At 41.7% G+C, this 115343-nt stretch carries 118 protein-coding genes, 1 tRNA gene, 1 other RNA gene, 1 pseudogene and 2 riboswitches (1 of these 123 running past the window's edge); of the genes and pseudogenes, 24 read left to right on the forward strand and 97 right to left on the reverse strand.

The features are described 5' to 3' along the window. Positions 1-237: 237 nt before the first annotated feature. Positions 238-1452 (reverse strand): NAD(P)/FAD-dependent oxidoreductase, encoded by a 1215-nt coding sequence (locus E2R51_RS07090; protein ID WP_133376368.1) that lies wholly within the window; start codon positions 1450-1452, stop codon positions 238-240. A 363-nt stretch (positions 1453-1815) separates the two neighbouring features. Here E2R51_RS07090 and E2R51_RS07095 point away from each other — a divergent pair, with 363 nt between their 5' ends. The 3 genes from E2R51_RS07095 (at position 1816) to E2R51_RS07105 (ending at position 4527) form a co-directional block, all read left to right on the forward strand. Next, positions 1816-2811 carry an NAD(P)/FAD-dependent oxidoreductase gene (locus tag E2R51_RS07095; protein WP_133376369.1) on the forward strand — a complete coding sequence of 332 codons (996 nt, stop codon included), beginning with the start codon at positions 1816-1818 and terminating at the stop codon, positions 2809-2811. Positions 2812-2879: 68 nt separating this feature from the next. Further along, entirely contained in the window at positions 2880-3527 is a 648-nt protein-coding gene (locus E2R51_RS07100) for an SDR family oxidoreductase (RefSeq protein WP_133376370.1), read from the forward strand. Positions 3528-4050: 523 nt separating this feature from the next. After that, entirely contained in the window at positions 4051-4527 is a 477-nt protein-coding gene (locus E2R51_RS07105) for a hypothetical protein (protein WP_133376371.1), read from the forward strand. Positions 4528-4820: 293 nt separating this feature from the next. Here the strand turns inward: E2R51_RS07105 and E2R51_RS07110 are convergent, their stop codons facing one another. After that, entirely contained in the window at positions 4821-5183 is a 363-nt protein-coding gene (locus E2R51_RS07110) for a HesB/IscA family protein (protein ID WP_133376372.1), read from the reverse strand. Between the two features lie 124 nt (positions 5184-5307). Further along, a complete protein-coding gene (locus E2R51_RS07115) occupies positions 5308-5544 on the reverse strand; it encodes a YuzB family protein (RefSeq protein WP_133376373.1) in 237 nt (78 codons plus the stop codon). A gap of 237 nt (positions 5545-5781) precedes the next feature. Here E2R51_RS07115 and E2R51_RS07120 point away from each other — a divergent pair, with 237 nt between their 5' ends. The 3 genes from E2R51_RS07120 (at position 5782) to E2R51_RS07130 (ending at position 8395) form a co-directional block, all read left to right on the forward strand. Beyond that, the gene (locus tag E2R51_RS07120) at positions 5782-6849 is read left to right on the forward strand and encodes an NAD(P)/FAD-dependent oxidoreductase (RefSeq protein ID WP_133376374.1); all 1068 of its coding nucleotides are present in this window, start codon (positions 5782-5784) and stop codon (positions 6847-6849) included. 226 nt (positions 6850-7075) lie between these two features. Beyond that, positions 7076-8137 (forward strand): YkvI family membrane protein, encoded by a 1062-nt coding sequence (locus E2R51_RS07125; RefSeq protein WP_133376375.1) that lies wholly within the window; start codon positions 7076-7078, stop codon positions 8135-8137. A gap of 72 nt (positions 8138-8209) precedes the next feature. Next, positions 8210-8395: a hypothetical protein gene (locus tag E2R51_RS07130; protein WP_133376376.1), complete on the forward strand. Its 186-nt coding sequence runs from the start codon at positions 8210-8212 to the stop codon at positions 8393-8395. A gap of 53 nt (positions 8396-8448) precedes the next feature. Here E2R51_RS07130 and E2R51_RS19755 read toward each other — a convergent pair whose 3' ends face one another. Together E2R51_RS19755 and E2R51_RS07135 are read right to left on the reverse strand one after the other, a co-directional pair. Further along, positions 8449-8592: a hypothetical protein gene (locus tag E2R51_RS19755; protein WP_165967163.1), complete on the reverse strand. Its 144-nt coding sequence runs from the start codon at positions 8590-8592 to the stop codon at positions 8449-8451. 240 nt (positions 8593-8832) lie between these two features. Next, positions 8833-9165 carry a YuzD family protein gene (locus E2R51_RS07135; RefSeq protein ID WP_133376377.1) on the reverse strand — a complete coding sequence of 111 codons (333 nt, stop codon included), beginning with the start codon at positions 9163-9165 and terminating at the stop codon, positions 8833-8835. A 102-nt stretch (positions 9166-9267) separates the two neighbouring features. Here E2R51_RS07135 and E2R51_RS07140 point away from each other — a divergent pair, with 102 nt between their 5' ends. Then, positions 9268-9504, forward strand: a complete 237-nt coding sequence (locus E2R51_RS07140) for a NifU family protein (RefSeq protein ID WP_039810717.1) — start codon at positions 9268-9270, stop codon at positions 9502-9504. A gap of 91 nt (positions 9505-9595) precedes the next feature. On the opposite strand, the gene E2R51_RS07145 is transcribed toward E2R51_RS07140, so the two are convergent. The 3 genes from E2R51_RS07145 to hepT all read right to left on the reverse strand — a co-directional run bounded on the left by E2R51_RS07145 (position 9596) and on the right by hepT (position 12165). Continuing rightward, complete coding sequence (locus tag E2R51_RS07145) at positions 9596-10555, reverse strand: 2-hydroxyacid dehydrogenase (RefSeq protein ID WP_133376378.1); 960 nt, start codon at positions 10553-10555, stop codon at positions 9596-9598. A 27-nt stretch (positions 10556-10582) separates the two neighbouring features. Further along, positions 10583-11350: a TIGR01457 family HAD-type hydrolase gene (locus E2R51_RS07150; RefSeq protein ID WP_133376379.1), complete on the reverse strand. Its 768-nt coding sequence runs from the start codon at positions 11348-11350 to the stop codon at positions 10583-10585. A gap of 377 nt (positions 11351-11727) precedes the next feature. Next, entirely contained in the window at positions 11728-12165 is a 438-nt protein-coding gene (gene hepT / locus E2R51_RS07155) for a type VII toxin-antitoxin system HepT family RNase toxin (protein ID WP_133376380.1), read from the reverse strand. 147 nt (positions 12166-12312) lie between these two features. Here hepT and E2R51_RS07160 point away from each other — a divergent pair, with 147 nt between their 5' ends. Continuing rightward, positions 12313-12561, forward strand: coding sequence for a cytosolic protein (locus E2R51_RS07160; protein WP_133376381.1), 249 nt, complete (start codon positions 12313-12315; stop codon positions 12559-12561). 22 nt (positions 12562-12583) lie between these two features. On the opposite strand, the gene E2R51_RS07165 is transcribed toward E2R51_RS07160, so the two are convergent. Then, positions 12584-12865 (reverse strand): YutD family protein, encoded by a 282-nt coding sequence (locus E2R51_RS07165; RefSeq protein WP_133376382.1) that lies wholly within the window; start codon positions 12863-12865, stop codon positions 12584-12586. Between the two features lie 114 nt (positions 12866-12979). Here E2R51_RS07165 and E2R51_RS07170 point away from each other — a divergent pair, with 114 nt between their 5' ends. Further along, positions 12980-13648 (forward strand): YhcN/YlaJ family sporulation lipoprotein, encoded by a 669-nt coding sequence (locus E2R51_RS07170; protein ID WP_133376383.1) that lies wholly within the window; start codon positions 12980-12982, stop codon positions 13646-13648. A gap of 15 nt (positions 13649-13663) precedes the next feature. Here E2R51_RS07170 and lipA read toward each other — a convergent pair whose 3' ends face one another. The 33 genes from lipA to E2R51_RS07330 form a co-directional block, all read right to left on the reverse strand. Beyond that, positions 13664-14587, reverse strand: a complete 924-nt coding sequence (gene lipA, locus E2R51_RS07175) for a lipoyl synthase (RefSeq protein WP_133376384.1) — start codon at positions 14585-14587, stop codon at positions 13664-13666. Positions 14588-14788: 201 nt separating this feature from the next. Further along, a complete protein-coding gene (locus tag E2R51_RS07180; RefSeq protein WP_133376385.1) occupies positions 14789-14896 on the reverse strand; it encodes a methionine/alanine import family NSS transporter small subunit in 108 nt (35 codons plus the stop codon). A 14-nt stretch (positions 14897-14910) separates the two neighbouring features. Next, entirely contained in the window at positions 14911-16431 is a 1521-nt protein-coding gene (locus E2R51_RS07185; RefSeq protein ID WP_133376386.1) for a sodium-dependent transporter, read from the reverse strand. Between the two features lie 369 nt (positions 16432-16800). After that, positions 16801-18426, reverse strand: coding sequence for a Na+/H+ antiporter NhaC family protein (locus E2R51_RS07190; RefSeq protein ID WP_133376387.1), 1626 nt, complete (start codon positions 18424-18426; stop codon positions 16801-16803). A 120-nt stretch (positions 18427-18546) separates the two neighbouring features. After that, a riboswitch (Lysine riboswitch) is annotated at positions 18547-18729 on the reverse strand. 68 nt (positions 18730-18797) lie between these two features. After that, a complete protein-coding gene (gene yunB / locus E2R51_RS07195) occupies positions 18798-19556 on the reverse strand; it encodes a sporulation protein YunB (RefSeq protein ID WP_240732996.1) in 759 nt (252 codons plus the stop codon). Positions 19557-19647: 91 nt separating this feature from the next. Beyond that, positions 19648-21042 carry a bifunctional metallophosphatase/5'-nucleotidase gene (locus tag E2R51_RS07200; RefSeq protein ID WP_133376388.1) on the reverse strand — a complete coding sequence of 465 codons (1395 nt, stop codon included), beginning with the start codon at positions 21040-21042 and terminating at the stop codon, positions 19648-19650. A gap of 26 nt (positions 21043-21068) precedes the next feature. Continuing rightward, positions 21069-21890: a sulfite exporter TauE/SafE family protein gene (locus E2R51_RS07205; RefSeq protein ID WP_133376389.1), complete on the reverse strand. Its 822-nt coding sequence runs from the start codon at positions 21888-21890 to the stop codon at positions 21069-21071. 19 nt (positions 21891-21909) lie between these two features. Continuing rightward, the gene (locus E2R51_RS07210) at positions 21910-22758 is read right to left on the reverse strand and encodes a DUF72 domain-containing protein (protein ID WP_133376390.1); all 849 of its coding nucleotides are present in this window, start codon (positions 22756-22758) and stop codon (positions 21910-21912) included. 177 nt (positions 22759-22935) lie between these two features. Beyond that, positions 22936-23307, reverse strand: a complete 372-nt coding sequence (locus E2R51_RS07215) for a VOC family protein (RefSeq protein WP_133376391.1) — start codon at positions 23305-23307, stop codon at positions 22936-22938. Positions 23308-23464: 157 nt separating this feature from the next. Then, a complete protein-coding gene (locus E2R51_RS07220; protein ID WP_240732997.1) occupies positions 23465-24427 on the reverse strand; it encodes a TraB/GumN family protein in 963 nt (320 codons plus the stop codon). Between the two features lie 93 nt (positions 24428-24520). Next, the gene (locus E2R51_RS07225) at positions 24521-25189 is read right to left on the reverse strand and encodes a hypothetical protein (protein WP_133376392.1); all 669 of its coding nucleotides are present in this window, start codon (positions 25187-25189) and stop codon (positions 24521-24523) included. Positions 25190-25411: 222 nt separating this feature from the next. Continuing rightward, positions 25412-26011, reverse strand: a complete 600-nt coding sequence (locus tag E2R51_RS07230) for a TetR/AcrR family transcriptional regulator (RefSeq protein WP_133376393.1) — start codon at positions 26009-26011, stop codon at positions 25412-25414. 218 nt (positions 26012-26229) lie between these two features. Further along, positions 26230-27627 carry a Fe-S cluster assembly protein SufB gene (gene sufB / locus E2R51_RS07235; protein ID WP_133376394.1) on the reverse strand — a complete coding sequence of 466 codons (1398 nt, stop codon included), beginning with the start codon at positions 27625-27627 and terminating at the stop codon, positions 26230-26232. A 127-nt stretch (positions 27628-27754) separates the two neighbouring features. Next, complete coding sequence (gene sufU, locus E2R51_RS07240) at positions 27755-28189, reverse strand: Fe-S cluster assembly sulfur transfer protein SufU (protein ID WP_133376395.1); 435 nt, start codon at positions 28187-28189, stop codon at positions 27755-27757. Further along, positions 28179-29408, reverse strand: coding sequence for a cysteine desulfurase (locus tag E2R51_RS07245; RefSeq protein WP_133376396.1), 1230 nt, complete (start codon positions 29406-29408; stop codon positions 28179-28181). Before E2R51_RS07245 ends, sufU begins: the two co-directional genes overlap by 11 nt. After that, complete coding sequence (gene sufD, locus E2R51_RS07250; protein ID WP_133376397.1) at positions 29408-30715, reverse strand: Fe-S cluster assembly protein SufD; 1308 nt, start codon at positions 30713-30715, stop codon at positions 29408-29410. Before sufD ends, E2R51_RS07245 begins: the two co-directional genes overlap by 1 nt. Positions 30716-30732: 17 nt before the next feature. Beyond that, positions 30733-31515 (reverse strand): Fe-S cluster assembly ATPase SufC, encoded by a 783-nt coding sequence (sufC, locus tag E2R51_RS07255; protein WP_133376398.1) that lies wholly within the window; start codon positions 31513-31515, stop codon positions 30733-30735. 213 nt (positions 31516-31728) lie between these two features. Continuing rightward, on the reverse strand, positions 31729-31887 hold the full coding sequence (locus E2R51_RS19760) for a YuzK family famiily protein (RefSeq protein WP_165967162.1): 159 nt from the start codon (positions 31885-31887) through the stop codon (positions 31729-31731). 131 nt (positions 31888-32018) lie between these two features. After that, a complete protein-coding gene (locus E2R51_RS07260; protein ID WP_133376399.1) occupies positions 32019-32381 on the reverse strand; it encodes a carboxymuconolactone decarboxylase family protein in 363 nt (120 codons plus the stop codon). 356 nt (positions 32382-32737) lie between these two features. Next, positions 32738-33592, reverse strand: coding sequence for a MetQ/NlpA family ABC transporter substrate-binding protein (locus E2R51_RS07265; protein ID WP_133376400.1), 855 nt, complete (start codon positions 33590-33592; stop codon positions 32738-32740). A 28-nt stretch (positions 33593-33620) separates the two neighbouring features. Next, positions 33621-34289 carry a methionine ABC transporter permease gene (locus tag E2R51_RS07270; RefSeq protein ID WP_133376401.1) on the reverse strand — a complete coding sequence of 223 codons (669 nt, stop codon included), beginning with the start codon at positions 34287-34289 and terminating at the stop codon, positions 33621-33623. Further along, entirely contained in the window at positions 34282-35307 is a 1026-nt protein-coding gene (locus E2R51_RS07275; RefSeq protein ID WP_133376402.1) for a methionine ABC transporter ATP-binding protein, read from the reverse strand. Before E2R51_RS07275 ends, E2R51_RS07270 begins: the two co-directional genes overlap by 8 nt. A 91-nt stretch (positions 35308-35398) precedes the next feature. Continuing rightward, a riboswitch (SAM riboswitch) is annotated at positions 35399-35508 on the reverse strand. 184 nt (positions 35509-35692) lie between these two features. Further along, positions 35693-36736 carry a hypothetical protein gene (locus E2R51_RS07280; RefSeq protein WP_133376403.1) on the reverse strand — a complete coding sequence of 348 codons (1044 nt, stop codon included), beginning with the start codon at positions 36734-36736 and terminating at the stop codon, positions 35693-35695. Between the two features lie 70 nt (positions 36737-36806). Further along, positions 36807-37118: a thioredoxin family protein gene (locus E2R51_RS07285; protein WP_133376404.1), complete on the reverse strand. Its 312-nt coding sequence runs from the start codon at positions 37116-37118 to the stop codon at positions 36807-36809. After that, a complete protein-coding gene (locus E2R51_RS07290) occupies positions 37119-37481 on the reverse strand; it encodes a toprim domain-containing protein (RefSeq protein WP_133376405.1) in 363 nt (120 codons plus the stop codon). Between the two features lie 262 nt (positions 37482-37743). Then, the gene (gcvH, locus tag E2R51_RS07295) at positions 37744-38127 is read right to left on the reverse strand and encodes a glycine cleavage system protein GcvH (protein WP_133376406.1); all 384 of its coding nucleotides are present in this window, start codon (positions 38125-38127) and stop codon (positions 37744-37746) included. Between the two features lie 89 nt (positions 38128-38216). Beyond that, complete coding sequence (locus E2R51_RS07300) at positions 38217-38576, reverse strand: arsenate reductase family protein (protein ID WP_133376407.1); 360 nt, start codon at positions 38574-38576, stop codon at positions 38217-38219. 48 nt (positions 38577-38624) lie between these two features. Further along, positions 38625-38927: an ArsR/SmtB family transcription factor gene (locus E2R51_RS07305; protein WP_133376408.1), complete on the reverse strand. Its 303-nt coding sequence runs from the start codon at positions 38925-38927 to the stop codon at positions 38625-38627. Positions 38928-38954: 27 nt separating this feature from the next. Beyond that, positions 38955-39725, reverse strand: a complete 771-nt coding sequence (locus tag E2R51_RS07310) for an SDR family NAD(P)-dependent oxidoreductase (protein ID WP_133376409.1) — start codon at positions 39723-39725, stop codon at positions 38955-38957. 139 nt (positions 39726-39864) lie between these two features. Then, on the reverse strand, positions 39865-41649 hold the full coding sequence (locus E2R51_RS07315; RefSeq protein ID WP_133376410.1) for an acyl-CoA dehydrogenase family protein: 1785 nt from the start codon (positions 41647-41649) through the stop codon (positions 39865-39867). Between the two features lie 34 nt (positions 41650-41683). After that, positions 41684-42862, reverse strand: a complete 1179-nt coding sequence (locus tag E2R51_RS07320) for an acetyl-CoA C-acetyltransferase (protein ID WP_133376411.1) — start codon at positions 42860-42862, stop codon at positions 41684-41686. Between the two features lie 34 nt (positions 42863-42896). Then, a complete protein-coding gene (locus tag E2R51_RS07325) occupies positions 42897-45278 on the reverse strand; it encodes a 3-hydroxyacyl-CoA dehydrogenase/enoyl-CoA hydratase family protein (protein WP_255509742.1) in 2382 nt (793 codons plus the stop codon). Positions 45279-45486: 208 nt separating this feature from the next. Further along, on the reverse strand, positions 45487-46404 hold the full coding sequence (locus E2R51_RS07330) for a proline dehydrogenase family protein (RefSeq protein ID WP_133376413.1): 918 nt from the start codon (positions 46402-46404) through the stop codon (positions 45487-45489). A 184-nt stretch (positions 46405-46588) separates the two neighbouring features. On the opposite strand from E2R51_RS07330, the gene E2R51_RS07335 reads away from it, so the two are divergent. Both E2R51_RS07335 and E2R51_RS07340 read left to right on the forward strand, forming a co-directional pair. Then, the gene (locus E2R51_RS07335; RefSeq protein ID WP_133376414.1) at positions 46589-46816 is read left to right on the forward strand and encodes a hypothetical protein; all 228 of its coding nucleotides are present in this window, start codon (positions 46589-46591) and stop codon (positions 46814-46816) included. A 20-nt stretch (positions 46817-46836) separates the two neighbouring features. Then, entirely contained in the window at positions 46837-47154 is a 318-nt protein-coding gene (locus E2R51_RS07340; RefSeq protein WP_133376415.1) for a spore coat protein, read from the forward strand. Between the two features lie 59 nt (positions 47155-47213). On the opposite strand, the gene E2R51_RS07345 is transcribed toward E2R51_RS07340, so the two are convergent. Together E2R51_RS07345 and E2R51_RS07350 are read right to left on the reverse strand one after the other, a co-directional pair. Continuing rightward, the gene (locus tag E2R51_RS07345; RefSeq protein ID WP_133376416.1) at positions 47214-47471 is read right to left on the reverse strand and encodes a DUF2573 family protein; all 258 of its coding nucleotides are present in this window, start codon (positions 47469-47471) and stop codon (positions 47214-47216) included. A gap of 117 nt (positions 47472-47588) precedes the next feature. Further along, a complete protein-coding gene (locus tag E2R51_RS07350) occupies positions 47589-48410 on the reverse strand; it encodes an ABC transporter ATP-binding protein (RefSeq protein WP_133376417.1) in 822 nt (273 codons plus the stop codon). A gap of 327 nt (positions 48411-48737) precedes the next feature. On the opposite strand from E2R51_RS07350, the gene E2R51_RS07355 reads away from it, so the two are divergent. The 3 genes from E2R51_RS07355 to E2R51_RS07365 all read left to right on the forward strand — a co-directional run bounded on the left by E2R51_RS07355 (position 48738) and on the right by E2R51_RS07365 (position 53723). Continuing rightward, positions 48738-49055, forward strand: a complete 318-nt coding sequence (locus E2R51_RS07355) for a thioredoxin family protein (protein WP_133376418.1) — start codon at positions 48738-48740, stop codon at positions 49053-49055. 118 nt (positions 49056-49173) lie between these two features. Next, positions 49174-49926, forward strand: a complete 753-nt coding sequence (locus tag E2R51_RS07360; protein WP_133376419.1) for an HAD family hydrolase — start codon at positions 49174-49176, stop codon at positions 49924-49926. A gap of 716 nt (positions 49927-50642) precedes the next feature. Next, positions 50643-53723, forward strand: a complete 3081-nt coding sequence (locus tag E2R51_RS07365) for an efflux RND transporter permease subunit (protein WP_133376420.1) — start codon at positions 50643-50645, stop codon at positions 53721-53723. 120 nt (positions 53724-53843) lie between these two features. Here E2R51_RS07365 and E2R51_RS07370 read toward each other — a convergent pair whose 3' ends face one another. Together E2R51_RS07370 and E2R51_RS07375 are read right to left on the reverse strand one after the other, a co-directional pair. Next, complete coding sequence (locus E2R51_RS07370) at positions 53844-54788, reverse strand: aminoglycoside phosphotransferase family protein (protein WP_133376421.1); 945 nt, start codon at positions 54786-54788, stop codon at positions 53844-53846. A gap of 231 nt (positions 54789-55019) precedes the next feature. Then, on the reverse strand, positions 55020-55988 hold the full coding sequence (locus E2R51_RS07375) for a class F sortase (protein ID WP_165967164.1): 969 nt from the start codon (positions 55986-55988) through the stop codon (positions 55020-55022). Positions 55989-56238: 250 nt separating this feature from the next. On the opposite strand from E2R51_RS07375, the gene E2R51_RS19765 reads away from it, so the two are divergent. Then, the gene (locus E2R51_RS19765; protein ID WP_165967165.1) at positions 56239-56412 is read left to right on the forward strand and encodes a hypothetical protein; all 174 of its coding nucleotides are present in this window, start codon (positions 56239-56241) and stop codon (positions 56410-56412) included. A 55-nt stretch (positions 56413-56467) separates the two neighbouring features. On the opposite strand, the gene E2R51_RS07380 is transcribed toward E2R51_RS19765, so the two are convergent. Next, complete coding sequence (locus E2R51_RS07380) at positions 56468-57760, reverse strand: DEAD/DEAH box helicase (RefSeq protein WP_133376423.1); 1293 nt, start codon at positions 57758-57760, stop codon at positions 56468-56470. Positions 57761-57889: 129 nt separating this feature from the next. Here E2R51_RS07380 and E2R51_RS07385 point away from each other — a divergent pair, with 129 nt between their 5' ends. Beyond that, complete coding sequence (locus E2R51_RS07385; protein ID WP_165967166.1) at positions 57890-58933, forward strand: SDR family oxidoreductase; 1044 nt, start codon at positions 57890-57892, stop codon at positions 58931-58933. Positions 58934-59262: 329 nt separating this feature from the next. Then, positions 59263-60675, forward strand: coding sequence for an alanine/glycine:cation symporter family protein (locus E2R51_RS07390; RefSeq protein ID WP_133376425.1), 1413 nt, complete (start codon positions 59263-59265; stop codon positions 60673-60675). A 56-nt stretch (positions 60676-60731) separates the two neighbouring features. Here E2R51_RS07390 and E2R51_RS07395 read toward each other — a convergent pair whose 3' ends face one another. Both E2R51_RS07395 and ilvD read right to left on the reverse strand, forming a co-directional pair. Then, on the reverse strand, positions 60732-61448 hold the full coding sequence (locus E2R51_RS07395; protein ID WP_133376426.1) for a DsbA family oxidoreductase: 717 nt from the start codon (positions 61446-61448) through the stop codon (positions 60732-60734). 205 nt (positions 61449-61653) lie between these two features. Continuing rightward, complete coding sequence (gene ilvD / locus E2R51_RS07400) at positions 61654-63348, reverse strand: dihydroxy-acid dehydratase (protein WP_133376427.1); 1695 nt, start codon at positions 63346-63348, stop codon at positions 61654-61656. Between the two features lie 343 nt (positions 63349-63691). Between ilvD and E2R51_RS07405 the strand changes: the two genes are divergently transcribed. Beyond that, complete coding sequence (locus tag E2R51_RS07405) at positions 63692-65545, forward strand: polysaccharide biosynthesis protein (protein ID WP_240732998.1); 1854 nt, start codon at positions 63692-63694, stop codon at positions 65543-65545. Positions 65546-65642: 97 nt separating this feature from the next. Here the strand turns inward: E2R51_RS07405 and E2R51_RS07410 are convergent, their stop codons facing one another. The 9 genes from E2R51_RS07410 to E2R51_RS07450 form a co-directional block, all read right to left on the reverse strand. Further along, complete coding sequence (locus E2R51_RS07410; protein ID WP_133376428.1) at positions 65643-66665, reverse strand: NAD(P)-binding domain-containing protein; 1023 nt, start codon at positions 66663-66665, stop codon at positions 65643-65645. A gap of 92 nt (positions 66666-66757) precedes the next feature. Next, complete coding sequence (locus E2R51_RS07415; protein ID WP_133376429.1) at positions 66758-67909, reverse strand: DegT/DnrJ/EryC1/StrS family aminotransferase; 1152 nt, start codon at positions 67907-67909, stop codon at positions 66758-66760. A gap of 85 nt (positions 67910-67994) precedes the next feature. Next, complete coding sequence (locus E2R51_RS07420; RefSeq protein WP_165967167.1) at positions 67995-68906, reverse strand: glycosyltransferase; 912 nt, start codon at positions 68904-68906, stop codon at positions 67995-67997. Between the two features lie 33 nt (positions 68907-68939). After that, positions 68940-69599 carry an acetyltransferase gene (locus E2R51_RS07425; protein WP_133376431.1) on the reverse strand — a complete coding sequence of 220 codons (660 nt, stop codon included), beginning with the start codon at positions 69597-69599 and terminating at the stop codon, positions 68940-68942. 26 nt (positions 69600-69625) lie between these two features. Then, a complete protein-coding gene (locus tag E2R51_RS07430) occupies positions 69626-70753 on the reverse strand; it encodes a glycosyltransferase family 4 protein (RefSeq protein ID WP_133376432.1) in 1128 nt (375 codons plus the stop codon). Next, complete coding sequence (locus tag E2R51_RS07435; protein WP_133376433.1) at positions 70750-72042, reverse strand: glycosyltransferase family 39 protein; 1293 nt, start codon at positions 72040-72042, stop codon at positions 70750-70752. Before E2R51_RS07435 ends, E2R51_RS07430 begins: the two co-directional genes overlap by 4 nt. Positions 72043-72074: 32 nt before the next feature. Beyond that, complete coding sequence (locus E2R51_RS07440; RefSeq protein ID WP_133376434.1) at positions 72075-73544, reverse strand: oligosaccharide flippase family protein; 1470 nt, start codon at positions 73542-73544, stop codon at positions 72075-72077. Positions 73545-73617: 73 nt separating this feature from the next. Beyond that, a complete protein-coding gene (locus E2R51_RS07445; protein ID WP_165967168.1) occupies positions 73618-74232 on the reverse strand; it encodes a YveK family protein in 615 nt (204 codons plus the stop codon). Further along, on the reverse strand, positions 74225-74926 hold the full coding sequence (locus tag E2R51_RS07450) for a sugar transferase (RefSeq protein WP_133376436.1): 702 nt from the start codon (positions 74924-74926) through the stop codon (positions 74225-74227). The genes E2R51_RS07445 and E2R51_RS07450 overlap by 8 nt, the downstream gene beginning before the upstream one ends. Before the next feature lie 93 nt (positions 74927-75019). On the opposite strand from E2R51_RS07450, the gene E2R51_RS07455 reads away from it, so the two are divergent. Next, positions 75020-75415, forward strand: coding sequence for a secondary thiamine-phosphate synthase enzyme YjbQ (locus tag E2R51_RS07455; RefSeq protein WP_133376437.1), 396 nt, complete (start codon positions 75020-75022; stop codon positions 75413-75415). 125 nt (positions 75416-75540) lie between these two features. Here the strand turns inward: E2R51_RS07455 and E2R51_RS07460 are convergent, their stop codons facing one another. From E2R51_RS07460 to secG, 10 genes are all read right to left on the reverse strand, one after another. Next, positions 75541-75930: a PilZ domain-containing protein gene (locus E2R51_RS07460; RefSeq protein ID WP_133376438.1), complete on the reverse strand. Its 390-nt coding sequence runs from the start codon at positions 75928-75930 to the stop codon at positions 75541-75543. An 80-nt stretch (positions 75931-76010) separates the two neighbouring features. Beyond that, positions 76011-76193 (reverse strand): hypothetical protein, encoded by a 183-nt coding sequence (locus tag E2R51_RS07465; RefSeq protein ID WP_133376439.1) that lies wholly within the window; start codon positions 76191-76193, stop codon positions 76011-76013. Between the two features lie 357 nt (positions 76194-76550). Further along, on the reverse strand, positions 76551-76916 hold the full coding sequence (gene hxlR, locus E2R51_RS07470) for a transcriptional activator HxlR (protein ID WP_133376440.1): 366 nt from the start codon (positions 76914-76916) through the stop codon (positions 76551-76553). Between the two features lie 153 nt (positions 76917-77069). After that, the gene (gene rlmN / locus E2R51_RS07475; protein ID WP_133376441.1) at positions 77070-78140 is read right to left on the reverse strand and encodes a dual-specificity RNA methyltransferase RlmN; all 1071 of its coding nucleotides are present in this window, start codon (positions 78138-78140) and stop codon (positions 77070-77072) included. Positions 78141-78352: 212 nt separating this feature from the next. Beyond that, entirely contained in the window at positions 78353-79210 is an 858-nt protein-coding gene (locus E2R51_RS07480; protein WP_133376442.1) for an alpha/beta fold hydrolase, read from the reverse strand. Between the two features lie 160 nt (positions 79211-79370). Then, positions 79371-79730, reverse strand: a transfer-messenger RNA (tmRNA) gene (gene ssrA / locus E2R51_RS07485). Positions 79731-79865: 135 nt separating this feature from the next. Beyond that, positions 79866-80330 (reverse strand): SsrA-binding protein SmpB, encoded by a 465-nt coding sequence (gene smpB, locus E2R51_RS07490; protein ID WP_133376443.1) that lies wholly within the window; start codon positions 80328-80330, stop codon positions 79866-79868. Positions 80331-80393: 63 nt separating this feature from the next. After that, positions 80394-82766 carry a ribonuclease R gene (gene rnr / locus E2R51_RS07495; RefSeq protein ID WP_133376444.1) on the reverse strand — a complete coding sequence of 791 codons (2373 nt, stop codon included), beginning with the start codon at positions 82764-82766 and terminating at the stop codon, positions 80394-80396. A 35-nt stretch (positions 82767-82801) separates the two neighbouring features. Next, a complete protein-coding gene (locus E2R51_RS07500; RefSeq protein ID WP_133376445.1) occupies positions 82802-83554 on the reverse strand; it encodes an alpha/beta hydrolase in 753 nt (250 codons plus the stop codon). Between the two features lie 164 nt (positions 83555-83718). After that, positions 83719-83952: a preprotein translocase subunit SecG gene (gene secG, locus E2R51_RS07505; protein WP_133376446.1), complete on the reverse strand. Its 234-nt coding sequence runs from the start codon at positions 83950-83952 to the stop codon at positions 83719-83721. A gap of 445 nt (positions 83953-84397) precedes the next feature. Between secG and E2R51_RS07510 the strand changes: the two genes are divergently transcribed. Both E2R51_RS07510 and E2R51_RS07515 read left to right on the forward strand, forming a co-directional pair. Next, the gene (locus E2R51_RS07510; RefSeq protein WP_133376447.1) at positions 84398-85354 is read left to right on the forward strand and encodes an ATP-binding cassette domain-containing protein; all 957 of its coding nucleotides are present in this window, start codon (positions 84398-84400) and stop codon (positions 85352-85354) included. Then, positions 85347-86138 carry an ABC transporter permease gene (locus E2R51_RS07515; protein WP_240732999.1) on the forward strand — a complete coding sequence of 264 codons (792 nt, stop codon included), beginning with the start codon at positions 85347-85349 and terminating at the stop codon, positions 86136-86138. The genes E2R51_RS07510 and E2R51_RS07515 overlap by 8 nt, the downstream gene beginning before the upstream one ends. Before the next feature lie 287 nt (positions 86139-86425). Here the strand turns inward: E2R51_RS07515 and eno are convergent, their stop codons facing one another. The 8 genes from eno to E2R51_RS07555 all read right to left on the reverse strand — a co-directional run bounded on the left by eno (position 86426) and on the right by E2R51_RS07555 (position 94101). After that, a complete protein-coding gene (gene eno, locus E2R51_RS07520) occupies positions 86426-87718 on the reverse strand; it encodes a phosphopyruvate hydratase (RefSeq protein WP_133376448.1) in 1293 nt (430 codons plus the stop codon). 24 nt (positions 87719-87742) lie between these two features. After that, entirely contained in the window at positions 87743-89275 is a 1533-nt protein-coding gene (gpmI, locus tag E2R51_RS07525) for a 2,3-bisphosphoglycerate-independent phosphoglycerate mutase (RefSeq protein WP_133376449.1), read from the reverse strand. Beyond that, entirely contained in the window at positions 89268-90029 is a 762-nt protein-coding gene (tpiA, locus tag E2R51_RS07530; RefSeq protein WP_133376450.1) for a triose-phosphate isomerase, read from the reverse strand. Before tpiA ends, gpmI begins: the two co-directional genes overlap by 8 nt. A 64-nt stretch (positions 90030-90093) precedes the next feature. Further along, the gene (locus E2R51_RS07535) at positions 90094-91281 is read right to left on the reverse strand and encodes a phosphoglycerate kinase (RefSeq protein WP_133376451.1); all 1188 of its coding nucleotides are present in this window, start codon (positions 91279-91281) and stop codon (positions 90094-90096) included. A gap of 139 nt (positions 91282-91420) precedes the next feature. Next, the gene (gene gap, locus E2R51_RS07540) at positions 91421-92428 is read right to left on the reverse strand and encodes a type I glyceraldehyde-3-phosphate dehydrogenase (protein WP_133376452.1); all 1008 of its coding nucleotides are present in this window, start codon (positions 92426-92428) and stop codon (positions 91421-91423) included. 44 nt (positions 92429-92472) lie between these two features. Beyond that, complete coding sequence (locus tag E2R51_RS07545; protein ID WP_133376453.1) at positions 92473-93510, reverse strand: sugar-binding transcriptional regulator; 1038 nt, start codon at positions 93508-93510, stop codon at positions 92473-92475. Positions 93511-93690: 180 nt separating this feature from the next. Continuing rightward, positions 93691-93930: a glutaredoxin family protein gene (locus E2R51_RS07550; protein ID WP_483299920.1), complete on the reverse strand. Its 240-nt coding sequence runs from the start codon at positions 93928-93930 to the stop codon at positions 93691-93693. A gap of 99 nt (positions 93931-94029) precedes the next feature. Continuing rightward, a tRNA-Arg gene (locus tag E2R51_RS07555) sits at positions 94030-94101 on the reverse strand. A gap of 319 nt (positions 94102-94420) precedes the next feature. On the opposite strand from E2R51_RS07555, the pseudogene clpP reads away from it, so the two are divergent. Then, a pseudogene (gene clpP, locus E2R51_RS07560) lies at positions 94421-95026 on the forward strand (ATP-dependent Clp endopeptidase proteolytic subunit ClpP); the annotation flags it as partial. Between the two features lie 154 nt (positions 95027-95180). Here the strand turns inward: clpP and E2R51_RS07565 are convergent. The 16 genes from E2R51_RS07565 to E2R51_RS07645 all read right to left on the reverse strand — a co-directional run bounded on the left by E2R51_RS07565 (position 95181) and on the right by E2R51_RS07645 (position 109734). Beyond that, positions 95181-95438 carry an HPr family phosphocarrier protein gene (locus E2R51_RS07565; protein WP_133376456.1) on the reverse strand — a complete coding sequence of 86 codons (258 nt, stop codon included), beginning with the start codon at positions 95436-95438 and terminating at the stop codon, positions 95181-95183. 77 nt (positions 95439-95515) lie between these two features. Continuing rightward, on the reverse strand, positions 95516-96463 hold the full coding sequence (whiA, locus tag E2R51_RS07570) for a DNA-binding protein WhiA (protein WP_133377050.1): 948 nt from the start codon (positions 96461-96463) through the stop codon (positions 95516-95518). A 31-nt stretch (positions 96464-96494) separates the two neighbouring features. After that, complete coding sequence (locus tag E2R51_RS07575) at positions 96495-97472, reverse strand: gluconeogenesis factor YvcK family protein (protein ID WP_133377051.1); 978 nt, start codon at positions 97470-97472, stop codon at positions 96495-96497. A 2-nt stretch (positions 97473-97474) separates the two neighbouring features. Further along, a complete protein-coding gene (gene rapZ, locus E2R51_RS07580) occupies positions 97475-98362 on the reverse strand; it encodes an RNase adapter RapZ (protein ID WP_133376457.1) in 888 nt (295 codons plus the stop codon). Positions 98363-98390: 28 nt separating this feature from the next. Continuing rightward, complete coding sequence (locus tag E2R51_RS07585) at positions 98391-98849, reverse strand: NUDIX hydrolase (RefSeq protein ID WP_133376458.1); 459 nt, start codon at positions 98847-98849, stop codon at positions 98391-98393. Between the two features lie 288 nt (positions 98850-99137). Beyond that, complete coding sequence (trxB, locus tag E2R51_RS07590; protein WP_133376459.1) at positions 99138-100088, reverse strand: thioredoxin-disulfide reductase; 951 nt, start codon at positions 100086-100088, stop codon at positions 99138-99140. Between the two features lie 91 nt (positions 100089-100179). Further along, a complete protein-coding gene (locus E2R51_RS07595; protein ID WP_133376460.1) occupies positions 100180-101640 on the reverse strand; it encodes a tetratricopeptide repeat protein in 1461 nt (486 codons plus the stop codon). Between the two features lie 502 nt (positions 101641-102142). Beyond that, entirely contained in the window at positions 102143-102784 is a 642-nt protein-coding gene (hisIE, locus tag E2R51_RS07605; RefSeq protein ID WP_205703315.1) for a bifunctional phosphoribosyl-AMP cyclohydrolase/phosphoribosyl-ATP diphosphatase HisIE, read from the reverse strand. Continuing rightward, the gene (hisF, locus tag E2R51_RS07610; RefSeq protein ID WP_133376462.1) at positions 102781-103539 is read right to left on the reverse strand and encodes an imidazole glycerol phosphate synthase subunit HisF; all 759 of its coding nucleotides are present in this window, start codon (positions 103537-103539) and stop codon (positions 102781-102783) included. Before hisF ends, hisIE begins: the two co-directional genes overlap by 4 nt. After that, positions 103539-104267 (reverse strand): 1-(5-phosphoribosyl)-5-[(5-phosphoribosylamino)methylideneamino]imidazole-4-carboxamide isomerase, encoded by a 729-nt coding sequence (hisA, locus tag E2R51_RS07615; RefSeq protein ID WP_133376463.1) that lies wholly within the window; start codon positions 104265-104267, stop codon positions 103539-103541. Before hisA ends, hisF begins: the two co-directional genes overlap by 1 nt. Then, positions 104264-104902 (reverse strand): imidazole glycerol phosphate synthase subunit HisH, encoded by a 639-nt coding sequence (gene hisH, locus E2R51_RS07620; protein ID WP_133376464.1) that lies wholly within the window; start codon positions 104900-104902, stop codon positions 104264-104266. Before hisH ends, hisA begins: the two co-directional genes overlap by 4 nt. After that, the gene (gene hisB, locus E2R51_RS07625) at positions 104903-105496 is read right to left on the reverse strand and encodes an imidazoleglycerol-phosphate dehydratase HisB (RefSeq protein WP_133376465.1); all 594 of its coding nucleotides are present in this window, start codon (positions 105494-105496) and stop codon (positions 104903-104905) included. Positions 105497-105522: 26 nt separating this feature from the next. Further along, positions 105523-106803 carry a histidinol dehydrogenase gene (gene hisD, locus E2R51_RS07630; protein WP_133376466.1) on the reverse strand — a complete coding sequence of 427 codons (1281 nt, stop codon included), beginning with the start codon at positions 106801-106803 and terminating at the stop codon, positions 105523-105525. 45 nt (positions 106804-106848) lie between these two features. Further along, a complete protein-coding gene (hisG, locus tag E2R51_RS07635; RefSeq protein ID WP_133376467.1) occupies positions 106849-107487 on the reverse strand; it encodes an ATP phosphoribosyltransferase in 639 nt (212 codons plus the stop codon). Then, the gene (locus E2R51_RS07640; protein ID WP_133376468.1) at positions 107484-108671 is read right to left on the reverse strand and encodes an ATP phosphoribosyltransferase regulatory subunit; all 1188 of its coding nucleotides are present in this window, start codon (positions 108669-108671) and stop codon (positions 107484-107486) included. Before E2R51_RS07640 ends, hisG begins: the two co-directional genes overlap by 4 nt. Before the next feature lie 307 nt (positions 108672-108978). Beyond that, positions 108979-109734: a SurA N-terminal domain-containing protein gene (locus E2R51_RS07645; RefSeq protein ID WP_133376469.1), complete on the reverse strand. Its 756-nt coding sequence runs from the start codon at positions 109732-109734 to the stop codon at positions 108979-108981. Positions 109735-110049: 315 nt separating this feature from the next. Here E2R51_RS07645 and E2R51_RS07650 point away from each other — a divergent pair, with 315 nt between their 5' ends. Then, positions 110050-110652: a biotin transporter BioY gene (locus E2R51_RS07650; RefSeq protein WP_240733000.1), complete on the forward strand. Its 603-nt coding sequence runs from the start codon at positions 110050-110052 to the stop codon at positions 110650-110652. 309 nt (positions 110653-110961) lie between these two features. On the opposite strand, the gene E2R51_RS07655 is transcribed toward E2R51_RS07650, so the two are convergent. The 5 genes from E2R51_RS07655 to hprK are packed head-to-tail and all read right to left on the reverse strand — an operon-like array spanning position 110962 to position 114872. Beyond that, positions 110962-111477: an acyltransferase gene (locus E2R51_RS07655; protein WP_133376470.1), complete on the reverse strand. Its 516-nt coding sequence runs from the start codon at positions 111475-111477 to the stop codon at positions 110962-110964. Continuing rightward, entirely contained in the window at positions 111474-112127 is a 654-nt protein-coding gene (gene ppaX / locus E2R51_RS07660; RefSeq protein WP_133376471.1) for a pyrophosphatase PpaX, read from the reverse strand. Before ppaX ends, E2R51_RS07655 begins: the two co-directional genes overlap by 4 nt. Continuing rightward, positions 112111-113064, reverse strand: a complete 954-nt coding sequence (locus tag E2R51_RS07665; protein ID WP_133376472.1) for a nucleoside recognition domain-containing protein — start codon at positions 113062-113064, stop codon at positions 112111-112113. The genes ppaX and E2R51_RS07665 overlap by 17 nt, the downstream gene beginning before the upstream one ends. A 10-nt stretch (positions 113065-113074) precedes the next feature. Further along, on the reverse strand, positions 113075-113905 hold the full coding sequence (gene lgt / locus E2R51_RS07670; protein ID WP_133376473.1) for a prolipoprotein diacylglyceryl transferase: 831 nt from the start codon (positions 113903-113905) through the stop codon (positions 113075-113077). Positions 113906-113936: 31 nt separating this feature from the next. Beyond that, positions 113937-114872: an HPr(Ser) kinase/phosphatase gene (gene hprK, locus E2R51_RS07675; RefSeq protein ID WP_133376474.1), complete on the reverse strand. Its 936-nt coding sequence runs from the start codon at positions 114870-114872 to the stop codon at positions 113937-113939. A 168-nt stretch (positions 114873-115040) separates the two neighbouring features. Between hprK and E2R51_RS07680 the strand changes: the two genes are divergently transcribed. Further along, positions 115041-115343 carry the 5' portion of an N-acetylmuramoyl-L-alanine amidase gene (locus E2R51_RS07680; RefSeq protein ID WP_133376475.1) on the forward strand. The gene runs 396 nt beyond the window's last position, so the window shows 303 of its 699 coding nt (coding positions 1-303); its start codon is at positions 115041-115043; its stop codon lies beyond the right edge, outside the window.

Genomic DNA, 115343 nt, shown 5'->3' on the forward strand with positions numbered 1-115343 from the left:
CACTCATCTGCGGCCCGTTTCCGATTTTATCATACATGTTTTCCATTATATCGATCACTTCTCAAGCTATATCGATCATATTATTGCTTTTATCGGTCACTCAGACGGTCTGTGCGGCGGGCGGTCAAACGGTGGGTAGAACCGTCATCCCACTCCTTTATTGAATGCTCAATCCAATCTTCCCTCATACATAAAAAAGCAGAGCAACAAAAGCTGCTCTGCCAAGGAAAGTCATTGTTAAATCATATTAAGCTTGCCCTTTTTGAATACAAGGCCAGGTCCGCCGATGATAAGCAAAGCACGGTTATCAATTACTTTTTTCATAATTGCTGCACGTTTACCAGTAATTTTGCGGCCGAAAACCTCACCGATTGCTTCATTCCCGCCTAAAGAACAAACCGTTCCTTTCAGGCTTGGTGTAAATGGTTCAAGTTCTTCACCTTTAAGCATCGCAGCGATGTTGTGAGCCACATGTGCACCTTGCTGCATAGCAATTTGTGCTGTTGGCGGATACGGACGATCAATTTCAGGGTTGATCATCAATGCGCAGTCTCCAACGATAAAGACATTGTTGTGACCAGGTGCGCGAAGATCAGGATCCACTTTAATTCGTGCTCTCATGTTTTCAAATCCAGCTTTTTCAATGACTGCATTACCGCGAACGCCGGCAGCCCAGACGACTGTGTTGGCTTTAATTTCTTCAAACACATCTTCGCCTTTTTTAATTTTAACGCCTTCTGGAGTTGCTTCAACAACCGGTGTACCGATTGAGAATTCAATTCCTTTGCTTTCTAAATAAGAAACCGCATAGTCTACCAGTTCTTTATCAAAACCAGGAAGAACCATTGGTGCCGCTTCTACACATAATAAGCGAACCGCTTTAGGATTAATATCATATTCTTCACATAGCTCAGGAATGCGCTCTCCAAGTTCTCCAAGGAACTCGATGCCAGTAAATCCTGCTCCGCCTACAATGATTGTTAAGCGGGATGGGTCTTTTACTTCTTCAAGGCTGTACGTAGCAAATTGGTATTCAATGTGCTCACGGATTTGACGGGCTGCTTTGATGTTTGCGATTGAAAAAGCATGTTCTTTTAGGCCGGGGATGCCGAATGTTTCTCCTTCAAAGCCTAAGCCTACTACCAGGTGATCGTATGCAATTTCTGAACGGTCAGTAATAACTTTTTGAGCCGCTGTATCAATGTTTTCAACGCTCGCTTTTACAAAAGTTACTTTCCCTTTGTCTAAAACGCCGCCTATATCATATCGTACTTTGTTGTGATGCATCGTACCTGCTGATGCTTCATGCAACCAAGTTGTTTCATAATGGTAATCGTTTTTATTTACTAAGATGATGTCTGCGTCATCTGCGCTGATTAGTTTTTGAAGCTTGGTAATAACGGATAATCCTCCGTATCCTGCTCCTAATACAACCACTGTTGGTCTCTTCACTTGGATCACTTCCACCTTTACATTTATATTGCGATGGTGTTTGAGGCGCCATCGCGAAGCCCATATACAAGTAAGTTTGTTAGAACATTCACAATTAAAAATAGCATGCTTTTTTCAAAAGCGAAAGCCCATATCTATATCTTAGTATATCATATTCCTTTTTTGTCATATTTTCAAGGTGTATGGAGTAAATCAGAATACTTTGTCAATCAGCAAATCATTCAAAAGTATGAATTTCTTTTTAGATATGTGCCTACAGTAGGTTTTAAATTTAGGAATATGATAAAATACACAAAGCGTATTGCAATTTATTTCAGCCAGACAACATCGCTGGCGGCTTATCTTATAATGGAGGGATTACAAATGAAAGAAGATACACAGGTTTATGATATTACCGTTATAGGTGGAGGTCCTGTCGGGCTTTTTACTGCATTTTACGGAGGAATGCGTCAGGCAAGCGTAAAAGTAATTGAAAGTCTTCCCCAGCTTGGCGGCCAGCTATCAACTTTATATCCGGATAAATACATTTACGATGTAGCAGGATTCCCTAAAGTCCGGGCACAAGAACTTGTCGATAACCTTGTTGAGCAAATGTCGCGTTTTGACACAAAGGTTTGCTTAAACCAGGAAGTGATCAATGTAGAGAAGCTTGAGGACGAGACATTTTTATTGACAACTGATCAGGAAATACACCATACACGCACAATTATTATTACTGCCGGAAACGGTGCATTCCAGCCCCGCAAGCTTGACCTGGAGGGCTTGTCCGAATTTGAAGATAAAAACATTCACTATTTTGTGCCTGACCTTCAAGTATTCAAAGGAAGAAAAGTTGTTCTTTGCGGTGGAGGGGACTCAGCAGTTGACTGGGCCTTAATGCTAGAACCGATTGCCGAATCAGTGACACTTGTCCATCGCCGTGATAAATTCCGTGCGCATGAACACAGTGTTGAGCAGCTGATGAACTCGAGTGTCAATATCATGACGCCATATACACCTATTGGCTACCAGACCATCGCAGATCAAGTGCAGTCACTCGTTCTCCAAAAGGGACGCGAAGACGAAACAGTTACCATTGATTTAGATGATCTGCTAGTAAATTATGGTTTCATTTCTTCACTAGGCCCTATTAAAAACTGGAATTTAGAAATTGAAAAAAATTCAATTGTGGTTAATTCACGTATGGAAACAGCGGTGCCGGGCATTTATGCAGCAGGTGACATCTGCACTTACGACGGAAAAGTTAAGCTGATTGCTTCAGGGTTTGGCGAGGCTCCTACTGCTGTTAACAATGCAAAAGCTTCCATCGATCCAAAAGCACGTGTCCAGCCGATGCACAGTACGTCTATGTTTGAATAAACTGCTTGTTTAGGTCAACGCTACAAGGGTAAAAGTAATAAAAACCTATTTGTGAAAGGTGATGACCTATGCACGTACTTGTAATTGGAGCAAATGGAACGACTGGAAAAATGGTGGTCGAAAAACTGGCGAACAGTGAACAGCATCTTGTCAGAGCAATGGTAAGAAAAACAGAGCAGGCTCCCACGATGGAAAAACTGGGTGCCCGCCCGATCATTGCGGACCTTGAAAATGAATTTGATTATGTAATGGAAGATGTGAATGCAGTCATTTTTGCAGCTGGTTCAGGCCCGGATACAGGATCAGATAAAACAACGGCTGTGGATGAAATGGGTGCTAAAAAAGCGATTGATTATGCCCGGGAAAAAGGGATAGAACGCTTTATTATGCTTAGTTCTGTTGGAGCGGACGACCCATCGATTGCTTCAGACAACGAGACGTTTCATCATTACTTAAAAGCCAAGCATGATGCCGACGTACATCTAATCAACAGTGGTTTAAACTTTACCATTGTCCGTCCGGGTGCACTGGTTGACAGCCCAGCTACCGGAAAGATAACGGCGGGCACGAAGCTTCAGAGCACAGATGGCTCCATTACCCGTGAAGATGTGGCTACGGTGCTGGTTGAATCTCTTCTCGTTGAAGGACTGCACAATAAATCGTTTGAAATGGTAAATGGCAGCACAGATATTGAACAGGCATTGGAAACATTATAAAAAAAAGGCCCTCACCGCTTGTTGGTGAGGGTCTTTTGCTTTGTAATTTAATTTCACTATATAACAAAAACGGATTTATTTCTAAATACAGGAACACTATTTATGTTAAAATTTCACTTGTACTTTAAACATGTTTCATGAGGAGAATACAATGCAAAAAATTAAATACTTACCACTCATCCCTATTCCCGCTGTATCAATCGGTGCAATGATTATGTACCTCAACGATATACCCAAAAATATCTGGTTACAAAATATGATCGTTGTAACACTCCTTATAATACTGTCCTATCTAATGATTAAAAGGAAAAATATAACCCCTAAATCAACAGCAAAAAACTATTTACATATTCTTATCATTTTCCTGTTATTTGTATTAACCTTTTATGACTCGGGGATAGATGGCGTTCACAGGTGGATTACCCTGGGGCCTATAAGTCTTAATATAGCCAGTCTTTTCTTACCCCTACTCCTTATTATACTTGGTAACATATTATCACAAGATCACTGGTGGCGATCTTATATGATTGTACTTACTGCATCATTCTTAATGGTTCTGCAACCGGATGCTTCCACTGTGACAGCATTTGTACTATCAAGCTTCGTTTTACTAATATTTAATATGAAAAGACAAATGATTCGATATGCTGTGCTGGTTATTCCCTTAATCTTCATTGTACTATCCTGGGTTTTTATAGATGGGCTGGCTCCTGTTCCATATGTGGAAGATATCTTATTTATGGCTAAAGATTTAGGAACAATCTGGTTTATTATTTCTTTACTTTCACTCTTTATTCTCATAATCCCTTTTATATTTTTCCGGCCTGTAAAAAGAAAATTAACCTCAATTTGCCTGGGGATATACTTTTTCACTCTACTAATAACAACATTTTTTGGAAACTTCCCTGTCATACTAATGGGATATGGGATTTCACCTATTATTGGCTACTTTATATCGATCAATTGGCTTCTTGGAAATAAATTAAAAGATATAAACTAATTCTAATGTAATCGTTCAAGAGGATTTGCGAATTTATCTTGGCTTATTCAACTTGCCTCCACACCCCTTACCGATACTATTAAGCAACAAATATTATGAAAACAGGCTTTGTTTTAAAGAAGGCATACGAACCAGCGAGCCATGGGATGCTGATTTGTTTTCATTTTTTACAATCCATTCATATTTGGAAATGTTCATTTTTACTTTTCCTGTTTTATTGGTTCTAACAAAAAACCTTCTTAACAGGCGTGCTGTCAAGAAGGCTTTTCATTGATTGCTTTAACTTTTGAAACCTAGCAATTTTCAGGTGTTCCTTTTTTAGTCGCTGTCGTAAAGGATGAACCACAGCCGCATGAGGCGATGGCATTTGGATTTTCAATCGTGAAGCCGCCTCCCATCAGTGACTGCTTATAGTCAATTTCAGTTCCTCTCAGAATATCCGTGTCCTCTGTTTTAACAAGTACGCGAATTCCGTGGTGAAGTTCTTCCTGATCCTCGGAATTAATCTCATGTTCAAATCCCATACCGTATGACAGCCCGCTGCAGCCTCCGCCTTTTACTGCAACGCGAAGATAAGCATTTTCTTCTTCCGCTTCCTTCATCATATCTTTTACCTGAAGCGCCGCTGCTTCTGACAACTTGATTACTTGTTCCATCGTAGCACCTCCGAAAAAATTCTTATTATTTACAGTATAGCTTTTCTTATACGCAGTCTCAACCAATTGGACTGTCACTAAAACCCAATTGAATGATTCAATTGGGTTTTACTCACTCTATCTATTAGAACATTGGATTTTCTTCTAAATAAACATAAATTTCTTCAACCAGCTGTTTTGGAGTGTCTGCTTCCACTACATCCCCATTAACTAATGCAAAATGTGAAGCCGCACATTTCCCACAGTAGCCAAGACATCCGTATTCAATTACATCAAAGTTCGGATCCCGCTCTAATATTTCAAGTGCTTCCTGCGACCCGCTTGCCAGATTACTTATGCAAAATTCTATAATCGGTTTCATGTTTTCACCTCTCACTACCTTTCCATGCTACCTTTTTTGCATGCAACCGTCAATCATTTGAAATGAACAAAAATGCAGGTTTGTGAAGTAATTCTCTTATTATTATTGTACTATTGCCCTTATTCCGATATACTTTTTTATGAATATAAACGTTTAGTTTCAACTTATTATGCGAATAAGCATCATATTGAAAGTGCTTACGCAAATCAAACGCCGATTGCAAAGAGAGGGCTTCTTATGAAACAGTTAGTTTTACTTGGCGGAGGATACGGAAACATGCGGGTCCTGTTGCGCCTACTACCGAGTCAATTACCAGACGATGTTGAGATTACCTTAATTGATCGTACACCCTACCACTGCCTAAAGACAGAATATTACGCTCTCGCATCCGGAACGATTTCTGATCAGGAAGTGCGTGTCGCTTTTCCCGAACATGAGCGGCTGAATATTAAGTATGGAAATATTACCAAAATTGATACAGCCTATCAGCAGGTTCTGCTGGAGGATGGTTCAGCTGTTGCCTATGACGATCTAGTTGTCGGTCTTGGCTGTGAAGACAAATATCATAATGTCCCGGGTGCAGATGAGTATACCTACAGTATTCAATCGATTCACAGCGCACGGGCAACCTATGAAAAGCTTTCTAACCTTCCTTCCGGTTCCGTGGTTGGAATTGTCGGAGCAGGATTAAGCGGCATCGAACTGGCAAGTGAGCTGAGAGAGAGCCGCAGCGATTTAGGCATTAAATTATTTGACCGCGGGGAGCGTATACTTCCGGCATTTCCTGTGCGTCTGAGTAATTATGTGCAAAAATGGTTTGATGCCAATAATGTAGAGATTGTCAGCAACTCCAACATCACAAAAGTTGAGCCAAATATGCTGTACAACCATGATCAGACTATTCCTGTTGATGTCTGTGTATGGACTGCAGGCATCCAGCCTGTAGAAGTAGTTCGGACCATTCCTACTGAAAAAGATTCATCCAAGCGATTAGTGTTAACACAATATCATAACCTTCCTGGTGATGAACATGTATATATTGTTGGGGACTGTGCCAGCCTGCCATTTGCGCCTAGCGCTCAATTGGCCGAGGAACAGGCTGAACAAATTGTCAAAGTCCTTTTGATGCGCTGGAAAGGCGAAACGCTGCCTTCTGAAATGTCCAAAATCAAGCTTAAAGGATTTATGGGCTCACTTGGCAAAAAGCACGGGTTTGCTTATCTTGCAGACCGTACCATCACAGGAAGAATTGCCCGCCTAATGAAGTCGGGTGTGCTATGGATGTATAAATATCATAACGGATAAAATATACTATTAAAAATAGCAAATCAGTATTTCACGCCCATTCGAATGGGCGTGTTTTTTTGTCCGTTGTTTTTTAGTTAAGCTTAAAAAAACGATCATACGTTATCTAAATTACTTGAATACTTATTTTCCCCGCTCCTGGTTCATTTAAGTTCTGCTTCTTTAACTCCCCCATTAAACATAGTTTAGACATAAGCTGTTAAATTAAATGCAAAGAGGGATCTGCATGAACTCGTGGAGTCGAGCATTTCAGGTAGCTGCTGTTTACGTGGGAACTGTAGTAGGCACGGGTTTTGCAACTGGAAAAGAAATTGTTGAATTTTTTTCACGATTTGGCTTTATCGGATTTTTGACAATCCTCATCAGCGGTTATTTTTTTATTACATTAGGGACAAGCCTGATGGTCATGGCGATTGATTTAAAAGCCCGTTCTTATGAGGAACTGACTGAATACTTATTTGGCCCGCTGTTCGCCAAAGGTGTCAACATTATGATGATGATTATGCTTTTAGGCTTTTGCATCGTAATGCTTTCCGGAGCGGGAGCCGTTTTTGAAGAACAGCTGAAATTGCCTAAATTAGCCGGCATTTTGTTAACAGTGGCACTAATTTATGTCATCGTGATCGTCGGTACCAAGGGTCTGTTTGCTGTGAACTTGTTAGTGGTTCCGCTCATGATCCTTTTTAATCTAATGCTAATGATGCATGCGGTAAAAGGTGGTGCCTTTTTGGATACCTTTTTTATTGTTCCTGAGCTGGAAGGTGGATGGAGGGCATTTATCTATCCTTTTATTTATCCTGCCATGAACCTGGCGATGGCCCAGGCAGTCTTAGTTCCTCTGGCTGCTGAAGTTAATGATAAGGACGTTGTGAAAAAAGGCGGAATACTGGGCGGGGTTATTCTTACGCTCATTCTCATTTCAAGCCATGTGACACTTGTTACATTGCCAAACCTGGAAATGTACGATATCCCAATGGCTGCAGTTATGAAGGAAATGATGACGTCTTTTTATTTGGTTTACATCATAGTCATTTACGGAGAAATCTACACTTCATTAATCGGCAATATTTACGGCCTGGAAAGACAATTAAGCAACTATATTCGGGCGAAGCGGATATGGATTTCCACTTTTATCATTTTGTTTGTTTCCAGTTTAAGCATGGTGGATTACAGCACTCTCCTTACCTTCTTATATCCGCTGTTTGGCTACATAAGCCTCGTGTTTTTTATTTTATTGTGGATAAAATCAGGAAAATGGCTGGTTAAAAGGAAAAGAAAAGCTGAATAATTTTCCCTTTAAAGCGTATGTTTTAGTATTTGGTTGGAAAAAATTTAACTATAAACGTTTGGAGGATTGCCGATGTGCGAAAAAGAATATGTACTTAATAAAGCAGCAGGATTAAAATCTACTCTCACAAACGATCAATCGGTTTCTTTAGTGGACATCGTACAGCTATTTGGGCAGTGCTTTGTCAGTGAATTTAATAATCAGCATAAAGCAGCTGCAGCCGCAGATTCACCCGCTTCTATAGAGAATACTATTTGATCTTTTATGTATAAAGGGACAATCGCTTAAAAACGATTGTCCCTTTTTTACTTTTATTCCTTCGTAATATAATTTACAAACTGGTTTATAATTTCAATATCTCCTGTGACGATCAGTGCCGGAAGCAAAATAAATACCCCTACTACAGCTAAATTTGAAAGAAAAAAGATTCTAATTGATTTTTTTAAAATTTTCATGTCTTCCATCACCTTAGCTCTCTTTGTGAAGTGAATGATCGTATTGATATTATGCTCCTTCTCAGCAGAAAATTCAATTGTTTTTAGAATATTTTAAATTTTATATTTTGAGATTTGTGGAGTCTGGTATCATTTCGATGCCATTATGGCTTTCTGTGGAAATCAACACCCATGTTTAACAAAGCCTAAATTAAAAATCCTCTTTAACCTGTCGTTAAAGAGGATGCCTTACATATTTCTTTATGCTGTTTCACCTTGATACCCATACTTTTCAAGCTCAGCATACACCGCTTTTAAACGCGGGTTGCCTTCACCGACAATCTCATCACCGACCAGAACCACCGGATAAAATAAATCTTCCTCTGTGATGCGATTGACAAAGGCAGATTTTTTTTCATCCACCTGCGCTTTATTAATATCTACATACTCCATCGTAAAGGGCTGATCTGGGAACTTCCTTCCGATTGCAGCTTCAAGCCATTCAAATGTTTCCATTGAGGACGGGGCGCCAACGCAGCTTGGACAGATTGTTTCAGCTCCATAAACCGTCACGGTTACTGGTTTTAATGACAAAACAGGCACTTCCTTTCAAATAAAGGGAATCAATTAATGAAGATGGATGGATTTTTTTCCTTACACTTATTATAATAGAAGTTAGGAAAGGAGTCGATTCGAATGACAGAAGTTGAAATGAAAGATTCAGTTCAAGAAGTTCTTGATAAACTTCGTCCGTTCCTTCTTCGCGATGGTGGAGACTGTGAATTAGTGGACGTTGAAGACGGCATTGTTAAGCTGAGACTTCTTGGTGCTTGCGGTACATGTCCAAGTTCTACCATTACACTAAAAGCAGGTATTGAACGTGCATTGCTTGAGGAAGTTCCTGGTGTGGTTGAGGTAGAGCAGGTATTTTAATTCAACCGAATATAATGAAAGTGGCACTTATCCACTTCTTATAAATGGTCAAAACCCCTCGCGATGATGCATTGCGAGGGGTTCTTTTTTATTAACGCACTTCTGTGATTGGTTCTTTTCCATTTAATACATGCTCAATATTATCAGCACACAGCTTCATCATCGCAAATCGGGTTGCGCGGGATGAACTGCCGATATGAGGAACAGCGACTACATTGCTGAGTGATAATAATGGGTGGTCACTGCTGATCGGCTCTTCTTCGAAAACATCAAGCCCTGCACCTGCTATCTCACCATTTTGCAAAGCTGAGATAAGCGCTGATTCATTCACGACCGGACCACGGCCGGCATTTATAAAAAATGCGCTCGTTTTCATTCTTGCGAACTGTTCTGCGCCAAGCATCCCCCTTGTTTCTTTTGTTAAAGGAGCCAGGCAGACAACAAAATCGGACTGTTCCAGCAACTCATCAAGAGAAACGTGTTTGGCATTAAACTCATCTTCTGCTTTTGGCTTCGGCGAACGGGTATGGTAGAGAACATCCATCTCAAACCCTTTTGCTCTGCGCGCCACAGCCTGTCCGATATTACCCATTCCAATAATTCCAATTGTTTTATGGTGAATATCGCTGCCGGCAAGCAAGTAAGGTGACCATGATTGCCATTTTCCATTTCGAATATATTGATCGGCTTCAATCATTCTTCTTGCTGCCGTCATCAGTAATGAAAAAGTAAGGTCCGCAGTGGTTTCTGTCAAAACATCAGGTGTATTTGTGATGATAACTCCATGTTTTTTCACTTCGTTTATGTCGATATTATCATAGCCAACTGCAAGGTTTGCTACAATCTCAAGCTTGGGGGCTTTTTCAAGCAGCTCAGCATCTACTTGATCAGAAAGCATTGTAAGGAGTGCATGTGAATCACTTACCTGCTTAATAAGCTCTTCACGCGGAACGGGACGATCATCATGAGGCCACTCCTCCACTTTAAAATGCTGTGAAAGCTGATCAATGATCTCATCATCGAGTTTTCTTGTAACAAATACCTTTTTCATTATGATGACATCCCTTCATAAAAAAATTTATAAAACTTCCCACTCACTCAAAGATTGAATGGCGAAGGATGGCTGTCTCTCCATGGTTAAAAGCATTTCCTTTGTTGTGACACCTGTATGAACGATTATTGTATCCATGCCAACGTTTAAACCAGCTGTAATATCCGTATCGTAATTATCTCCGATCATTGCCACATCTTCTTTCGGCAGACCTAATACTGCCAGCGCCTGCTCCATGATAATCGCCTCGGGTTTGCCGATGAAAATCGGTTCTGTTTGAGTGGAGACAGAAATCACTGAAGTGAGTGACCCATTACCTGGAAGCAATCCACGCTCTGTAGGAATCGCAATGTCGCCATTTGTTGAAATAAACTTAGCGCCGCCTCTCACAGCTAAACAACCTAAAGCCAGTTTTTCGTATGTAATTTCGCGGTCAAGACCTACTACAACATAATCAGGAGAATCTGTCACAAGCTCCATTCCCTTTTCTGTCAGCGACTGCCTAATTCCTTCCCCTCCTATTACATAAACAGAGGCATCCTGCTTTTCCTGGGAAATAAACGCTGCAGTAGCCATTGAGGTTGTAAAAACCTGCGCATTCGTTACCGGAACATCAAATTTTGTTAAGTGCTGCGCAACCTGTTCTGGTGTCTTTGACGAGTTGTTTGTTACAAAAAGATAGGGAATGCCGCGTTCATGCAGTACTTTAACAAACTTTACTGCTTCCTGAATCGGTTCAGTTCCTCTATACATTGTTCCGTCGAGATCAATTAAATATCCTTTATATGGTTTCATAAAAATACAAAACATCCCTTCTCATCTAAAAAGGCATCATGCCCTTTAGTTCTAGCAAATCAATACTTAATATAATGGCACAACCTTTGATTTTGATCAATTCATCGACTTAAAAAAGAAGATGGGACAAATGTGTCTCATCCTCTTCTAACCGGTTCACTGCGCTTCAGGCGGACGCTTTCCGCAGGGACGGCGCTGAGCCTCCTCAGGCTTCGCCTTGCGGGGTCTCAGCTTGCCGTCATATCCTGCAGGAGTCGCCGCCTTCCGCTCCGTTCACCTCATCGTTTTACAATAATAACAGAAAAATTCCATGATTTAAGGAGTCATGTCCCAACCTCGAGGGATTTTGTTCAAATAACAAAAAATATTAAAAGAAGCTAATTTTTAAAGGCTGAGACCGGCCCCAACTCATTTGTAAGGTAATGGCGGACTTTAACAGGAAAGGCTTCAAGCGCATCATTTGCTTCCTTGAAAATTTGATGAACTGCTTCATGATTCACATCAATGTAATGATGCACCAGCGACTTTCGTGCACCCACTACCTGTTTAAGCGGCTGAATCATATCTTTAGACAGCACTTTTTCATCATCAAGAATATCGATAATGTCTTCATAGCTTCCTGGATCGCGCATAATAAAACCGTCGATCATGGCATTGCCAACATCTAAAATGGATTCAATAATTACGTGGGCACTTCTTTCAAATGCCAGCTGGTCAATTTGTGATTCCCTTGTAGAAAGCTGTGATAAAAAAGAGATCTTTTGCTCCATATAAACCAGCGTTTTTTCTATTTTTCCACGATCAATAAAGTACATTTTTTTCACTCCATTGCATTCAGCATAATGATCTGCACATTCTCCATTAGTGTACCATATTTTCAAAAGAAGCCTTTGGATGATTTTGAAAACAAATGCGATGAAATAAAAGAGAAAAGTTGGACAACCTAAATGAAAGGAGGTTGAATGACCGTGTTTAATGATCAAAAGGAGGATTATAAAGACTTTTCTAATGTAGAGGTCGGACGGGACTATCTTATCCCGGAAACGCTGCCTGAAGGACCATATGGTTCTCCCCGCGGAAAATATACATTAGTCCGCAACAAGTCTGGTCCCTTTCGAAAAACCCAGCGTTATTACAGCGCTTTTAACTATGAAAACAAAGGGCTTCATGAAGATATACCAAGGGAAGCACCAGGCTCTCATATTCCTTAATGCAAAAAAATGACCGCTCTGGTCATTTTTTTGTCTCCACTTTTTTAATTACGAAATACGGACAGCCGAAGTTGCAGTATTCATATAAGTAATCCTTCACCGTGGAAATTTTTGTGTCAAACGATGATTTTTGATTCTGATCGTCAAAAAACCCTTTGAGCCTTAACTGGCCATATCCCCAATCACCAACAATAAAATCGTACTTATGAAGAATTTCACTATAACGGCCTTCAAAAGCCTCCTGATCAAATGCCTCACGAAAATCATCTATGATTTCATAGGTGTGATTATGAATTGTAATCACATCCAACACCACCTTTTTCTTCATACTATTGTCTTCATTATACCGTAAAAACCATCATTTACTATGAAAATAAACACCCATTAAGGAGAATCTATAGGTAAGGGGGCGACAAAGATGAAAAAGCATGCGTTAATTTTGTTACTTGGAACTTCAATGCTCAGTGCTTGTTCTGTTCCAAGTATGCCGACTGTTGAAAAGGATATCGAGCATTCTGCCAATGCAGACACCGGAGATACAGGAACAACTGAAAATGATTATGGTTACGCTACACACTCATCGAACCCCAATGACATGGAGGGTGAAAATGACAGTTTAGAGTTCACACTTGACCGCCAGACAACAGCTGACGCAATCAGTCGTTATGCTGCATCAAATCCTGGTGTTGAAAGTGCAACGACAGTTGTTACCGATGAAGAAGTTCTTATTTTTTATGAAGTAGCTCCTGATTCAAAAATGGATTCAAATGAAACAGCTGACCAAGTAAAAAGAAGCGCCCTTTCTGTTATCCCAAGATGGTATCATGTTTATTTGACGGATAAACCATCGCTCAGAGTTAATGTAGAAAGCATTGCCCAGACTCATTTAACTGCATCTGAAATGGAGGATGCCATTGCTTCAACCATTGAACTGATGACAGCAGATTCTCCACAGGGCTACCCGGTGGATGAGGGCGAAAATGCCAACGGTGAAACCGAAGATGAAATGCACATGGGGAAACAAAAAGAAATCGACCTTGCACCGGCAGCTATGGATATCCGTATTGAAAAAGCAGCAGACGCTTGATCTGCTGCTTTTTTTTTATTTAACTTGTTCTGCTTTTTCTCCTTGTGCTTGACGCTCTCTCGAAGCTGCATTAACTTGTTCATCTGCATGATAAGATGATCTCACAAGCGGTCCTGCCTCACAATGCTTAAAACCTTTGCCCATTGCAATTTTGCGCAATTCTCCAAATTCAAGCGGAGTGTAGTATTTAAGAACAGGCAAATGCTTCTTAGAAGGCTGTAAATACTGGCCAATTGTCATAATGTCAACATCATGTGCACGCAGGTCATCCATGGTTTGAATGATCTCTTCTTTTGTTTCACCAAGACCAATCATCAGACTTGATTTAGTTGGAATATCAGGCTGTAATTCTTTTGAGCGCTGTAACAGTTCCAAAGACCGGTGATATTTCGCACGGGCGCGAACACGTGGTGTTAATCGTTCAACTGTTTCAATGTTATGATTTAAAATATCAGGACGGGCATCCATCAGGGTTTGAATGTTTTCATATATCCCGCCCATGTCGGATGGAAGTACCTCTACAGTTGTAAACGGATTTTTTCTTTTTATGGCACGAACCGTTTCAGCAAAAACAGCTGAACCGCCGTCTTTTAAATCGTCGCGGGCAACAGCCGTAATAACAGCATGCTTCAGGTTCATCAGCTTAACTGAATCAGCAACGCGTTCTGGTTCCGCTAAGTCAAGCTCGGTAGGAAGCCCGGTTTTGATGGCACAAAAGCGGCAGGCTCTTGTACAAACATCACCCAAAATCATAAACGTTGCGGTTCTTCTGATCCCCCAACACTCGTGAATATTCGGGCATTTTGCTTCTTCACACACCGTATGAAGATTATTTTCACGCATCATTTTTTTTAAGCCAGTATAATTTTCATTTGTATTCAGCTTAATTTTCAGCCAGTCAGGCTTTCTTAAGTATCCGTCCTTCGTCTTTGTACTCATTATCTATTCTCTCCCATCTAAGTAGGTGTTTATAGGTACGAAATTTTGCGAAGTTTGAAGAAATTAATCAATATTTAGACCTTTATGTAGTGCTTCTTTTACATTGTCACTTTATCACAGTACATAATTGAAAACAAGACAATATTCCCATTTACCGGCATACAAAAAGCCTGCACGAGTGCAGGCTTTACTGTACAAATTTTAAGCCGTTTTCTTTGAACTTTTCACGGCATTTATAACACTTGCTGCCAATCCGCCCCATAGAAGAGTAACTCCAACAATCATCATGACGATTGCACTAGCTGACATATTATAAATCCCCCTTACTCATTTTCGTTGAAATTTGCGTGTTTAGTATTCCATTTACCTATTGAGAAGATAACGCCTGCGATTAAAGCAGCTGCAGCAACTGCAACACCGCCGTACAAAGTAAATGCATTCGCATATCCCTCATAGTTGCCTGTATCCGTATCAAATTCCTGAAGAATATTGAGTTTTAATAATCCAAACATCATATAGCCAAGGACAACTGGTGTGATGAAGCCAAGACAAATCTTCCACCAGCCGCCCAGATGTATATCGGATGTAAGGTTGGCATGCGATTGCAGTGCATTCGTTTTTCGAAGAATCCATGCAACCATAATGACTTCAACAAGACCCACCGCAGCAACACCAAATTGGTTGATGTAATAGTCGGCAAGATCAAGGAAGTAAAGTCCGCCCTGAGTTGCAAAAAGAATTGAAATGGTGGCAGCAAGTCCACCACCGATAATAACCGCTTTATTGCGGGATACGCCGAATTTCTCCGTCACACCTGCCACATAAGTTTCTGTAATTGACATTAATGAAGTCAACCCTGCAAGTGTAAGTGATAAGAAGAACAAGGCCCCGAAGAAGCCGTTAAACCCAGGGAATTGATTAATAATTTGCGGAAATACCACAAAAGCAAGTCCCACTCCGGCAGTCGCTACTTCATCTACTGGTACCGATAGCTGTGTAGCCATGAAGCCCAAAGCTGCAAACACCCCTATACCTGCAAGCAGTTCAAAACCCGAGTTTGCAAAACCGGTTATAAAGGCATTATTTGTAATATCTGATTTCTTCGGTAAATAACTTGAATAAGTGATCATAATAGCAAAAGCAATCGATAAACTAAAGAAGATATGACCATAAGCTGCCACCCAAACCGATGGATTCATGATCTGTTCAAAATTCGGTTCGAAGAATGCATTAAGTCCGGCTGCAGCCCCCGGAAGAGTAACCGCCCGAATTACAATGATTAAAAATAAAATGACGAGTGTCGGAATAAAAATACGATTTGCAATTTCAATTCCTTTTTTCACACCTTTAAGCAAAATACCAAGTGTGATGACCCATACGAGAATTAATGGAAGGAATACACCCCATACAATTCCTCCTGTTTCCCCTGGAGTTTCCCCAAGCTGCAGAAATGTTCCAAATAAAAACCCTTCTGTATCTTCACCCCAAGCCTGATTGAATGAAAACACAGTATAACGCATGGCCCAAGCAATAATAACAGCATAGTAAGTTGAGATGACAAAAGCGACAAATACTCCCCACCAGCCAAGCCATTCTGCCTTTTTACCGCTCATACGGAAAAAGGATAATGGTGCAGATCCGCGATACTTATGTCCAATTGTAAATTCCATGATAAGAATTGGTATCCCTGCGGTTAAAAGTGCAAATAAATACGGTATTAAAAAAGCTCCTCCTCCGTTTTCATAAGCCACGTAAGGAAAGCGCCAAATATTGCCCAGCCCAACTGCTGATCCGACCGCTGCTAAAATAAAACCCGCCCGAGTCCCCCATTGTTGACGTTTCATGAATTTACCCCCCTCATATACTTCCTTTTTAAACTGGAAGTTTTTATATATTCAGATTATTTACCATAATCTAAAATTAGTATAGCACTTGGTGCCTAAATGTAAAAGAACTATTTCGAAAAATTCTGATATTATATTAAAATATAAATTGTTAAACAGATAACCCTGTTTTTAATGCTTTCGTATTGTATGGAAAGTATCCTTAAAATACCTTATGCACCAATGTATAAAGAAAATAATAATTCTAAAGACCTACTATAGTGCAAGCTAAATCTGCTCTTTGACGTCAAAAAAAATTAAAAGAATTCATACCCAATCAACAAAAAAAGCTGCCGTTTCAACGGCAGCTTTACTTTAAGGCATATCTTTTTACTTTTCTTCTAATCCTTCATGAGCCGATACGACTCTTGCTTTTTCAGGTTCTCTTCCCATAATAAGGGCGAACGCTACAAGCAATACTATAACAAGCCCGAGTGCAAGCCATGTATTGTTCGTAAAACCAAGAAGGATATAGCCTGCTCCAGCAATAACTGCTCCAGTCAGAGCATATGGTACCTGGGTAATCACATGGTCAATATGATTACTTCCCGCCCCTGTAGAAGATAAAATAGTCGTATCAGAAATCGGGGAACAATGATCTCCGAATACAGATCCAGCCAATACAGCTGCTAATGCAGGCAATAGCAGACTGATATCAGTGCTTGCTGCTATATCTCCTGCAATCGGCAGCAGAATGCCAAATGATCCCCATGATGTACCGGTTGAAAAAGCCATAATTCCGGCAACTACAAATAGTAAAACCGGCAGCCAGGCAATATTAATATTTGCAGCTGTGACAACGCCAGCAAGATATTCACCTGTCGCAAGGTCGCCGATTAATCCGACAATCATCCATGCAAATACAAGAATATAAATAGCTGGAAGCATTGATTTAATACCTTCTTTTAATGCCAGCATAAATTCTTTTCCGCCAATTTTACTTGAACGGTTAATTTGACGAATAAAAAATACAATTGAGACCGCCAGTCCGAATAAAGCACCGTATACAAGCGATTTAGCCACATCTGTATATTCGAACATTTGCAATAGTGAAGCGGCATTTCCAGTTTCCTCACGGTAGAGCTGACTGCCTGTCCACATCATGGCTGAGACCGTCCCGACCACAAGAGCAACAATCGGCCAGATCAGGTCGCCGACAGTTCCATGGCTGCTGGTAGGAAGATCATTTTTTAACTCTCCGGGAATATCTTTTGTTTCATCGTATACTTTTCCAGTTTCAATCGCACGGTCTTCATGTTTCTTCATTTGACCAAAATCGATTCCTCTAAAAGCAACAATAAAGACAATCCCAAGTGCCGCCCATACATATAAATTCATTGGAACCATTTGTATGAAAGCAGAAAATGCCGTGTATTCAGTAATAGCATGCGTGGATAATATTCCTCCAAGAACCGCTATAATATAAGCGCCCCAGCTTGAAACCGGCGACACGACACATACAGGTGCAGCTGTTGAATCAATCAGGTAAGCCAGTTTGGCACGGGAAATTCTGTGACGGTCAGTAAGCGGCCTTGCTACTTGTCCGACTGCCAGGCTGTTAAAGTAATCATCGATAAAAATGATGATACCAAGACAAGCTGTTAATACTTGTGCACCTGCACGTGTTTTCACACGTTTCATTGCCCAATCTCCAAACGCCTTCGTTCCTCCTGATACATTAATAAATGCTGTGATAACACCAAGAATGATTAAGAATAGCATGATGAAAATGTTCCACAGATTTAATTCTCCAGCAGCTCCATCTTCCCCATATGACCAGAAAACGCCGCTGAATGACAGCCACAATGTTTCCAGTGTACCGAGCGGTGAAAAGCTCACAAGAAGTAAGGCTGCTGTGACAATCCCGGCTCCTAGTGATAAAAGAACTTTCCGTGTGATTAGTACCATGATAATAGCAATAATCGGGGGTAAAAGTGATAACCATGTTCCTTCCATAATGTCCTCCTTATTCTTTGATAGGGTATCGAGGGCATATCATTTTGTACAAAAACGCAAAAAAGGGCAATGATAGAGGTCTCTACCATTACCCATTTATATAGTAATGTATGCTCCATCACGATCTGTAGCTCCTCATAACATAATAACATCATGCTATGAGAGTGTTATCTTTGTTTAAGATAACCCCAATGATACTACCTTGACAAATAGTCATCATTTCGGCAGATGTTCCTTTCGACTGTGATCTCCGTTGTCATCCTCACACAGTGTACTCTTAAAATCTGCTCCTCTACCCCATCGGATTATGATGTGGTGTTTATTCTTTTTACCATCCTATACTACCAGTCTTTTAGTTATTGATCAAGTGCTTATTCAGTGGAAATAGGTACCTCTAATGATGGTGCCATTCCTTCTCCGCCAACATTGTAAATTTCAGGAACCTGTCCTCTGATTAATCCCATTGCGACCGGTATATCCTGTTCAATTGTGGTCACTTTTGTCGCAAAAGGAACGATGATTTGCACATTAACCGTTATGTGAATACTCACTTCTACAAACGCATTGTTTATCCCGAATTCACGAATATTTGATTTAACATTGGACATGACACTTCCTACCGCCTGAAAACGGACTGGAATTCTAGGTCCCAGATTTCCAAGTAAAGCATTTCCTGTTGCCTGTCCTAATGGAACCGTATAAACAATACCTTCCATATCCTCCGATTCTTCCAAGTCTATATCAAGCTCGGTTAAAGAACGAAGAACACTTAAATCTCCCCGTTCAATCGCTCGTAAGTGTTCCTGCACAAGTTCTGTCGTTTCAACCTGAACGCGATTTATAATTTCTGTATTAAATTGGGTTGTGACCATTTCAGCTGAGTCGGTTGGTACATTTTCAATAATTTCATTTATATCCATAACATTTGCGATTTCTTTATTTACTGCTTTATTAATAACAAGTGCACCAATTTTCTTTGTCTGAAATTCAGCATAGCTGATAAGCGTTGGCTTTACCCCTGCATTAATTACCCATAATCCTAATATTGTAAAGCCAATAAATAAAATTATGGAGATAAACCAGACATATCGTATAGGCATAGGGCTGATCGTTCGACTTTTCCATTTCACAAAAAAACGCCCTCCTTCGCTTAAGTCTATGCGAAGAAATGGACGAGTTTCCTTTATTGTGTTCAAGTTTATTAATTTTAAGAAAAAGGAATTATGAATCGCTTGTCAGTGAGGTATTATGCACTGCCTCCAGCTGGTTTAATTTCTGCTGTAAGACGTCCCGTAGAAATTCAGGCATAAAATATTTTTTATTCGCCCGCTGCATTTCAGGGAAAAAGTAGCCAAAGGTAAACATATCCACGGTGGCCACCTTATACTTTTTGCCAGCAATAATTTCCTGACCGTTGACTTTATATTGATGACCATTGCAACTGATGTTTTTGTAAATAAATGTTCCCAAAATGGTGCCTCTGAAACCGAGCCCTTTTATCACACTGGTTGGCCATTCCGCATTTTGAGATTGCCGCAGCACTTCTTTCAGCTGACTGCCCGAAAGTTCTACAATACAAGGATTAATTGGATGAGGCAAAATGCGGTGCAGATCGAACTCTGTCACCGGACCTGCAGGCAGAGCATCCAACAATAACCCTCCTGTCAGCAGGGCACAGTCTGCGCTGCACCAATCCATCAAAGCGTCTCCCAGCAATGAAGACAAGGGGGAATTAGATTGTAAGGGGTCATGCAATAAAGGCTTCGGCAGCGTGGCTACTACGGAAGAAAGCAGCTCTTTTCCTTTCAACTGCCAGTTCTCAATCTGCTGATGCTCATCTGCTGCAGGGGGCAGCGTGCTGGTATCAATCAGCCTGGCAGTTTTTTTGGATATTCTTTTATCAGCATGATCAAACTCGATCTTAACCTGTCCTGTATACATGCCGTATTTTCCAGCTGCAGCAAGCAGTGACTTTCCATGAAGCTGCCCATTTTCAAGGATATGATGAGTATGTCCACCCATAATCACATCAATATCTTCACATTCTTCGGCTACCCATTCATCTTCCCGAATTCCTAAATGGGATAAAAAAAGAATAATATCCACTTTTTCCTTTAACACCCGAACCTGCGCTTTTAATTCATCTTTCGCCGAGGTGACGTGCCAGTCAAGGCGTTCATAAAAAGCTGGATATTCAGCGGTAACTGCCACAATGCCTATTTTTGTCCCTTTAGCGGTCGTTTTGATATATGCAGGATATGCCCAGTGAGGACGATTACCCTGTCCTGTAAAAAGGTTGGCGACGACAACCGGGAAATTAGCTTCATTATATAGCGAATCAAGATCCTCATGGGAGAAAGTAATGCCTTCGTTATTTCCGATTGTCACTGCATCATAACCGACTTCATTTAGCAGCTGTACGTTTTCTTTCCCTCTTGACCCTTCTGTCAACGGATGGGAACGATCTGCATGATCACCAATATCAAAAAGAAATACAGCCTCTCCTTTTTCTTCATGGTGTTTTTTTTGAGCAAGTAGATAATCTCGAATTCTTGGCCAGTTTTCAAAATGGCTATGAAGATCATTGGTGTGATAAAGATAAATCGTTTCGATCATTCGGAGAAACTCCTCCTTTTCTGCAGTTACACAATTCCTTCTATTATTGAACGTATACCAATTAAAATTAGTATGATGCGCAGCACTAATACCAGCCTGTCAGACTGTAAACGATTATTAATCCATGCCCCAAGTTTAGCACCAAACCATGCACCCGGCGCCAAAGCAAGCACATACAGCCAGTTGACGTTGCCCAGAAGTATATGGGAAACAGATCCGGTTAAGGAAGATAAAAAGACCATCAGCATCGACGTTCCCACTGCTACATGAGGTGGGAACAGAAAAGCTATGATCATTAACGGCACCATTACAGAGCCTCCTCCAATTCCAAAAAGCCCTGAAGCAAACCCGACTGAAAAAGCAGCAAGAACTCCTATAACAGGCGGGAACCCATATTGAAATTGCGTTCCATGCGGATCGGTGAAATGCCGTTGATATGATGCACGTTTAAATCGCTCAATTGGTTTAATTCTATTACGAATCATGAGAATAAACGATAAAAAAATCATAAAAAATCCAAAAAACAGATGAAATGAATCAAGCGTTAATGATTTGTTTACCCAGGAACCAACAATCGTGCCAGGGCCGCTCCCTGCAAAAAAGATTAACCCGCTTTTGATATCCACTGTTTTTCTTTTCATATATGCCAATGTGGAGGAAAGACCTGTAAAAATCATCACCACAAGCGAAATCCCTACAGCTGTTTGAGGAGTTATACCTGTGAGAAGCCCTGCTGAAGGACCAAAAAATAAGAGAGCAGGAACAACAATTACTCCTCCTCCCAGACCGATCAAAGAGCCTACGACTCCAGCTGTCAATCCAATTACTACTAAAACTGCCCATTCCATTCACTTTCATCTCCATCTGTTAAAATAAATCCAGCTGCCTCGGTGCCAATTCATGATACTCAATACCCAATAGCCGGATAAATTGTTTTGCATTTTGGGCAGCATGTCCGCCAGAATTATTGTTGAACACCACGTAAACATCTTTTGACTGTTCATCGAGCTGTTTAATAATTCTGGTTAATTCGATTAATTCCTGTTCATTGTAATTATATAAATAGCGTACCTCGCGCCAATTTGATTCATTGCCTTTACTTGTCCATCCGTGCACATTTCGTCCATGAAAACGTACAAGCGTCGCTTCTTTATTTGAAGCGACCGGCACTATCGGGATGGAGCCTTCTCCTGCCTGCGGCTCATCACAGATGCTGTGAATACAGTTGTTGTCTTTCAAAAAAGACAGGGTCCTGTCTTTTAACTCCGGGGTGTACCATGTAAAATTGCGAAATTCCACTGCAAGCGGTAAGTCAGGTAAATGCTCTATACAGTATCTTAAATAATCAACATTTTCCTTTTGACAATCAAACCATGGCGGGAACTGAAGAAGCACCATTCCCAGTTTGCCGCTTTTAATCATTGGCTCAAGCGACGCAATAAATGCACGAAACATTCCTTCTGCTGACTCAAAAGGAATTTTGCCGCGCTGATGTCCGGTCATTCCCTGATAAGCCTTGACGATAAATTGAAAGGAATCAGGTGTTTCATTTACCCATTTTTCCATATTTTTTTGAGGCTGAATGGCATAAAAAGAAGAATCCAGTTCAACGATCGGAAAATGACCAGCGTAGTCTTTTAGTTTGTCCCGTTTTGAGGATTCCTCCTGATAAACATCAGGATGATCTCCCCAGCCTGTTAGCCCGATATAGATCATCTCATCACCCGCTATTATGTATAAGTACCTTCATTGTATCATAATGCATTGAAAGAAAAAGCCAGTAGACAGCTTGGTTTTATCAGGCAGACAAAGAGGCAATCATGTGAGACGACAAAAAATACACCTTTCATAAGAAAGATGTATTTTCAGCACTTAACTATACCATTCTCAACTTTATCTGTGCTGATCGATAAGAATAGGATTGCCATCCGGGTCTTCAATTGTAAAACTTGCAGGACCTTCACTTGTTTTATCTGCTTCAGTCAGCAGCTTCATGCCTTTGGCTTGCAATTTCTTCTGAAGGTCGCGAATGTCAGTAAACGAATCCAGCTCTTCAGCACTTTGATTCCATCCGGGGTTAAAGGTCAATATATTCTTTTCGAACATTCCTTGAAACAGGCCGATTACGCAGTCCTTGTTTTTCATAATAAGCCAATGTTGATTCATATCCCCTCCCAGCACCTCAAATCCCAGGTTTTCGTAAAAAGATTTTGATTTGGAGATGTCTTTAACTGTTAAGCTTACAGAAAATGCGCCCAGGTTCATATTTCCTCCTCATAAAAAATTATTTACCTAATACTTTCAATGCGAACCCTTTAATTCCCTTCCTGACAATTTGATTAAGCGAAAATGAATGTAATAAGAAAAAGCTCCTCTCAGAATATGAAAGAAGCTTCCTTTTTATTAGAAATGAATACATCTGTTAATGGATTCGTTCCACTTCATACCCTTTTTCTTCAAGCTCACTTGGTACACTTGGATCAATCACAACATGAGCTGAACCGATAATAACGAAGTAGGTCTGCCCATCATCCATTTGGAGGATCTCATCAAGCTTGTTCGCCATATTTACATTACGGTTATCATTCAATTGTTGTTGATACTCTACACCATAACTTCCAAGGCCTTCTGACAGCTGATCAACAAAAGCATCAGTATCATTATGAATCCAACTATATCCTAACTGGTTCAACGAGTTATCGATATCCTCAAAGGCCTCTACAGTATGTTCTAACATTTGTACTTGTGTTTCCATACTGTTGCCACTTAAAACATCATATTGCATTTCAATGCTTTCTAATTCAACAATCTCTTTATTGTCCTCTAAAGAACGTTGAAGAAAATATAAATCAACGCCATACTCTGGTGCTAACTCACTTTGCTCATTACTCAGTTCGCCTAACAACGTTCCTATAAACCACGGCTGAAAATCATCATAATCTTCTAACATCATATCGTTCTCTTCAAATATATCTGATAGCTTGGTATAAGACTCCTCCGATAAAACGTCTTGCAGATTCGTGTCATCCTCAAATAATGCCATATCATTAATTTCTTCTTCATTCACTTCCGCTTCAAACATATTAATTTCCGGAAGTACAACATCTGAACTCTCATAAGCTTCTTCAATTTCAGGAACAAGAGGATAAAAGTCTTCGTGACCCAAGTGAATGGTTCCCTGTACGTATATGGTTGTTTCACCATGAACAACTTTCCATAAAAATCCCCCTTCACCTTCATAGTCCAGACCCGTTCCACTTGCTTCCTGATCGGTATCTTGCCCCGTTGATCCTTCATTTTGTTCTGGTTCATTGTTATTGTCTGAACAACCAGCTACTAAAAGCATTAGTAACAAACAAAATATGCCCATTAGTCGTTTTAGCATTAATCTTCACCCTTTCTTGAAATTTGACCGTTATTCATTTTTTCTGACTCCATTTATTATTCCAATTGTTCGTTTGCATTGATAAACAATGAATTAATTTTCACCCCAAGTACTAGTCTCGATGTCTATTAACCAATGTTTCCGTAACATAAGGGCCCGTTCTGTACCAGCAAGAGCCGCTGCAATACCTATCGCAAAATTAGCCCAAATTGATAGGTTGATTGGAGAGTCAAATGTCCCAATATTTTCGGTAACCCATGGAATGTCAGAAATGGTTTCTATTAATTGGCTTAACCCTAAGGCAATTGAAATTAATAAGGTTACGATAGCGATCAGTCCAATAAATACGCTAATCTTTGGAAATCGTTTATGCACCCACCATCGAAAACCTCTAATCGAACGTTTTTCCGGATATACTGAAAAACTGTCTTCTTCATCAGTAATATAATGAATGCCGCTAATTCCGCTTGAAGTTGTCGTTACTTCAATTACGCCATGATCTGTTGGCAGCACGGCTGGAAGCTTGGAGTATGCAACATGCCTGCCCTCCCGGTATAGATCAACCCTCGGCTCTTCAGTAAAATATCTGGATTTTAGTGCATATTTTGTTGTTTTTCCATTTCTATCATTTATTATTTTTATATGAAATAATGAGTGTGTGAACATATTCCATATTCGGTACTTTTTTAAAAGATGACCATCGCCCTCCTTAACTTTTTTCATTTTTCTATGGCGTTTGCTTTTCAATATAGAATTGATCATATTTAAGGATCTCCTCCCTACATTATGTTGGTAACACGGGGCCTTAAAAGCTTCTGTATATTATTCTTAAATATAAAATTTGTTGATTGAGTATTTTTAATACTGATCAATTAATCAGTTTTTAAGTAAAAAAAATTATATTACTTCGAAACAATGAATGTTTACTATTTACGAGTGCAAAGAAAGTATTGCACTCGTTATGCATCAACTTATAAAGGAGAGCTATTTAATCATTTTTAAAACGTTCTTCTTCACCTTTTCGCTGTAATCTTCAAACCTTACATCGTTTTCATTTTGAGGTAAGGACATTGAAAGTGAAATTGCCCCTCGAATAATCATTGCTACTACTTTACTATCGAAGTCATTAAATTCTTTAGATTGTTGTCCTTTGATTAAGATCTCTTCTAACAGAACATTTAACTCTTCTTCAGGATTCATTTCTACCCTAAAATAAGGAACATTGTTTGGTGTGCGGACATTAAAAACAATTTCTAATAATGCAGTGATATTTTCGCGTTTCGTGCCCCGATAGGCTATGCCCTCTTCTATAAAAGCCATTAATTTTCCCGTATACGTTTGTTCTTTTTCAACTTTTTCCTTAATAGAGGCTTTCTCGTGTTCGGCCAAATAAAGTAAAGTATTATTCATCAAATCTTCCTTACCTGAGAAATGATATGAGATTAGTCCTGTACTCGTTTTAGCTTTACTGGCGATTTTAGAAAGGCTCGTGTTTATATAGCCATAGTCTCTTAATACCTCTATAGCAGCTTTAATAATTTGTTCTTTGCGTGCATCGGCGATTAAATATTGTTTGTTTTTCATTATTTACCTGCCTTTAAATGTTTGATTATTGATTGTTTGTTTTTTATTTTGATTGATTGATCAGTTTTTATTATAAACTGATCTTTTATTCCTGTCAAGGCACATATCAGTGGACATGGTTTGCTCCAATAACACTTTATAAAGGTTTACAGGTTTGACACTAATTCACACACAAAAAAGCCTTGGTATATTCCTTATATACCAAGGCTTTTGAGGGTTTATCCGATTGAACCTTCCATCTCGAACTTGATCAGGCGGTTCATTTCAACTGCGTATTCCATTGGAAGTTCTTTTGTAAATGGCTCAATGAAGCCCATTACAATCATTTCAGTTGCTTCTTCTTCAGAAATTCCGCGGCTCATAAGATAGAACAGCTGCTCTTCAGATACTTTTGAAACCTTCGCTTCATGTTCCAGAGAGATATTGTCGTTCAGGATCTCATTGTACGGAATTGTATCAGAAGTAGACTGGTTATCCATAATTAGTGTATCGCACTCGATGTTAGAACGTGCACCGTGTGCTTTTCGTCCAAAGTGAACAATCCCGCGGTACGTTACTTTACCGCCTTGTTTTGAAATGGATTTAGACACAATCGTTGAAGAGGTATTTGGCGCAAGGTGATGCATTTTAGCTCCTGCATCCTGATGCTGTCCTTTACCTGCTAATGCGATTGACAGGGTCATACCGCGAGCGCCTTCTCCGCGAAGGATAACGGCTGGATATTTCATAGTCAGTTTTGAACCGATGTTTCCATCAACCCATTCCATTGTTGCATTAGCATCACAGACTGCACGTTTCGTTACCAGGTTGAACACATTGTTCGCCCAGTTTTGAATCGTCGTATAACGGCAGTAAGCGTCTTTTTTGATAATGATTTCTACAACTGCACTATGAAGCGAGTTTGTAGTGTAAACAGGTGCTGTACAGCCTTCCACGTAGTGAACGCTTGAGCCTTCGTCCGCGATAATCAGTGTACGTTCGAACTGACCCATATTCTCAGAGTTAATGCGGAAGTAAGCTTGAAGTGGTGTATCAACTTTTACGCCTTTTGGTACGTAAATGAATGATCCACCAGACCATACGGCCGAATTAAGTGCTGAGAATTTATTATCTGAAGATGGGATTACAGTTCCCCAGTGCTCTTTGAAAATTTCTTCGTTTTCACGCAGCGCAGAGTCTGTGTCTTTAAACACAATTCCCATATTCGTTAGTTCTTCTTTCATATTGTGATACACAACTTCAGATTCGTACTGTGCAGATACACCAGCCAGATACTTTTGCTCTGCTTCAGGAATTCCCAGTTTATCAAACGTACGCTTGATTTCTTCAGGAACCTCATCCCAGCTGCGCTCACTTTTTTCAGATGGCTTAACATAGTAAGTGATTTCATCGAAATTCAACCCACTCATGTCGCCTCCCCATTGTGGCATAGGCATGCTGTAGAATTGCTCTAATGCTTTCAAACGGTAGTCAAGCATCCACTGTGGTTCACTCTTCATGCGTGAGATTTCTTCAACAATCTCTTTTGTGAGTCCACGCTTTGAACGGAAGATTGAAACGTCTTTATCGTGGAAGCCATATTTATAATCGCCCACATCCGGCATCTTTTTCGCCATGGTGATTCCTCCTTTTTGGAATGAGCTGTAGAAAAATATTTCTTCAGCCTTTGTTTTATCCAGTTTCAGGCGCCAGCTGCTCGAGTCATAAATCTCGCTGTCACAGCTGAACGAGCGCCTTCCGCTTTTATTCTTCCTCTTTAACACCTTTTTCCATTGCTTTCCATGCAAGGGTTGCACATTTGATTCGTGCCGGGAATTTCGCTACGCCTTGCAGCGCTTCAATATCACCGAGGTCGATCGAATCATCGTACTCCTTGCCAAGCATCATATCTGAAAAAATCCCTGACATATTTAACGCAGTGTCAACCGTTTGTCCCTTGATCACTTGTGTCATCATAGAAGCAGAAGCCATTGAAATGGAACATCCTTCACCATCGAATTTCGCTTCTTTCACTAAGCCATCCTCAACGTCAAGCGTTAAATGAATGCGATCTCCGCAAGTAGGATTGTTCATATCAATTGTAACACTTCCATCTTCAATTGCACCCTTATTGCGAGGGTTTTTATAATGATCCATGATCACTTGGCGGTACAAGGTATCTAAGTTATTAAAAGACATCGCTAAAATACTCCTTTGTTTTCACAAGTCCGGCAATGAGACGATCAATGTCTTCTTCCGTATTGTACAAATAGAAGCTGGCACGGGCTGTAGATGAAACATTTAACCATTTCATCAGCGGCTGTGCACAGTGATGACCTGCCCGAATAGCAATCCCCTCTGAATCCAGCACAGTTGCCAAATCATGAGGATGAACATCTGATAGATTAAACGTCACAAGACCTGCTCGTTTACCAGGATCTTTTGGACCGTAAATGGTCATTCCTTCAATCGAAGACATCTTATCCATCGCATAAGCTGCTAAATGGTGTTCATGTTTTTCAATTTCATCCAGACCAATTGCCTCCAAAAAGTCAATCGCTGCTCCTAAACCAATGGCGCCAGCAATAATCGGTGTTCCGCCTTCAAATTTCCAAGGCAGCTCTTTCCATGTTGATTCCTGTAAGCCTACAAAATCAATCATTTCCCCGCCGAATTCAACTGGTTCCATTTTGTTTAACAGCGCCTTTTTACCATATAAAACGCCGATTCCGGTAGGAGCGCCCATTTTGTGACCGGAAAAAGCAAAGAAATCGCAATTAAGATCCTGTACGTCTACTTTCATATGAGGCGCTGCCTGGGCTCCATCAACCACCATCACTGCACCATTCTCATGCGCAATTTGGGTGATCTCTTTGATGGGATTCATTGTTCCAAGTACATTGGATACCATCATAATGGATACAATTTTCGTTTGAGGTGTAACGGTATTGCGGACATCCTCAAGCGACAGCGTCCCATCCGCCTGCAGCGGAACATACTTTAGTGTGGCGCCGGTTTCTTTAGCGAGCTGTTGCCATGGAATAATATTGCTATGGTGCTCCATATGAGTGATGACAATTTCATCGCCTTCACCTACATTTGCACTGCCATAGCTTGAAGCAACGGTGTTAATGGCAGTGGTCGTGCCGCGCATGAAAATAACTTCTTCCGAAGAGGAAGCATTGATAAAGTTTTTGACTTTTTCACGTGCACCTTCATAACCATCTGTTGCTTTTGTTCCAAGTGTATGAACACCCCGGTGCACATTCGCATTGTACCCATGGTAGTATTCACTTAAAGATTGGATCACAGACAGCGGCTTCTGAGAAGTCGCTGCGCTATCCAGATAAACCAGTGGATGACCATTAACTTCTTGATCCAGGATCGGAAACTGTCTGCGGATCTCATTTACATTCATTATTGAACTTTCCTTTCGATAACCTCGCTAAGCAGTCTTTTAACTCCTTCAATTGGAAGCTTTGTGACCACTGGCGCAAGGAATCCGTGTATGACTAAACGCTCTGCTTCATGCTGCGAAATCCCTCTGCTCATCAAATAGTAAAGCTGCATTGGGTCAACACGTCCTACTGAAGCAGCGTGCCCTGCCGTAACATCGTCTTCATCAATTAAAAGAATTGGATTGGCATCTCCACGGGCTTTTTCGCTAAGCATAAGAACGCGTGATTCCTGTTCTGCATTTGCTTTTGTCGCACCGTATTCAATTTTACCAATTCCGTTAAAGATTGATGAAGCTGCATCTTTCATTACGCCATGCTTTAGGATATAACCCTCTGAGTTTTTGCCCCAGTGAGTAATATTAGTCGTAAAGTTCTGCTTTTGATTACCACGGCCTACAACCACCATTTTGGTATCACCATATGAATTGTCTCCAATTAATTTAGTAATATTTTCAGAAATGGTATTGCCGTCATTCATCATGCCTAATGCCCATTCAATGCGGGAATCGCGTCCTGCAGTTCCCCGGCGGTTTACGTATGTTGTTGTACCGGCAGATAAATTATCCACTGCACCATACACCACACGTGCGTTTTGCTTAGCGATTACTTCAGAAACAATATTAACAACTGATTCCTGAACCGCGTCTGTTGCAAGGTACGACTCAACGTATGTGACAGAACTATTATCATCCGCTACCACTAAAACGTGGTTGAATAATGTAGCGTCTGTATCATCATGAACGTATACTGCTTGGATTGGTTCAGCTATTTCAACATTTTTCGGCACATACAAAAATGCTCCGCCGTTAACTAATGCTGCATGCAAAGCAGTAAGCTTGTGCTCATCAACTTTTACAGCCTCTGTCATAAAGTATTTCTCAACCAGCTCAGGATACTCCTTTGCTGCCGTTAATAGATCCATGAAAATAACACCCTGCTCCTTCAGCTCCTCTGAAAGCGTAAGGAAAGCCGGTGTGTTATTGCGCTGCACATAAAGATTTTGCTGTGTTTCCACATCAATTAATGATTTGATGCTTTCAGGCATATCTTCCAATGAGCTGTAAATATCGCTGTCTACTGTATGTTTAGCAAACTGCGTAAAATTCCACTTAGTAATTTTGGTTTTGTCCGGCTTCGGTAATGGAAGGTCATCCGCTTTGGCAAGAGCGTCCAATCGAAGGGACGACAGCCAGCCTGGCTCTCCATTTTTCTGAGAGAATGCCTCAACAGCTTGCTGATCAACCGGCAAATTCGTTTTTGTCGTCATATTCATCCTCCTAACGATTACGCTTCTTGACCGACAGTTTCGTCTTCAATTCCCAATTCCTGTTTGATCCAATCATAACCTTCTGTTTCTAAACGACGGGCCAGTTCAAATCCACCCGATTTTACGATGCGCCCTTGCATCATAACATGAACAAAATCCGGTTCAATATAATTTAACAGACGTTGGTAATGTGTGATAATCAGGCAGCCAAAGTCTTCACTGCGCATTTGATTTATTCCTTTTGATACAACTTTTAATGCATCTATATCAAGACCTGAATCGATTTCATCCAGGATACCAAATTCTGGTTTAATCATCATCATTTGAAGAATCTCATTACGTTTCTTTTCTCCGCCTGAGAAACCTTCATTTAAATAACGCTGTGCCATGTTTTGATCCATTTCAAGGAAGTCCATATTTTTATCAAGCTCTTTGATAAATTTCATCAATGAGATTTCCTGGCCTTCTTCACGGCGTGCGTTTATAGCAGAACGAAGGAAATCAGCATTTGTTACACCCGTAATTTCACTTGGGTACTGCATTGCAAGGAAAAGACCGGCTAATGCCCGCTCATCAACTTCCATCTCCAGCACGTTTTCTCCATTCAGGAGAACTTCGCCTTTTGTCACTTCAAATTTAGGGTGTCCCATAATTGCGGAAGCAAGTGTCGACTTCCCTGTTCCATTTGGTCCCATAATGACATGAATTTTACCGCTATCAAGTTCAAGGTTTACACCTTTTAATATCTCCTTGCCTTCAATTTCAACATGAAGATCTTTAATTACTAATGTTGAAGCCATAGCCCAATTACCTCCGTTTATAAACAATTTTGAAATGGAATAACCATTCTCAATTTATTCTCATTCTAATCTTATAACAAATTAAAACTAGAATCAAATCCTACTGACGTTAATTATAACCGTAAGAAAGTCATAAAATAAATATATAGCCCAGCATTGGCTAAACTAGAAAAAAAGCCAGTGTAATAACACTGACTCATTCAATACTCTCTATTATATATTACCGTGCAGTTTGCTATCAAGGTCTGCAATTAATTGCTGCCCTTTTTTGTAGTCTTCTTCTCTTTTCATTTCTACATCCATTCGTACTTCATGCTTTCTCATGTACGTTTCGTAACCAACCCCATGAGAACCCTGCATTGCTTTTTCCATCTCACCTGTGTACTCCATATTGATCTTATGGATAATGAATCATTCCTTTTCGATTTTTTCCGTGGCATGCTTTCATGTACACATGGTGTTTACCCAGCCATTTTTACATTAAACCCAATTATCTGGATTTTTTAATTTGGTGCGTTTTCTTGTTCAAATGCATTCAGCGTCCATTCAACTTCAGTTGCTGCCTGCGCCATAACCGCTCCTGCCTGAACAGCTGCACTAACTGCTGCTACTTCGCGGATTTGAGCCGGTGTGATGTCATGATCCACACAGCCTGTCACATGATAATGCACGCAATACTCATCCTGTGTAGCCAAACTGACCCCAAGAGCAATGAGCTGCTTTTCTTTTTGGGAAAGTTCTCCCGGTTTAAAGCACTCCTCCGTGAAGGTATGGTATGTTTTCATAATGTTTGGCATCTTGCTGCTTAACTCACCAATTGCTTCTTTTAATGTAAATACATCTTCGTCATGAATATGCTCTTCCATTTCTACACCTCTTTTATTTGTGGTGGTAATAGTATGAGCAGGAAACCATAAGCCATTCCCAATTTTTAAGAATGGATTCTCCAGCATAAAAGAAGGCTATAAAGGAGACCGGTTCATTTCCGCTGCAGGCGGCGCTTTCCGCGGGGCGGGGGTGAGCCACTTTGATGCTGCGCATCTTCAGTGTCTCACCTTTCCCGCTGCATCCCGCAGGAGTCGCCACCTTCTGCTGCAATGAACCTATGTTTGATCCCTTATTGGCTGATCAAAAAAATATCCAGAATAGATAAAAAAAGGCTCTCACGAATTTTTTTCGTAAGAGCCTTCTTTTGTGGTTTTGTCCCATCTTTATTTAGCTGTTATTCACCGGATACAGGAATAACCGAGCCTTCATAACGTTCTTCAATAAAGCTTTGGATTTTTTCTGAACGCAGCACTTCAACAAGCTTTTTAATGGCCTCAGAATCCTCGTCACCTTTATTAACGGTAATAATATTGCCATATGGTGAATCCTGGCTTTCAAGAGCAATAGAATCATTTACCGGACTGATGCCTGCATCGATTGCGTAATTGGAGTTAATTACAACAGCATCCCCTTCATTATTCTCATAAAGCTGCACGAGAAGTGAAGCTTCATAATCTGCTTCGAATTGCAGGTTTTTAGGATTTTCTACAATGTCATCAAATGTAGCTGTCACTTTGTCGGCTTCCGGATCCAGCTTTATCAGGCCTTCTTTTTCAAATAATGAAAGAATACGCCCGTGCTCTCCAACCGCATTTCTCATTAAAATGGTTGCTCCATCCGGAAGTTCATCCAGTGAATCATATTTTTGAGAGTATACAGCGATCGGCTCAACATGTATCGCCCCGGCGCTGACGAAATCATAGTCATTTCCTTCTTCAGCCAAAACAGAATCTAAATATGGAATGTGCTGAAAATAGTTTGCATCAATCTCACCGGAATCCAAATCTGTGTTTGGCAGAATATAGTCCTGATAAGTCTCAATTTTCAAATCTATTCCCTCTTCTAATAATAATGGCTGTGCTTCTTCCAAGATTTCACCGTGGGGTACATTTGAAGCACCCACTGTCACCTCAATCGGATTTTCCGGATCTAATTGACCATCAAGTGAAGCTTCCTCATCTGAAGATCCGCAAGCTGCCAAAACCAAAATACTTGCTGCTGAAACTGCTCCTGTTAACCACTTTTTCATATCCATATCTCCCTTAAGTAATGTATTTTTACCGTTTATCCAGGCGATTTGTAAAGAAATCACCTATAAACTGAATGACAAACACAATGAGTAAAATAATAATTGTTGCCGCTAACGTTACATCATCTCTGCTTCGCTGGAAACCATCCAGGAAAGCCAGATTCCCAAGCCCTCCGGCACCAATAACACCTGCCATTGCCGTATACCCGACAAGAGCAATGGCTGTAACGGTAATTCCTGAAACAAGCGCAGGTTTTGATTCGGCGAGAAGCACCTTGAATATAATTGTCGTCATACTTGCACCCATTGAGCGGGCTGCTTCTATTACGCCTTTATCAATTTCACGCAGGGCAATTTCAACCATTCGTGCATAAAACGGTGCTGCACCGATAATCAGTGCCGGAAGAGCAGCGTTTGCCCCCCGAATTGTATCCAGTAAAAATCGGGTAAATGGAATTAACAGTACAATTAAGATTATGAAAGGAATCGACCTGAAAATATTGACGAGCACACTTGTAATGGCATAAACACCTCTATTTTCCCAGATGTTTCCTTTCGAAGTTAGGAATAGCAGAAGGCCAAGCAAGATTCCTAAAACTGCTGTAATGGCAACTGAAATTGCGGTCATGTAGACCGTTTCATAAGTTGCTTCAAACATCGTATCCCAATTCACGTTTGGAAAAAATTGTTCAATCATTGGTGATCACCTCCACACCGACCGAGGCTTTTTCTAAATACTCAACTGCCTGTTTAACTTCTGGCACATCACCGCGGAGGTGCAGGAATAACGTTCCATAGGCACCATTTTGCGTGTGGGAAATCTTGCCCTGAAGAATATTCACATTGATATTGAAGGAACGGATAAGGGTGGTAATCAGCGGCTGCTCAGCAGACTCGCCAACAAATGCCAGCTTCACCACAAGCCCGTCTTCGTAGTCATTTAATAGATGCTCAATCGTTTCCTTCGTTTCTTCAGGCTCTGTAACCTGCTGGACAAACCGTTTTGTGATCGGTTCTTTTGGCTGCTTAAAAATGTCGAGCACATTACCCAGTTCCACTACCCGGCCTTCTTCCATCACTGCCACACGATGACAAATTTTACGTATTACATGCATTTCGTGGGTGATCAAAACGATCGTCAGGCCCAGTCGCTTGTTGATATCCACAAGCAGCTCCAAGATGGAATCTGTTGTCTGCGGGTCAAGTGCTGAAGTAGCTTCATCACAAAGCAGCACCTCCGGATCGTTTGCCAGCGCCCGTGCAATGCCTACACGCTGCTTTTGCCCTCCGCTTAGCTGGGATGGGTAAGCATCACCTCGGCCATCAAGTCCGACAAGCTTGATTAGCTCCTCAACCTTTTTTTCTCTGGTGTTTTTTCTTACCCCAGCAATTTCCAGTGGGAATGAGATGTTTTCACGAACCGTCCGGGACCACAGCAAATTAAAATGCTGAAAGATCATGCTGATTTTTTGTCTTGCCTTGCGGAGCTCTCCAGAAGAAATACCGGAGATTACTTTTCCATTCACATCCACTGTTCCGGAAGTCGGCAGTTCAAGTCCATTCAGCATTCGGATTAACGTGCTTTTTCCGGCGCCGCTATAGCCAATGACGCCAAATATCTCACCTTCTTTAATTGTTAAACTGACATCATCAACCGCTGTTAATGAGCCATTTTTTGTTTTAAACAGCTTTTTTGCATTTGAGATGGTAATCACGCCATCACCTTCTTTCTGTGTCCTGTTTGTAGAAAATAAAAAACGCCTTTCTGCTAAATGAGCAGAAAGGCGCGGAAAAACAATGTCCCTTCTCTCATCTTCCAGGAAATCTTCCTGTGTGAATTGGCACCTTACAATCTACTAAAGATTGCCGGTTGCCGGGTTTCATCGGGCACATCCCTCCACCGCTCTAAATAAGAGTTTTGAAATATGAAATTTATAAACGCTTGCTTTTTGTTTATGCAATGCGTTTTTTAGGTACGAGAGTCATAGTATCATGGTTATAAAATTTATGTCAACAAAAAATATTCGATTATCTTTTTGTCTGAGCTCACCTTTAGGAAAATAAGGTATTTCCGTAAAATTATATTTACCATAAATCTTATTATTCACCTGTAACTTCAGGGTTTCTTTGTATAATAAGCTCAGCCGTTTTCCATAAATCCGGAAGGAAATCGAGCACTTTTTGTTTTCTATTGTGAATATCATTAGATGACGTAATGCCAAGATCCGTAACGGCATCTTCAAATGCCGGAAAGAAGGAACGCTGCATCTGAGAAGAAGCATCAGCTTCCAGAATTTTATGGCAGCGGGCGAATGTAGCCACGATCCAAAACATCGCTTCTCTGTGAAGGCCCAAATCAATCATTTTCAGGCTGCCATCTATTGCAATCGGTCTTGCCTGGACGGTAATGTCACTGCTGAAGAAAAACGGTGTACGCGCTGACTTTGCAGCAGCATCAAAGGTTTTTGCGAGCTGTTTTACATGATGTTCTGCACGGTGTGGCGGCAGCGCATGGCTGCCGAGCAATGTTAGCAGCTCGTTATAAAGACCCGCTTCTTTATACTGGAAAAGCACATCCCGTGCAGCGGGGTACCGCAGACGAACTGTAGGATTTTGATGGGCCGCAGCAAGAACAACATGCGTTGTTATACCTGTTGGAAACAGCCATCCTGTTACTCTATCATGAAACGGAGCAGCGGAATCGACCGTATTCATGCCAGCTCTGATTTTATTGACCGCATCTTGACAACGAGCGGTTGTCCATGTTTTTTGCTTGAAGCTGCCTGATACCTTTTTTTGCAGCACCCCCAATTCACCAGAGGGATCCGAAATAATGGTATCTGTTCGAAAAGAATTCGCTAAATGATAGGAGTGTTGAACCGATTCAATTGAACATAGCTGATTCCATGAAAAATAAGTAATCTCAAGCAGCACACCCTTATATTCAAACTTTCCCAGTTTTAAAGGCGGCTCCTCATGCGTTGTGACAATAACGATATCCACATCCGAATGGTTTGAAAGCTCCGCCTCGCTGCTCTTTCCAACGGTTGAACCAGTAAAATAAGCTCCTTTAAACCAGGGTTTCAAACAGGCATGCTCTTGCACCCATTGTTTTCCTGCTGCCCTGGCAGATGCTATTCGCACTTACAACACCCCCTATTCATTTTCACTGCAGATCAATAACAAAAAAGCCACCGGCATAACAAATGGCTTGTTACAGGTGACTTTGCATTTTCTCAAACAAATTTGGCACTGACTCAAACTTATACGTTTTGTCAACCAGTTCTCCATTTTTCCAAATTAACAGGCAGGGGACACTTTCAACTTGATAGTCCTCTGCAAGCGATTCTGAAAAGTTTAAATCTGCTTTCCCTATTTTATAGCCTGAAACGGTTGCAGCTGTAATATCAAGCATTCTTCCAGCCAGCTTACAGGTACCGCACATCGGTGTATATAAATAAAGGGCTGTGTGTGTTTCATTATCAAGATTATCCTGCAAAAGCTCCAAGTTCCATTCATTGATCATTTATAAATTCATCCTTTTTTCCAAAAACTCTGTATGGATATCGATATTTGCACTTAACAATAAGGAGGCTAAATGGTTAGAGGGAGATGTCGCCACCTCTCGATAGGCACGATCAATATACAAATGCTCTGCATCAGGAAATTCCCGTTTAAACTGCTTACGGAGTTTTTCACCCGCTTCATCTGCGTCAACCAGAATATAGACATCCCGATTTGACAGCTGATCAATTAATTCATCCATTCTGTTAAAGCTGATGGTTCCATTAGTACAAATGATTTCAACCGATTCACGAATGATCGGTTTTACTTTTCGTTTATCCGAGGTACCTTCAACTATGATGACCTTATCGCTCCCATCATCCATTGCCAATCACACCCTATCATTCATAATAATCAAGTGCAAAATAAAATTTCGAACCTTTGATTAAAGTAGTATATGATGCTTCTTTTATTTTCGCTTGTTTCTTTTAATAATGCAAATAACTAAAACGATTATACCGATAAACCTTTGCCAGGCGTACACCTAGCATTCACTTCCCTCCTGCAGGTTAATCACTTTATTCATCGCAGAAAGAATAAAAAAGCTGCCGCCTGTTATCGGCAGCAGCTTAACGTTTATGTAGCGCTTAATCTTCCTGAATCATTTCATCATATTGTTCAGCACTCATCAGCTCGTCCAGCTCGTCAGCATTATCAAGTTCAACAACAACCATCCATGCCTTTTCAAATGGAGATTCATTTACAAATTCAGGGCTATCGCTAAGTTCCTCGTTTACTTCAACTACTTTACCGCTAACTGGTGCATAAAGCTCGGAAACAGTTTTTACTGATTCAACACTGCCAAACGGCTCGTCAGCTTTTAATTCATCGCCAACCTCTGGAAGCTCGACAAATACGATGTCGCCAAGTTCTGATTGAGCGAAAGCAGTAATTCCAATACGAACTTTATTGTCCTCTACTTTTACCCACTCATGTTCTTCAGAATAACGTAACTCTTTAGGTGAACTCATTTTATTCCCTCCACTTTCAATCTGCGTGCTTTTCTACAACTTAATTTTTGCATATTCAATGGCTGAACACAAGTGATGAATCTCTTCTTTTACTGTTTCCAGTTTTCTTCAAACTCAGCTTCTTTAAACCCAACGGTGACTGTTTTTCCATCCGTCGTCAACGGACGTTTAATGAGCATGCCATCCGTCGCTAACAGTTCTATTTTTTCTTCATCTGACATTTCCGCAAGACGGTCTTTTAAGCCAAGCTCCCGGTACTTCATCCCGCTTGTATTAAAAAACTTTTTAATATCTAATCCGCTTTTCTGATAAAAGCTCTGGAGTTCCTCTTTTGAAGGGGGCGATTCGACTAAATGAATTTCTTCATAGGAAACGCCTGCTTCATCGAGCCACTTTTTTGCTTTTCGGCATGTCCCGCATTTTGGATATGTGTAAAACATTATTGTCATCATGGCACCTCACTATCTGTTTTTGACAAGCATAGTTGTATTATAAGGTTAGTAACAGCGATCTTCCACTGTAATAATCAATTGCTTTAACTGCTCGATTGCATCCTCAAATGCAAGAGAATAATAGCGCTGGGTCCCTTGCTGCTCCATTTTTAAAATACCTTGCTCCCTGAGTATTTTTAAATGGTGGGAAATGGCGGGACGGGAGAGCGTTAACTTAGATGTAATTTCATTTACTGTCATGGTATCGTGTTTTGTCAGAAGTAAGATAATATCCTGACGGTACGTGTCGCTTAACGCCTGAAATAATGGAATGCACGCACGTAATTGCTCCATGGCCTGTTCTCCCATTGCTGTCACCTCTATTCATACACCATATTATACTCTTTCTTGCGTTTTCCTTACAATTGAAGCAGCTTTTTTACTGGAAATCAATCGTCCAAAGCGGGCTTGGATGCGATTCATTGCACCTGGAATAATTTCTTCTTTACCCTCTAAAAACTCTTTATATGCCTGTTCCGTCACTGCATCCACTGACATTATTCCTTTTTGGAACAATTTTGATTCCTCAAGTTGAGCAGCATCTTTAAACCCGGTGCTTGTAGGGCCCGGACATAATACCGACACTTGTACGCCAAACTCCCTCCATTCATTAGACAGAGCATGGCTGAAGGATTTTACATACGCTTTGGAAGCATAATACACGCTCATTAAAGGACCGGGGAAGAAAGCTGCCGTAGAAGCTACATTTAAAATTTTACCTTTCCTTTTTTTCACCATGTCGCTTCCGTATAACTTAGTCAGCTCTGTCAACGAGGTAATGTTCAGTTGAATCATTGCTTCTTCTTTTACTCCATCCGTTTTATGAAATTCCCCAAACAATCCCACTCCAGCATTATTGATTAGCGTTTCCACCGTTAAACCGCTTGCCACTACTTCATTGTACAGCTTCACTGCTGAACCTTTTTGAGATAAATCGCTTTGAATGGTTTTAACAGTAACTCCGTATTGTTTTGTCAGTTTGCCGGCTAATTGATTCAGCCGTTCCAAGTTTCTCGCGGTTAAGATCAACTGATGACCATCCTTTGCATATCTGACTGCCAGAGATTCACCAATTCCGCCTGACGCACCTGTAATTAGAACTGTCATATCTTTTCATCCCCTATATAGTTTATATGTTTAAACTTTTAAACGTTTAATCCATTGGAAATATAATAACCGCTTCCGTTAAAAATGTCAAAAAAAAAAACCTGACGGAATTAGCCCGTCAGGCAGGAGTGAAAATCTGTTACACCACAAATTTTTCTGCAGCAATTAATTTACCTGCTGCTTCACGTTTTTTTGGAATTAAATTAACAGGTGTGTAGCGTGTGAACTTCCGAAGAGCTGAAAGCATCATGCGGAGAGTATCTCCGCCTTCTACAGCAATAATCGTTTCTTTTGCATGACCTTCAATTTCATTAAAGGCTTCCTGGCAGAAAATTTGGGTATATAAGACTTTTTGATTATTTTTTTCAAGACCCGTTTTTGCGACCGCTTTTTGCGTACGAAGCAGCGCAGATTCCATCGCATAGGCAAGGGACACGATATCCGCGATATTAACAAGCACCTCTTGCTCTGCTTCTAGTGCTTTTCCATATTTTTGAGCAGCAAGACCGGCAGCAAGTAAGCCAATTTTTTTCGCATTTTTAACAAGGTAAGCTTCTTGTGCCAAAGGCTCATCACTGATTTCCTCCGGCATCATGGTCATCAATTCTTCCTGAAGGGCCTGCGCTTTTTGAAGAAGCGGCAGTTCACCTTTCATCGCTTTACGCAAATAGGTTCCTGGAACAAGCAAACGGTTAATTTCATTTGTCCCTTCAAAGATCCTGTTAATACGTGAGTCCCGGTAGATGCGTTCCACTTCATATTCCTGCATAAAACCATAACCGCCATGCAGCTGTACCGCTTCATCCGCAATATAATCAAGCGTTTCCGTACCGAACACCTTATTTAGGGAGCATTCAATAGCATATTCCGCTATGGAATTCGCCACTTCTTTTCCATTTTTAATTTCTTCATCCGATAACTGGCTCATTCTGTCTTCAAAAAGACCAACTGTTCGATACACAGAACTTTCCATTGCATACAACCTTGAGCCCATTGTCGCCAGCTTTTCTTTTGTTAAATTAAAGGAGGAGATAGGCGTTTTAAATTGATGGCGCTCATTCGTATACTTCACCGCAAGCTCCAAGGCGCGCTTAGAGCCTCCCACTGTACCAACACCAAGCTTGTAGCGGCCAATATTTAAAATATTAAACGCGATAATATGTCCTTTACCTGCTTCACCAAGCAAATTTTCGACAGGAACCTCTGCATCAGACAGAATCAATGTTCGCGTGGAAGAACTCTTAATGCCCATCTTCTTTTCTTCTGCTCCAACTGATACGCCAGGGAAGTCTCTTTGCACGATGAAAGTAGAGAACTGTTCGCCATTTATTTTTGCATAGACGACAAATACATCAGCAAAACCGGCATTGGTGATCCACTGTTTTTCACCATTTAGAACATAGTGTGTTCCCGCTTCATTAAGCTTTGCAACCGTTTTGGCTCCCAGTGCATCGGAACCAGAACCCGGCTCAGTCAAAGCGTAAGCAGCAATCTTTTCACCAGTAGCGAGTGCTGGCAGGTACTTTTGTTTTTGCTCTTCATTGCCAAAAAGGACGATCGGCAGTGAACCGATTCCTACATGAGCACCGTGTGTAATCGAGAATCCGCCCGCTCTTGACATTTTTTCTGCAATTAAGGCAGAACTCACTTTATCCAGTCCAAGACCGCCATATTCCTCCGGCACATCGGCTCCAAGCAATCCCAGCTCTCCAGCTGATTTCAATAGGGCAACTGACCGGTCAAATTCATGATTTTCAATATGTTCCACATGCGGAATAACTTCGTTGATCACATAATCCTCTGTCGTTTTTGCAATCATTTTCTGCTCATCTGTATAATCCTCCGGTGTAAAAACACGCTCCGCTTCAATATCCTCTATTAAAAAGCTTCCGCCTTTAATCATTTCCTTTGTTTCGTTCGTCATGAATAATTCCTCCCTTTTCCCCTTTGGTGTGAAATTAATTGATCATCTCAAAAACGCCTGCTGCTCCCATTCCCCCGCCAATACACATCGTCACTACACCAAATTGCTGCTGTCTTCTTTTAAGTTCATGCAATAAAGAGAGTGTTAATTTCGCTCCTGTACAGCCAAGCGGATGGCCCAGCGCAATTGCACCTCCATTGACATTAACAATCTCCTCGTTTAATCCCAGCTGGCGTATAACCTGAATTGCTTGAGATGCAAAAGCCTCATTTAATTCAAATAAATCAATGTCTGAAAGGGATAAGCCTGCAAGCTTTAGCGCTTTTGGAACTGCCTCAACCGGTCCAACCCCCATTATTTCCGGCGGAACGCCGCCAACTGCAAAGGATCGGAACTTAGCAATCGGTTTTAACCCTAATGACTCTGCTTTTTCACGGTCCATTACCATAACCGCTGCTGCACCATCGCTTGTTTGAGAAGCATTGCCTGCTGTAACGGTGCCTGTTTGTGAAAAGGCCGGACGAAGTTTGCTTAGTGATTCAACAGTGGAATTTGCCCGCACTCCCTCATCCTGAGAAAATGTCACCGTATGCTCCTGAAGCTGCTGCCTGGCATCCAGGCTGCGAAGCGTTACTTCAACCGGAACAATTTCATCGGTAAATTTCCCCTCCGCTAGCGCCTTAGCTGCCTTCTGATGGCTTCTTACAGCAAAAGCATCCTGATCTTCGCGGGTAATGCCATACTTTTTCGCGACCTCTTCTGCTGTATGGCCCATACTCATATAATATTCCGGCATTTCTTCAGCGAGACGAATATTCGGCCGGACAGTATGACCCATCATCGGTACCAGACTCATTGATTCAGCCCCGCCGGCGATAACGGTGCTGGCATGGCCAAGCATGATTCGCTCTGCTCCGTATGCAATGGTTTGAAGCCCTGATGAACAATACCGGTTAACTGTAATGGCAGGCACAGTGTGGGAAAGTCCTGCCAATGCACCGATGTTTCTTGCCATATTCATCCCCTGTTCTGCTTCCGGCATCGCACATCCAATAATCAAATCATCGATTTCACCATCATAATTTCCTGCCCGCACTAATGTTTCCCGGACAGCCAGTGCACCCAGATCATCAGGACGCACACTTGCCAATGTTCCCTTTTTAGCTTTTCCAACCGGTGTTCTTGCACCGGCAACGATTACTGCCTCACGCATTGTGCTCCCCCTTTTAAATAGTTGTTTGCAACCATCAGTTGCGCAGCGGTTTTCCTTTAACAAGCATATGCTGCATTCTCATTTGAGACTTAGGTTCCTGGATTAAGCTCAGGAAGGCCTCTCTCTCAAGCTTAAGCAGATATTCTTCGTCCACTTCGGTTCCAAAAGGCACCTTGCCTCCAGCTATCACGTAAGCTAGCTTTTTAGCAATCTTTAAATCATGATCAGAAATAAATCCTGAATGATACATCGACTGCGCCCCTAATAGCAATGTCGCATACCCGGTTTCACCTACAACCGGAACTTTCCGTTTAATTGGAGCCGCATAATTTTCAGCCAGGTGTAACACGGTTTGCTTGGCATCATAAATTAAATGATCGCCATTGGCGCTAATACCATCTGCCTGCGTTAAGAAGTGATTGTCTCTGGCTTCCGCTCCTGACGTCGATACTTTAGCCATTGCAATTGTCTCAAACACCTTATTTGCCACTTTTTGCAAATCAAAGTCCACGCCTTTTGGCAAACTGTTGTAGAAGTTTAAGTACAGCTCTTTATTTCCTCCACCGCCTGGAATTAAGCCTACTCCCACTTCAACCAGACCCATATACGTTTCCGGGGAAGCCTGGATATAATCAGCTGGCAGGCACACTTCGGCACCTCCGCCAAGGGTCATACCAAAAGGAGCGGCAACGACCGGGAAGGAACTGTATTTCAAGCGCATCATCGCCTGCTGGAACTGTTTTACGACCATTTCAATTTCAAAAACATTATCATCCTGCGCTTCCATTAAAATCATGGCAAGATTGGCACCGACACAAAAGTTTTTTCCCTGGTTTCCAATTACCAGGCCTTTATAGTTTTTGGATACTTCCTCCACAGCAAAATTCACCATTTGTATAATATCCATGCCAATCGCATTGCTTGGGGAGTGGAATTCAAGCAATGCTACTCCATCACCTAAATCAATTAAACTTGCTCCCGTATTTTTCTTAATGACGCCATTTTTCTTTTTCCAGCGCTTTAAATTAATGGACTTCTCGTTTTCTTCAACCAGCTGATAGGTTCCATTGTGATAAACATATAAGTCTCCGTCTTCTTCTTTATAAAAAGTCTTATGACCGCTTTCCAGCATTTGTTCAACCCACGCCGGAATAGTGGCACCATCTTCTTTCAGTTTTGCAGCAGCGCGTTCAACCCCTATGGCATCCCATGTTTCAAACGGGCCCATCTCCCAGCCAAATCCCCACTTCATCGCTTTGTCAATCGATGTAATATCGTCTGCAATTTCACCATGAAGCTGAGCAGAGTATAGAAGCGTTGGAGACAAAATGGACCATAGCAGTTCACCGGCACGGTCTTTCGAATAAATAAGCGCTTTCATTTTATTTGCAAGTCCTTTTTCCTGCTTCGCCATATCAATAGATGGTGCACGTAATTTGCTTCGTTCCTGGTATTCGAGAGTGGAAGGATTAATTTCTGCAATCTGTTTTCCATCTTTGCGGAAAAAACCCTGTCCGGATTTGCTTCCCAGCCAGCCTTTGTCACGCATTTGAAGCATAAATTCAGGAACATCAAAAACCGCTTTCTCTTCTCCATCAACCTGATCATATACATTTTTTGCGACATGAATAAACGTATCGAGCCCCACCACATCCAATGTGCGGAACGTTGCACTTTTTGGGCGTCCAATCAGGGGTCCTGTCACAGAGTCCACTTCCCCGACCGTGTAGTTCCGCTTCAGCATCTCCTGCACCGTTACCAACAAGCCATAGGTTCCGATCCGGTTAGCAATAAAATTAGGTGTATCCTTAGCAAGGACGACCCCCTTGCCAAGAACATTTTCTCCAAATTCTTTCATAAATGTAAGAAGATCAGGATCTGTATGCTGGGTTGGAATAACCTCCAGAAGCTTAAGGTACCGAGGCGGATTAAAAAAATGCGTGCCTAGAAAATGCTTTTTAAAATCCTCAGATCGTCCTTCAACCATTGCTTCTATGGAAATACCCGATGTATTTGAACTGATAACACTTCCCGCTTTACGGTGCTTTTCTACTTGTTCAAAAACCTTTTTCTTCACGTCCAGATTTTCAACGACCACTTCAATGATCCAGTCCGCTTCGCTTAAACGGGAAAGATCGTCCTCAAGATTTCCAGCCTCAATCAGCATCGCATGATCTTTGGCAGATAGAGGTGCCGGCTTTTGCTTAAAAAGTTTGCTGATGGCACTTTCACTCATGCGGTTGCGTACCGCCCGGTCGTTTAATGTTAACCCCTTTGCCTGTTCCTGTTCTGTCAGTGAGTTTGGAACGATATCAAGAAGCAATGAGGGAATACCAATATTCGCTAAGTGAGCTGCAATTCCTGATCCCATTACACCAGATCCTATAACTGCCGCTTTCTGAATGTGTCTGACCAAACCAGATTCCTCCTTAAAACATAATAAATGAATGAGACTGCTCAGTTGTCGATTTTTGAATGAACACTCATTCATTTTTCAGATAAAAAAATATACGTCACTCTTTACTCTTTTATGATAATTGATTTTCCATCATTTCGCAATAAGAGAAACCTAAATTTTCAAAAAATAACCGGCTGACACGATCAGCCGATCATTCCCCTGCTCACTATCGATTAATAATGCCTTTTGCCACAAACGCCACATTCGCGGGTCTCTCAGCAAGTCTGCGCATAAAGTAGCCGTACCAGTCAGTTCCAAATGGCATATACACACGCATTTTGTAGCCTTCTTTATGAAGTTCACGCTGGCGCTCTTCTCTGATGCCATAAAGCATTTGAAATTCAAATTGCTCATTGGATATATTATGTTCTTTCACCAGCTCTTTTGTATAATTAATAATCGCATCATCATGTGTTGCAATCGCTGTATAATTTCCATTAAGTAAATGCAGCTTAATAATGTCCCTGAAGTTTTGATCCACCTGCTGCTTTTCAGGAAACGCGACTTCAGAGGATTCTTTATATGCTCCTTTTACCAGGCGTAAGTTGGGAGAATAATCGTTAAGCGATTTGATATCGCCTTCTGTACGATATAGATATGCCTGAATTACTGTCCCGATGTTATCATATTCCGATTTCAGCTGTTTGAATACATCAAGTGTAGGCTGACAGCGTTCGTAATCCTCCATATCAATCGTGACAAAAACGTTATTTTCGACAGCAGCGTCCATAATTCTCCGCATGTTTTCCAAAACAACTTCCTTCGATAAATCAAGCCCCATTGATGTCAGCTTAAGAGACAGCTGTGAATCAAGTTTATGAGAACCGATTGCCTGAACGGCCTCAATGCAAAGGGCAGTCATCTCGCCGGCCTCTTTTTCGTTATCCACAAATTCCCCAAGACAGTCAAGTGTGACGCAAAGACCCTCTTTGTTTAATAGCTGAATCGACTGCACTGCCTGTTCGACGGTTTCACCCGCTACAAATCGTGCAGCGCCAAAACGCAGACCGTATTGTTTAGCCACCTTTGTCATTGGCTTGTTTTTAGAAAGGAACAAAAAGAAATCACGCATCACTCGTTCCATGATGTTAAACCCCCTGAATCTAAAAGTCATCCTGCAAGCGTTCTCTATTTTTTGAAAATAAAAAATCGTTGCACGAATCTACCTTATTCTATCATTAGTGAAAAGATTTGAATATAATATCCCGCGTATATTTTAAAACGTTTTGGAGAACGTAATAGTGACTATTAAAGGAGGTCCAATACTTATGCAAAATCAATCTATCTCAACAAAAGATTCACTTTACATTGAAGATATCCTGGCTTGGAATTTACTTGCTGCCAAAAAAATTCATTTTGCAGCTACCAACTGCCAAACCCCTGAAGTAAAAGCAGCGATGGAAAAAGCGTGCCAAATGCATACGAAGCACTACGAAACAATCAGCAATTACCTATCTTCAGCATCTGCTACTCAATCAGCAGGACAAATGCAATAACGACTAAGGAGGAAAACATTATGCAGCAATCTACGACTCAAACAAGCGGAGGCATGCAGACCCCTGCGATGATGACCGAACAGGACTGGGCGACAGATGTTCTTATTCTAGAAAAACATTTAGGCGTAAGTTATGCCACTGCATTAAATGAGGCAAGCACTCAGCCGTTATTCGATATCCTGTCAACCATTTGTAAAGAAACACAATCTCAGCAGCATTCACTATATGAAGTCATGAAACAGCAGGGCTGGTATAACCCGACGCCGGAGGCACCTGCAACTCTTCAGCAAAATGCTCAAAAAGCCAAAAGCGATAGTTCCAAGCTTCCAGTTCATTAAAATTAGCAAATATTATAAAAAAAGAGCCGGCGAGCAGCCGGCTTTTCTTATTGAAAATTTTATTCATTCGTATCCTTAGCTTTCAATTCTTTATTTTTCTTTTGAATATCAAGCACTACTTTCTTCATTTCTTCTTTTCCCTCAGGGTAAAGTGAATTCCAGTGTTTTGCGAGAGCAGGCATTTGTTTGGCAATATGATTGTAAAGAATCCACTGCGTAACCTTTTCAACCGATTCCTCCGACCCGTCACCTATGAGCAGTTCTGAATATTTATCAACCATCGCTTTCAGCTGATCACTCAATTCCTTCGTTTCCATCTAGCTCTCCACCTCTCTTTACACCTTATATTGAAACATGACCCTATCACAAAAAATGTATACACTTAAAAAAGGCGATAAAAATAAAAACCGCCTACTTCAGACGGTTTTACTGAATTATTGACCTGCTGCTGCGGCAACATTGGTCTGCTGGACAATGCATCGTCCTTTGCCGTGAGGAATGCAGAGCGGAGTCCCGAAAAGGGGATCTGTAGTAACCTGGCAATGCATTTCAAATACATGTCTGACCATGTCACAGCTGATGACTTCTTCCGGTTTTCCTTGTTTGTAAACCGTGCGGTCTTTTACAGCAATAAGGTTATGAGCATACCGGCAGGCCAGATTTAAGTCATGCAGCACCATTACAATCGTACGGTTTTCCTGTTCATTTAATTCAAAAAGCAAATCTAAAATCTCTATTTGATGCGTCATATCCAAGTATGTTGTCGGCTCATCAAGCAAAATGATATCTGTGTCCTGTGCAAGCGTCATGGCAATCCATGCCCGCTGGCGCTGTCCCCCGGACAATTCATCTACAAAACGATCCTGAAGCTCTTCCATGCGGGTTGCTTTAAGCGCACGCTGTACGCTCTCTTCATCATCTTTGGACCATTGCTGAAGGAAGCCCTGATATGGATATCTGCCCTGTTTTACCAGCTGAAGGACGGTTAATCCTTCAGGTGCTGTCGGAGACTGAGGTAAAATAGCCATTTCCTGCGCTACTTTGCGAGTGGAATAACGGTTAATTTCCTTACCATTCAGCATAACTTCCCCATTTTGGGGTTTCAGCAAACGAGCCATCGAACGAAGCAATGTTGATTTTCCACAGCCATTCCCGCCAATTAAAACAGAAATTTCCCCTTTTGGAATTGACAGGTCTAATTCTTCTATAATAATGGAATCTCCATATCCGAGCGTTAACGTATTAGTCTTAAGCATACCCTGAAATTCTCCTTTGTCTCTCCTCAAAAGCAGCAGCTTTCATCGGATGTTCCTTCGCAAATCGGACGACTGGTTACGGTTTGTTTTCTATTTTTAGTCTAGAGTACAAACAGTCATCCGTCAATGAATTTGAGAATCATTATCAGCAGTTTTTTGAAAGTGTCACATTTTTGTGATGAAGACACGGACATCTAACCGACTGCACAGCTTTAGATCCTGCAGAATTTAACAGCCATGTTTACTAAAGACAACTTCAAAAAACAATTCATGTTTTTTGCGCTTTTTCATTAAAACGATTATGATCAATTAATGGGAGGGATGAACATGCAGGGAATAAAAAATAAAGAAACGTTTAATGAATTAGTACAGGGCAGTGAGCCGGTGATTGTTAAGTTTACAGCAGACTGGTGTCCAGACTGCCGCAGAATGGATATGTTTATTGATGAAATTATTGCAGACAATAATCAGTACAAATGGTATGAACTCAATAAAGATGAGCTCCCTGAGATTGCAGAAAATCATGATGTAATGGGAATACCCAGCCTGCTTATCTTTCAGGACGGACAAAAAAAGGCACATCTTCACTCCGCAAATGCCAAATCTCCTGAGCAAGTGACAGCATTTTTAGAAGAACAAAAGTAAACGGCCCAAGCGGCCGTTTTTAATTATAAACCTCTGTTAAACTCGGTTGATAATAGATTTTTCATTACCTTTTATACGAGCATAACGTTATTATTGAACGTGAATGGAGTGAGATAAGTTGAAAACGAGAACAATTAAAATTAATGATGAAGTCATGTCAGCTTCTGTCATAGCTTTTGATAAAGATGGAACACTTTTTCAAGCTGAACCTTTTTGGCTGGCGCTGAATGAGGAAAGGAAAAAGCGGTTCATAAAAATAGCCGGTCCTGAGCATAGCGGGACATGGGATCAGATGATGGGTGTGGAAGGAGATACGGTTGACCATCATGGGTTATTGGCCATTGCCGGAGAGCAGGAAGAAAAAATTGCGATTACCGCTCTTTTATACCAGCTAACCAAAAATCCATGGGTTACCAGCCTTGCACTGGCAACAAAATTACTTGAGGAAAGCAACGCTGCCTTAGATATAAAAAAGGCATTTCATCCAATGCCTGGCGCTGTTGAACTGCTTGAAGCACTTAAAGAGGCAGGTTATGTAATCGGGATCGTGACTTCCGATCAGCACGACCGCACTGTTGAATGCTTGAAGCTTTTGGGCTTTCAGCATAAAGTTGATTTTATCGTTACCCCGGCTGATGTTAAAAACGGCAAGCCATCACCTGATATGCTGCAAAAAGTCTGCCGAAACTTTACCATACCACCGGGTGAGCTGCTTATGATCGGCGATAGCATCGTTGATTCCATGATGGCAAGATCCGCCGGCTGTAAAAGTGTTTCGGTTCATGAACATGAAGACATGCGAAAAACGTTAAATGATACATCCGATTACCTCATTCCTTCTTTATCAAAAATTAAAGTGGATTGGGATTAACCATACCTCAAGGCTGGGACAAATGTGTCTCAGCCTTTTCTATCCGGTTCACTGCACTTCAGACGGACGCTTTCCGCAGGGACTTCGATTGAGCCTCATCAGGCTTTGCCTTGCGTGGTCTTAAGCCTCGTCAAATCCTGCAGGAGTCGCCGCTTCCGCTCCGTTCACCTCATCTTTGCTATTAAAATTCACATAACTTTCCGAGTTATGTCCCAGCCTCTTTAAAAATCCATTTTTAAGTCAATAATAATCGTTACTACCTCAGATAATGGGAATGACTTGAGTAAGAAGTAGAAGTTCTGCGCTGAGGTGTAGAACTCTGGTGTTGAAGTGTAGAACTACCAAATTGAGATGTAGAACTCTTAAGCTAAGCTGTAGAACCTTTCGAAACTCTCCAAAATTGCGGACAAAGTGAAGGCTTTAGTTCGCTGGCTGAGGATTTGCCAGAACAAGTTTGTGTTAGATGCAGAACCCTCGAATGAAGCTTCTCCCCCCTTCCTCTTCGCCCATCTCATAGCAGCTGATTATCCTGCATTTATAAAAATCTGCGTTCCCAACACATACAAAAACATTAATTCTTGACACAACTGTCGAAAACCGCAAGAATAAGACTGAACGAACTCATATTATGTGTTTGATACAAAGGAAAAATCGACTTGCTTTTGCATAGCGGCATCGTGTCGAAAGCAGGCTAAATGATTAAGGGAGGCTGTATAATGTTTAAATGGATTTTGAAGCGAACAAAGATATTTATGGTGTTATTTGTTTTATGTATAGTAGTTGGAGTTATGGTCTTTTTACAATTGCCCCAACGGGAAATTCCAGAGACGGCTATTAATATTACTTCTGTCTCAACAGTCTACCCCGGAGCCACACCTGATATTGTGGAACGGACAGTAACCAATCCTATAGAAAAAAATCTGGCTTCTGTTGAAGGAATCGAAGAAATTTCTTCATCGTCAGCAGCGGGGTTTTCATCCGTTATCGTCGCGGTTGAAGACGGTGCTAATATGGAAGAAGTTACATCCTCTATCCAGCAGCAGGTATCAGACGCTGCTTCTTCATTTCCAGATGAAGTAATTGCACCGGCCGTAAAAGAAGCTGAAGGCAATTTTCCGATTGTATCTTATATGCTTACAAGTGACAGCCCGGAAGCATTTGAAGATCTTGAACCGCTCATGCAGACATGGGATGAGGAAATCTCGGCGATCCCCGGTGTCTCAAGCACGACAGTCAAAGGTGTTCAGCCAACCGAAATCATCCTTACAATTGATTCAGAAGAATTAGGCCAAAACGGACTTGCAGTGCCTGATGTATTAACAGCATTTGAAAATGAATTCAATTCCGTCCCTCTTGGAAAACAAGAGAGTGAAGGAACCATTTATCAGCTTCAGATTGAATCCTACGAAGAAGTTGAAGAAATGGAAAACGTGGTTGTTGGCCAATCCCCTGAAGGAGAGCCTGTAACCATATCTGAGGTTGGAACAGTTGAGCTGGCTCCAAAAAAAACGGAGGACTTAATCACCTATGAAGGTGCTCCCGCTGTTTCTTTTACTGCTTATTTGGATGAGGGACAGGATATTCCAAGCGTAGATGAAGCGGTAGTATCTAAAATGAAAGAACTGGAAGATACACTGCCTGACTCAATTGAGCTTGTTCCTTATTATTCTCAGGCAAATTTGGTAAATGATATTTTTGATGGACTCTATCTTTCACTGGCTATCGCTGTGCTGGCCGTAATTGTTACAAGTGCTCTTGGCTTAACAATTGGCGGAGCAATTGTTGTCGCTATCGCGGTGCCGCTCTCTGTATTGATCGGAATTATTCCTCTGCCTTTTGCAGAAGTAGATCTAAATCAGATTTCCGTTATCGGTGTAATCATTGCACTGGGTATTCTCGTTGATGACTCGATTGTGGTAAATGATAATATTCAACGAAGATTTAAACTTGGTGACAAACCCTTAGCGGGAGTAATCACTGGAGTAAAAGAAGTGTGGGTCTCCATTATCACCTCTTCTTTAGCGATTGTTTTTACATTTTTACCTCTTGTCTTTTTATCAGGAGGAAATGGGGCATTTATTCGGGCGCTGCCTACGGTATTAATTACAACGATCCTTGCTTCTACGATCGTGGCTCTGTTATTTGTTCCGATGATGCGTTTCAGCTTTTATAAAGCATCAAATAAAAAAATATCAAATTCTCCAGGTCTTCTTGGGAAACCGTTAAATTGGATCGCTGATTTTTACGCTGATAAAATTCTTGTTAAAACATCTAAAAAACCTTTTTGGACTGCTTTAATCGGTTTGGTTATTACGACCGCTTTATTTGGACTGGTCGTGCTGACGCCATTTGAATTTTTCCCGGCTGCAGATCGTGAAGAAGTCACGGTTGACGTCACACTGCCTATTGGCACACCGCTTGAAGAAACACAGTCTACGCTGGAAGAGATTGAATCAACTCTTCAGCAGGATGAAGGTGTATCAGAAACTTCCATTTTTGCCGGCACCGGGCTGCCGAATTTATTTAACAGCTCACTTGATACAACCGGGGACTACACAGGTCAGATTGTTGCACGGGTTGACCGTGAAAACCAGACCGCACAAGGACTCATCGATGAGTGGACTGAAGACCTCAGAGCTCAATATCCAGATGCTATTATTTTCATGGAAACAATCCAGCAGGGGCCGCCGGCAGGAGCACCCGTAACCGTAACTGTTACAGGACCGGAATTAACCCAGTTAATTTCACTTCGCGACACTGTGATGGATGAGATTGATGCATTGGGCGTCGATCTGGTGCTTGATAACATCGGGGAAGAAGAGCCGACGATTTCTTATGTGCCTGATCGTGACGCATTAAATGAGAATGGTCTGACGATTCAGGAAGTCAGCCAGCAAATTCGATTAATCACAGAAGGAATTCCAATGGCAAGCTTTGATGACGGAGTAACCGAACGTGATATGAAGCTTCTTGTCGATCCGGTCGATCAGGGTGAGGAGATTGATCTGGCTGAAATTGAACTGCCGGCGCAAACTCAAACCGAAGGTCCTCCTTCTCTCGTTTCGCTGGATGAATTAGTAACTGCTGAAGAAACAACCCAGCTTCAACGAATTCCTCATGAGGACGGAGAGCGTGCCATTACGATTCGCGCATTCCCTGGGGAAGTGGAAGATCTTGAAGCAAAAGTAACGGATATTGTTGAAACAGTCCGCGGCGATCTGACAGACAGTGATTACAGCCTTACAATCGGCGGAGAAAATGAAGCTCAAGATGATTTCTTCTCAGAAATAATTATTTTGTTCACCATAGTCATTTTCTTAGTATATGTATTGATTGCCTTCCAATTTAACTCTTTGTCACTGCCTTTATTAGTGCTCGTGGCTGTCTATTTGGCAATTGCAGGAGCAATTCTCGGACTCTTTGTTACCCAAACGCCAATCAGTTTCTTAGCTGTGATGGGGATGGTCTCCCTAACCGGAATCGTCGTTCGAAATTCAGTTGTGCTGATTGACTTTATCGAACAGGGTCTCCGTGATGGCATGAAAGTAAAAGACGCAGTAATTGAATCCGGCCGAGTGCGAATCCGGCCAATCCTGCTTACTGCCTTTACTTCTATTGTGGCATTAATTCCAGTAGCTGTGAGCGGTGATGCTCTGTTCACACCTCTGGCTGTAACGATTATTTCAGGCATTCTGTTCTCTACTTTACTGACACTCGTTATTGTGCCAATGCTTTACATCGTGTTTTTGAAATTCAGAAGACGCGGCAAAGAATTAAAAAGATCTGGACAATTTTAGTCGTTCAGAAACGCTATAACCCAATTTAAAATAGCTGTACCGGTCCATTTCTGCACTTGTCGCTCGCGGAATGGGCCGGTACTTTTTTTACTTTTTCTTTTCAAATTACTACTAAACGGTTTAAACTAATATTTCTTTAATCCCCTTCCAATAAAAAGTATTATTTAAGTTATCAACACACCATTGATAATGGCCATCCTCGCAATTAGGAGAATAAAAATTGGCAGAAATAAAGCTGTAGATTAGAACATAAAAATACAATTTTTTTCTGACGCTTTCACCTAAAGTTGAAATAATAATGTTTAGATACCTCTCCTTTATATTTGCATTTAGCTCATTATACATATCAAAACATACCCACCCGATTGCAATATCAAATAAGTTGTCACCATACATTGTCATTAATCCAAAATCAATTAACCCTGTAATCTTTCCGCTATCATTAACCATTACATTTCCGGGAAAAAAGTCTCCATGAATTAGAGAATACTCACCCTCGTAACCCATTGAGAGGATTTCAATTAATTGATTTACTTTTGCATCGTAATGAACCACATCATTTTTAAAATAAGATTCCAGTTCGTTTTGTTTCTTAAAAATTATTTCTTTTAATAAATCATACCAGTTGTTTAATTTTGGTAAATAAATCTGATTATCATTAAATAAAGTGAAACCTTCAAGAGCAGATGTTACTTCAACCGATTTCAATTCAATAGCTGCATAAAGATAGGTTTCCATCATTTTATTTTGTTGCTGATCATTTATTTCTGAAAACATGCATTGCAGATTACGGCCATTGATTCGTTTTTCAATCGTTACTAACATGCCACTTTCTTCAAAGGCATCGTAAATATAAGGAAGCTCGTAGTTTAAAGGGTTTGATTGAACAGCAGAATAGAATGCCTTTAGATTTTGTTGCTTATCGGCATCGGACATAGCGTTATACAACTTCAAAACTTTATCATCGTCATAAATATAAACCTCTGCTTCCATACCCGAACCTAAAAAATCTGATTCAGTAATATTAAATTTATCCAATATTATTGATTTCGCTTTATTTGTCATCAGACACCTCTAAAAATTCGTATTTGCTAAAAAAAAATCAACAGTTCCTTTGATCTAACTCTAACCATTGTAACAATAAATACCGTTCGCAGTTCTTATGATATAGAATATGATTTATAATTAACCTTAAAAAAGAAGTCCAATTCATAGGAGAACTGGACTTCTTTTTTGTAAACTTATTCTTTTATTTTACCATTGAACCAAATCACTAAAATGATCCTGCTCTACTTGTCAATTACTGATCTGTGCATGTTCTGACTCTTTGCCATCAACCGAAACCGATGTCACGGAATATGAGCCGGCGTCATTATCCACAGTTATGCTTTTTCGCTCAAAGTAACTGATACTGTCAATCAGATCTTTTGATCCGTCTTCAAGCTCCTCATATACTCTGTACCCAACAACTTCCAGGTCACGAACTGCGTGCCAGGAAAGCTGTGTGCCCGATATTTCAACATTTTCAGGTGGAGTGGGAGTGTACTCCAACTCTTCCGGTTCATCTTCAACCAGCTCTGTATAAACTACTAATCGATCGGGATACTCCCCGGAATCACGGTTAAATGATCCAGTGCAGGTGATTAGATTTAAATTACGTGAATCGGACGTCCCAAAGATCTTTTCTATAGGTGCTTCATCAGTTGCATAGGACTCCAATGAAGTTACTGCAAAAGTCAGCTCTTCCCCTTTTTCTCCCGTAACGATTATTTCATCACCTTCTTGTAAATCACGCAGATTGAAAAAGATAGCCGGCCCCTCATAGCTGTCCACATGACCGGCAAGCACCGCATTGCCAATTTGGCCTGGCTTAACACCGGGCTCGAACCACCCTATTTCATTTACATTTTCAGGAACTTCCATCGCTCCATCATCGAGCAGGCCGACGTTGATAATATCAGCATTAATGTCTAATGAAGGAATCGTCAGTGCAACGGGAGTTAAAGGCTCAACATCCGGCTCTTGAACCACAGCAAGCTCTTCGAATTTTTTCTGATCCCGCTCTAATATTGGAAACTCTTCGTCTGTGTTTTTTGCTATTTTTTCAGTGAGAGAACCCAGCTTTTCATCCCCCTGTGACTGGCTGTTTTCCTCTGTACTCTTTGGCTCAGGTTGGGCCTTAAAGTTTTCGTTCGCAAGGATTACTCCATAACTGATAAGGAAAACGGTTAATGCCAATCCTATGGTTATTGATATTTTTTTCATCAACTTTCTCACCTCACCCATTTAAAAGTATTGTTTAATTAGGACAGTTTTAATCTTCTATAAAAAGAAAACGTCAAAGGAGCACATTTAGATCAGTTTTTCTAATCTTTTTCATATTTTTATTTTAGCAGCTGTTCATCTCTTCCGCTTTTTTATTATTAAAAAGGTAACAGAATACAATCATGCTTCCTTTGCCAGTTCCTTTCCTCTATAATTATTTATACCGCATATAAAAGGAGTCGAGTAAAAAATGAGCGAACAAAAGAAAGTGAGCCTTCAGGATCTGGTAAAACAGCAGCTGGCAAATAAGAAAAATCAAGCGCAATCAAATGCCAAAAACCCTGGAAACTCAAACGAAAAAAAAATGAAGAGCCAGCAGGCAAAAAAAGTAGCGAATACGAGAAGAAAAGCCGGAGGTTCTTAAGGACTAAGGGTAAAGCAAAAAACACACAGCCGGCAATCGGCTGTGTGTTTTGTTTTTATCTGTTTCGTCCTCTTTTGCCCTGTGCAGGTTTAGGTGATGTGTGGCCGCCTTTATATCTCTGCTGTCTTTTAATATTTTTTTCAATTTTGTCCTCACGGCGTTCCTTTGCACTCATGGAATCTTTGTTGGAAGTAGTCTCTTCTCCAGTTGGGTGTCTGTCAAAATCAGCCGGATTAACCTGGACCGTTTTTCTGGGGATTTCATATTGAATTCCCTGCTCGATATCCCTCATTAGGTCTTTGTCTTTTGGCGCTGCCAATGTATAAGCAACACCCGTTTCTCCCGCTCTTCCTGTTCGTCCGATTCGATGGATATAGCCTTCTACATCTTCTGGTACATCGTAATTAAATACATGGGTAATTCCTTCAACATCAATTCCCCGTGAAGCAACATCAGTTGCCACAAGCAGCTGAAGCTTGGCTGTTCTAAACTGCTTCATGACATTTTCCCGTTTGGACTGAGACAGGTCGCCATGTAATTCACCAACCAGATAGCCGCGGGATTTCAGATCGCCATATAATTTGCTGACTTTACGGATTGTTCGGCAAAAGATAATGCCTAAAAATGGTCTTACCTCATCCACCGTTTTACATAAAGCCCCCAGCTTCTCCCGATCGGATACTTCAATGACAAAATGCTCAATTTCTTCAACCATGCTCGCTTGATCGCGAATTTGTACAGTCTCTGGAGAAGTCATATGTCTTTTCGCCAATTTACGGATATCCTTGGACAGGGTAGCTGAGAACAATCCAATTTGCTTGCCGCCGCCCGTTTGTTCAATGATATGTTCAACTTCTTCTAAAAAACCAAACTGAAACATCTGGTCCGCTTCATCAATGACGATGTTTGAGACTGTTGAAAGATCAATCGTTTCTCTTCTCATATGATCGAGAAGCCTGCCCGGTGTGGCAACGGCGATCTGAACCCCGCGTGATAAGCGTTTAATTTGCTTATCTAAGTCCTGTCCTCCATATATCGACAGTACGGATGGCTCCGTTTCACTAATCTGCAATTTCTTGAGCTCGTCTGTCACTTGAATCGCTAATTCTCTTGTTGGCGTTAAAATCAATGCCTGAAGGGTTTGTTGTTGGCTGTCTATCTTTTGCATCATTGGCAGCAGATAAGAGAGTGTTTTGCCTGTCCCTGTTTTTGCCTGGACTAATACATCCTTGCTTTGTAGTAAAAGCGGAATCGCTTTTTCTTGTACGGGAGTTGGTGTTAAAATCATTTGTTCCTCTAATTTATTTGCTAATTCTTTTGAAATCCCTAAGGATAAAAATTCTTTCATGTGTTTCACCTCTTTTTTTATTATACCTCTATTTAACTGGAACTTCGCTCTTCGTTTGTTGAAGTCTCACTTAAGATTCACATAATCATCTGCTATACTAGTTTAATAATGCTATTGAAGGAGATCCCCATGAACATAATGATCACAGGCGCCACAGGTTTTGTTGGCACAAAATTAATGAAATCCCTGCTCAATGAAGGGCATACGCTCTATCCTATCATACGCAGCGAGAAAAAAATAAACCAATTCCTTGCAAACATTTCAGAAGAGGAATCTTCCCGTGTACACCCTATTGCCGGGGACATTACTCAGCATGAACTTGGCCTTGCAACCGCAACACAAATTGAACTGACAAATCGTATTGATATTCTTTATCATACAGCTGCCTTTTTATCATTTAATCCTGCTGATAGAGATAAAACTTTTTTTGTTAACGTAGAAGGAACCAGACATGCAATCAGCCTTGCCAAAAAATTGAGCATTCCTTCCTTTTACCACGTGAGTACTGCATACACTCTTGGAATGGATACTTATAGTGAAGAAACCTTGCATTCCACTGATCGGGAATTTGTAAATGACTATGAGGAGAGCAAATGCTTAGCAGAACATCTTGTTTGGGAACAAAGACATGAATTTAACATTAGTATTTTCAGACCTGCCATCATTGTCGGCGATTCCAACACAGGCGAAGCCGACACTACCTTTGCACTATATGGCTTATTAAAAGCTGTGGGATTAATTAAGAAGCTTGCCGACCGGGGCAGAATTAGTGCAGATGAAACCATTCATCTATTAAGTAATGGAGAAGCGTCAAATAATGTGGTGCCTGTTAATTATGTTGTTGATGTTTTAACAGCCGCTGTTGCTCATGCTGAAGCCAGTACCATTTACCATATCGCCAACAATGAAGCGCCTTCTAATAAAAAAGTGGTCGAATGGATAAAAGAAATCAGTGGAGTAGATCAGCTAGAGATTGTGGAAGATTCGAGCCGATTAACAAAAAAAGACGAAGTAATTAATGAACCCATGAGCGTGTTTCATTCCTACCTGACGCGGACTGTCATCTTTGAAGATTCGAATACAAAAAAATTGCTCTTTAAAGCAGGCAAGCAGCCGATTAATCTAACCCACGTCCGCTACCGCATGCTTATTGAAACCTACTTTACTAAATGATTCAAAGAAGGACGAGCTTCCCGCATGGAGAAGCTCGTTTTTAAAAATCGAAAGAAAATTTATTTTTTTTTTCAAAAAACTATTTCGTAAATCTAATGGTAATTATTTAGGTGGAAAAGGGTTTAAAAAGGCATAAATACAGGATTTTACTTAGATAGTCTATGGAAATTATCGTGCAATAATTTGCATGGTTTTAAGTAAAATTTACTAATCATTGCTATAACAGGATTTTGAAAGCGATTTACTCCCTATAATCTCCTATTTACTTCAAGTTGAACCTTGTGTATATTATTTAATATTCAGATAATTCAAACGAAGAGGTGGTAGGAATGCAGGGAATCATTGATTCAGTTAATAATTTTCTTTGGACGTACATTTTGATTGGCGCTTTACTAGGTGCTGGGCTTTACTTTACGATTACTACCCGATTTGTACAGTTTCGTTATGTGAAGGAAATGTTCAGGGTACTGGGCGACAAGTCGGTGGTCGTTGATGGAATGAAAAGCATTAGTTCTTTTAAATCTTTTTCTATCGGAGCAGCAACAAGAATTGGTACAGGAAATTTAGCCGGGGTAGCCGTTGCGATTGTGATAGGCGGTCCTGGTGCAGTGTTTTGGATGTGGGTTGTGGCACTATTGGGGGGTGCGACAAGCTTTATTGAGAGCACGCTCGCTCAAATTTACAAAGTTCGTGATGGACAGGCTTACCGCGGCGGACCGGCCTATTATATTGAAAAAGGGCTGAATAAACGCTGGCTGGGCATCATCTTTGCGGTTTTAATTGCCGTAACCTTCGGCTTGATCTTTAACTCTGTTCAAAGCAATACGATTTCATTGGCATTTGAAAGTGCTTTTGGCATTGATCGTCTGGTTGTAGGCGGAGTTGTTACATTATTAACCGGTTTAATTATATTTGGCGGGGTTCACCGTATTGCAAACTTCTCAAGCATCATTGTTCCAGTAATGGCTCTTCTATATGTTGGGATTGCAATTGTTGTTATCGCATTGAATTTTTCTGAAATCCCGGCAGTATTCGGCTTGATCGTAAGCAATGCATTTGGCTTTGAAGAAGCGCTTGGCGGCGGTATTGGTGCAGCAATTATGCAAGGTGTCCGTAGAGGATTATTCTCGAATGAAGCCGGTATGGGTAGTGCTCCGAATGCTGCGGCTACAGCCAATGTAAGCCACCCTGCGAAACAGGGTTTTATCCAGACGCTTGGTGTTTATGTTGATACGCTGATTGTGTGTTCGGCGACAGCCTTTATTATCCTGGTTAATACAGATTACCAGGCTTCAGGATTGGAAGGCATTCAGCTGTTACAAAGCTCTTTAGCTCTTCAAATCGGTGACTGGGCCGGAATTTTTGTAGCAGCAGCAATCTTTATGTTTGCCTTTAGCTCGATTATCGGAAGCTATTATTACGGCGAAACGAATATCGAATTTATTAAGAAAAGCAAAATTTCTTTAAATATCTACCGTTTCCTGACAATGGGCCTTGTTATGTTTGGATCATATGCAGGACTGGGACTTGTTTGGGCACTGGCAGATGTGTTTATGGCGTTGATGACTATCATTAATATCATTGGAATTGTTCTTTTAGGTAAGATTGCCATTATAGCGCTTAAGGATTACGAACGGCAGCGTGGTCTAGGTCTGGATCCAACCTTCAGCCCTGGCAAGCTAGGCATCAAAAATACAGAGTGCTGGGACGAAATCCGAAAAGAACACGATAAAGTATCTTAATTTAATAACGAAAAAACCGCCAAGCTGCCGTCTGAACAGTTTGGCGGTTTTTGATATTAGATGTTGCAGGAGCCATCGCTGCAGTTGTCATTCTGGCTGCTGTCATCCTTGCTGCCAGTATAGATAAGCGGGGCTGAGTTTTGCTCTTCCCAAACTTTGTGCAAAACTTCGGCAAATACCTCAGGCGGCTGAGCACCGGATACGGCATATTTGCCGCCAAATACAAAGAATGGAACACCTGTTACACCAATTTGTGATGCTTCATTAATATCCCGCTCTACACTGCTGTTATAATCCTCAGCACCGAGAACGCGTTCTGCTTCTGCAGGGTCCAGCCCCGCTTCTTCAGCCAGCTGGATTAATGTCTGATGTTCCCCAATGTGTCGGGATTCAGTAAAGTAAGCTTTCAAAAGCAGCTCCGTCATCTCACCCATTTTCCCCTGCTCTGCGGCATAATGAGTTAACCGGTGAGCATCCCGCGTATTCGTGCGCTTCATTTTATCAAAATCGTAGTCAAGACCTACTTCTTTCGCTTGCTGAGCAACGCCCCTGGTCATTTCCTTTGCACGATCAATGGACATGCCATATTTGCCTGCCAGAGTTTCGTACATATCCTTCGAAGCATCAAGCGGTGCAGCTGGATCTAATTCAAAGCTTTTGTATACTATCTCGACCTGATCTTTATGCTCAAAGGCAGCTAACGCATTTTCAAATTTTCTTTTTCCTATATAACAAAACGGACAAACATAATCCGACCAGACTTGTACCTTCATTTTCATCTCTCCTAAATAGAATAATACCTTGTACTTAGTATATAACCACAGGTTTAGGGATAACTCGAGAAATTTGCCTGTCTTTTCTTTTCACTTCTATGCCGCTTCTGCTCTGTAATCATTATTTAATAGATAATCCCTTCATTTAATATTTGCAATAAAAAACTGACCTCTCAATGAGCTTGAGAGGTCAGCATCCATCCGCTTATTCTAAATCAAGATCTGTAACGGCCCCTTTTGATGAGGACGAAACAAGGTGAGCATATTTTGCCAGTACACCATTTCTGTGCTTGGCTGCTGGTTTTACCCATGCCTTTGCCCGCTGTTCAAGCTCTTCTTCCGATATGGCAAAGTTGATTTCCTGCGTATCACTGTCAATTGTAACAATGTCCCCTTCTTTCAATAGACCAATAGGACCGCCTGTATGAGCTTCCGGTGATACATGGCCAATTACAAATCCATGTGATCCGCCTGAAAAGCGTCCATCCGTCATCAGTGCTACCTTTCCGCCTAATCCGCGGCCCACAATCATTGCAGTAATCGACAGCATTTCGGGCATACCAGGACCGCCCTTTGGACCAACATGGCGAATCACCAGTACGTCGCCTTCTTTAATTAAATTATCTTCAATTGCTTTTGTTGCCTCCGCCTCGCTGTCATAGACACGTGCCGGACCTTCAAAACGGCTGATTTTTTGTCCGGACATTTTAGCCACAGCGCCATCTGGTGCAAGATTTCCCCGAAGTACCACCAAAGGCCCATTAGGTTTAAATGGTTCGTCAAATGGACGGATAACCGACTGCCCCTCTTTTAATGAAGAAACTTCAGCTAGATTCTCAGCTACTGTTTTCCCAGTCACTGTCAGGCAGTCTCCATGAAGCAAACCATGTTCATGCAATAATTTCATTACTGCCGGCACACCGCCAACTTCAAATAAATCCTGCATGACATATTTCCCGCTAGGCTTTAGATCAGCTAAATGAGGTGTGTTTTGGCGAACCCGCTCAAAATCATCCAATGATAAATCTACCCCAGCTGAATGGGCCATCGCAAGCAGATGCAAGATGGCATTGGTAGAACCGCCAAGAACCATCACAACCGTTATGGCATTTTCAAATGCTTCTTTCGTCATAATATCCCGAGGATAAATTTCTTTTTCAAGCAGCTTAACAACCAGTTCACCCGCTTGGCGGCATTCTGATTCTTTATAATCATTCACTGCAGGAGTGGAAGAAGAACCCGGGATACTCATGCCAAGCGCTTCAACAGCGGCTGCCATTGTATTCGCTGTGTACATCCCGCCGCATGCTCCGGCACCTGGACAGGCATGGCATTCTACTTTATACAGCTGCTCATCATCGATGATACCTTCCTGATATTGTCCCACTGCTTCAAATGAAGACACGATATCAATGTCTTTTCCATTCAGCTTTCCTGGCTGAATCGTTCCTCCATACACATACACAGAAGGAATGTTCATGCGGGCGATTGCCATCACACATGCCGGTGTCGTTTTATCGCACCCGCCTATTGCGACAATGCCGTCCAGCCGCTCTGCATTAGCGACAGTCTCTATGGAGTCTGCAATGACTTCACGGCTTGGAAGAGAATAAAACATGCCCTCATGCCCCATAGCGATACCATCTGAAACCGTAATTGTGTTAAAAATCATTGGAGCCCCGCCGCCGTCTTTTGCTCCGGCTTTTGCTTTTTGGGCTAATTGATCAATATGTATATTGCATGGGGTCACTTCGCTCCATGTACTGGCGACTCCAATCATCGGCTTCTTAAAATCCTCATCCTTAAAACCGACTGCGCGAAGCATGGACCGGTTCGGTACCCGATTCACACCTTCACTGATCACTTTGCTGCGAATACGCAAATCTTTCTTGCTTTCCATCGCCCTCATCCTTTCAACACTTCTATTGTCAGACGATTTAGGTAAATCGAGACTGTGTATTTCATATAATACTAACTTCTGACATCATTCGCAATAAATATTCTGAATATATGGATATTAGAATAATTTAAAGCGTTTACATAGTTTTCACCTTTCCTGCAGTTAACTCTGCCCGTTTTATTGAAAACCCACACAATAACGCCATTTTTATCATATAAAGTAAGTAGCTTACTAGTTTTTAGAATGAATTAACGGATGTACCGCTTCGATCTTGAGTCGTCGACATTCAGAGAGAAACTAGGCAGAAAAAAGATGATTAACAAATCCAGATGGGGGAGTTCTTTTGAAAAGTAATACACGAATGCTGTTGTCGACAGTTGCGGATATCGTCATTATTTTTATCGCTGTAACCGGAAGCTGTTATCTGCTCATCGGCCTTCCATTTATGGAATTTACCCGAGAAGCAATATATTTAACACTTCTTTACTCACTCACATTTATTGGAAGTTTTCTATATTTCCATGTGTACAAAAACTTTTGGCGATTTGTGAGCGACCATGATTTTTACCTCATATCTAAATCTTCAATTTTGTCTATTTTAATTTGCTGGAGTTCTCAGATCATTCTACATGAGATTAATGGATTTTCCATCCCAGTCACCTTATTTATCTTAAGCTGGTTTTTTATTGTGTTTGGATTATCCTTCGCTCGAATTGCAGCAAGGATTGTTCACGGATTAAACGAAACCGTGAATACGAATGGAAAACCGACGTTAATTATAGGAGCAGGCAATGCTGGGAGACTTGTACTTAATGAATTAAAAAAATCACATAATTCCCCGCTTTATCCAGTTGCAATAATTGATGATGCGATTGATAAATTTGATTCAGAGATTTTTGGCATTCCCGTTGTGGGCACTCGCCATGATATTCAAAAAGTCATTAAAAAATATGGCATTGAAATGGTGATTATCGCGATCCCTTCTGCTCCGGGGCACGAGATTGCAGATATTGTAAATGTTTGCAAATCAAATCAAATTGATGTTAAAATTTTTCCGCGTATCAATGATCTTATTAACGGCCGGATCACTACCTCGATACGTGAAGTTAAGGTGGAAGACTTACTGGGAAGAGCGCCAATTGAACTTGACCTGGAGTTAATATCAAGCTACTTAAAAAATAAAACTGTGCTGGTTACAGGAGCCGGGGGATCGATTGGGTCAGAGTTATGCCGACAGATTTCCGATTTTAATCCTGCTGTGCTGCTTTTGCTCGGCCACGGAGAGAACAGCATTTACCTGATTGAAAATGAACTCAGAAAACGGCATCCGGAATTACCCATCGTACCTATTATCGGAGACGTTCAGGATCGCAAGCGTATTCAAAGCGTATTTGCCCAGTACAAACCGCAGGTCATCTTCCATGCGGCTGCTCATAAACATGTTCCCCTAATGGAGTATAACCCTACTGAAGCGATCAAGAACAATGTTTTTGGAACAAAAGTGATGGCGGAATGCGCACATGAAACAGGTGCTGAAAAATTTGTGCTCGTATCCACAGATAAGGCCGTTAACCCGACAAGCATTATGGGGGTAACTAAACGTATAGCTGAGCTTTATGTCCAGCATATTAACGCACTAAGCAATACACATTATGCGGTTGTCCGTTTTGGTAATGTGCTCGGGAGCCGTGGCAGTGTCATTCCATTATTTAAAAAGCAAATTTTAGAGGGCGGACCTCTCACCGTTACGCACCCTGATATGACCAGATATTTTATGACCATACCTGAAGCAGTTCAATTAGTCATTCAGGCGGGCGGCCTTGCCCATGGCGGGGAAACCTTTGTTCTTGATATGGGAGAACCCGTTAAAATAAGTGATCTGGCAAAAAACCTTATTACGCTTTCAGGTCTTGTACCCGATAAAGATATATTAATTTCCTACACCGGAATGCGGCCTGGAGAAAAACTTTACGAGGAACTTCTTTCCACTGAAGAAGGAAACAGTTCATCGAAACATGAGTTAATTTTCATTGCCAAACCGGTCGACATTCAAACCTACAATATGCCTGCACATATACAGCGCTTGGAGGAATGCATTCAAGTTAAGGAAAATGAGAATGCCAACCTTAATATAAAAATAGTCTTAAAGGAAATCGTGCCTTCATTTCAGCTGTCTGACAGCGACGGCGATTTGTGAATAACATGAGCAGCTGTTCTTTCTTCCATTCAAAAAACCCCCGGTACAATTTTATGAATCCAATGCAGATTCATAAATGAGGACTGGAGGTTTTTTGTTACTGCTTATATTTATTAATCTGCTGTAAAATTTCATTAAGCTGCTGCTGGTCTTTGGCTGTTAGGTCTTTTTCTGCTTTTAACCCCCCCACTCCATTTGCCACACCGACAATTTGAGCAGGAGTTTTTATCCGGTCAACTACAATATCACCATCATTGCCGATAATGCCGCCAGCAACCAGTCTGGTCTGATTGCGCTTTTCTTCACCTTGTATATTGGTGTAAAAGTCACGGATATAATCGATTAAATAAAGAACTGTATGCGGAAAAGCAGCCCGCACATCCAGGCGGTAGCAGGTAATGGTGCTCTCGTTGGCTTTAAGAATAAATTCAGGACTGAAATTGTTGATTCCGCCGTCAAGCGCAAGTCCCCCTTTTTTTATATAGGAGGCAAAAGAAGGCGGTATGACATTTGAGGAGGAGGTAAAAGAGATTAAGCTGTCTATTTTCAAAAAAAGATCTTCATCCCCTGTGACCAGCTTAATTGAGTTTTTGGAGTATTTAGGGAGCAAATAATTCAGCGTCTTTACAATTTCTTTTGTTTTATCATTATTCCTGGAGCTTAAATAAATATTGCTTCCCCTTTCAGCTAATCGCAGCGCTAACTTTGACCCCAGGTTTCCAGCTCCGTATATCATGATGTTTTTATTGACGAGATCATCATGAAAATGATGCCGCAAAAACAGATCTGCCGCCTCAAGCGTTGTATCATTAGGCTTGTAGGCTATAATGGTAGCTTTTTTTACAATTTTTTTGGCAATGCTCATTAAGTCAATTTCCTTCTTCGATTCAATATCCACAAACAAGAATTGAACGTTAGAATCCAGCAGGGAAAAGCTTTGCGCCGCATTTTCGGGGCTTGTAACCAGAAAATTGATTGCTTCATACCCTAAAGCCGATCTTCTGGGAAGAACAGCAAATTGCTCGGATTCACGGGCTGATGTACCAACCGTTGCAATCCGGCATTCAAAAAGACAGCTGAAGCTCTTTAATTCGCGCTCAATTTTAGATTTAATGTCCACATGATCACCTTTCTTTCCTTCAGGTGCAAGGGTGGAGACTGATTGAGTTTTGTCCAGGTTCAAATACGTCAGCAGCAGGCTGTTTAGAGGAATTAGTTTCTTATTTCACGCAGCAGACAATCAATCACTCTATTTTGCTGATGGGGGGTCAGGTTTGATCCAGAAGGAAGACAAAGTCCGGTTTCAAAAAGTTTATCTGACAGACTTTCATTTTCTATGTGAGGAAAATACTCATATTGTTGATACAACGGCTGCAGATGCATCGGCTTCCACAATCTTCGTGCCTCTATATTTTCATTGTTTAAGGCAGCAATGAGCTGTTCAGGTGATGATTTGATGATGGTGGGATCGATCGTCAAAGCCGTCAGCCATCTTGTGGACCTGCCAAACAATGACTCTGGCATCCACTCAATGCCATTCAGGCCGCTAAATGCTTCCTCATATCGCTTAAACACATTTCTTCTGGCGTCGACCCTGTCATCAAGCACCATCAGCTGACCCCGCCCAATCCCGGCAAGGATATTGCTCATACGGTAATTGTATCCAACTTCACTGTGCTGATAATGTTCAGATCCGTCCTTTGCCTGAGTGGACCAGAACCGGATTTTATCTAATGCCGCCAAATCTTCTGATACAATCATGCCGCCATTTGAGGTGGTGATGATTTTATTGCCGTTAAACGAATAAATGCCGAACTTTCCGATTGTCCCGCTCGCTTTTCCTTTATAGGTAGCACCAAGTGATTCTGCGGCGTCTTCGACGATCGGCACTTGGTATTGATCACAAATTGCTTTGATTTCATCCATATCAGCACTTTGTCCGTATAGATTAACCACCACAACTGCTTTGGGAATCGTCCCCTGCTCCTCGGCCTGAAGGAAAGCACGCTTTAAGGCGGCAGGACTCATATTCCAGGACTCAGGTTCTGAATCGATGAAAACAGGCGTGCCGCCTTCATACAGAATCGGATTAGAACTGGCAACAAAAGTAAAGGACGAACAAAAAACAGTATCTCCCCGTTTGACACCAATTACACGAAGCGCCAAGTGAATAGCTGCTGTTCCAGATGTAACGGCAACCGCTCCGCCGATTCCTGCATAATCTGCGACTTCTTCTTCAAATCGGGTAATATGCGGTCCTACCGGGGCTATCCAGTTCGTATCAAACGCTTCAGCGACATAAAGCTGTTCAGCTGCTCCAAGATGTGGCGGAGAAAGAAAGATTCGCTCATTTTTAGACCCCATACATTTTTTCACTTCTCTTTCTTTGGATGGTCCATCCTTAGTCTAAAGGCTGAAGGGGCTCGCTATCCGCTTGATTAATCTATGTCTAAAGCAATTGGTTTAATTTCTCTTCAATGCCTGCATTTTTAATAATGTTTGACCAGCTGAATGCACGGACAGCCTCTTCGCAAATTCCTTGCGGCTTGCTTTGATCGAGCTGAGTATCCAGGTTTTCCAGGGATTCGTTAATTGTAATAAAATTCATATTCTGCTGTTCCATGAACTGGTTTACCCACTGATAATCTGTGGTAATGATCTTCAAATCCATTGCTAAATACTCCAATAGCTTCGTTGAGGTCTGCAAATTAAATGGATAGGTATCGGGCATATAGTTGATTCCGTAAACAGCCTGTGAAGCATACTTTGGAACATCCTGATAAGGGACATCCCCTGTAAATATGATATTTTCCACTTTACCGAATTCTTTATGGATATGATCAGGGACCGTACCAATCATTAAAATCGTCCGTTTTTCTTTCTGCTCTTTAAAGTGCCGCAATAGTTTTTCAGTCTTTCTTTCCTTTGCCATAGAGCCAATATAAACACAGTCATACAGCTTAACCTGTTCCCGGAAACGAAAAAAAAGATCGTCCACCCCCATGTCCCGCTGAAGCGATTCGACCCCGTCTGTAAAGTTCATTTCAGATTCAACCAGCTGATTTAAAAAAATACGAAGAGCTGGAACTGTATTGATCCTGCGTTTTATTTTATTTTTTAATTTTGGAAATATGCCAGTAGATAAGGAGACATATTCCTGAATAATCGGCACCTCTTTCGTACCGTGTATATCGATCCCCGGAAACGTCCAGACAGCGTCAAAGTCGCGAAGCGTAAACCCATCTATCGCTGAGGAATCGTAAAGCTTATAGTTCAGATCTTTTGAATTAAAATAGTTAATGGATGCATCAATTTGCGGCAGATAGGACTTTGTAGAACGCATCATTACGATTTTTTTCATTTTGTCCCTCCCACTTCCTGTCACCGCCATTTATTAAAGGTACGTTTCATCCTTCTCCCGTTTTCGGATGAATTTTGCAGGGGTGCCATAGGCGACAACATAATCCTCAAAATCTTTTGTTACGGTAGCTCCTGCCCCTATCACTGTATGACTTCCAATCGTTGTTCCATGCAGGACGCGCGCGCCGATAGAAATCGCTGTATTCATTCCGAGTATCGTATTTCCACCTAAATGGGCACCGGGTCCCACACTTGAGTAATCCCCGATGACCGTATCATGGGCCACTGAACCCAGGGTGTTAACAATGCAATGCTCTCCCATTTTCACGTCGCTGTTTACAATTGCTCCTGCCATAATAACAGTACCTGCTCCTATATCGCACCGCGGACTAATATAGGCAGTTGGATGAATCAGCACGATAAATGGAAATTCCTTGTTTTCTCTTTTTATTTTATCGGCAACTTTTTTTCTGCTCCAATTATCGCCGATCGCAATTAAACCTCCATGAATAGGTGCTGTGATCTTGCTGATGCATGAAGTATCACCCAATATCGGGTATCCTTGAAAATGCTTTGAGCGATTGGGGTCATCATCAATTAAACCAAACAGCCTGTAATGGGGAATATGTTCAATTAAATCAATTATTACTTTTGCGTGACCTCCGCAGCCGAACAATATAAGGTTTTTAGCCAAGCTTCACACCACCTGATTCTGAAGGATTATTTTATTGATAATTGTTGATAAATCGTTTCCATTTCCTGAAGAACGATGGGCAGGGAATAATACTGTTCAATTTTTACTCTTCCGTATTCTCCAAACTTTTCAGCCAGCTCCTGATCCTGAAGTAATTCACAGCAGGCATCTGCAAGTCGTCCTGGAGATTTAACCGGTATAAGAAATCCATTTTTGCCGTCCTCAACCAGATCCCTGATGCCTCTTATATTTGAACCGATAACCGGTATTTTCATCGCCATCATTTCCATTACGGAGCGTGGAAGCCCTTCCCGCAGCGATACGAGCAGGCCGATATCCGTAATACTTAAAACAGAAGGAACATCTGATACAAAGCCTAAGCACTTTATCCATTTGCTCAGATTTTTCTTTTCAATGACATCCTTTATTAATTCTTCGTTGCTCCCCTTCCCAATAAGCAAGATGACAAAGTCATCAGATTGCTTCTTTAACCTTTCACAAGCACCTACCACATCGATTTGTCTTTTGTTTTCATTAAATTCAGCGATATGCGTAATCACTTTAGACGTTGAATTAATCCCCAACTCTTTTTTTATCTGGTATCGATGTTGTTGGGAAAAATGAGCAGAGCAAAATTGGTCCGTATCAATTCCCACTCCATGAACATGATCAATCTTTGCTGCGGAAAATAAGTTTCCGGCTTCTTTCAAGTCATCGTTATTGGTAACAATTATTTTGGTTGTTTTAAATGCAGCGATTTTTTCCATAGCCTTGTAGAAGAGATTTTTGCTCCAATGTTCATTTTCATTGAAATGAAATCCGTGGGCAGTGTAGATCGTAATCTGTTTCTTTGTTGATGCCATTCTGGTGAGAAATGATGCAATAGGCGTATGCAGATGGACGATTGGGTAGTCCCTGCACACGCTTTTTATTTCTTTATAAGCCTTGAAATTGTTCCAATCAATCAATGTTCTGCTAAAAGGTACATGATGAACCTTGACACCCAAACGGGTTAAGCATTCAACAGGTCCATTTTCTGTATTTGTCGCAACCCCAACCTCAAACCCTTTATCAAGGAAATATTGAATATGAGGAATCAGGAAGGCTTCCACTGTCCGTGCGATCGTTGTAACAAAGAGAATTTTGTTCCTCATGAGGAGTCTACTTTCTTTTTCTTGTCACCTTTTTTATAAAAAATCAGCGGCAATAATATGGCCATAGCTGCCAGCCTGTAGCGGTAAATCGATCCAATATTCGGCAAACTGAAAGACACAGCAAGAAAAATGGATGAAGCATAAAAGAAAATGATTTTTCCGGTGCTGCTTGAGAAAATTTCTTTGCGGTTTTTCCATATGAAGTAGTAGAGGAAATACCAGCAAAGCATTTCCAGTGCGGAAAGAACATAAATTCCCTGACTGAAAGAAAGCCATTGCCATGGAAACGGCGCAAAAATGGAAAATGGCAGCTGAATAAGCCAGCGGATTTCAGCGGGAAACAACGTTACGATATGAATTCCCGATCCTCCCTCCAAGGCTATTTCATTAATCCGGTCAACTCCCTCTTCCGATGTTGAATTGCCAAATGTTTCAACCACGATGTCACCGGCAGCGGAAGCACTGAATATGCCAATAGCTACAACAAATATCACAAGATTACGAACAAATCTTCCTCTGCCTTTAAGAAACTGAAAAGCCATATAGAGTACGATTGGAATTGCGATCGCCAGTAGAAATTGCGGTCTCATATAACTGATCAATGCAACTCCGCTTGCTCCTATAATTAAATCGCTCAGCCGGACGCTGCGCTTGCTCAAAGAAATAACCAAAAAGCTTGCCAGGACCATCCCGAGTACCACAAATGCATCCTTTAACAGAGAGATGGACCAGAATATCGCACTTGGAAAAAGTGTCCATAACAGAACTGCAGCTAATCCAAATTTCTTACCGCCTACACGGTCACCAATTTCGTAAAGCAGCGGCACTATGATAACGGAAGCCCCTAGGTTAATCAGCTGGGGGATATTCATATCTATGCCAAATAAATTGTATAAAAAACCGACGAAAATGGTATAGGATAGGTTGCCTCTTAACGCATCAAACCATGAATGCGTGGCTAATGCTTTTACCGCGTCCCCATGATAGCTTAGAGCGTCAACATCTCCAGGAAAAAATCCATCCAGGCCGTTTTGATAGGAGTATATTTTTAACCCAATCAATAAAATAAGCCGAACGGATATAGCTGCTAATATAATTTTGATCAGCACGGTTGGATGCTGAAAAAATGTTGATAAGGAAATAGCTAAAAGCGCTGAAAAAAGCACGATTACGCTATAGATCAGCACAGATGGATTGCTAAACGAAACGATCAAACCAAGCAATATGGCAAGGCCGATATAAAAGTACAGCCATTGAAGTTTATCTGTAAAAAATCGGTTATATGTCATTTGATCACCTACCATTCTTTCAAACATAAGACTTATTTATTTTCATTTTTAATACTGGCCAGCTTGTGCTCCAGCAGCTTAATTCCCTGCTGTTTAAAGGAGGAAAGGACATCAACCTTCTTAAAAGAAGCGAACAGAAAGACGATGTACACTCCCATAAACAAAACAATATTCATCAGGAAATGCATGTGGAGAGAAAGGATGCCAAAAAGAAGGCAAACCATCGTAACAAAGGGAAGCAGGATAAGAAAAAAATGGCGAAGATACTCCATCTTTTTTAACCCCATGTCTTTAAAGCACACGAACATTAACATAAGCGGATACAGCATGTAGGAAATAGCTGTACCAAGCGCCACCCCATCTATATAGAAACCCAGACGAATGAACATAAGATTTAAAATCGCATTGATCAATACCCCGCAGCACAGGACCTTCAAATAACTCCATTCCTTATGCACAACCGTTAAATAATGGGCATAAAGCATCGCCCATATATAAAAAAACAACCCAATAATGACGATTCTGGCAGCTGAAATCCCGCTTACGTATTCAGGCATTAACAGCCCCACAAACCAGGGGAATACAAAAAAAGCGGTTCCCAATATTAAAGGGCTGCCATACGACAAGAGAATGGTAGGCTTCAATATGATTGGCATTAACGATTTTTTTTCCCCTGTAGCGCCGTACTGGAAATTAATTTTTGGATACATAACCTGATGAAATACAGCTGGCAGCACCATGATGCCTTGAAAAATAAAGGCAATAATCCCATAATGGCCAACGGATGCCGAATCGAAAAAAGTATAAATCAGGATGCGGTCGAGTGTCGTGAATAAGCTGAGCAGGATCCCGATAAGTGTGATGCGAAAGCCATACGCGAGCATGCTCTTGAACAGCGGTCCATTCCATTTAAGCGGCAGTTTTCTTTTCATCTTTGAACGACTGTAAATAAGGGCGGCAATACATCCAATAAACACGCCTAAAAACAGGCCGTAAATTCCCATGAATACGGCACAAAGAGCCATGACCACATACTGAATGGAACCAATAAAAAGCTGGATGACAGCTACCTTATTAAATCGCTGGCTGGTTAAGAAATAGTGATTATGAAAAAGAACCATATTTTGAAACGGGACTAACAGAAGGGCTAAAATCCCCATAACTGTTTCAGTCATACTCAGCGGAAGGATCAGCAGCACGACAGCACCGATAAATGATCCCCCGGAAGACATCAGCATCCAGGTGTACACGACACTTCTGACTTCATTTGCCTGTTTAAAGCGGCTTTGTCCAAGCAGCCTTGGCACATCCCGGCTGAAGCCATCGAGAATCCCGAACTGCATATAATATCCGTAGACTAAAAACAACGAATAAATCAGCCAAATTCCGTATTCTTCCGGGCCTAATATATTACGGATCCAGATTCCGGTGACAAAAGATACGACGGCCGAGCATGCCGTAACAATAAATAGGATTGAAGGATTTTCTTTATCAGGCTGCATGACCTTTGATAACTCCTTAGCAAGCTAGAGTTGTGGTATCCACTTCTCCCTCCAGATTTTTCTATAGTAATCCTTATTTTTTGTTTCTAATGCGGTCAATAAAGAAGATCAGCCACATGGAGATAATGAGAGCAAGCACGAAAGTAATACCCATAATCACTAAAGGCTGAGGAAAAACAGGATCTTTGCTGACTGTGCCTTTATTCAGAACTTTAGCGTTTTTATCATCCAAATTCATGATGTGTTGAATTTTCTGGTCAAATGAGGCAGCAATGGCATTGGCAATCATTGCAGCTTCCGTAGGATTCGAATGCTGTACCTTAAGCTCAATCATCTGAGAGTCCTGCATATTGGACGTAGAGATATCCTTTCGGTCAAAATCAATCGAATGACCATCATTATTCAGTCTTTTCTGTGCATCCTTCAGGATATATGGGCTTATTAAAATATCCTGATAAGTAGTAACAAGCTTTAGGGAATCATCAATATGAGTTGTTAAAATGGGGCTGGCCTTGTCTTGTTTACCTGCTATTAATATATCCACTTTTGATTCATAGGTTGGTTCAACAACCTGATACGAAATATACCCGCTTGACACAACAGCTGCCACAGTAAAAATAATAACGATCCATAACCGTTTCCATACAATTTGGAAAAAACGTGAAAAGCTTAATTTATCTTCATTCATTGTGTTCTTCCTTTCCTTCATAAACAATTTTTGATTGACCATACGCATTTACTATCTTTTTCTCTGTGGATAGGTCAGCCTGGTTTATAACATCTGTCTGATCATCCCTGGTTCCCGTAAATCTCTCCATTGTTGCCTGATTCTGCTGACTAATGCCTACCGGCCGTATTACCCTGCTGATGGTCATAAAAAAAATCTTCATATCTAACCGAAACGACTGATTTTCCACATACCACACATCTAAGGAGAATTTTTCTTCCCAGTTAATGGAGTTCCGGCCATTTACTTGTGCCCAGCCAGTTACTCCGGGCTTGACGGACAGCCGTTTTTTCTGCTCAGCACTATACAACGGAACATATTCCATTAACAGGGGACGCGGGCCAATAAAACTCATGTTTCCTTTCACTACATTCACTAATTGAGGCAGTTCATCCAAAGAATATCTTCGTATTAATTGTCCAAATGGTGTTAAGCGTTCTTCATCTGAAAGCAATTTTCCATCCTTTGATACCGCATTTGTCATCGTGCGAAATTTGTAAATGGTAAACGCCTCTCCGTCTTTCCCCGCCCGAATTTGGGTGAAGAACACAGGAGATCCAATACGCAGATAGATCATGCAGAAAAGAAAAACAAACAGGGGAAACAATACGACAAGCAGAATGCTAGACAGCGTTAAATCAACCAGTCTTTTCATTACTGACACCTCTCCCCTTTACTATATGGTTATGGATTTCAATCAGTTACAATAAAAAAGAGCCAAAATAAATTCATAGAAAGGCAGAGGATCATGCAGAAAATATTTCATTTAAGTACGGACGCAAGGGATCAAATGATTGATATTACCGAGGAAATTCAGGAGTGGCTGCAGGCAAATAACATTCGCGATGGAGTTGCCGTCGTATCATCACTTCATACAACAGCCGGCATCACTGTAAACGAAAATGCTGATCCGGACGTAAAAACAGACATGCTGATGCGGTTTGACGAAATCTACCCCTGGCATCATCCCGACGATCAGCATGCGGAAGGAAATACCGCTGCCCATCTAAAAACGAGCACCGTCGGTCATGCCCAGACACTAATCATTCAGGATGGGCATCTTCTGTTAGGCACCTGGCAGGGCGTTTATTTCTGTGAATTTGATGGTCCAAGACAGCGGAAATTTGCGGTGAAGGCAATCTAAAACGCATGCAGCCGAAAGAGGAGACCTGGTAATACCTCCAAAAGAGAATTACAAAACAGTAAAGCCGCCGTTCATTCCACATTAATGGAAGGAACAGCGGCTTTACACATTTCATCTAGGATTTTTTAGTTCGGTGACTGGTTTATTGCGTTTTTCTGATTTTTCACATATACCTTTAACTGCTTTACAATGTCTTCATGGCTGTCTTCATTATGCAGAAAATGGAGACCGTATAAATAGTGGTCCAGAAAATACTTTTTCCATACGATTTCACCTTTAAAGCGATAAACTTGATGGTTTAATGTAAAGGTAATGGCGATTACAATTTGATCATTTCTTTCAATAGGAATACTCAAGTCCGTTCTGACTTTCGCTCCCCTTGGACTTAGGTCCATAACTTCCATCTTTCCCTCAGGTGTCCTGACCTGTTTTCCGCTGACATCAGTAATTGAAAAAACAGCATCTAACGGCTGTTTGAATGAAAAGCGGAAGGATTCCTTCATTTGGTGTCTCACTTCGTTCCTCCTTTTGAACTGGAGATTAAATGCCGGTTTAAGTAAAGTATAGCAATCGCTTCATTAAAAAACGAACCCCTTTAAATGAGAGGTTCGTTTTTTCGTACATTATTTCGTATCTTTGATGGATATAGTGCTGCCTTAAGAATATTGTTGTGCTGATTTATAAATGTTTTAACCTTTTCGATTGCAATACCAGCCTGTTTTGCTTCAAACATGAGCTCCATCCACTCATCAATGTCATGATTATTTTCAGCCGTCATTTCGTCATCAGCTCCGCAAATAAAATTTTTTGAACATTACTTTCAGAGTATTTGTGACAGAAAGATGTTTCTAAAGTCCTTGTTTATATTTTCCAGTAGTTGAATACGTATGGCAAGAGCTTTGGGGTGTTTTTTGTACAAGACTTTACGACAAATTCTATTACATTTCATCGACGTTTTCTGCAAACGAATATAATAGAGACACTGACTACTTCTTTAAAGACCGGTTCATTACCGATTCGGACGTTTTCCGCTCCAATGAACCTAAGTATTCAAAGGAATCTGCATAACAAAAAGAATGTCCTCAAATGTGGACATTCTTTTCTATGAGTTTTGTCCCAGCCACCTACTGCGTCTTTATTTTGCCGGTTTTTCAGGTTCAATTTGTTTTTCAACAACATTTTTCATATAATCCTTGCCCCATGTATACATAGAATCCAGTATAGGCATCAGGCTTTCACCATTCTCCGTAAGCGAGTATTCCACTTTAGGCGGAACCACAGGATACACTTCACGGTGGACAATGGCATCTTCTTCTAATTCCCTCAGCTGATTAACCAGCATCCGCTGGGTAATTCCGGGCATAAGTGCCTTCAGTTCGCCAAATCGCTTGGTTCCCTCTTTCCCCAAATGCCATAATATCAACATTTTCCACTTTCCTCCAATAACTGAAAGGGTCAGTTCCTTTTCACAATTAAACACTTTATCATCCATTCGTGACATATCATCCACCTCCTTATACATTATAACAGACAGTATACTTTTTGCACCTACATACATATTCATCAGCATGAACAATATAATGATATAAAAAAACCTCCAAAAGGACGGTTTAGCCGAAACTAAACACCTATGTGGAGGTTTTGTTCTAATCTTTTACGCTTTTACTTTGTCTTTTTTGATCTGTTTGCTTCGAAGCTGTCCGCATGCTGCGTCAATATCAGATCCTTGTTCCACACGAACACCACAGTTAATGCCGCGTTTTAGCAGAATTTCATAAAATTCAACAATGGCTTTTTTGGTGCTTCGCTCATATTGATTATGCTCATCAACCGGATTGTATGGAATAAGATTCACATAAGATAAATGGCGTTTATTGCTCAACAGATTGGCAAGCTGAACGGCCTCTTCCTTATGGTCATTCACATCTTTCAGCATAATGTACTCAAATGTAATTCTGCGATTGGTTTTCTCTAGATAATAATCGATTGCAGGCATTAATTTTTCAAGCGGATAAGCACGATTAATTTTCATAATCTGCGTACGCAGCTCGTTATTTGGTGCATGCAGTGACACGGCAAGATTAATCTGGATATCTTCATCTGCAAAGTCATAAATTTTATCGGCAAGACCGCTTGTTGAAACCGTAATATGTCTTGCGCCGATTGAAAGACCCTTTTGATCATTAACAACGCGGAAGAAATCCATCATATTAGTATAATTATCAAATGGCTCTCCAATACCCATTACGACGATATGGCTGACACGCTCTTCTTTGCCCATTTTATCCAAATGATGCTGGACATTCATGATCTGTTCAACAATTTCACCGCTTGAGAGGTCACGATTTTTTTTCAGCAGCCCGCTTGCACAGAAGGTACAGCCGATATTACAGCCTACCTGAGTGGTGACGCATACCGATAAACCATAATTAAATCTCATTAAGACCGTCTCAATTAAATTGCCATCTTCCAATTTAAATAAGAATTTAATCGTACCGTCTTCCGATTTTTGAACCACTTCTTCTTTCAATGACTGAATATAAAATTGTTCCTCTAATAGCGAAATACAGTCGGCATTAAGATTTTTCATTTGAGAAAAATCCGTTACTCTTTTTTTGTACAGCCAATCCCATATTTGTGCTGCACGGAACTTCTTTTGTCCCTGTTCGACTAGCCAAAGTGTAAGCTGCTCTAGTGTTAATCCATAAATGGATGTTTTTATCATAATAAACCCTCTTTTCAATGTTTGCCTTCCTTACAGGCAAAACGATATCTATTTCACTGACCCGTCGGAAATCTAAAAATCATACCCTGTTAATTTGCATCACCCGTAATTATATAATAAAATTCATTGCATTTAAAGTACTTAGGTACATTTTCCACAAAAACATAGCAAGCCAGCCGATAGCAGAATCGGCTGGCTCCAAAAACATCTTGTTATTTAGCAATAAAATCCAGAATGAATTGATTCACAATACGAGGCTGTTCATGCTGAACCCAATGAGTTGCGTCAACAAGTGTCACATTTGCATTGGCACACTTTTTAGCACTTTCCTCAGCCACCTGCAGGGTTAAAAAAGAATCTCTATATCCCCATATGATTTGAACGGGCAAATCAATGTTTGGGAAAGATACCTGATCCCGCAGACCGCTGCTTAATCCTCTATACCAGTTAATCATTGATCGCACCGCATTGGGCTGAGACCAGGCAGCAGTATATTTATTGATATCGTTCGGCTTAAATGCATTCCCTTCCCCAGATCCCGATAATGATTTTTTCAAAAACTCATAATCATTTGCCTGAAGCAATTTTTCTGGAAGACGCGGGATTTGAAAAAATAGTACATACCAGCTTCGTAATAACTGGCTGGGTGATTTTCTTATAACCTTGCTGAATACCTCTGGATGAGGACTGTTAAGGATAATTAGCTTTTCAACAAATTCAGGACGGGTCGATGCAAGATGCCATGCTGCAATTCCTCCCCAGTCATGGCCGGCTATGATTGATTTATCACGTCCGAAGTGTTTTATTAACCCAATAACGTCATCTCTTAATTCATCCAGCTGATAGCTGCTGACCTCTTCAGGCTTGTCGCTTAGATTATAGCCCCTTTGATCGGGAACCACCACACGGTACCCTTTTTCCACCAGCGGTTCAATTTGATGTCTCCAGCTGTACCAGAATTCAGGAAAACCATGCAATAACACAATAAGCGGACCATCTTCAGGTCCGGCTGTTCCTGTATGTAAGGTAACGCCATTTACTTTTATTTTTGTAAATTCCAATTGATTCATGCTTTTTCCTCCATTCATATTTTTCCTATTGTTTTCTTTACTCTTAAATTGGAGGATGCAAACATTATATTTAACCATAAAAAGAACTGCAGTCAGTGACTGCAGTTCTTATAACTTCAAAAGTATGTGATTTAAAACAATTTGCCACCAAATATGTATTTGGTGGAGACGGTGGGAGTCGAACCCACGTCCAGAAACTTTCACACTTAAGCGTCTACGAGCGTATTCAATCAATTCGCATTTCGCCAGCTCTTATGCCGATTGACAGGCGTCCAAGTGGCTAATCTGATTAGTCTCTTCAGTCGACCTCAGATGGTGGCCGAACAGCGTATCCCACTGATAAGTGAGCCTCATACAGGTCTACATGGGAGATAGACAGGTGAGGCCTCAAGTGCGTATTAGGCAGCTAGAGCTAAATCTTGTTTGTTGTTAACTATTTGTGTTGACGTTGATGACGAAGACGATCCCTCCGGCTCGCGACTCAAGCTCGAATCATTCCTGTCGAATCCGTAACGTCCCCTTGATCAAGGAAGAAAGAGGATATGATCCTTTTTCTTGTACGGGATTCCCGGTAAAAGTCGGGATTGAGTTGCATTGTCGCTTTGAGCGACTACTAACAGTATAACATAAACTGCAATTTTTTCAACCAGTTTGATTACCGCTGACTATCTTTGAATGCCCGGGCAATTTCGCGTTTCGCTTCTTTTTTCTTTAGTGTATCCCGCTTATCATAATTTTTCTTACCCTTTGCAAGTCCAATAAGAACCTTTGCAAAACCGTCTTTTAAATACATTTTAAGCGGCACGATTGAGTAGCCCTGCTGCTTTGTTGCTCCTATTAACTTATTAATCTGCTGGCGGTGAAGCAATAGTTTACGTTCACGCAGCGGATCATGGTTAAACTGATTTCCCTGCTCGTACGGGCTGATATGGGCATTGTTTAAAAAAACCTCGCCATTGCTGATTCTGGCAAATGAATCTTTTAATTGAACACGGCCGTTGCGAATTGATTTGATTTCAGTTCCCCGCAGGACAATTCCCGCTTCATAGGTTTCTTCTATAAAATAATCATGATTTGCTTTCTTATTTTGTGCAACAACTTTTCCTGATCCCTTTGGCATTAGTGGCTCCTCCTTATAGCGAGCAATGCGGCAGTGCTTCCACTGCCGCCCCCGCCTGTATATCTACCGCTTTTTCTTGCGGCTCTTTTGGTTTTTAGTATTTTTATTCGCACTGTTTGAGTTTCCGCCGAAGAATTTGTTTTTCTTCTTTTTCTTCTTTTCAGAAGTGGCAACCGAAGGACGTTCACTGCCGGAGCGCTGCTTTCCGCCGCGCTTGTCAGAAGACCCGGATTTCCCGCGTCCGCCTCCGCTTTGAATGACTCGGGCCGTTTCCCGTCGGTCACGGCGAGGTGTACCTTTCATTCCCACAATTTCAAAATCAATCGCACGTTCATCTTTATTCACATTGACTACACGCACCGTTATTTCATCCCCAATGCGGAATACATTGGCAGTACGTTCCCCAATCATCGCCATATGGCGGTCATCAAAACGATAGTAATCGTCTGTCATATAGCTGACATGCACTAGTCCTTCGATGGTGTTAGGTAGTTCAACAAACATCCCAAAGTTAGTAACTGAACTGATAACACCGTCAAATTCTTCCCCGATTTTATCAAGCATATATTCTGCTTTTTTCAGTTCATCCGTTTCCCGTTCTGCGTCCACAGCACGGCGTTCGCGGCCGGATGTATGGGCAGCAATCTCAGGAAGGCGGTCACTCCACTTTTGCTGTGTTTTTTGATCGACCTTTTTGTTGATCAAATAAGTACGGATCAAACGGTGCACAATCAAATCAGGATATCTTCGAATTGGTGAAGTAAAATGAGTATAAAACTCTGTTGCAAGCCCGAAGTGTCCCAGGCTGTTGTCGTCATATTTTGCCTGCTGCATAGAGCGAAGCATCATCGTGGAAACAACCATTTCCTCTGGACGGCCCGCTACATCATCGATAATTTCCTGCAATGCTCTTGGATGAATTTCATTTCCAGAGCCTTTTACAACAAGACCAAAGTTCGTAATAAAATCAAAGAATCGCTGCAGCTTTTCTTCCTTTGGATCCTCATGAATTCGGTAAATAAACGGCAGGTTCATCCAGTGAAAATGCTCTGCCACTGTTTCATTTGCAGCCAGCATAAATTCTTCAATCAGTTTTTCACCCACTGACCGTTCCCGAATGCCTATGTCGGTTGGGTGGCCTTCTTCATCTACAAATACTTTTGCTTCTTTAAAATCAAAATCGATTGCGCCTCGTCCAAAACGTTTGTCCCGCAATATAGCAGCCAGTTTTTCCATGTCTTTAAACATTGGCACAAGCGTTTCATATTTAGCAATAAGCGCTTCATCATGATCAACGAGGATCGAGTTTACATCGCCATAAGTCATTCGCTCATTCGTCCGTATCACACTTTGGAAAATATCGTGATTGATCACACCGCCGTTTTGATCGATTTCCATTTCACAAGACAGCGTTAATCGATCCACTTTAGGATTCAATGAACAAATTCCATTCGATAATCGATGAGGAATCATAGGGATAACACGATCAACTAAATACACACTCGTTCCGCGGTCATAGGCTTCTTCATCAAGCGGTGAACCTTCTGTCACATAATGGCTGACATCTGCTATGTGAACGCCAAGAAGATAATTGCCGTTATCAAGTTTTTTCAGTGAGATTGCATCATCCAGATCCTTCGCATCGGCACCATCAATTGTAACCGCCACTTCTTCACGAAGATCCCGTCTGCCGTTCAGGTCTTCCGGATCAATTTCATCCGGAACTTCATTCGCCTGCTTTAATACTTCTTTCGGAAATTCAACCTCAATGCCATGCTTATGGATGACAGATAAGATATCCACTCCCGGATCATTTTTATGTCCAAGAATCTCACTAACTTCTCCTTCAGCACTTTTACGTCCATCAGGATAGGCTGTAATTTGAACAATGACTTTATGACCCTCTATTGCCCCTTTGCTTGCATTTTTGGGGATAAAGATGTCACTGGCCATTTTTTTATCATCCGGTATAACAAAACCAAAATTTGAGCTTTCCGTATACGTTCCAACGACCTGTGTCACACCGCGTTCAATGATACGAACAACCGTGCCTTCCTGACGTCCGCCAGAAGATTCTTTTGATACACGCACCAGTACAGTATCGCCATGCATGGCATTGGCGGTTTCGTTTGGCGGAATAAACACATCATTCATATCAGCTTCTTCCGGGATTAAAAAGGCAAATCCTTTTGCGTGGCCAGAAAGCTTGCCGCGTACCAGGTTCATTCTTTCAGGCAGACCATACCGGTTGCTTCGGGTGCGGACGATGCGCCCTTTCTCTTCGAGCAATACTAATGCCTTTACGAGATATTTAAAATCATCTGAATCCTCAATTTTAAAGGATTCCTCAAGCTCCTGAACGGTTAAAGGCTTGTACACCTCATCCCGCATAAAAGCCAGCAGGTCATCCATCATTTTCTTCATATTTTCATCCATTGACTAAACCCCTCCTCTGCAGCGTTTTTATCTATTTATTTTTCAACAGACCAGTCAAGTGAATCCAGGAACTGGAGTACATCTTGATGAAGCTGTTCTTTTTCCTTATCAAGCGTAATGACATGGCCGGATTCTTCATACCATTTAAGTTTTTTATCATCAGTTTCAACATTATCATGAATGATATTTGCTGAATCAGTATTAATCATATGATCATGGCGCCCCTGCACCACGAATGTCGGTGTATAAATCATATCGACCGAGTTTCGCACATCACCAATTAATGATTGAAGCGCTGCTAATGTTTCCATCGGTGTTTTAGCGAATTCTTTCATTTCTTTTTCGACCTGCTCTTCGTCTTTACCTTCATACTTTTTAAATTCGCGGGCGTACTCTAAAACTCCTTTGTACATGACTTCTTCACTCTTTATGTACATTGGCGCACACATCGTCACAATACCCTTCACAGGTACAGTGTAACCCAATTTAAGCGAAAATACGCCCCCTAAAGAAAGTCCGGCTACAGCAATTTCTTCATATCCCTGACTCTTTAAATGATCGTAGCCCTTCATTACATCCTTCCACCAGTCTTTAGGTCCCGTTTTCACCAGTTCTTCCGGTGGAACTCCATGCCCTTTATAATGAGGTGCGTGCGAAGAGTAGCCATTTTTCTCCAAAAAGCGGCCGAGCATGCGAACGTCAGACGAATTGCCTGTAAATCCATGCAACAAAAGAACAGCCCGCTTTCCTCCTTCAAATGTAAATGGTTTTGGCAAATTTAGTTTCATTGAATCTTTCACTCCTGTATAGTCAATTATTACTTTAATTTTAGTAAAGTGACGGACAAAATGCTAATGTACTGTTTAATGAAAGACGTTTGCTGTCTGCCTAGCATGCCCCATGCAAATAAAAAAAGCCCGACCAATAGTGTTTTGATCAGGGCATGTGTTTATTATTTTACAACGAATGCGACAGCAATAGTTAAAACGAAAAACAATACCGCAAGTACAATTGTAATACGGTTCAATACTAAGTCGATTCCCCGCGCTTTCTGTTTACCGAACAACTGCTCAGCACCACCTGAGATCGCGCCTGATAGACCAGCACTTTTACCGGATTGCAATAATACGACCACAATCAAAGAAATACATGTAATAACCAGCAACACTGTTAATAAAGTTTCCATGAGTCCCACCTCCTGCAACGAACATCACAATGAATCAATTTTATCACAGCATTCATCTGGAGACAATCTTTCTTTTAGTGTGCCAGGGGTTGGTGTGCTCGCAGTGATGAGCGGGATTTGTGAAGGATAGCTGGTGGGGTTCAAGGGCAAATTGGGTTGGGCAGTTGGCGGTGTATTATTTTTCGATCAACTTTTTCGTTTAATCGCTCATGTTCTGGCGTTTATCGATCATGTTTCACCTTTTATCGAAACACTTTGGAGATATATCGATCACTATTTCATGTTTTTCGGTCATACCACGCTGCACCGCCCAAATAGCCAATCACATACCCTATCTCAAAAAAAATTCACTCACAACTTGCATTCATATTTGTAAAACAACCGCTTTCCACATAAAATAAAATCAGCAAGTGACTGACACTAATGTCGGAAGAGGTGAGAATAGATGGGCGGTAAAATATATGTTGAGGATGTTGTCAAGACGTTTAAAGGAAATGTGCAGGCAGTAAAAGGCGTTTCCTTACAAGTTGGTGATGGAGAATTTTTTGCTTTTCTCGGTCCTAACGGTGCAGGGAAATCTACCACTGTTCAGCTATTGACCACATTGTTAAAACCTACTTCAGGGAAACTGGAAGTAGCAGGCTTTGATGTAAAAAAAGAACCCGAAAAGGTCCGCCTTGAGATTGGCGTCGCCCTGCAGGAGACAGGCATCGATCCTGATTTAAAAGGAATTGAGCTGCTGGAACTGCAGGCACGGTTATTTGGATTTTCAAAAAAAGCAGCACGCAGCCGAGCAGAAGAACTTCTTGAGTTGGTTGACTTAACTGATGATGCTTACCGGCTAAGCGGAAAATATTCAGGAGGAATGCGCAGGCGCCTGGATCTGGCGATGACGCTGGTGCATCAGCCGAAAATATTGTTTCTTGATGAACCAACGACTGGTCTTGATCCCATGAACCGCAAAGCCATATGGAAGGAAATTAAACGTTTAAATAAAGAAGAAGGCACAACAATATTTTTGACTACTCAGTATTTAGAAGAAGCAGATCAGCTGGCAGACCGGATTTCCATTATTAATAAAGGCGAAATTGTTGCGACCGGCACCCCGGAGGAGTTAAAGCGAACACTTGGATTCGATGCGATTCTGCTTGAGTTTGATACGGATGAGAAGGCAGTACATGCACAGCAGCTCGCCCATCAAATGAGACACAGCGCAGAGCTGCTGAAGAATGAAGTAACGATTTATGCCGAAAATGGCACATCAATTTTAGTGGACCTGATCCGTACGCTTGATGAGCATGGGCTCCATCCGTCAAAACTAAATGTTCAGCCTCCATCGCTTGACGATGTATTTATTCAAGTGACAAAGGAGCAGAAAAAGGAGGTTGAAACAAGTGAATGAGACCAAAAGCTCTTTTGCTATGGATACGCTGGTTATGACGAAAAGAAGTCTGATCACTATTCTGCGTAATCCGCTTATTTTTGTTCCTAACCTGGCCATCAGTATGTTCTTTCTTTTTGTCTATGAAGCCGGTTTGAGCGGAATTGCCAACCTACCTGCTTTTGAAGGAGCGAATTACCTGGCGTTTATTTTGCCGGTTTCCATTGTTTCGGCTGCGATTGGTGGTGCTGGCGGTGCGGGGCAGGCGCTGGTTAAGGATTTGGATAATGGTTTTTTCTCAAGACTTCTGCTGACACCGACCTCACGCCTTGCCATCGTGTTGGGACCCATTATCGCGGGTATGCTGCAGCTGGTTATTCAAGCAGGTTTGATTATTGCTGTTGGATTTTTACTTGGTTTAGAGGTAGCAGGAGGGGCTATGGGCGTTCTCGTCGTTCTTTTATTAACTCTCGGCTGGGGGCTGGCGTTTGCCGGATACTCCGTCGGTATTGCGCTACGTGCAAAAAATGCGCAATCTGCCCAGGCAGGAACATTTATCTTTTTCCCTCTTATCTTTCTAAGCACCACCTTTGTACCTTATGAGCTGATTGAAGCACAGTGGCTGAAAGCAGCAGCAGCGATTAATCCGGTAACCTATTTATTTGAAGCAATGCGCACGGTATTAATCGACGGCTTTGGAGAGCCGTGGCCAATTATTCTTGGTTTTCTTGTTATTGCAGGGCTTTGTCTAATTACCATTACCTTTTCAGCTGTTTCTGCAAAACGTGCAGTTAGTACAGATTAATTTTTACATTTAAATTAATAGCTTTGTTAAATTCGATTATTGATATTTGTACACTGTTAATTGGAGCTGAAGGTTTGAGACTCCTGCGGGATGTAGCGGTAGAGGTGAGACTTTTGAAACGCGGAGCGTTGAAAAGGGCTCACCCCCGCCCCGCGGAAAGCGAGCACCTTCGTGCTGCAATCAACATCCTGGTTTAACAAAGCCAAATTAATAAAAAACCGTCAGCCTGAGAGGACTGACGGTTTTTTGTATTTCGCCTGGCAGCCGGAATGCCTGACGATACGCAATTAGCGTAGGTTATAAAAAGTTTTTGCTCCAAGGTACTGAGCCGTTTCAGCCAGCTGGTCTTCGATTCGAAGAAGCTGATTGTATTTTGCAACACGGTCTGTACGTGATGGTGCACCTGTTTTAATTTGACCAGCATTTGTTGCAACAGCGATGTCAGCAATTGTTGCATCTTCTGTTTCACCTGAACGGTGAGAGATTACCGCTGTGTAACCAGCGCGTTTAGCCATTTCGATTGCATCAAATGTTTCACTTAATGTACCAATTTGGTTCACTTTGATCAGGATTGAGTTGCCGATGCCCTGCTCAATACCCTGAGAAAGTTTTGTAGTGTTAGTTACGAACAAGTCGTCACCAACAAGTTGTACGCGATCGCCTAAACGTTCTGTTAGCAGTTTAAAGCCATCCCAGTCGTTTTCGTCAAGACCGTCTTCGATAGACACGATTGGGTACTTGTCTGCAAGTTCAGCATACCAGTCAACCATTTCAGCTGATGTTTTTACAACACCTTCACCTGATAAGTGATATTTGCCGTCTTCTTTGCTGTAAATTTCAGAAGCAGCTACGTCCATTGCAAGAAGAACTTCTTCTCCAGGCTTGTAGCCAGCTTTTTCGATTGCTTCGATGATCGTTGAAAGGGCTTCTTCATTTGATCCAAGGTTTGGAGCAAATCCGCCTTCGTCACCTACAGCTGTATTAAGACCTTTACCTTGAAGCACTGATTTTAACGCGTGGAAAATTTCTGCTCCCATACGAAGTCCTTCACGGAACGTTTCAGCTCCAACAGGCATAACCATGAATTCCTGGATATCTACATTGTTATCAGCGTGCTCGCCGCCATTAACGATGTTCATCATTGGAACTGGAAGTTGTTTTGCATTGAATCCGCCAAGATACTGATAAAGTGGAAGATCAAGGTAGTCAGCAGCTGCATGTGCAACAGCCATTGAAACGCCAAGGATTGCATTAGCGCCTAATTTACCTTTGTTTTCTGTACCATCAAGTTCGATCATTGCTTTATCGACTGACACTTGATCAAGAACAGAGAAGCTGTCAATTAATTCTGGTGCGATTACATTATTTACGTTTTCAACGGCTTGCAGAACACCTTTACCAAGGTAGCGTCCTTTGTCTCCATCACGAAGTTCAACTGCTTCGTGCTCACCAGTTGAAGCACCGGATGGAACAAGAGCACGGCCGAATGCGCCGCTTTCTGTGTAAACTTCTACTTCAATTGTTGGGTTGCCGCGTGAATCAAGAATTTCACGTGCATATACGTCTGTAATAAATGGCATATAGTAACTCTCCTTTTAGTGGTTTTATTTTTTAATGAGCGAACGGCCAGTCATTTCTGCAGGCAGTTCGATGTTAAATAAATCAAGCATCGTTGGGGCAAGGTCTCCAAGAATTCCGCCTTCGCGAAGTGTTACGCCTTCTTTTGTCACGATCACAGGCACGGGATTTGTCGTGTGAGCGGTCATCGGGCTTCCTTCAAAGGTCGTTACTTCATCAGAGTTTCCGTGATCAGCGGTAATAATAGCATGTCCGCCTTTTTCATGGATTAAATCGACCAGCTTGCCAAGACACTCATCAACTGTTTCGATTGCTTTTACTGTCGGTTCCATTTTGCCGCTGTGGCCAACCATATCTGGATTCGCAAAATTTAACAGAATTGCATCAAAACGATCATGCTCAATCTGTTCAAGCAACGCGTCCGTTACTTCATAAGCGCTCATTTCAGGTTTTAAATCATAGGTTGCGACTTTAGGTGAATCGATTAAAATGCGTTCCTCGCCAGGGAATTCATCCTCACGTCCTCCGCTCATAAAGAACGTAACGTGCGGGTACTTTTCTGTTTCAGCAATGCGCAGCTGAGTCAGCCCATTAGCAGACAGCACTTCCCCAAGGGTGTTTTTTAAATCTTCGCTTTTAAAGGCCACATGTGCCTTAACCTTGGCACTGTAATGTGTAAATGTGACAAATTGCAGATCAATGGGTTTTCTTGGACCCGGATCAAAACCGTCAAAAGCGGGATTTGTTAAGGCAGATGATAATTGAATCGCACGGTCAGGACGGAAATTAAAGAAAATAACGGAATCATTGTCTTCAATGCGTCCAACAGGCTCTCCATCTTTTTCAATAACGAAAGGCACAACAAACTCATCGTGCAATTCCTGCTCGTAAGAAGCTTCAACGCCTTCTGATGCAGACGGGTGGGCCGGACCAACACCATCTACCAGAACACGATAGGCTCTCTCTACACGTTCCCAACGGTTGTCTCGGTCCATTGCATAGTAGCGTCCTGAGATTGACGCAAACTCGCCGACACCGAGTTCATCCATTTGAGCTTCTGTGTTTTTAATATACTTTAATGCTGTTGTGGGACCAACATCCCGCCCATCTAAGAAACCGTGAACATACACCTTTCTCAGGCCATGTTCTTTTGCAAGCTTTAATAGTGCAAATAAGTGATTGTAATGACTGTGAACACCACCATCAGACAGCAGCCCCATTATATGGAGAGCTTTGTTGTTGCGCTTTGCATTTTCAATCGCAAGTAGGAATTCCGGGATATCGAAAAAATCTCCTTCACGAATGCCAATGTTAATGCGCGTTAAGTTTTGATAGACTGTGCGTCCTGCACCAATGTTCAGGTGGCCAACCTCTGAGTTGCCCATCTGTCCATCCGGAAGTCCGACTGCTTCACCACATGCAGTCAGTGTATTGTGCGGGTATTGTGCCCAGTATCGATCAAAATTCGGTTTATTAGCGCGTGCTACAGCATTTCCCTTTATTTCATCCCGAAGAGCAAACCCATCGAGAATAATTAAGGCAACTGGTGCTTTACTCATTTGCCCCAGCCTCCAGCAATTGAAGGAATGACTCCGCTTCTAAGCTTGCACCACCAACCAGTGCTCCGTCAATATCACTTTGGTCCATATATTCTTTAATATTTGCCGGTTTCACACTGCCGCCATACTGAATGCGCACTGAATCGGCTACTTCCTGTGAATATTGTTCTGCCACAACAGAACGTACATGAGCACAAACTTCATTAGCATCTTGAGCAGTTGAAGATTTACCTGTACCAATGGCCCAGATCGGCTCATATGCGATAACGGTTTGTTTTACCTGATCATCCGTTAATCCGTTTAATGCTGCTTTAACCTGGCCTTCTACAATCTCTTTTGTTTCATCGTTTTCACGCTGTTCATTTGTTTCTCCAACACAAACAATCGGTACAAGTCGGTGATGAAATGCAGCATGAGTCTTTTTATTTACAGACTCATCTGTTTCATTAAATAATTCACGGCGCTCTGAGTGACCCAATATAACATAGTCCACACCAAGATCTTTTAATGCCACAGGGCTTGTCTCGCCTGTAAAAGCTCCGTTGTCTTCAAAATGCATATTTTGGGCGCCAATTGCCACCTGTGATTCTGATGTTAAATTCACAAGGCTTTCAAGAAATAGCGCTGGAGAGCAAATAACTGATTCTACTTTATCGCTGGAAGGGACTTTTGATGCAACCTCTTCTGTAAATGCTCGCGCTTCTGAAGCCGTTTTATTCATTTTCCAGTTACCTGCAATAATTGGTTTACGCATTTTCATCGTCCTTTCATGATCAATTCATTGTAAATCAGCTGCCTGTTACAGCAGTCGTTTGTGCCTACTCTTTATCATTTAAGGCTGTAACACCTGGAAGCTCTTTGCCTTCCATGAATTCAAGAGAGGCACCGCCACCTGTTGAGATATGACTCATTTTATCTGCCAGGCCGAATTTTTCAACGGCAGCAGCCGAGTCGCCTCCTCCGATGACAGAGTATGTATCCTCTGCATCCGCCAAGGCTTGTCCTACTGCTTTTGTACCGTTAGCAAAAGTTTCGAGTTCAAACACTCCCATTGGTCCGTTCCAAATTACAAGCTTCGAGTCTTTGATTACATTACTGTAAAGCTCGCGTGTTTTCGGTCCAATATCAAGTCCTTCCCAGTCTGACGGGATCGAATCGACAGCTACTTCTTTTGTATTAGCGCTGTCTGAAAAGTCATCTGCTACAACAATATCAACCGGCATGTAGAATTTAACGCCTTTGTCTTCTGCTTTTTTAATAAACTGGTTTGCTAAATCAATTTTATCTTCTTCAAGAAGTGATTTACCAATCTCATGGCCTTGTGCTTTTAAGAATGTGTAAGCAAGTCCGCCGCCAATGATCAGGTTATCCACATTGTCTAACAGATTATCAATAACACCAATCTTATCCTTCACTTTCGCTCCGCCAATAATTGCTGTAAATGGACGTTCCGGATTAGACAGGGCTTTCCCAAGTACATCCAGCTCTTTTTCCATCAGCAGTCCGGAAACTGCAGGTAAATGCTGTGCAATTCCAGCAGTGGATGCATGGGCACGGTGAGCTGCACCGAATGCATCATTAACATATACATCAGCTAATGCTGCAAATTCTTTCGCAAGCTCCTGATCATTTTTTTCTTCTCCAGGATAGAAACGGACATTTTCAAGAACAAGAACGTCTCCCTCCTGCAATTCCTCAACAGCTTGTTTGGCTTGGTCGCCGTAAGCTTCATCCACTTTTTTCACATCTTTGCCAAGAAGTTCGCCAAGATGCTTTGCAACCGGTGTCAGGCGAAGCTCTTCAACCACTTCCCCTTTTGGCCGGCCAAGGTGACTGGCAAGAATGACTTTCGCACCTGCTTCTACAAGATGTTTAATAGTTGGCAGTGCTGCACGAATACGTGTGTCATCTGACACATTTCCTTCATTCATTGGAACATTAAAGTCCACGCGGGTAAATACACGTTTTCCTTTTAGCTCAATGTCTTTCATGCTCTTTTTGTTCATTGCAAAAGGCCTCCTTGTAGTTGTTGAGGGTTACTTTGAAAAAAGGGAGGGGGATTTTTCCCCGCTCCCCATTATCCCCTCTTATTATAGAGGATGTTATGGTTAAAAACCAAACATTCTACTATAAAATCAGGTTAACTTATAGTCCTTGTTCAGCCATGAAAGCAGCTAAGTCAACACAACGGTTTGAGTAGCCAGTTTCATTGTCATACCAAGAAAGTACTTTTACCATGTTTCCTTCAAGAACCATTGTTGAAAGACCATCAACGATTGAAGAATTAGTATTACCATTGTAATCAGTTGATACAAGTGGCTCGTCGCTGTAAGCAAGGATTCCTTTAAGTGGACCTTCTGCTGCTTCTTTAAGAGCTGCATTAACTTGGTCAGCTGTTACTTCCTGATCAAATTCTGCTACAAGGTCAACTAGTGACACGTTAGGTGTTGGTACACGCATAGCCATACCATTCAATTTACCTTCAAGCTCTGGAAGTACTAGAGAAACAGCTTTCGCAGCACCAGTTGATGTTGGAATGATGTTTTCAGCAGCTGCACGAGCACGACGGTAATCTTTGTGTGGCAGGTCAAGAATTTGCTGGTCATTTGTGTATGAGTGAATTGTTGTCATCATACCGCGTTTAAGACCAAATTTGTCGTTCAATACTTTTGCATATGGAGCCAGGCAGTTTGTTGTACATGAAGCATTTGATACAACATGGTGGCTTCCAGCATCGTATTTATCTTCGTTAACACCCATTACGATTGTTAGATCTTCGTCATTAGCTGGTGCAGAGATGATTACTTTTTTCGCTCCGCCTTCAAGGTGCTTCGCAGCATCTTCACGTTTAGTGAAACGTCCAGTAGACTCGATTACAACTTGCACACCAAGGTCTCCCCATGGCAGTTGTGCAGGATCTTTTTCAGCTAGAACTTTGATCTTGTGACCATCAACTACGATATCGTCTCCATCAACAGATACCTCAGCATCTAATGTTCCGTGAACTGTATCGTACTTAAGCAGGTGAGAAAGCATGCTAGCATCTGTTAAGTCGTTAACTGCTACTACTTCTACCTCCGGGTTGTTTAAAGCTGCGCGATATACGTTACGTCCAATACGTCCAAATCCGTTAATACCAATTTTAACTGTCATGAATAAGTTCCTCCTTAGTAATGTTTGGGGATTAATTATCTATTTTAAAAGGGAGATCTCCCTTTCAAAAGCTCTTTTGCTGCTCCTTCGTCCGTTATTAGCGTAGAAGAAGACTGTGGTGCTCCTTTAAAATAGGACTGAATGGCATTTGCCTTCGATGATCCTCCTGCAACCGCAAATACATTCGGGATGGTGGCCAGATCTTTTAATTGAAGGCCAATCGTTTTCACTTTATGAACGATTTTGCCATGCACGTCGAAATAATAACCAAAAGCTTCTCCGACTGCCCTGCCTTCTAAAATCGTTTGAAGATCTTCCTCACTTGTATTCCGGCGTTTCGCCATAGTGGCTGCATCACCAATTCCATGAAGAACGATCGAAGCCGATGTAATTAAAGCCATCACTTCTTTTATCGACGGTTCCTTCATAATGGTTTCATACATTTCCCGGCTGACCTGATCAGGTACATACAGCACTCGGTGCCTCGCGCCTGACTTTTGGGCCATTGTTGCACAAATAACATTTGCCTGGTTTTGCACATCCTCCCCAATCCCGCCTCTTGCCGGAACAAAGAGTGTATCAGGTGGGGCAAAATCCGGTGTCAGCATACCTGCAACAGCTGACATTGTTGTTCCGCCAGTAACTGCGATAGTAGTATGTTCACCAACACAGGCCTTCATGCTTTTAATAGCCGCACGGCCAAGTTCTTCTTTTACCCAGGGGGAGTCATCGCTGTTTCCGGGTACAATAATTACGCGTTTAACGCCAAGTAATTCTCTTAAAGAATCCTCCATTACGTTTATACCCACTATTTCATTCATCATGCGTTCAAGAGGCAACAACATCTCAAGCCCCTCTTTTGTAAGACTCATACCGGATGAATGAACATGAAGCAAATCCTGAGATTTCAAGAATTCAACTTCACTCCGCAGGACGCGTTCTGTCATGCCCAGTGATTGAGCAAGACTTCTTCTTCCGACTGGCTGAAGAAAACGAACCGATCGCAATATATGATATTTGCGCTGTAGATCATCAAGCAGGTTGGGCACCAATCGCTTTTGGATGTCAATAAATGTTGGCATAAAAAAGCTCCTTTATCAGTTGGTGTTGATCTTTTTTACTATTCCCTGATTTGCCGGATACTAACAAGATGGACAATAATTGTCCCTCGTAGACATTTTTTGTCCCGACAAGGGTAAAAAAAAGATCCCTGCTACATTTTTTATCATAACAGGGAATTAATTAGGTTTCAAGCAGGAAAGTCAAGTGTTTTTTTGCAAACGTTTACTTAACGTTACGTAATCAACTTTGCCATATTGTACTATTTTTTCATCCACTATTATGACCGGGATCATCAGTCCATATTCTTCTGTCCATTCATCCCGTTCTTCTATATTACGTTCCTCAATGCTAAAAGGTTCGTCCTCCTGCACTAATTCTAAGAGCAGCTTTGCTTCATCACACAATCCACAGTTGGGGCGGGTATAAAAAATAACTTCCACAATCATCGCTCCTTTTAACCAGGCAGGGCTTTCAGCCTGAAAAAAAAATATATATAGAAAGAAAACCTCCACCGCTAATGCAGTGAAGGTTTCGGCATACGCCCTCGAAGGGAATCGAACCCCTATCTCAAGAACCGGAATCTTACGTGTTATCCATTACACCACGAGGGCAAAACTAAGATACGTAGCTCGATTAAATAAAAGCCGAAGCGGCTTGACCAGCTCCGAAAAGTTTAAGGCGTGATGGCAGGTTGGCGCTCTTTGCCAACCGTCTTGCTTAGGACACTTAATCATTATAATAGAGTAAGTGCACAGATGCAATAGTAAATGTCGAACCATATTTGTAATGGCTAAGACTTGTTAAACGTATAGATGAATGGGTATGATGGTATTAATAGTTAAAGAAAGAAAAAAGCGAGCAAATGCTTTGACCTTTCTTGACCATAGTTGTATGATGAAAATACATATTTAGAAAGACAAAAAGGAGGAATTTAAGATGAATTTAATCCCAACAGTTATCGAACAAACAAATCGGGGAGAGCGCGCATATGACATCTACTCCCGCTTACTTAAAGACAGAATCATTATGCTGGGTAGCGGAATTGACGACAATGTTGCAAACTCCATTGTATCTCAGCTTCTATTCCTTGAAGCAGACAATCCTGAAAAAGATATCTATCTTTACATCAACAGCCCGGGTGGCAGCATCACGGCCGGTATGGCCATCTATGATACGATGCAATTCATTAAGCCAAAGGTTCAAACCATCTGCATCGGTATGGCAGCTTCAATGGGAGCATTCCTTCTTGCAGCTGGAGAAAAAGGCCACCGCTACGCACTTCCAAATGCAGAAGTAATGATTCACCAGCCGCTTGGCGGAGCTCAAGGCCAGGCAACTGAAATTGATATTGCTGCGAAGCGTATTCTTTTCCTTCGCGATAAGCTGAATCAAATTCTTGCAGACCGTACAGGTCAGGATTTCGATACCATCCAACGCGATACAGAGCGTGATAATTTCATGACTGCTGAACGTGCAAGAGATTATGGTCTGATTGATCAAATCATGGAACGTAACGATATAACAGAAAAAAAATAAACAGTACAGAAAAACCCGCCAATTAAATTTGGCGGGTTTTTTTACTTAGCTATGTTTATAACAATCATTTATTTTTGTTAGGGGATAGCCGAAAATTATATGAGGGCTTTTAGCCGTAAAAAACCCCCGTCATTTGCACACGGGGATCAATCAGCTATTGGGCTTCTTCTACAAAAGATGCAAGCGATTGCAGTGCATCTTCTTCATCATGACCATCAGTAATTAAGGTGAAGGTAGTGCCTGTACCAAGCGCAAGGCTCATCAATCCCATTATGCTTTTGGCATTCACTTTTTTTCCATCCTTTTCAATAAACACATCTGATTGATAGCGTGTAGCCTCTTGAACAAAAAGCGCTGCAGGTCTTGCCTGCAAACCTGTTTTTAATTTTATCGTCACGTCTTGCTGCCTCATATAACGTCCCCCTCTAAATTCAGTTTTATAGCAGAGTAATTTACTACTCACTTTACCCCGTAACGCATTCCATATTCTTAATTCTCTACCATTTCACCTTTTCGTAACCTTTCAGCGATCTGGTCAATCTTACGCAATCTATGATTAATTCCGGATTTGCTGATTGTCCCCCCGGAAACCATTTCCCCGAGCTCTTTTAAGGTAACATCCTGATAGGCAACACGTAATTCAGCGATTTCTCTTAGCTTATCAGGCAGAATACCTAACCCTGCACTTCTTTCAATAAAACGGATGTTTTCCACCTGGCGCAAGGCGGCTCCAATGGTTTTATTTAAGTTAGCCGTTTCACAATTTACTAAACGGTTAACTGAATTTCGCATATCACGAACAATCCGGACATCTTCGAAGCGAAGCAAGGCTTGATGTGCACCAATTAAGCTGAAGAATTCCGTAATTTTTTCTGCTTCTTTTAAGTAAGTAATAAACCCTTTTTTGCGCTCAATGGTTTTACTGTTTAAACCAAACGTATTCATTAGCTTGGAAAGAGATTCATTATGTTCCTCATACAATGTAAAAATTTCTAAATGGTAGGAGGAAGTTTCGGGGTTATTAACCGATCCGCCAGCTAAAAAGGCGCCGCGCAGATAAGCACGCTGACAGCATTTCTTTCCAATTACAGAAGGTGAAATCTCATGGTTGATGGCAAAGCCTTCACCAAGAATTTTTAAATCTTCAAGAATTTCTTTTGCCCGCTCTACAATCCGGACAATATATACATTGTTCTTTTTTAATCTCATTTTTTTCCGTACGAGAAGTTCTACCTGAATACTGTAATTTTTCTTAATGAGTGTGTAAATTCTTCTGGCGATCGCTGCATTTTCTGTTTGTATATTTACGACAAGCAGGCGATTGGAGAAGGATAGAGATCCGTTCATGCGAATAAGGGCTGACAGTTCTGCTTTCGCACAGCAGACGTTATTCTCAATGCCAGTCAACTCTTTTTTCGTCTCTGAAGCAAATGACATCTCATTCACCAGCCTTTCCTATAACCTGTGTTCAAACGAGTTGATCACGTTTTTTTGACATTAATTTTGTAATGATTGTAGCTACCCGGTCTGTATCATGGCGAATGAGACCATTATGATGCGTTATAATTTTATCATAAACCACCTGCAGACCAAGTCTTTGGAGCCGATCGACATCAAATCGTACCGGTTCTGCCATTTCTTTATCATATAATGATTTTACTTCATCCGGAATTTCCTCGTTATTAACCAGCACATAATCTAAAAAATTCTCGCCCATATGGCTGTAAAGTGCATTGATGTGATCAGCTGCGGTGTAATGGAGCGTTTCACCAGCCTGTGTCATCAAATTGCAAATGTATACTTTTGGGGCCTTGCTTGCGAGAACAGCCTTGCCTATATCCTTTACCAGTAAATTAGGAAGAATACTTGTATATAATGAGCCTGGTCCAATAATAATCATATCTGCTTCCTGGATCGCTTCTACTGCATGAGGCAGCGCTTTCACATGTTCTGGTGTTAAAAACACCCTGCTGATTTTCTTTCCAGAAAACGGTATTTTAGACTCACCTTTTATTACGGAGCCGTCTTCCATTTCAGCAGATAATAAAATACTTTGATTAGCAGATGGAAGCACCTTGCCTCTTACATTCAGAACCTTGCTCATTTCCTGGACACCATGAGCAAAATCACCTGTTATGGAGGTCATGGCTGCAATGATTAAATTGCCTAATGCGTGGCCGCTTAATTCATTTTGACTCGCAAACCGGTATTGGAACATTTCTTCTACGAGCGGCTCTACATCTGAAAGAGCAGCCAGTACATTTCGAATATCCCCGGGTGGAGGGATTTTCAAATCCTCTCGAATACGCCCTGAACTTCCGCCGTCATCAGCCACTGTGACAACGGCTGTTAAGTCAAGAGGATGATTCTTTAAACCTCGCAGGAGAACGGATAAACCAGTCCCTCCTCCGATCACTACCACCTTTCCCTCGTGTATATTCGGCAGTGTCAACTGATTGCCCCTTTGCGTTTTTCAATATCGCGGTGGGTAATACGCGTATGATAATCTTTTGCAAAGGAGCGGGCGATCTCCTCGGTTAATGCGACGGACCGGTGCTGGCCGCCCGTACAACCGATAGCAACAATTAGCTGGCTTTTGCCTTCACGTTTATAGTGAGGCAGCATAAAGGTCAGTAAATCCAGTGTTTTCTCTAAAAATTTCTGAGTTTCAGTCCATTTCATTACATAGGTTGAAACTTCTTCATCCAAACCGGTCTGAGGTCTCATATGATCAATATAATGAGGGTTTGGCAGGAACCGCACGTCAAATACTAAATCAGCATCAATTGGTATGCCGTATTTAAAGCCGAAGGACATGACATTGACCGTAAATAATGATTGTTTATTTGCTGAAAATTCCGCAAGGATTTTCTCCCGCAGCTCACGTGGTTTTAATTTGGAAGTATTGTAAATCGTTTGTGCCCGTCCTTTTAAATCCTGAAGAAGATAGCGCTCCTGCTGAATTCCTTCAAGAGGCAAACCTAATGGAGCGAGTGGATGAGAACGGCGGGTTTCTTTATAGCGTCTTACCAGTGCATCGTCATCGGCATCCAAGTAAAGAATACGAGGTGTTACATGATCAGAGTCATTAAAATGGTCAAGCGCCTTAAAAAGCGAATCAAAAAACTCTCTTCCTCTCAAATCCATCACAAGGGCTACACGGTTCATCTTGTTGCTCGATTCTTTCATCAGCTCTAAGATTTTAGGCATAAGTGTAGGAGGCAGGTTATCCACACAGAAAAAACCGAGGTCTTCAAAGCTTTGTACGGCAACCGTTTTACCGGCGCCGGACATACCTGTAATAATGACTAACTCCACATCATTTACAGACGTCATGAACAATCCCTCCTTTTAAAGATAGCGTTTAAGCCGGATCCAGCCGGTACGATAATAATTTAAAATCCTTTGTATAAGTAAAAGTACCATAGATGACCCGGTTGCCGTGCACAACATAATCTAAAATGTGGCGGTCTCCTTCTGCCATATCAAGCGTTTGAATGGCTTCTACCGGCTGCCATTGCAGAATTCCTTCCGGAGATTCATCCATTATGACACCATCAGCCTCCGTTGCTAAGAAGGTGAACATCATCCATTCTGATACAACTTCATTTCCGTCTTTAATAATAAACGTAAAAATCCCTTTAATATCCGGGTTCTTAACATATATGCCAGTCTCTTCCCTATATTCGCGTATACATGCATCACGAACGGATTCGCCCGGCTCCATTTTTCCGCCTGGTGCTACCCACCAATTTCTGCGGGGTTTCTGCAGCAACAGGGCCTGATTATCTTTTATATAAACACAATTTGTTATCCGTTGCATTTTATCACCTGCTTAATTTAGCTCATTCATCTTATTATACATGCTTTTTTTCGATCAAACAATTTAGATGCAGCTGCAGGAAAACGTATTTTTGGGCAATGCCTGGTTGAAAGTCTCTAAAAGCAAAAAAAGAACACGGACCAGATCAGTCCGTGCCAACAAGTAATATATAACTAAAAGGGGGTCAATTACTTATGGTCTAACTATACCCTTTCTTTGTTGCAAGCCTGTTACAGCTGAATGACGTTTAAATAAAGTTTTAGCCGTCAATTAAGCAAGAGGTAATTGCTATTTAGTTACTTTCATTGATTCCATCAATTGTTCAACATAGTGCTGAACTGATTGTGCAGCTATACTGCCGTCTCCTGTTGCAGTAACAATCTGGCGAAGTGTTTTATCACGAACATCGCCTGCAGCAAATATACCCGGTACATTCGTTTGCATAGTGCTGTCTGTTTCAATATAGCCTTCACCATTTAAAATACCAAGCGGTTCAAAAGGCTTAGTCAGCGGAACGAGACCGATATAGATAAATGCTCCATCCGCTTTAAATTCACTTTCGCTTCCATTTTCAGTGGAAACAAGTGTAACAGAACCAACCTTGCCATTTTCTTCATTTATTTCTTTTACTGTTGTATTCCAGATAAAATCAATCTTTTCATTGTCAAAGGCGCGCTTTTGTAAAATTTGCTGGGCGCGAAGTTTATCCCGTCTATGCACAATGGTAACTTTATTGGCAAAACGCGTTAGATAAACACCTTCTTCGACAGCTGAATCTCCACCGCCGACAACAACGAGGTCTTTTCCTTTAAAGAAAGCACCGTCGCAGACTGCGCAGTAGGAGACGCCCCGGCCGCCAAGTTCTTTTTCACCCGGTACGCCAAGCTTTTTATATTCAGCACCGGTTGAAAGTATAATAGCACGTGCTTTATATTCTTTTGAACCGGCTTTAATGATTTTGTATTCTTTTTCGTCAATAATCTCTTTGACATCTCCGTATGCATATTCAGCACCGAATTTTTTAGCATGCTCAAACATTTTATTTGATAGGTCGGGACCTAAAATATGATCAAATCCAGGGTAATTTTCAACATCTTCCGTGTTGGCCATTTGTCCGCCCGGCACGCCGCGTTCTAACATTAATGTAGAAAGATTTCCGCGGGAGGTATAAACAGCTGCCGTCATTCCAGCAGGACCTGCGCCAATTACCACTACGTCATAAATTTTTTCTTCCGTCATGAAAATGCACTCCTTTTCAAACTCTTCAGTGGTCTTCACTTCATCCACATTTATAGTAAGTGATGAGGTGAACACACGTCCAATTATTTGCCTAGGGTAAGTATGCCTCTAAATCATCCATATATCTGCGTATTGTAGAAACTGTAACATTGTATTTATCAGCCATTTCCTGCTGAGTTACTTTTTCTGCCCGCACTTTTTTCCAAAGGTATTCAATTGCTGCAGAAAGGGCGGCTATATTTTTAAACCTGTATTCATCCTCCATGCCATAATAAACAATATGAAACCACATATAAAAAAGTCCGTGATGTGACTGGATGTTAACATCATACGATTGACTCAGTTCACATGCCACCTGATGAGCACGGGCGATCGGAGTTTTTGGTTTTGGGATCTTGTCTGAACGAAGCAAGGCAGCGTATTCCAGTTCAATAGCCGTAAGGTAATCCGGAATATTGTTTAAAGACGACGGGTTTGTTTTAGCATCTTTATATAATACGAACATTCTTTCTTCCGGGTACATGGAATCCGACAGAATATCGTTGCGTTCTATTTTTTCGCCATTCCACGGTTCCAGTCCTTCTTTATCAGGCTGCTCTGAGAGGACACGCTTCCATGCATCTGCAGAGACCTTTTCATGGCCTGAGTGCCACGCAGAATGAGACAGCCAAAAATAAAACCCGGCATCGCCTTCAAAGCCGCGCTTCACTAAACTTTTAAGCCAGCCGTACGCTTTTTTATGGCGTCCGACCAGTGCAAACGTAGCGCCGAGTTTAAACCGGTGTTCAAATAAAAATGGACGGACATGCTCCAACGCATCCATCAGCTGTTCCAATTCATCCGTCCGCTCCTGATAATGGTAAAACACCGCTAAATTGCATAAAGCGTGTAAATTGCCAGGGTTGCGGTTCAGCACTTCTGTTAACAGCGCCGTTGCCTGCTCGGTTTCGCCAAAATAAAAATAAGCAAGAGCCAGATTATTATAGGCGGACCAGTAATCCGGGAAGCGTTCAACGACTTCTTCAAGAAGCTCAATCGCTTCCTTAAATTTGCCTTCAGCCAAAAGCTGGCCTGCTTTTTCCTGATGCATAATCAGCTCATCCTGATCCAGGTCATCGTCCCATTCCTCATCTTCTTCAAGGGATAATAATTCAAGCAGATCCTCTGCATCTTCAACAAATTCACCGTCTTCATTCATATCTAAATAAGCAGTTGCGTGCTTGTAGGCTTCCTGAAATAATCCAAGATGGGCAAAATTATTTGCCATAAAATAATGGACTTCTGTCATTGAAGGATCAAGGGTGGTTAAAATTTGTTTTAATCGCTCATTTGACTGAGTGAATTCACCAATCTCCGTTTCAATAATCGCCATCTGAAAGGGCACCATCGGCTCTTCGGGCTCTAATTCCTGTGCACGCTTTAAATATTTTAATGCTTTATTTAATTGGCCCTGCTGATACTTGGCCATACCTTTTTGATAGTAATTTTCACTTGTTGGATTAAACGGGTACAGTATTCCCATGTTCTCCGTTTGTTTTGATCCTTTTTTCATGTATAGCCTCCGAACATTGTAGTAACTAGTCAATGATAGCATATTTTTACTGACGGCTGTATGAAATTATCTGGATGAATTCATAGAAATTGGTTACTGTAAAAAACAGAGGAACAAAAGATTGCTTCTATAGAGTTTAACAAGAAGATTGTGACTAATTAAAAAGCTCTGTCATCTGTCAAATGTTAATAGTTCCACTTAGTTGATTGGAGCTGAAGGTGTGAGACTCCTGCGGGATGTAGCGGGAGAGGTGAGACCTTTGAAGCGCGAAGCGTTGAAAAGGGCTCACCCCCGCCCCGCGGAAAGCGAGCGCCTTCGTGCTGCAATCAACGGCCATGTTCAACAAAGTGATATTAATGATAGGAGCAAGTTGATTTGGTAAAGGAAACTAGACATAAAAACAAAGGATGCCCTTTACGAATTAGAAACGTATTCGTAAAGGGCATCCTTTTTAGTGCTGATTATATTTTTGCTTTGACCAGAGGAGATGAACCGGTCCGATTTATTTCGCCGGTTTATTATGGCGCTCCTGTAGTACAGATAATACTTCCCAAAATGGAAGGCGCTGTTCACGCAGCAATACCATTGTGTGATAAAGCATGTCCGCTACTTCCCACTTCAGCTCTTCTGCATCTCGATTTTTTGCAGCGATTATAACCTCTGAAGCTTCTTCGCCTACTTTTTTAAGAATTTTATCCACGCCTTCTTCAAATAAGTAGGTAGTATACGCGCCTTCAGGACGCTCTTCATCCCGCTCTGCAATTAATTTTTCAAGAGTGGACAAGATATCCGTTAAAGTTGCTGGCTGAAGGTCGTTATTTTTATATATGGTTTCATAAAAGCAGGATGTTTCTCCTGTATGGCAGGCTGGTCCTTTTGGCAGAACGCGCAGCACTAAGGAGTCCTGATCACAATCATGCTTCATTTCCACAATCTTCTGGGTGTTGCCGCTTGTAGCTCCTTTATGCCAAAGCTCTTTGCGGGATCGGCTGTAAAACCAGGATTCTCCCGTTTGAAGAGATTTTTTTAAGGACTCTTCATTCATATAGGCAACCGTTAATACTTCTGATGTTTCAGCATCCTGAACAACGGCTGGAATTAAGCCGTTTTCATCAAAGCGAATGCGCGTTATATCGATTGTCATCGTACATTCACTCCTTCTTCTTTTAAATGAGCTTTTACTTCCGCTATGCTTGTTTCCTCATAATGAAAAATGGAAGCAGCAAGAGCAGCATCAGCTTTTCCTTCAGTAAATATCTCTGTAAAATCCTCCGAACAGCCGGCCCCTCCGCTGGCAATAACCGGTACGGTTACGGCCTCGCTCACAGCTTTCGTTAAATCAACGTTAAAGCCATGTTTCTCGCCGTCACTATCCATGCTGGTCAGCAGGATTTCTCCCGCTCCAAGGTCAACCGCTTCCTTTGCCCAGGCCACAGCTTCTTTATCGAGCGGATTTCGTCCGCCATGAGTATATACACGCCAGGTGCCGATGGTTTCATCCCATTTAGCATCAATTGCCACCACGATGCATTGCGACCCAAAGTAGTCAGCTCCTGCTTTAATCAAGTGAGGGTCCAAAAGCGCTGACGTATTTAGCGATACTTTATCCGCTCCTGCACGAAGAAGTCTTTTCATGTCCTCAATTGTTTTAATTCCACCGCCAACTGTAAAAGGGATCGCAAGCTCAGATGCCACGTCCTGAACCACGTCCACCATTGTTTCCCGCCCTTCATGGGATGCAGAAATATCCAGGAAGACGAGTTCATCTGCTCCCTGCTCATCATAAGCCCGCGCAAGCTCGACCGGATCCCCAGCATCTCTCAGTTCAAGAAACTGGATTCCTTTTACAACGCGGCCCTCTTTTACATCCAAACAAGGGATAATCCGTTTTGTCAGCATCAAGATACCTCCTCAACGGCTTCCTTTACAGTAAACTTATTCGTGTAGATTGCTTTACCCACGATAGCTCCTGTCACTCCGCTGCCGGAAACGGCCTGCAATATCCGAAGATCCTCAAGAGAGCTCACACCGCCTGAAGCAATAATTTCGGCACCTGTTGCTTCTGCAAGCTCGATTACCGCATCTACATTTGGTCCTGTAAGCATGCCATCGGTCGCAATATCAGTGAAAATAAATGTTTTTGCTCCAGCGTCTGCAAGCTCTTTTCCAAGGTCCACAGCCCGCAATGTCGATGTTTCGATCCAGCCATGTGTAGCTACATATCCATCTTTTGCATCAAGTCCTATCGCGATCCGATCACCGTATTTAGCGAGCCACTCCTTAACCAGTTCCGGGTTGGTTACTGCAAGACTTCCGATGATCACCCGGTCCACACCCTGATTTAAGTAGTGCACAACATCTTCCTCTGTTCGAATACCGCCGCCTACCTGAACCTTAGCAGGAAGCTCGTTTACTACACGAAGGACATATTCATCATTTATCCTTTTTCCATCCTTCGCACCATCCAGATCGACCATGTGAATCCATTCAGCGCCTTCATCTACAAACTGCTTCGCCATATCAAAAGGAGAATCGCCATAGATTGTTTCCTGATTGTAATCTCCTTGTGTCAAACGGACGCATTTTCCATCTCTCATATCAATTGCCGGATAGATCATGAAGCTCATTTCAGCACCTCCATATTTTTCACGTAGCGAGTGTAGTTCCCTAAAAGACCCATTCCTAGGTCGCCGCTTTTTTCGGGATGAAATTGCATGCCAAAAACATTATCTTTCCCTACCACTGCTGGAACTTCTCCAAAGTAATCCGCTGATGCAATCAGAGACTCTTTTGTTTCGCCAGTCACATAGTACGAATGGACAAAATAAACATGTTCTTCCTCAAGCCCAGCCGTTAAAGGGGATTCATGATGAAAAACAAGGCGATTCCATCCCATATGGGGTACTTTGTAGGAAGTACCGGATTTATCCACCCCGTCAAAATGTACAGCTCTTCCTTTTAACAGGCCAAGTCCAGTATGTAATCCGTTTTCTTCACTTTCCTCGAACAAGAGCTGCATTCCAAGACAGATCCCTAAAACAGGCTTGCCTTTTTGAGCCTGGTCAACAATAAATGACGAAAGCCCTGTCTCATTTAGAAGTTTCATTGCGTCACGAAACGCACCTACCCCGGGTAAAATCAATCCCTCCGCGTGAGCCAGCTGTTCTTTATTATCACTAATAATGTAAGGCACTCCCAGACGCTCCAATGCCTTGCTTACACTGAATAAATTGCCCATCCCATAATCGACGATCCCAATCATTTATAACATTCCTTTCGTAGACGGAACGCCTTTCACACGAGGATCAATTGACGACGCCTCATCAAGCGCACGTCCCAATGCTTTAAAAATGGCTTCAATCATATGATGGGTGTTGTGGCCGTAATGCACGACAACATGAAGGTTCATTCTTGCTTCCAGTGCCAGCTTCCATAAAAACTCATGAACAAGCTCTACATCAAATGTACCTACACGGTCTGTGGGGAAATCCGCTCTCATTTCAAGGTGAGGACGGTTGCTCAAATCCACCACGACCTGAGCGAGCGCCTCATCCATCGGCACAAAAGAATTGCCGTAACGGCGAATCCCCTTTTTATCACCCAATGATTCCAGCAATGCCTGTCCCAAAACGATCCCGATATCTTCGGTTGTATGATGGTCATCAATTTCCGTGTCGCCTTTTGCATCAATCGTCATATCAAACTGCCCGTGCTTGGTGAACAAATCCAGCATATGCGTCATGAACGGCACGGCTGTCTCGATGGATGAATTTCCTTCTCCATCAATTGAAAAAGATAGATTAATATTGGTTTCATTGGTTTTGCGGTGAAATGATGCTTCTCTCTTGCTGCTCATCTAATGAACCTCCCTAAAGGTACGCTTCAGTCGTATTTTTTATGAGAAAAACGTGCTTCTACTGCACGCGCATGTGCTTCCAAGCCTTCAAGTCTGGCGAAATGAGCCACCTTTTTGGCATCTTCTCTAAATGCAGCCTCACTGTAGGCAATAATGCTCGATTTTTTTATAAAATCATCAACAGACAGCGGACTCGAAAAACGGGCTGTACCGCTTGTCGGCAATGTATGGTTGGGACCTGCAAAATAATCCCCCATCGGTTCAGAGCTGTAACGGCCTGCAAAAATCGCTCCGGCATGGCGTATTTTACCGATCATTTCCATAGCATTCGTAACTTGAATTTCTAAATGCTCAGGTGCTATTTGATTAACTGCATCAATTGCCTGATCCATGTTTTCAGCCACATAGATCTTGCTGTGTTCGTTAATAGCAACAGCTGCCATATCCTTGCGAGGCAGACTTTCCAATTGGAAATTCACTTCCTGTGAAACCGCTTTGGCAAATTCAAGGGATGTGGTAACCAGATTCGCCTGGGAGAGTTCACCATGTTCTGCCTGAGAAAGCAGATCTGCTGCAACCTCGCCAGCGTTTGCCGTGTCATCAGCAAGAATAGTAATATCACTTGGTCCTGCGATCATATCAATATCCACAATTCCAAATACTTCACGCTTGGCGAGTGCCACAAAAATATTACCGGGGCCGGTAATTTTATCTACCTGCTGAACCGATTCTGTTCCATAAGCCAGCGCAGCAACAGCTTGTGCGCCGCCCATTTTGTAAATCACCCGTATTCCTGCGAGCCTTGCAGCAGCCAGAACTCCAGCAGGTATTTTCCCATCTGGTCCGGGAGGTGTTGCCATAACGACACTGCTTACGCCTGCTACCTGAGCAGGTATTGCATTCATCAAAACGGAAGACGGATATGCGGCCGTTCCGCCAGGCACATAAATGCCTACAGTATCCAGCGGGGTTACCTTCTGTCCCAGAATCGTTCCGTTTTCCTTCGTCGTCATCCAGGATTGCTGAATTTGCCTCTCGTGAAATTCGGTTATATTAGCTGCTGCCTCCTGCAATACAGATAGTGTTTGCTCATCTGTTTGCAGCAGGGCTTCATCTATTTCCGATTCTTCAACTAATAGGGACGTCAGGTCCGCTCCGTCGAATTTAGACGTATAGGACAGCACTGCCCTGTCTCCATTTTGTCGAACATCTTCTATTATCGATTGAACGCTTTTTCGCTGTTCTTCAGTCCCCTGGTCCAGCAAAGGGCGGGGGATTTCATATTCTGATAGAAATCGGATATCCATATGGGCTGTTCCTTTCCATTCGTGATATAACTGCTGTCTTCCTGCTTAAAGGACAGATTGTTTTGAAATAATACGATCGAGACGGTCTACCATTTCCTGAATGCGCTCATGTTTGATTCGGTAGCTGACCGGATTGACGATTAATCTTGAGGTAATATCAACAATATGTTCATATTCAACAAGCCCGTTTTCTTTTAATGTTCTCCCGGTGGAAACAATGTCCACGATCCGGTCAGTTAAGCCGATGATCGGAGCGATTTCAATAGAACCGTTAAGCTTGATAATTTCCACTTGCTCGCCCTGCTCTCTAAAATAAGAAGATGCAACATTAGGATATTTAGTTGCAATGCGTGGGGCAACTTCATTCATTTTTGTATCCGGCAATCCTGCCACCGCTAAATAGCAATGGCTGATTTGAAGATCCAACAGCTCATAAACATCGCGTTCTTCTTCAAGCATAACATCTTTTCCTGCAATCCCAAGATCGGCGACCCCGTGCTCTACATATGTTGGCACGTCCATTGGCTTGGACAGGATAAAACGAAGATTTTCTTCTGGCACTTCAATTATTAATTTTCTTGAATCATCGAATTCAGGCGGAAGCTTATAGCCTGCTTGTTTCAGCATCACTAACGCTTCTTCGAAGATCCTTCCTTTTGGCATTGCGATCGTTAATTCTTTCATGCTCTGCCTCCTGCCTTTCCAGATTGTCCGACAATCCAATGGACATCCTTAAATTGTGCAGTGAAACGGTCAACATCTGCTACTCCTCTTACATCCTGACTGATCACTGATTGACTTTTTGCTCTTAATTCATTGGCAAGCTCCATCGCTTCTTTCCTTCTTTCTGACGAGAATAAAATCAAAGCAGATGATTCTTCAGAAGCCTGAGGAGATAGAGCTTCCATTAAGTAATCCAAGCGTATGCCAAAACCTGTGGCTCCGACCCCTGCACCAAATTTTTGCAGCAAGTGGTTGTAGCGTCCGCCATTCCCAAGTGAATACCCTACTCGGTCCGCATAAACCTCAAATAGCACGCCGGTGTAATAACTCATGTGACTTACGAGCGAAACATCAATCGTAACGTAATCTTCCACATTGTAATCCTGTAACACTTCAATCAATTCCTGCAGCTCTGCCAGAGGCTTTGTTCCCTGCTCACCTTCCAGTAAAGCACGTGCGTCTGCGATTGAGCTTCCATTCCCGCGGATTGTCAGCAGTCGCATCAATCGCTGTTTATCTATGGAAGAAAGCGGAAGGGACTCGACATGCTTGCGGTAGCCTACATAGTTTTTATCATACAGATAGCGTCTTAGCTGCTGAGAACGGTCTTCAGTACCGACGATTTGCAAAAACAGCTGCCGGACAAATTCCATATGTCCAATGGATATCGTGAAATCTTTAAGCCCTGCTGCCTTTAAAGAAGAAACAAGCAGAGCAATGGTTTCAGCATCAGCACTTACAGAAGAATCACCAATAAGTTCAACACCCATTTGTTCAAATTCGGCTGGACGGCCGCCTTCTCTTTGCTGGGCACGAAAAACATTTGCCGAATAAGCAAGCCGGAGGGGATTGCGATCCTGCAACAATTTTGAAGCAGCTACACGTGCAATCGGTGCTGTCATGTCCGGTCTGAGTACTAGCGTTCTTCCCTGCTGATCAAGAAGCTTAAACAACTGCTGATCCAGGATAGCCGATGCTTCTCCTACTGTTTCATCATACTCAAGAGTTGGTGTCTCGAGAAACTGATATCCCCATGCGCTCATTTCATTTTCTACTTTTGAACGAATATTTTTTTTCATTTTATATAAATGAGGAAACGTATCCCGCATTCCCATCGGTTTTTCAAACATAAATAATTTTGACATTTCCGCGACAACCCTTTCTTTCTTGAAAGTGTTTTAAAATTCTTACTCTTACTACCTATCATGATACCCCTAACCGAAAAAAGCAAAACGAATGTTAAATTGGACGGTAATTTATGTAGTAAAACAATAATCCTTTAGTTCGCTAATGTGGTAGTAAAATAAAGATATTTAGTAGTGTACTAATTCTGAGGACAGACGTCAAGGGTTAGTATTGCTTTTTATTTTCCAGAAAAAAGGGGATCCCGCCTCTCCTGCTTATGTAATTCACCAAAAAAACACCTTCCGCAGAGGGAAGGTGTTTTTAATCTTATATTTTTAAATCAATGCTTGCATCGGCTTTCAGCTCTTCAACATGTTGAGCAAGTTTTTCCTGCTGCTTTTGCTGCTCAAGGCCTGTTTTAATGTTTTCACTTACTTCCTCAAGAGGAGGCATTTCCTGACCGGACTCTTTTGATTGAGCTGCAGCCTGGTCATAATATTCTTGAATTTCTTTTTCTGTCACTTCTTCAGTTGGAACTGTTTCGTTTATATATTTCTCAAATTTGATTGATTCAGCAATTTGCTCACGAAGTGCTTCTGGTTTCATGCCTTCCGCTTCAAGCATCTCATTCATTGCTTCTTCTCCACCAAATTGTTCCTGAAAAGCATTATATTCTTCGTCAATTTCTTCTTCCGAAGCCGTCAGTTCTGCTTCTTCAGCTTTTTGAAGAATTAAAGTTTGATTAACTAGTGTATCCAATGTTTGTGTTTTAACTTGTTCTGCAGCTTCCTTGCTTGTCGGGTCTTGTCCCGCTTGCTGCATTTGACCTTGAACTTGTCCAAGTGCTGCGTTGTAATCTTCGCCTAAGATTTCCTGATCATTAACAACAGCAACTACTTCTTTTTCATCTACTTGCTGCTCTTCTAATTTCTTTTGGCTTTCTTCAGCTGCAGCTTGATCTTCTTTTGAAGCTTCTTCCTGTTTTGGTTCTTCTGCTGACTTATCCTCTTCATCGTTACAAGCGGCCAACCCTAAAGCAAGTGCGCCTGCTGCGAACGGCAATAAAATTTTCTTTAAATTCATACAATGTGAACCCCTTTCGGATCATTGATTCTCTTAATTTTTAAGCCTAGAATGCATTGTAACGAATATTCCTAAAAAGATAAACCCAAAAGCATTAATGACATTAAATTGAAATAATACTGTCATGTCAGAATGGCGTCAATCGTTTCAGTCGTTCGCACAATTCATAATATAATGTTAGTTTACTTTACTTTTTGACTCCGCACCACCCCGATATGGAATTTTATTTTAGTTAACCTAAATAAATATTAAGTTGACTAAAATTAATTTGTGCCATTATAATCGAACTAGCATAACGCAAAGGAGAAGATCATCATGGTTAAATCATCACTACACGGAATGGTTTTAGCTTCCCTGTTCGCTGCTTTAATGGCAATTGGAGCAAATATCACTTCAATCGTTCCACTTTTAGTCATAGGCAATATACCTGTTACCTTACAAACAGTAGTATGTATACTTGCGGGAATTTTATTAGGCAAAAAATGGGGACCTATTGCAATGATCATCTATACGTTAATCGGCCTAGCAGGCATGCCGGTTTTTGCTCAGTGGTCTGGTGGTGCCGGATCGCTATTAAGCCCTACTTTCGGCTTTGTACTGTCCTACATTGTTGTTGCCTGGGTCGCAGGACTAATAACCAATAATAAAAAAACATATGCTACACTTTTAACTGCAGCTATAATCGGAACCATTATAAATTACGGGCTCGGGACAAACTGGATGTACATGGCCTATAAATTTTGGTTTAGCGCTCCAGATGGATTTCATTACGGGTTAACATGGATCTGGATGCTGCCATTCGTTCCAAAAGATTTAATTCTGGCAGTATTTGCAGCACTGGTTTCACAAAAAGTACTCCAGGCGTTTCCGCAAACACGAACAAGAAAACCAAAGCTGTCTTCTCAAAAGGCAGGTTAAGATGAAAGAGATTGGGACATAAAGAAGCACCTAAATAAAGGAGGCCGGTTCATTTCCGCTGCAGGCGGCGCTTTCCGCGGGGCGGGGGTGAGCCACCTTCCGCTGCAATGAACCGGCGCTTTCCATGGCTTTATAGGGAACAAAAAAGAGATTGATCCTGCCTAGATAAAAAGAAGGCTCTCACGACATATTGGTGAGAGCCTTCTTTTTATGGTTTTGTCCCATACTCATGGTTATTAAAGTTTAATGCCGTAGCTCCATTCCTTCGCTTTCCGCGGACGAACGATCTACAAATTAAAATAATGGCCATTAAATTGAATCTTTTTCATTCTGCTCATGCGGTTCCTTTAAACGTATGATCTGCATAGGGTTTCCCCCTACAAAAGCTCCCGCCGGAACATCCTTGTGGACAAGGGTGCAGGCTGACACGATGGCTCCATTTCCAATTTTAACACCTGGCAGGATGGTGGAATTGGCACCGATCATTACTTCATCACCAATCTCTACCTTCCCAAGCCGGTATTCTCTTATTAAATACTCATGGGCGAGGATTGTCGTGTTGTAGCCAATTACGCTGTTTCTGCCTACGGATATTTTTTCAGGAAACATAACATCAAGCATAACCATTAAAGCAAATGCGGTCTGATCCCCTACTTTCACCCCCAAAAATGTGCGGTACAGCCAGTTTTTCACTCCTAAAAAAGGAGTGTAACGAGCAAGCTGGATGACGATAAAATTGCGGACGACCTTCCAAAACGGGATCGTTTTATATATATGCCACAACGAATTTGCTCCATTTACATAAAAACGCTCCGTGCGTCTCATTCTGAAGTCTCTCCTATAATGTCCAGCAAGTCTGTCATTGCTTCCAGCATCCAATCAGGCTCATACTCCTGCAAGTAATCCCGTCCCTTTGCAGACCAGGCTACACCGGCCGTTTTTGTTCCGGCATTCTTTCCTCCCATAATATCATGGTGGTTGTCTCCCACCATCAAGCTTGTTCCAGGTTCTGATCCCAGTCTTTTTAAAGCTAGCAAGAGTGGCTCAGGATCGGGTTTTGCGTGGGTAACATCATCTAAGCCGATCACAACTTCAAAATACCGGTCCAGGTTCATGAGTTTAAGCCCTTTATGGACGACATCATTTCGTTTTGTGGACACGATAGCCATTTTTATGCCTTTCTGATGAAGCGCTTCGATCGTTTCTTCTACCCCGCTAAAGCCGGTAACCAGTAAATCATGCTGCTCAATATTATAGGCACGGTAAAAATTGACCATTTCTTCCACTTTACCCGGGTTCACCCTCTTAAACGATTCAATAAGCGGAGGACCCATAAATTGCAGAACATCTTCTCGTCCATACTCTCCCGGGAAATAGTGACCTAAGACGTGCATAAAGGAAGAAATAATTAACTCGTTCGTATCAATTAACGTGCCATCTAAATCAAACAGCACCGTATCAATGCGTTTGCTCATAGCCTAGCTTCCTTTCTTTCTGTACTTCATTGCGTTTCCAGATATAAGCGACTGCCATGGTCAGCACGACCGCAGTAGTGATGCGTATTAAAAACAACGGAAGTACGGGTATGCCCAGGGGAATAAAGATTAATGTATCTTCTACTACTGCGTGACATGAAACAAGAAAAATGAAAGCAAGCGTAGCATCTTTTTTGCTTACTCCGTCTTCCTGAACAGCTTTTATCATTACTCCGGCTCCATAGGCGAGTCCGATCGTTAAACCCGCAACCAATGTCATCGATGTATTTTCTTTCATACCCAAACCTCTTGTGACAGGAGCCATCCATCTTGAAAATACGTCAAGCCACTTTAAATCTCTCATTATTTGAATGACAATCATGAGCGGAATGACAATAAGAGCTAGCTGAATTACTCCGAATGCTGCTTTTTCCAATGCCATCAAGATAATTGAACCCCATCCTGAAACATTTTCCTGCTGTTGGGGAACCATGCCATACTGGGCAATTTCCTGCCCGCCGCTCCAAACTAAGTTTATGATAATCGCAGAAACAAAAGCCAGTCCGAGCCTCACTACGAGCACGACCCAAAGCTTTACCCCCACCTTGAGGGCAACTCCCGTTTCAATAAGCAGATTGTGGGAGAAAGAAAGCATGACTGCAATAATAAATACTTCTTTAACCGTCATTTCAAGCGATAAAATACCAGCAATCCCTGCATACAAATTCAGGAAATTACCCAGTACAAGCGGAACTGCCGCTTCGCCGCTTAAACCAAACAAACTCATAAATGGTGCAATTAATTTTGTTATCCAGGGCAGTACGGGAGTATATTGAAGAAGAATCACAACAAATGTAACAGGAAAAATGATCTTTCCAAGAGTCCACGTTGTCTGTAATCCCGCTTTCAACCCCTCTGCGAAGGTCTGTTTTGTCATCAAACCCCTCCTAGCTGTTTAGTTTATCTGCATAACGGGTTGATAACCCTTTTTTACGTCGATAGATGATAACAATAAGAGCTGCAGCAATTAATGCAAAAGACAGCATCTGTGCGACACGGATTGTTTCCGTCAGCATCAAGCTGTCGGTTCTGAGCCCTTCTACAAATGCACGGCCAATTGAGTACCAAATTACATAGGTTAAAAACAATTCTCCCCTAAGTGGATTCACTTTCCTCAGAGCAAGAAGTAATAGTAATCCGGCCAAATTCCAGATCGATTCATACAGGAAAGTTGGATGATAATAAGCAAACGTTCCATTTACTCCTATATACATTTGATCAATGATCCAGTCGGGAATAAACAGACCCTCTAAAAATGCACGGGACACTTCGCCTCCATGAGCTTCCTGATTAATAAAATTGCCCCACCGGCCAAGCATCTGTCCAAGTATAATACTCGGTGCTGCAATGTCTACAATCTTCCATGCAGACAATCCCTTTCTTCTTGCGAAAATAACCGTAGTGGCGACAGCACCAATCAGCGCTCCGTGAATGGCAATACCACCGTTCCAAATCTGAATAATGGCTTCCGGGTTTTGTGAATAAAAATCCCATTGGAAAATTACATAATAAATACGAGCTGAAATAATGGCGATCGGTACTGCCCAAATCAGTAAATCTGCAAATAAATCCTTTGGCATGCCTAATCGATCGGCTTCCCTGTTGGCTAAGATGTAACCCAAAATAATTCCGGTACCGATAATAAGCCCGTACCAGGCAATATTAACCGGACCAAGACTGATTGCAATCGGATCGATTGGTTGAATGGTTCCCAGCATATTCTGTCTCCTTTCAGCACGAAAACGTTAATTAAATATCGTCGTGCTCTCCTTCGATAATGACATCCGCAAGCCTGTTTGAAAATTGTTCAGCTGCGTTTACACCCATGCGCTTCAGACGGAAATTCATCGCTGCAACCTCTATAATGACAGCTAAATTTCGCCCTGGTCGAACAGGCAATGTTATTTTTGTTATTTCTGTATCGATAATTTTCATTTTTTCTTCATCAAGACCCAGGCGGTCATATTGCTTTGCCTTGTCCCAGATTTCCAGGTCAATGACAAGTGTAACGCGCTTGTGGTTACGAACTGCCCCCGCTCCAAAAAGCGTCATTACATTTATGATGCCAAGGCCCCGAATTTCAAGAAGGTGTTCAATTAATTCCGGAGATGAACCGATTAATGTGTCGGTATCCTCCTGGCGGATTTCCACGCTGTCATCTGCAACTAGACGGTGACCGCGCTTCACAAGCTCCAGTGCTGTTTCACTTTTACCCACTCCGCTTTTACCAGTGATTAATACACCAACCCCATAAATATCAACCAGTACACCGTGCAGTGCAGTAGTTGGAGCAAGCTTGCTTTCTAAGAAGTTTGTTAATCGGCTGGAAAAACGGGTGGTTTGTACTGCTGTCTTCATCACTGGCACCTGATTGCGTTCCGATGCTTCAATCAGCTCAATCGGGACATCAATATCCCGGGACAAAATCACCCCCGGTGTATTATCTGTGCACAGCTGTGTCATTCGATCGATACGTTCATCATTTGAAAGCAATTCATAAAAAGACATTTCTGTTCGGCCCAGCAATTGAATTCGTTCTGCTGGATAATAGCTAAAATATCCTGCCATTTCAAGACCCGGTCTTGAGATATCGCTCATGGTAATTGGACGATGTATGCCCTCTTCTCCACTAACCAGTTCTAATTTAAATTTTTCTATAATATCCTTCGTCGTAACCTTCGCCACGATAACCCTCCTACTCCATTCAGCTATGTATCTTAATTGTCTTACACATACTCTCTATTGTAGCACTTTGGAAATTGTTTCACTATATTAGATCAACGAAACATCCCTCAGAAGGTGTCCTTTTCTTTTCAAGCAAGCGATATTACTTGTGAAAGGGAGGTCTTTACAATGACATTAATTGCAATTGATGCAGGACACGGGTATGAAACCGCTGGCAAACGAAGTCCTGATGGAATGAGAGAATATGCGTTTAACAGGGCGGCTGCAAAAGAATGCATACTCCATTTAGAAAAAGCTTCTATTCAAACCATTCAGCTCCATGACGATGCGCTTGATGTGCCGCTTGCTCAGCGTACGAACCGAGCCAACCAGGCAGGTGCCCATTATTATATTTCAATTCATGCGAATGCATTTGGGAATGGAAGCTGGAATGCCGCAAGCGGGATCGAAACCTACATCCATTCAGTAAAA

This window comes from Jeotgalibacillus sp. S-D1, from assembly GCF_004358665.1.
In the GTDB taxonomy this organism is placed as follows: Bacteria; Bacillota; Bacilli; order Bacillales; family Jeotgalibacillaceae; genus Jeotgalibacillus.

Coding starts and splice junctions, on each gene's coding strand:
- E2R51_RS07095 (WP_133376369.1), top strand. CDS start 1,816: ATGAAAGAAGATACACAGGTTTATGATATTACCGTTATAGGTGGAGGT.
- E2R51_RS07100 (WP_133376370.1), top strand. CDS start 2,880: ATGCACGTACTTGTAATTGGAGCAAATGGAACGACTGGAAAAATGGTG.
- E2R51_RS07105 (WP_133376371.1), top strand. CDS start 4,051: ATGATTGTACTTACTGCATCATTCTTAATGGTTCTGCAACCGGATGCT.
- E2R51_RS07110 (WP_133376372.1), bottom strand. CDS start 5,183: ATGGAACAAGTAATCAAGTTGTCAGAAGCAGCGGCGCTTCAGGTAAAA.
- E2R51_RS07115 (WP_133376373.1), bottom strand. CDS start 5,544: ATGAAACCGATTATAGAATTTTGCATAAGTAATCTGGCAAGCGGGTCG.
- E2R51_RS07120 (WP_133376374.1), top strand. CDS start 5,782: ATGAAACAGTTAGTTTTACTTGGCGGAGGATACGGAAACATGCGGGTC.
- E2R51_RS07125 (WP_133376375.1), top strand. CDS start 7,076: ATGAACTCGTGGAGTCGAGCATTTCAGGTAGCTGCTGTTTACGTGGGA.
- E2R51_RS07130 (WP_133376376.1), top strand. CDS start 8,210: ATGTGCGAAAAAGAATATGTACTTAATAAAGCAGCAGGATTAAAATCT.
- E2R51_RS19755 (WP_165967163.1), bottom strand. CDS start 8,592: ATGAAAATTTTAAAAAAATCAATTAGAATCTTTTTTCTTTCAAATTTA.
- E2R51_RS07140 (WP_039810717.1), top strand. CDS start 9,268: ATGACAGAAGTTGAAATGAAAGATTCAGTTCAAGAAGTTCTTGATAAA.
- E2R51_RS07145 (WP_133376378.1), bottom strand. CDS start 10,555: ATGAAAAAGGTATTTGTTACAAGAAAACTCGATGATGAGATCATTGAT.
- E2R51_RS07150 (WP_133376379.1), bottom strand. CDS start 11,350: ATGAAACCATATAAAGGATATTTAATTGATCTCGACGGAACAATGTAT.
- hepT (WP_133376380.1), bottom strand. CDS start 12,165: ATGTACTTTATTGATCGTGGAAAAATAGAAAAAACGCTGGTTTATATG.
- E2R51_RS07160 (WP_133376381.1), top strand. CDS start 12,313: ATGACCGTGTTTAATGATCAAAAGGAGGATTATAAAGACTTTTCTAAT.
- E2R51_RS07170 (WP_133376383.1), top strand. CDS start 12,980: ATGAAAAAGCATGCGTTAATTTTGTTACTTGGAACTTCAATGCTCAGT.
- lipA (WP_133376384.1), bottom strand. CDS start 14,587: ATGAGTACAAAGACGAAGGACGGATACTTAAGAAAGCCTGACTGGCTG.
- E2R51_RS07180 (WP_133376385.1), bottom strand. CDS start 14,896: ATGTCAGCTAGTGCAATCGTCATGATGATTGTTGGAGTTACTCTTCTA.
- E2R51_RS07185 (WP_133376386.1), bottom strand. CDS start 16,431: ATGAAACGTCAACAATGGGGGACTCGGGCGGGTTTTATTTTAGCAGCG.
- E2R51_RS07190 (WP_133376387.1), bottom strand. CDS start 18,426: ATGGAAGGAACATGGTTATCACTTTTACCCCCGATTATTGCTATTATC.
- E2R51_RS07200 (WP_133376388.1), bottom strand. CDS start 21,042: ATGATCGAAACGATTTATCTTTATCACACCAATGATCTTCATAGCCAT.
- E2R51_RS07205 (WP_133376389.1), bottom strand. CDS start 21,890: ATGGAATGGGCAGTTTTAGTAGTAATTGGATTGACAGCTGGAGTCGTA.
- E2R51_RS07210 (WP_133376390.1), bottom strand. CDS start 22,758: ATGATCTATATCGGGCTAACAGGCTGGGGAGATCATCCTGATGTTTAT.
- E2R51_RS07215 (WP_133376391.1), bottom strand. CDS start 23,307: ATGAACCTGGGCGCATTTTCTGTAAGCTTAACAGTTAAAGACATCTCC.
- E2R51_RS07220 (WP_240732997.1), bottom strand. CDS start 24,427: ATGCTAAAACGACTAATGGGCATATTTTGTTTGTTACTAATGCTTTTA.
- E2R51_RS07225 (WP_133376392.1), bottom strand. CDS start 25,189: ATGATCAATTCTATATTGAAAAGCAAACGCCATAGAAAAATGAAAAAA.
- E2R51_RS07230 (WP_133376393.1), bottom strand. CDS start 26,011: ATGAAAAACAAACAATATTTAATCGCCGATGCACGCAAAGAACAAATT.
- sufB (WP_133376394.1), bottom strand. CDS start 27,627: ATGGCGAAAAAGATGCCGGATGTGGGCGATTATAAATATGGCTTCCAC.
- sufU (WP_133376395.1), bottom strand. CDS start 28,189: ATGTCTTTTAATAACTTAGATACCTTGTACCGCCAAGTGATCATGGAT.
- E2R51_RS07245 (WP_133376396.1), bottom strand. CDS start 29,408: ATGAATGTAAATGAGATCCGCAGACAGTTTCCGATCCTGGATCAAGAA.
- sufD (WP_133376397.1), bottom strand. CDS start 30,715: ATGACGACAAAAACGAATTTGCCGGTTGATCAGCAAGCTGTTGAGGCA.
- sufC (WP_133376398.1), bottom strand. CDS start 31,515: ATGGCTTCAACATTAGTAATTAAAGATCTTCATGTTGAAATTGAAGGC.
- E2R51_RS19760 (WP_165967162.1), bottom strand. CDS start 31,887: ATGGAAAAAGCAATGCAGGGTTCTCATGGGGTTGGTTACGAAACGTAC.
- E2R51_RS07260 (WP_133376399.1), bottom strand. CDS start 32,381: ATGGAAGAGCATATTCATGACGAAGATGTATTTACATTAAAAGAAGCA.
- E2R51_RS07265 (WP_133376400.1), bottom strand. CDS start 33,592: ATGAAAAAGTGGTTAACAGGAGCAGTTTCAGCAGCAAGTATTTTGGTT.
- E2R51_RS07270 (WP_133376401.1), bottom strand. CDS start 34,289: ATGATTGAACAATTTTTTCCAAACGTGAATTGGGATACGATGTTTGAA.
- E2R51_RS07285 (WP_133376404.1), bottom strand. CDS start 37,118: ATGATCAATGAATGGAACTTGGAGCTTTTGCAGGATAATCTTGATAAT.
- E2R51_RS07290 (WP_133376405.1), bottom strand. CDS start 37,481: ATGGATGATGGGAGCGATAAGGTCATCATAGTTGAAGGTACCTCGGAT.
- gcvH (WP_133376406.1), bottom strand. CDS start 38,127: ATGAGTTCACCTAAAGAGTTACGTTATTCTGAAGAACATGAGTGGGTA.
- E2R51_RS07300 (WP_133376407.1), bottom strand. CDS start 38,576: ATGACAATAATGTTTTACACATATCCAAAATGCGGGACATGCCGAAAA.
- E2R51_RS07305 (WP_133376408.1), bottom strand. CDS start 38,927: ATGGGAGAACAGGCCATGGAGCAATTACGTGCGTGCATTCCATTATTT.
- E2R51_RS07310 (WP_133376409.1), bottom strand. CDS start 39,725: ATGACAGTTCTAATTACAGGTGCGTCAGGCGGAATTGGTGAATCTCTG.
- E2R51_RS07315 (WP_133376410.1), bottom strand. CDS start 41,649: ATGACGAACGAAACAAAGGAAATGATTAAAGGCGGAAGCTTTTTAATA.
- E2R51_RS07320 (WP_133376411.1), bottom strand. CDS start 42,862: ATGCGTGAGGCAGTAATCGTTGCCGGTGCAAGAACACCGGTTGGAAAA.
- E2R51_RS07330 (WP_133376413.1), bottom strand. CDS start 46,404: ATGGAACGAGTGATGCGTGATTTCTTTTTGTTCCTTTCTAAAAACAAG.
- E2R51_RS07335 (WP_133376414.1), top strand. CDS start 46,589: ATGCAAAATCAATCTATCTCAACAAAAGATTCACTTTACATTGAAGAT.
- E2R51_RS07340 (WP_133376415.1), top strand. CDS start 46,837: ATGCAGCAATCTACGACTCAAACAAGCGGAGGCATGCAGACCCCTGCG.
- E2R51_RS07345 (WP_133376416.1), bottom strand. CDS start 47,471: ATGGAAACGAAGGAATTGAGTGATCAGCTGAAAGCGATGGTTGATAAA.
- E2R51_RS07350 (WP_133376417.1), bottom strand. CDS start 48,410: ATGCTTAAGACTAATACGTTAACGCTCGGATATGGAGATTCCATTATT.
- E2R51_RS07355 (WP_133376418.1), top strand. CDS start 48,738: ATGCAGGGAATAAAAAATAAAGAAACGTTTAATGAATTAGTACAGGGC.
- E2R51_RS07365 (WP_133376420.1), top strand. CDS start 50,643: ATGTTTAAATGGATTTTGAAGCGAACAAAGATATTTATGGTGTTATTT.
- E2R51_RS07370 (WP_133376421.1), bottom strand. CDS start 54,788: ATGACAAATAAAGCGAAATCAATAATATTGGATAAATTTAATATTACT.
- E2R51_RS07375 (WP_165967164.1), bottom strand. CDS start 55,988: ATGAAAAAAATATCAATAACCATAGGATTGGCATTAACCGTTTTCCTT.
- E2R51_RS19765 (WP_165967165.1), top strand. CDS start 56,239: ATGAGCGAACAAAAGAAAGTGAGCCTTCAGGATCTGGTAAAACAGCAG.
- E2R51_RS07380 (WP_133376423.1), bottom strand. CDS start 57,760: ATGAAAGAATTTTTATCCTTAGGGATTTCAAAAGAATTAGCAAATAAA.
- E2R51_RS07385 (WP_165967166.1), top strand. CDS start 57,890: ATGAACATAATGATCACAGGCGCCACAGGTTTTGTTGGCACAAAATTA.
- E2R51_RS07390 (WP_133376425.1), top strand. CDS start 59,263: ATGCAGGGAATCATTGATTCAGTTAATAATTTTCTTTGGACGTACATT.
- E2R51_RS07395 (WP_133376426.1), bottom strand. CDS start 61,448: ATGAAGGTACAAGTCTGGTCGGATTATGTTTGTCCGTTTTGTTATATA.
- ilvD (WP_133376427.1), bottom strand. CDS start 63,348: ATGGAAAGCAAGAAAGATTTGCGTATTCGCAGCAAAGTGATCAGTGAA.
- E2R51_RS07415 (WP_133376429.1), bottom strand. CDS start 67,909: ATGGGGTCTAAAAATGAGCGAATCTTTCTTTCTCCGCCACATCTTGGA.
- E2R51_RS07420 (WP_165967167.1), bottom strand. CDS start 68,906: ATGAAAAAAATCGTAATGATGCGTTCTACAAAGTCCTATCTGCCGCAA.
- E2R51_RS07430 (WP_133376432.1), bottom strand. CDS start 70,753: ATGAGGAACAAAATTCTCTTTGTTACAACGATCGCACGGACAGTGGAA.
- E2R51_RS07435 (WP_133376433.1), bottom strand. CDS start 72,042: ATGACATATAACCGATTTTTTACAGATAAACTTCAATGGCTGTACTTT.
- E2R51_RS07440 (WP_133376434.1), bottom strand. CDS start 73,544: ATGCAGCCTGATAAAGAAAATCCTTCAATCCTATTTATTGTTACGGCA.
- E2R51_RS07445 (WP_165967168.1), bottom strand. CDS start 74,232: ATGAATGAAGATAAATTAAGCTTTTCACGTTTTTTCCAAATTGTATGG.
- E2R51_RS07450 (WP_133376436.1), bottom strand. CDS start 74,926: ATGAAAAGACTGGTTGATTTAACGCTGTCTAGCATTCTGCTTGTCGTA.
- E2R51_RS07455 (WP_133376437.1), top strand. CDS start 75,020: ATGCAGAAAATATTTCATTTAAGTACGGACGCAAGGGATCAAATGATT.
- E2R51_RS07465 (WP_133376439.1), bottom strand. CDS start 76,193: ATGACGGCTGAAAATAATCATGACATTGATGAGTGGATGGAGCTCATG.
- hxlR (WP_133376440.1), bottom strand. CDS start 76,916: ATGTCACGAATGGATGATAAAGTGTTTAATTGTGAAAAGGAACTGACC.
- rlmN (WP_133376441.1), bottom strand. CDS start 78,140: ATGATAAAAACATCCATTTATGGATTAACACTAGAGCAGCTTACACTT.
- E2R51_RS07480 (WP_133376442.1), bottom strand. CDS start 79,210: ATGAATCAATTGGAATTTACAAAAATAAAAGTAAATGGCGTTACCTTA.
- smpB (WP_133376443.1), bottom strand. CDS start 80,330: ATGCCAAAGGGATCAGGAAAAGTTGTTGCACAAAATAAGAAAGCAAAT.
- rnr (WP_133376444.1), bottom strand. CDS start 82,766: ATGGATGAAAATATGAAGAAAATGATGGATGACCTGCTGGCTTTTATG.
- E2R51_RS07500 (WP_133376445.1), bottom strand. CDS start 83,554: ATGAAACTAAATTTGCCAAAACCATTTACATTTGAAGGAGGAAAGCGG.
- secG (WP_133376446.1), bottom strand. CDS start 83,952: ATGGAAACTTTATTAACAGTGTTGCTGGTTATTACATGTATTTCTTTG.
- E2R51_RS07510 (WP_133376447.1), top strand. CDS start 84,398: ATGGGCGGTAAAATATATGTTGAGGATGTTGTCAAGACGTTTAAAGGA.
- eno (WP_133376448.1), bottom strand. CDS start 87,718: ATGCCATTTATTACAGACGTATATGCACGTGAAATTCTTGATTCACGC.
- gpmI (WP_133376449.1), bottom strand. CDS start 89,275: ATGAGTAAAGCACCAGTTGCCTTAATTATTCTCGATGGGTTTGCTCTT.
- tpiA (WP_133376450.1), bottom strand. CDS start 90,029: ATGCGTAAACCAATTATTGCAGGTAACTGGAAAATGAATAAAACGGCT.
- E2R51_RS07535 (WP_133376451.1), bottom strand. CDS start 91,281: ATGAACAAAAAGAGCATGAAAGACATTGAGCTAAAAGGAAAACGTGTA.
- gap (WP_133376452.1), bottom strand. CDS start 92,428: ATGACAGTTAAAATTGGTATTAACGGATTTGGACGTATTGGACGTAAC.
- E2R51_RS07545 (WP_133376453.1), bottom strand. CDS start 93,510: ATGCCAACATTTATTGACATCCAAAAGCGATTGGTGCCCAACCTGCTT.
- E2R51_RS07565 (WP_133376456.1), bottom strand. CDS start 95,438: ATGAGGCAGCAAGACGTGACGATAAAATTAAAAACAGGTTTGCAGGCA.
- whiA (WP_133377050.1), bottom strand. CDS start 96,463: ATGTCATTTGCTTCAGAGACGAAAAAAGAGTTGACTGGCATTGAGAAT.
- rapZ (WP_133376457.1), bottom strand. CDS start 98,362: ATGACGTCTGTAAATGATGTGGAGTTAGTCATTATTACAGGTATGTCC.
- E2R51_RS07585 (WP_133376458.1), bottom strand. CDS start 98,849: ATGCAACGGATAACAAATTGTGTTTATATAAAAGATAATCAGGCCCTG.
- trxB (WP_133376459.1), bottom strand. CDS start 100,088: ATGACGGAAGAAAAAATTTATGACGTAGTGGTAATTGGCGCAGGTCCT.
- E2R51_RS07595 (WP_133376460.1), bottom strand. CDS start 101,640: ATGAAAAAAGGATCAAAACAAACGGAGAACATGGGAATACTGTACCCG.
- hisIE (WP_205703315.1), bottom strand. CDS start 102,784: ATGACAATCGATATAACGCGCATTCGCTTTGATGAAAACGGCTTAATT.
- hisF (WP_133376462.1), bottom strand. CDS start 103,539: ATGCTGACAAAACGGATTATCCCTTGTTTGGATGTAAAAGAGGGCCGC.
- hisA (WP_133376463.1), bottom strand. CDS start 104,267: ATGAGCTTCATGATCTATCCGGCAATTGATATGAGAGATGGAAAATGC.
- hisH (WP_133376464.1), bottom strand. CDS start 104,902: ATGATTGGGATCGTCGATTATGGGATGGGCAATTTATTCAGTGTAAGC.
- hisB (WP_133376465.1), bottom strand. CDS start 105,496: ATGAGCAGCAAGAGAGAAGCATCATTTCACCGCAAAACCAATGAAACC.
- hisD (WP_133376466.1), bottom strand. CDS start 106,803: ATGGATATCCGATTTCTATCAGAATATGAAATCCCCCGCCCTTTGCTG.
- hisG (WP_133376467.1), bottom strand. CDS start 107,487: ATGAAAGAATTAACGATCGCAATGCCAAAAGGAAGGATCTTCGAAGAA.
- E2R51_RS07640 (WP_133376468.1), bottom strand. CDS start 108,671: ATGTCAAAATTATTTATGTTTGAAAAACCGATGGGAATGCGGGATACG.
- E2R51_RS07645 (WP_133376469.1), bottom strand. CDS start 109,734: ATGAATTTAAAGAAAATTTTATTGCCGTTCGCAGCAGGCGCACTTGCT.
- E2R51_RS07650 (WP_240733000.1), top strand. CDS start 110,050: ATGGTTAAATCATCACTACACGGAATGGTTTTAGCTTCCCTGTTCGCT.
- E2R51_RS07655 (WP_133376470.1), bottom strand. CDS start 111,477: ATGAGACGCACGGAGCGTTTTTATGTAAATGGAGCAAATTCGTTGTGG.
- ppaX (WP_133376471.1), bottom strand. CDS start 112,127: ATGAGCAAACGCATTGATACGGTGCTGTTTGATTTAGATGGCACGTTA.
- E2R51_RS07665 (WP_133376472.1), bottom strand. CDS start 113,064: ATGACAAAACAGACCTTCGCAGAGGGGTTGAAAGCGGGATTACAGACA.
- lgt (WP_133376473.1), bottom strand. CDS start 113,905: ATGCTGGGAACCATTCAACCAATCGATCCGATTGCAATCAGTCTTGGT.